Here is a 115343-nt window from a genome sequence, read left to right as displayed (position 1 = left end):
CCTTGATTAAATGAGAAGATATTTTTTTCATATCACTATAAACCTGATGTAATCGCCGTTCCTCAAGTACAGCAATACTTAAAACATATAAGCTGGTAGCTATTAATACAAAGTAGTCCATCTTTATTCTACATAACAGATAGCCTATCTTTCCCATCAATACTATCAAGTAAGATGCTACGACTATAATTAATATAGTTTTTTTCCATTGAATTAATTTTGCACTATTGCTATTAAAATTTGTAAAAATAAGCCGAATTAAGATGTAAAAAATTAAAATGAGAGTATAACCTAATAAACCGATTAAATAGGCAGTATAATGTTGATATGGGATAATAAATATAATTAAGCATCCCATAATAAGAGATATAATTATATACCGGTATATTTTAAGTGCAAGTACTGGACTTTTCTGAACTTTTATAAATAATATAAGTAACAGTCCATTTATCACACTTAGCACCCCTTGAATTTTATAAGCCAGTATAGGAGATAGATGTGTATATATTTTGAAGATGATCTTTTCTCCACTAAATAATATATTAAGTCCTATGCTTCCTAACAAAAAACTGCTGATCAAAAAGTGCTTCTCTTTTAACCGTGTAAAATATATCCCCAGATAATAACAAGCCAGCATCAATACACTCACAACCCCCGCCACATCTAAACCATAAAGTACATAATCGAATGACATATTATCTTTTGGTCTGTACCCTACCTTTTTAGGATTTACTTTTCTATCACTTAGCGACGGATCCATATAATAAATTTCCCACTGCTTTTTCAAACCAAATGTTTCCTTAGCAGCCAAAAGTTCCTTGTAGTATATGGTCTTACCATAGATAACTCTGCCTGACTGAGGTTTTAGTAATACTATCAATAAAAAACATAATACTAAACTTTTTAACTTAATTTTTTTCATTTTTTGACACCAAATCTCATTTTTATCTATATTATATGCCAAATTTGTTTATTTTTCCACTAAATACATTTTTTAGTTGTTTACTTTTTTATAATAAACTTACTAATAATCTGCAATAATTCCTCAGACATTTTAGATAGGTCTCCAGCCGATTGTGCGATACCTTCTGCAATACTTGTTTGTTCCTGGGTTGTTGCTGTTATCTCTTCTGAACTAGACACAGACTCTTGCATACTCATTACAATATTAGCTACCGAATAGGTTACTCTTTGACTAGCATCTTTTGTGATATTGATTGAATCCACCACACTTTTAATATCTTGAACGACTTCCTGAACATGTTCATTAATATCATTTAGAGCAGAGGCTGATTTTTGTACAGCACCAATCCCATGTTCTACTTTCTTATTTTCATCAATAATCAGATTATTAGCTGTATAAATTTCTTTTTGAACCAATCCAATCAAATCACTAATACTTTGGGCAGAATTCTGAGCTTGAAAAGCTAACTTTCGAACTTCTTCAGCAACTACTGCAAACCCCCTGCCTTGTTCTCCAGCTCTAGCTGCTTCGATTGCAGCATTTAAAGCTAATAGATTAGTTTGCTCAGCAATTTGAGTAATCAAATCATTAATAGCACTTATTTCTTTAGATTGTTGATTTAAAGTTTGCATAACCTCTACAGTTTTTTCAGAGTGTTGTTTAATGATAATCATTTCATTAATAGCTTGCCTAATAATATCTTGTCCATTTACAGCTGTCTCATTAACTTCATCTGCACGTTTAGACATCCTTAAAATAGATTCAACTGATTGATCTAAATGTGTGTTCATTTCTTTTGCAATAGTATCAACTGATTCCACAAATTGAGACTGTTCTTCAGTACTAGCACTTACCTCATTCATACGTTTAGCAATTTCGCTTGCCGCACTGCTGCTTTCTTCTGATGCTCCTGATAGTTCTTCACTTGAATGCGTAAGCGTCATTGCTGTTTGCTGTATGCTTGCTACTAAAGAACGAATGCTCACAATCATTGTATTTAAACTGCGTCCAATTTGATTGATATCGTCACCTTCACTTAATTTATAGGTATCACATTGTTTGCATTTTTCAAGCTTAGTTATCAGGTCTTCTTGAATCTCCCCATCACATAATGTCCCTGAAATCTCCCAGCATTTTAGATTATCATTTTTATAGGCTATACAATCTCTTTGATTACATTTTTTAATCTCCCAGCAAGGTCGCAGCCCACTCTCTTTAACAGCAATTGTTAAATCACCGTTTGCAGCAGTATGCATAGCACTTTTCATTCTTTGTATCTTCCTTACCATCACATAAGAATTAAGTGCTGAACCTATAATACCCAGTACTAGAAACACACTGCTTACTATAAGAATGACATCACGCATGTTATTAACCGGTGCTAAAAACTCCTGATGTGCAGCATTAATAGATAAGGACCAACTGCCAATTGCTGTATAAAGGTTGAGCTTCTTCATACTATCAAAGGTATAAATCACTTCACCCGTTTGTCCCTCTGTCATCGACGAAATTATACCGCTAAGTTCTGGAATACCTAAATCTTTTAAGGCTGTTCCGATAAGTTCATCCTTTGGATGGTATAAAAATGTACCTTCTTGGTCTATTAAATAAGCATATCCCATCTCACCTATCTTAACTTCTCTCAAAATATCATAAATATAGTTCATAGGTATACTCGCACAAATAACGCCTATGGTTTTATTTTGAGAATTTATTAAAGGTAAACTTATAACTTGAATTAAATTACCTGTCATTTTTGAAGTTAATATTTCACTGAATCCTACCTTTTGATCTAGCCCTTCCTGAAAATAGGTGCGCTCAGCAATATTGAGATGATCTACCGCACCCTTATCATCTAAAATAACATTCCCCTGCCTGTCTGCAATAAAAATATTTTCTATAAACTCTTCATTTCTTTTTTTAAATAATTCTAGGATGTGCCTAACCTCTTGCTCATTCTCTCTTTGCTCAGCAAACTCTTTAATTGTCTCTAAATCACCTAATAAAGTCAGCTGATTTTGAATGATCGCTTGCTCTTTCAAAAGATTATTTGTTACAGTGTGCAACTTAATATCTAATTGCTTTTCAATCTCTTGTGTTAGTACATCTGAGCTTTTAAAATAGCTAATGCCTACTATTGTAATGGCTACTAACATAACAATGAGCATATTAGAAATAATGCCTTTTGCAACTAGACTATCTTTAATTTTTCTCTTTTTCATAAATTATCCTTTTTTCCTTTCTTATAAATAGATTTACTATTAAATTGATATAAATAGTACGTGTAATCTTATCATAAAATTCTCCCAAAATTCTCTCAAATCTATATTATCTTACATTATAACCCTTAAAAATCAGACATAGATATGCTTTTCAACTTTACACATTTCTTTTTTAAAATCTGGAACTTCTGATGCATTGTAGCCGTCATAGTTATGTACTTAAAAATGATATACTAACTTATAGGAGTGATTAATATGAAACTTAGCATTTTAACTATGGCAGCAACACTTTCCTTAATGGCATTTGTTGGTTGCTCTTCAAAACCTAACTTAGTAGGCTCTGATACTCAAACAAATATTATAAAAGCGTCTGATGCTATAGCTGATGAGGGAAGTCAAGGTGTAGCAATAGGGGAACCCGCTCCTGGCTCAAATGCCAAAATCAGTGCAGAAGCTGCAGAATTAATAGCTGCTAAAAAATATATTGAGCATATCAAATCTATCGAATTAACTGATATTGAGGGAAATAAAGTTGATAGGGCTTTTAGCGCAGAAGAAATAAGCATAATAGCAGCAGCATATAATGATAGTTATATCCAAGATACAGCTTATATTGAGATGTTAGCTGGCAATATTATGGTGATTACCTTGGAAGATGACTCTACAGTAACGATTACCAGCTATGGTGATGAAAATAATATCGTAGCTGTTTCAAGTAAAGGTGAAAACTATCATTTAGGCTGCCCAGTTATAGGAAAGATTCTTTTAGAAAAATAGCACACACAAAAAGCCCAAGAGTTTTGTCCCTTGGGCTTTTTGCCAAATAATTATAGTATGGGTTACCATTAACTGCTCTTAGGATATACTATAAATTTTCCTTTATAGCATTAATTATTTCTGTATAAGCTTCATCACTTAAGTATACTTTGCCGGGATTCATCTCAAATGTACTTCCCCAGCTAAGTGCTTCTTCATACTTAGGAACGATATGAAAATGCAGATGAGGCAGTTTATCTGAATAGGCCCCATAATTTATTTTATTAGGAGAAAATGCCTTTTGAACAGCAGCAGCAGCTTTTTTAACATCCTTCATAAATAATTCTAGTTCTTGATCATCTAATTCAAATAACTCATTAACGTGTTTATTATAAGCTACAACACATCTCCCTTTATAGCTTTGTTCTTTAAATAAGTAAATTGTAGAAGCATCAAGCTGGCCTACTTCAATCATTAAATCTTTAAGCCTTTGATCTTTTTCACAGTAAAAACAAGTATTTTGATTATTCATTTTATAATCTCCTATTTTATCTAATAATTTTATATATAGTTTGCTTATTGAAATTTTATCCTTAGCAATCTTCTATCTTGATTTAGTTTATCATGAAATGATTTAAGGTTCAATCCTATTAATTTTTAGCAATTCCTACATGCAAAGATTTTATTTAACCTTAATTGTTACGCGCTCTATGATACCATCCCATTCCGCGTCGCAGTTAAGATTCTCAACGATGAACCTTAGGGGTAACATTGTTCTGCCACCTTCCGAAATATAGGGTGCCACATCAGTCTCCTTATTTACTCCATTAACTTTTGCCGTTTTGTTTCCAATCCAGAGATATATTTTATGAGTTTTTAAATAGATACTCACTTTTTTATCCAATGCATCCCATATCACTTCTCCTCCCATAGATTCAACAACTGCCTTTATCGGAAGGAAGGTTCTGCCATTTTTCATAATCATTGCAGTTCCCTTACCTGGGTCAATTTCTTTTCGCTGTCCGCCAACCAACATATACCTGCTCCCTACTTCCAGTACAATAGACAGGTTATTTGTACCAGTTTTTACTACAACTTCATTAGAAGTGGCTCCTAAAGTTTGATCCCGATAAACAACTTTTAAAATATAATAATACGTGGCACTATATTCAACATTTTTATCAATATAGGAAGTGCCTTTAACAGGAAAATCAGTAATAGGCGTACTTGACTGCCTGCCTGAGGATGTGCCTCTATAAAGGTTATATCCTATGATATCCTTTGTACTATTTGGCATACTCCAGAATAAATAAATACCTTCTTCTTCTGCTTGTGCACTTAAATTTATTCTTGATTTTAATACTACTGCAACTTCATTAGAAACACTTCCTAGCGTCTTGTCTTTATAAACTGCTTTTACTACATAGTAATAGGTGGTGCCGCTTTCTATATTTTCATCTGTATAGGCCGTTCCTTTAATAGGAAAGTCGGTAACAGGTGTACTTGAGTACCTGCCAGACGTTGTCCCTCTATAGAGATTATATCCTATAATATCCTTTGTACTATTTGGTTTACTCCATGTGAATGAAACACTTTTATCGCTAGATACTGCAGTTAAAATACATTGATCAGATATAATCTCATCCTCCCCTATCTCAATTAACTCAAAGGTCTCCCAATCTCCTATTTTTTTTCTGTCTGCAACGACTTTACTACTTCCTCCATCTTCTGCACCTATATACTTCTTATTATGTGTTTTTAACGCTATCTTATTATTACCTAATTTTACGAGTTGAAAAGTATTCCATTGATCTATTTTCCCACTACTTACAGCAACATTCTTGCCACCGTTTATAACCCTTAGATAATCGCCGTTATAAGCTATAAGTGCAATATATCCTTTACCTATATCCATTAACTGAAAGATTTCCTTCTCTCCGGTCTTCTCTCTATTTACTGTTAATAAACCAGCTCCCCCATTTTCAGCACTCAGATATTTCCCATTATATGTTTTGATTGCAACTTTTTTCTTTACATGATCACTCCCATAAATATCTCCCGAAAAAGCTATTAGTGACAGTGACAGCAATACCGTTAATCCTACTGCATAAACTAGAAATGCTTTGATACAACTTTTAATCCTATTCATACCATCCCCCCTAATTTTAGACTAAATATTATAAATATTAACTTAAAATAAAATTTAAATTTTTATATTATATTAATTATTCATTAAAGTATGCTTGCTGTAATCATTATGTAAATAAACTATAAAACGACTGTAACTATTCTTAGTTTATTTTAAAAAGAACAAAAAACAGCCAATCCCATTTTTGAACTTGGGACTGGCTATCTAAAACCACTTTTATTATTTTTATTTTTAAAATATTAGTTTGATTTTATGGTACTATAAAAAGCACAAAATCCTCCAAACAATATACCAGTTATCGGAAATACAATCCAGCAGATATGCCAAAGATTAAATACAAAACCGCAGAATAAAAAGATACATACCGCCAGCGGCCATACAATCCCCGCAACAGCACCAATAACTTTGTTCTCTTTTTGGCGCTTTGGGTCAAAATCCTCTATCATTAAAAGTTTTTTGTAAGCTTCTGAAACACTGCTACTGCTAATAAAGATAAATACAGCAACGGCTATCATAATAAGCAGAACACATACCCCATAGGTCGCCGCGTCAAAGAGTGAAGCAACCAAAATAGCTATAGGCGAAAGGATACAAAAGCTAACTCCAAAAATGATGCCTAAGTTACGTTTTAAGAAAGTCTGCTTTAATTCTTCACTTAAAATAGCTTTGGTTGAAGAAGTCATTTCAAAAGCACCTTCATCAATATACTTAAATTTTTCAAGCTTAATCCCAGAATAAATGAACAACCCTACCGCTGGGGCAATGCATAAAAATAAAAGTATTACCGGCAATGTGCTTTGTGCATTTTCAGATAAATTTTGGAAGATAAACTTGGCTTCTGCTAGTTGTACCATAAGAATAAGTAGAGATACTCCCAATAAAATTAACCCTACTCCCATACCTATCAGATAAGATGTTTTCTGTTTTAACGTAATAAATTCTCTTGCTTGTTCAAGACCTACAGTTGTATAAACTTCATTTTTAACAGCTGGTTTAATATTCATTTCTTCTAGTAATTCATCAATATTGCCAAACTCAGAGATGACAATACCTACTGCTTCATTTTCTAATTTTCCTTCACTTTTAAGTTCGTGATATTTTTCTTCCATATTTAAAAAAAGTTCATTTTTTAACCTTATTAGCTCTTCTGTCTGTGGTAAATGGCGAAACATATTTTCTAAGTAGATTTTAATAGTCTCCATACTTTTTCAGCTCCTTTACAAATTTGTTAATTACTTTTTTGGTTAAATCCCATTCTTCACATTTTTCCTTGTAGTAGGCCACTCCACTATAGGTTATTCGAAAATAGGTCCGCCTTTTTCCTTGGGTCTCTTCACCATAATAGGATTCAATATACCCATTTTTTTCAAGACGACTAAATGCAGAATAAAGTGTTGTTTCTTTGATAACATATTGCTCATCCGTTATTAATCGTATATTTTTTGAAATTTCATATCCATACGAATCACCTTCTAAAAGGAGGCTTAAAATAATGGTGTCATTATAACCACGTATTACATCACTACTGATCACGAGACTTCCTCCTTAATAGTTACTACGTCTGTCGTACTTTACCTGTCGTAGTAATTATAACATATCTACCCCGACAGGTAAAGTAATTATTATTATATTTTTCGAACTAAAAAAGCCAGTAGCATGATCTTATATCATCTACTGACTCTTGAATCAAATTTTTTGGTATAGCGTAACGTCCCCTATTTAAACTTGAGATAATTCTCGGGTTATTACCTTCTGTCTTGTTCTCGCAATTGAAATATTATCACAAGTACGGTTTGTAAGTCCCTCTACTGGATTTGGTTTTACCTCTGTACGGTAATCTTCGCCTTTCATTTTTTGATGTTGCTCAATTACTATATGGCTCGCAACAGAATCTATATCATGGTTAATTTTATTCTGATATGAGAAAAATGTGTGATTCGCTGGTAATGCATGGACATCTTTTAACTCTTCTTTATCTGCCGTGAGTTCAATCTGTTCACCTAATACTTTACGTACATAATCGCGCGTATCATGGAACTGAAGCAATTTTGGAAAGGCTCCTGTTACAACTTCTTCCCACTGTTTATTTTCATATTTACCCAAAAGTTCAGCGGCTTTATGCAAATGGGCTATCTCCTGATTAAGATGCATTTCCCAAATAGACTTTATATGAGGATCTAGTTCATCTTGGTAGAAAGAATAGTAAAGATAGCATTCTGTATACTCATGAAGCAAAAGATTTTCAAGCCAAGTTGAATTAGGATCAATGAGTGACCCATATTGGCTTACATGTTCTTCTTCAATCATTGCAATCTCCTGATAAAGTTGACGCCCCAAGTCATTATTATACGTATTACCGATATTCATATAGAAGTTCATTGTCTGCTGTTCCCCTGCCGTAATAATCAAAGTATTTAGCTTGGTACGAATATCCGCTTTTTTAAAATCAACAAATCTTCTGACTGTGTCCTGTGGATGACGATGTTCGGCAATAGTTGGACGTCCCGGCGTGATCTCAACATAGCTTTTTACGAGTTTCTGAGAAGGAATGTTTTTGTCTAGATTGAGTAAATTAGAATAGCGATATAAATGATCAAAGTCTTCTAGAAGTGCGAAATCTAGTGTTTGCTTCACATAAGGGTCTGGCTCATTTTGTGCCAGCCATGCGGTTAAATCTACTGCTACATGTTCATAACCTATTGTTGTTTCAATTTGAGTTTCATCAATAGGTTTGAGCCAGTTAATATGCTTTTGCTGCAGTTGCTCTATACGCCTAGTCATTGCAAGTTCCCGTCTTAGGTCGTTGTCATTACAGTTACGATGAAATTGGTGGGAGAAAATAGCGGACTCAACTTCAATGCCATTCATAAGAATAACACGTATTTTTGTATAAGGATCTACATCATGTTTAGAATACGGTTTTGGATAAACAGTTTTCCAGTCCATAATTCCCTCACTAACTGGCGTTGGCTTTTGTTCAAATGGGTTAAACATTATAAAATCTCCTTTCGATTATATGATGTTTATTATTCCAACTTTAACAAAATGTATCCCACATCTTAAACTAATAAAACCATTTATTTATAGCTATACTTCTGCTTTTATAACCTATGTATATTTTTATAGGTTTATAAAAATACTAATCGAGAATTTTATAGAAAGGAGTCCTCACAATGTCGCATTTAAATCAATTAGAATTACAAAATATCCGTCACCTTGTAGGTGCCTTTGACACAGCTTGTGAAAAGCTTCAAACTTATGCTCAAGATGCCAAAGACCCACAAGTAAAAGCCTGTTTTGAAAAATCCGTACAGGATGCGCAAAATGATAAACAAAAATTAATGTCATTTTTAAGTTAGGAGAGATAGTATGTTACAAGATAAAACAATGGTTAATGATACCCTCGCAATGATCAAAAACAACCTTACATTTTATGCAAACTCCATATCAGAATGTGAAAACCCTGAACTTAGAGAAGCCCTTCAGCAGATCAGAGATACTTGTGAATGTTCTCAATATAACCTTTTTAAGCTAGCAGAAACAAAAGGTTTTTACCAACCAGCAATGCCTGCTAATGACACCGAGGTTCAACAGGTTAAAAGCCAGCTTCAGTGTTAATTTAACATTCTAAATAAAGGAGACTCACTAAAACTGGTGTTGTCGCCTTTATTTGCATACTTATGATTAGTCTTAAATAGATGACACTTGCAATTTACGCTTTTTCCAATACGTTCTATGATAAACGTGATGGTTTAGTTATTTAAAATACAGCTATAGCCACTATTACGAAAGGTATCCTATAAGCTTTACTGCCCCCACCTAATTTCATAGGCACAGCTTTTATCACCATTCAAAATAGAACTAATCACCTTAGCATTCGCATTTCTCTGAAGGACCTTCGTAAACATTTTCTCAGCAAAACCCTCCGAACAATTACACATTAATGAAGTTTTAATCTCACCAAGTTTAACTATAGGACAAATACATTGTGATTTATTTTCATCAGCATATATGACCCGCTCTCCCTCGTTTATTTGTACTGACCAATTCCACTCTGTCTCTAAAAATTTAATAAAGCTATATACATCACCTATGTACGTCTTTAAAATATCCTCCATATTTATTGCGTTAAAGTGGGAAATGCTACACCCCTTTACCACTTCTCTTTTTGTTTCAAAAGGAAGACTATCAATACTCTCAAGCAACATATTGAACCAAGCAAATGTAATCTTTGAATCCACATCAGTAATCTCACAATTAATTATCTCACCACAATTTCTACATTTCATAAAGAACCCCTTTTCATTTAATTTTCCCTAAACTATAAATCAAAAGTTAGCTGATGTAAATTACGGATATAGCCATACAACTTATTTTTAGTGGTTCTTATCATATGTCTTTTTATCAATTTTATATAATACATGTGGTCTTAAGGGATTATCTTCACTAATATTAGAATGTAGAAATGTACCTTGCTCTATTAATCCTATCTTTTTCATTACATTAATAGATGGTTTATTTATTTTTGAAGTAAATGAAAATATATTATTCAATCCTAATATATTGAATCCATAATCTAAACACTTAATTGCTCCTTCAGTAGCATATCCCTTGTTCCAAAATCTATCATCTAGTCTCCATCCAATCTCAACACATGGAGTAAAATCTGATTCAAATGTAGCTGTATAAAACCCTATAAACCCAATAAATTCATGAGTCTCTTTAATATCCACAGCCCACAAGCCATATCCATACTCTTTAAAATGGTCCATAATTTTTTCAATAAACTTATCAGATTCTTTTTTATTCAAAACACTAGGGAAATATTGCATTACTTTATTATCTGCATTCATTCTAGAAAATAGCACACTATCTTCATCGCTCCAAAGCCTAAAACCTAATCTGTCTGATTCAAATTCGTATTTTTTATCCATGAGATCCTCCTATCATAATATAAATTGAGACTATATAACAAAGAAATTTTAACTCCTAATAGCTACTTGAACCACTTGCTTTTCATTGTTCTTTTCAAAATATTTATATACTTTCATGCCTATCTTCTCTGCTACCTTCTGTGATGAGATATTCCTAACTGTTGTATATGAAAATATTTCAGAGTAGTTCAGAGAATTAAATGCATATTCTTTACATGCATCTGCGGCCTCTGTTGCATATCCTTTATTACAATAATCTTTTATTATATGAAAGCCAATTTCTGGTACAGATCTATCATCAATGTTTTGCATGGTTATACCACAATCTCCTATAAAAGTATCACTTTCTTTTAATATCACTGCCCATAGTCCATGTTTATACTTTGCATAATTTTCTATATTCCATCTTATCCACTCTTCTACCTCTATCTCAGAAAATGGGTGAGGGTAAAATTCCATAGAATCTGGATCAGATAAAACTCTTGCTAATTCTTTTTTATCCTCAAACGTTAGTTCCCTTAAATATAACCTTTCAGTTTCAAATACTTTCATAGTATGCCTCCTTTTTAAATGCTTATTTCCATATCTCATCGGGCATTTATTTCTGCAATTGTTACAATTAACAATATCAAAACCACGCCCATTTTTCCCATAAGTATTATTTCGACATAATTTTTGATTGACATCCCCACCTTCTATTGCACCAACAGGACAACTGTCAATGCACTTATTGCATTCATCTATACAAATACTTTTACATAACTCATCCGATTGCATATTCAAATTCGTTAATATTGCTCCAATGGTTAGAATATTCCCGAATTCATTGTTTAAAAGTAGTGCACTTTTTCCAATTGTCCCAATACCTGCTAGAACAGCGGCGTGTTTCATAGAAATTAGTCCACGACCTTTCATATTTTCTTCGTCCCAAAAATCATAAGGACTATCACAAGGTATTGGAACAGCATAGCATCCAAACTCTGCTTCTACTATTTTTGCTGCTCTAAATGAAACCTCATCAACTTGCAAACAACTGCTATTATTGAAATGTCCATAAATTATTCGTGGCTCTACTTGGGTAACTCCTTTAGGAAGTGCTATGCCAAAGATGATTACTGATTTACAATCTGAAAAGATATCAGTTGGGGAAAAGCCTTTTGGTGTATCAATAAACCTATCAATATTTGCAATTCCACAAACATCAGCACCAAGCGATAATACAATTTGCTTAATTTTTTCTTTCATAAATTTCATCTCCCAATTACAAATAATCTTTATATTTTAAGCTAGTGTGCAATGTCACATAACGTTCTCGCATTCTCGACGTCTTCCAGCCTAACAGGAGTTGCCCAACTCCTTAGATAGCTCTTATCTTGGATTTGGGTAACTCCGACTCGGTTAGGCTGGGGGATGTGCGTAGCGAACTTGAGGGCATTGTTAAGTAAAGTCGCACGTCCCGCGAAGCCTAGTCACCAAGGACGGTGGAGCCCTGTATCTCTGCTCAAGACTCAATGCTGCACAAAATGTAAAGAATGCTAATCAAACATTTTCTAAGTAGTTATATTTTTCCCATATATTTTTTCATCGCTTTTATTCTATCTATTCTTCCTCTTTGAATTTCAAGATTGTATCTATTTTTAAAAGTCTCAATCAAAATATTAAAGCCCCTCCATAATACCGTATCGTATTTATGATTTTCTAAGTTCAATCTGTTTTCTGCTGCAATATCAAACAATACCCCCTCTAAACACAATCGTCCAAAGTATCGGACAACCCATGTTCCTTTATTATCTACAAATGGTTCAACAACAGAATCGATGAATATATCTTTTAACTTAAAAAAATCTTTTGTGTGAACAATGATGTCTATGTCGTGAGGATTGATATTTATGCCGCGCAAAACATCGCTTATACTTCCAAAAACGTACCATTCAATGTCATTCTCTCTGCATTTTAGCGCAAATGTTAGTAAAGCACTTTCCCACTTGCAATCTAACATACCTTCGAACATAGACTGACCTAGACGAGCGAAGTTTTTGCTTACTAATTCTTTGTCTTCTACGTTAACTGAATTACCTTCAATATTTGGATATGTTTTCTTAAAACCTTTATCAGTTTTCTCAAACCATGCATGTTGAATAACATCTGTAAGTTTGGTGTCTGCATCTTCAACATAAAGAGTAAATTCAGATTCAGTATCATAACAATAACATTTCATGAAAATCATCCTTTCGTAACCGCATGAAATAACATAAAAGCTTTTAACCATGGTAGCTAAGATTCTATAAATAATTTCTAATTCATACTTTTTTACGAATCTACTATAAAAACTTTCACAATGGTTTGACTTTAACCAAAAACCCAAAGCCTTTCCTAGTGACACGATGTCGCAGACATAACCCTGCACGATTTTATATAACGTCCCACATACTCAAGATATTTTACAGCCTTAGATAGCTCCTATCTTAGGCTGTGGAATGTGCTTTACTTCTTCGAAGAGATTGCCCAAAATAGGTAAAGTGAACTTGAGTGCTTTGTTAGAGGATGGATAATGCGGAAGCTACCACTAGCCATACCTTATTGACTAATGCATCAACACCTAAACAATTATCCCTCCATGGAAAACACACTCATAAACCTTTATTCCACTTTTAAATATTTCTTCTACTCCATTAAACCAATCAAAATTTCCATCTACTTTACATCTATAATCCAAGTTATCACGTTTGAATTCTAGTGGCCCTCTAAATGGTATATCTATAGGAACATTAAATAATGCTTCTTTCAAAAAATCCCCATCAAAACCGTCTGATAATACTCGTCCACAATAATTCATTGACCAAAAAGGAGTATCATTATCCCATAGTGCTTCTTCACCTGCAAAATGACGTCCTCCTAAGTATGTATCAATATACTTTAATCCGTCTTCCTCATACTCCAAATCATGAGACTTTGGTCTTGATGATTTCTTTTCAGCACCTTTTCCAGCATATGTAGCCTTCTTAGCATTAATTAAAAAATCTATAATCTTCTTATCCATGAATCCATCCTCCCTAGTATTCACTTTATCAAACTATAAATAGTCCCCACTCACCTTAGCTAAAATACCTAGCATTATCTGCCGTCTAACGCCCCCCCACTCAAGACGTTTCTCAGGCCCAGATAGCTCTTATCTTGGACTGAGAAATGTACTTTTCTTCTTCGAAGGCATGACCCCAAATGGGCAAAGCGAACTTGAGTGTTTTGTTAGCTGAAGTTGGGAACGGACCTTCTTAAAATAGTGTATAAATAATAAAGGCTTATTTTATTTACCAATGTTAACTTTATTTAATTGATTACTAAATTTTATAATAACTGGAATAAGTATTGTAAATGCAGCTTGAAATACTGCCATACGTATGGTTATCCCTTGATCTAATGTGCCATTAATGTTTATATGAATTATATTGAGAATTGAATTAATTAAAAAATGTGAAACCCATGGTGTCCATATGGAATCAGTATAAAAATACATTACGCCAAAAATAATCCCCATCAGTATCATTGGCATTGAGTTTAACACTAATGCCATTATAAAACCACTCATTCCACTCACTATACCACTTATGTACCATTTGAAGGCCCAAGGAATATGCCATGCCCCAAACAATATTCCCTGCAGAATAATAGTCATTCTAACAGAATACTTTCGATTAAACATTGGTATTAGGATGCCTCTAAACAGTCCTTCTTCCATAAAACAATTAATCACATTACCCAATATGAGAAAAATTGCAAACCCAAAACCACCTGTAACTCCAGCTTTAGGATCAATAGCTGCAATTGATATCTGGGGTGAACTAGATGAAAATGCTATAAATTCTACAGAATATCCTAGAATCATTAAACCTATTGTCATAAGAATGCCTACTATTATAATAGACATTTTATTATTTAAATTAAAACCAATATCGGACATTTTATTACTAATAATCTTTACAAAAAGAATGACAATAATGAACCCTATAGTCTTAGATAAGATAATTTCGCCCAAAATTTCATCCAATCTAAAAATAAAAATATCTAAAAGTCTAAATAACATAACGAAACAAATTAAACTAATACCTACTATAAGAGGTTTTGATAATGACAATTCTATTAATCTTTTTCTCATTGATTTCTCCTTTAATATTACTTTATTTATAGTAACAACCTAAAACATAAGTAATGCTAGTTGCCAATTTCATCTAACGTCTCCGTATTCCAGACGCCCGAGAAGCTTAGAGAGCTCTTCTCTTAGCTTCTCGGGCATGCTTTGCAGTCTTCTCATGCAAAGCGAACTGGGATATTTTGTTATATGATGTTGTACATGGAACTTACCGATATGCTCAAGATTATACTCATCCCACATACTTTATTGATTACCGTTAGCGTAATAATGCAAATTTCTTTTCTTAATTTCTAAGAGGAAAAGCACTAAAGCATAAATACCAATGGCAAATAAAATTATATCCTCATAGGCATCAAAGAAAAATGCTTTTATACCAGTAAGCCCCCATATTGTAAGGAGAGCTAGACTTAACAAATTTCTCCGCTTATAACCCAACCAAATAATTACACCTATACAAACAACGGGACATGGCATAATATACAAAAGCATCTCCGGAAACGTCTTCCCTTGAACAATTGACACGAGTGGATAAACTGCAACTAATGCCCCTAATATCCATTGCCCTAAAGTAAATTTTTCAAAATGCTCGTCCTTATGTTTCACTGCTTCAAAAATAAAAGTTAAACCTAAAAGTAAATATAACGGAAAAGCAAAAAAGTATTGAATTGGTTCTGTTCCAAAAACTAAGAAAAAAACAAACGCTAAGTATATAGAAGTCAGTCCATAAGAAACCTTTGGTAACCATACCACCTTCTCCTTACGAGCAAGTATGCATGACACAACTAATGTACTCAATATTGCTATCTGTAATACATATGTAGCGCCATTGTAATTTGAAATCACTTTCCAAAATTTTGATGCATCCATAAGTAAAACACCTCCAATAAACTACACCTATAAAAATATTCTCTGCTTTTAAGACCTAGTGTACAATGTCACATAACGTGTCGTACTCCCGACATTTGAAAGCCTTAGATAGCTCCTATCTTAGGCTTTCAAATGTGCGTAGCGAACGGGAGTATTTTGTTATGTAAAGTCGCGCGCCCCGCTAAGCCAGAGCAGCCATGGATGGCTGCGTCTCAAATAAAATCTATTAAATATTCATAAGGCATACCGTTGATTACTTACTTATATTATCAAATGTTAGTTATCCTTTTATGCCAAGGTTTTTTAAGATTTCGCGATAGCATTTTGTTGCCAATGCACTTGGCTCGCCTTTCTTACAGAAAGAAAACTTGGCCAGCTTCGGCACAATGCGCTCAACAACAATCTGACCATCCACCATTTTGGATTCCAGCGCTTTTAAGGCTTCCAGAAACCGGTTGTCCTCTTTTGCATGGTCATAAAAGGATAAAACATAGACATAAACAAAAAGATTGTAGTTGCGAAAGGGATATTCTACTTGCATGAACAATGTGCCCATTCCGTAGTGACATGGGCCAATCGGTTTCCGAATTGTCCAATGTCCAAGCAAGAAATCTACAGCCCTGTCAAGCGCTGGTTCTTTTTTGAGATAGTCACTAAAGCGGAATGCGTTCAGAACAGTAAGTGTTGGAAATGGGTTTGAATACTGAGTTTCTGGACCTCGACCAAAGCTAAACTTATTGCAACGCCATCCGCCATCCGTGTATTGGGTATCTAAAAGGTGTTGGAAAGTTTTTTGCAATCTATTATCGTAAGCATACCCCATGTGGCAAAGCACATTGGCAGCGTGAGCGGTATGGCATGGGTAAATAGAGCCTTTCGGATACAACTTAAAACTTCCATCTTCTTTCCACGCGTTAAATATCAAGTCGGAGCATTCTTTAAGTAAAGGCTCCGTGGGTTCCATACCCAATTCTAACAGATAAAGTACGCTATCGAGAGTAGAGAAAGGTGCTCCTTTTATTAGGCGTTTGTCAGGAGTAGTCCAGTAGTCTGCGCCATTATCATACCTGTGTGACAATATTGCTTCAAAATCTAATAAATATTGCTTATCTATAGCCATTTCTTTTCACTCCATTTCGTATTGACCTATGCCCTAATTCATATCTAGTATAGGACAAACAGTTTTCTCCGTCTTTCACAATTTAAGTATAATTCAAAACAAGTTTTGCTCAGACCCATTCTTGCTAGATCCGCCACACGATGCGATGGCTAATTTGCGCGCGATTTTATATAACGTCCCCGCACTCAAGACGTTTCTTAGCCTTAGATAGCTCTTATCTTAGGCTGAAAAATGTGCTTTGGCTTCAATTGCTAAGAAGCTGTTACCCTAAGAAGCCAAAGCGAACATGAGTGCATTGTTCTACGAAGTGGGGGCGATCCCCGCGAAGCCAGAGCTCGGCATGGACGCCGGGCCCCTAGACAATTTCGCTAAAGCTACTAATGCATAACATATAAAGATAACTAATTACAGCTACATCACATTATGCTTATACCCTCGATAAACCAAAATTATTTTTTTGATTTCTTTTTCTTATAGAAAATAAAGCCACTACATAATAAATAAAAAGTCACAACAATAATACCGAGGGGGAGTTCTATAGGCAACATTTGTCCCGTATCTTTGGTACTCATGTACATCAAATGAATACCAGGCAGCATTCCTAAAAGCCCACTCCTAAATTCCCCTTTAGATAGCAAAACACCGCTTATCAAAAATAAAGCAATCCATGCATATACAAAAGGTGAAATAGAAAGTCCGGTACTAATTATTATCAATCCATAAAAAATAATAAAAATAATTGCTGGCATATAACAAACAATTTTTTTCAAATTCTCATCCTCCATCAAATATAGATAATCTCAACTTCGCAATATAAAACATATGTGACATATCAAAAACTGCAAATGTCTTTCCCCCTGACCAACACTTCGAAGGCTATTTTTTCACAATCCGTGCCTGGGCGGCACGGTCCCCTGCCCCCATTTCGTAGAACGTCTCCGTACTCCAGACGTCTGAGAAGATTAGAGAGCTCTTCTCTTAGCTTCTCAGATGTGCTTTGCAGTCTTCTCATGCAAAGCGAACTGGAGTATTTTGTTCTACGAAGTGGGGGAGACCCGCGAAGCCAGAGCCCGACACGGACGCAGGGTCGCCCAGGGAATCACTCCAAAACTGGTAATACACAATATATAAATGATATGTCTTAACTTTAATATCAACTAAAACCGTTACTCTTCATTTCCATCTTTTACATGGTACCTTACAAAAGATGGTGTTAAATAGATTACCAATGCTAACCAAAGTATATATCCTAAAAGAATATAATATCTATAATGAAAAGACCTGATTAAGCTTAATATAAATAATGGAGCGCCTATAGATAATCCAAGAATCAATCTTGTTGAAACATTAAAATAATGTTTAGTATTACAATTTTCACATAGAATAGTGAGTATCCCGCTAACCATATACATCTAATAATATTTTTACGTTTGAATTGACTTGAACAATTACTGCATTTTCGCATTAATAATTCCCCCTTCGTATTACATATAATGCTACAAATACGCCATAATTAAAGCTTCAGCGACCTACCCACTAAATCATCACAGGGATGTGCCGGTCCTTTGCTCCCATTTCGTAGAACGTCCTCGTATCTCCGCCGCCTCTGAACTGTACCCGCGAAGCCCTTCTTCGTAGCGGTGCTTGCACCCAGTGAAGAGGTGTGCGTAGCGAACGGAGATACGTTGTTATAGGAACGGATGAGCCCCCTCGAAGTCAAAGGTAGCCCTAGACGGCTGCCCTCCCTAATAAACTTGCTAACCGGTTAGTACTGCACTAAGTTCATAATATAAGAATATTTTAAGTTTAATTTGATTTATTTTTTATGCATTTATTAATAAATCTCTGTGTCCAAGGACAACTTGCTATACATATTCCGCAAGTAAATTTATCCTGTCCTCTCATTTTTCCTTTCTTAAGTATTATATTTTTACACTCAAAAGCATTAAAAAATTCATCTCTATCAAGTTTTACTTTCCATGGCATGCCATCTATTACATTACCAGGACATGAATTTTTACATTCTATACAACTACCACATTTACATATGTCTATAGGCTTTCCAACTTCTAATTCAGCATTTGTAAGCGTGCTGGATATTCTTATTGCTGAACCAAATTCCTCTGTTACTAGTAATGCACATTTCCCAATCCAACCTATTCCTGCCCTTGTTGCAATAGTTTTGTGAGGTAATTCCGTCCGCTTATTATTGTCTATTTTTACTACACTTTGTGTTTTAGCTAATGCCTCATGACCATAACCTTTAAGTATTTCTGAAACATATTCATTAAGTGTATTCAATAATTTATCTACTCGTTCACACTCATCATAATACTCCTGTATTGGTTCATTTTTAATTAATGAAACAATCATTGGATTTAGTGCAACCCCGATTATAATTCCATGTTTAAACCCTCTTCTATTTTGCTCAGGAATTATTGATAAATCTGCAAATCCAACAATTGAAGCTCCTTGTGATATAAGTTTTTCTCTAATCTCATTACTAATATTCACTACATATCACCCACCCAACTCTTTTTCAATCTACATACAAGGTTCTTAATATATTGCAATAACAAACTAACTTCTGAGGATTGTTACGCTAAAATCCGCATAGGACGTGTAGCTCCCTTTGCCTCATCTGTCCTATAACGTCCTCGCACTCAAGACGTTTCTCAGCCTTAGATAGCTCTTATCTTAGGCTGAGGAATGTGCTTTGCTTCTTCGAAGGCATGACCCAAAAATGGCAAAGCAAACTTGAGTGCATTGTTAGATGATGTCCCCCCTCGGAAGTTGCCAGTAATCTCAACTAATATCAATCTCTTGATATTAGAATAATGCGTACTTTATAAATAAAGCGAATTAAGATAACTTCTGACTATGCTTTATTTTGGAACAACAGATGATATTCATCCTTAGTCAAAATATATTTTTTTGCATCATAAGTTTTGCCAAAGGATTCGTATGTACCATCACAATAATATCTAAATCCGCTTTTTTCGATTACTCTTTTCGATTGTATATTAAATGATTTATGCCCACACCACAAAACATCTACTTTAATCTCATCAAAAGCATATTGGATTGCTTCTCGTACAGCTTCAGTCATAAGACCTCTGCCCCAGTATGCTTTGCTTAAAACATACCCAATCTCTCTTTGTATATCAGCTCTATAACTTGTGTCAGCAGTTCTATTATGAAAACCTAAAGAACCAATTACTTTGTTTTCTTCTTTTAATACCAAAGCATACTCTATGCCACTATCAATAAAGTCTTTTAATATTGTTTTAGTAACTTCAATATTCTCATGATGCGGCCACCCAGTCATTTCGCTAATACCTTCAACACTGGCATACTCATAAAAATCAAATATATCTGATACTTTCCAATCTCTCATTATCAGTCTTTCGGTTTCTAACGTTTTCATAATACACCTCCTAATATAAATAATTTCCAATTCACTCTTAGAAACTAATTCGACTTAGTAGCGCTCTATACATTAACAAGTAATGTTACACATATGATACTGCTCTTTTTACTAGAGGGGGGATGTCATCTAACGTCTCCGTATCTCCGACGCCTCTGAACTGTACCCGCGAAGCCCTTCTTCGCAGCGGTGCTTGCACCCAGTGAAGAGGTGGGCGTAGCGTACGGAGACACATTGTTAGGCGGTGGAATTGCCGGAACTTTAGGACGACTAAAGAGTATCATAAACTACTCTTTCCTAATAATAAGTTTTCTAAATGTGTTTTCAACCAAATAACCTTGTGACTGTTCAGTTCTTCTTGTTATCTCTACATCATAATTATCATTAAATAATTCTTGTATTAGAGCACTTGTTTTAATGCGTAATTCTTCCCAATTAGGGTGATTTATTATTTGATTGTGATCCCAGTAAAACTCTTCATCTAGGTTATCGAATTTCTTCAAATACTCTTTAAAATTATCAAGTATCTCTATTTGATGTAAATCAAGATATCCATTTTCAAAATATATATCTTTAAAGTCATTATAATAATGATCGAAATCTAGCAAAATCTCATCACCAACGCATCCATAACCGACTATCTGACATTGGCGTTCTCCCGGCAAAGACATAACTACTAATGATATTATAAATTCTTCATATAGAAACTCTATTGTTGTATAATCCATGTTTTTCTTCACCCCAGCTTCCAAAATCAAGTGCTTTCAAATAATACATAGGCTAATTCTATCGACTAACGTCCTCGCACTCAAGACATTTTTCAGCCCTAGATAGCTCTTATCTTGGGCTGAGGAATGTGCTTTGCTTCTTCAAAGGCAAGACCCAAAATAGGCAAAGCGAACTTGAGTGCATTGTTATGTGATGTAAAGCCGAGCCTCACTCTATACCTTCAATAAAAACAATATCAACATCTGGAAATAGGTTTTTATATCTTTCTTCAGCTTTATCGCGTATAGGTGAATGGTAAAAAACATATTTGAATTGACTCTTACATTCACTTACTTTTATTATATCTTTCTTCATTTTTTGATTGTTCTTTGGGTTTGACGTAGTAAAAACTTCAGCTGCAACAACCCCATCTTTAGAAAATATATCTGTTCCACTCTCGGTTCCCAAGCAAAGTATTAATGGAACGTTGTTGGGATGTTTTTTAAGTAACCATTTAGCAGCTATAAAAGTTAATTTATATGTAAATTGTTGATTTAACTGCTCAATTAAATTTAGATTTCTGTTTTCTAACGGGTCTCTTCCAGAATCACAAAACTTTAATTGATACAATAATTGAAACTCACTCAAACTATTGCAGAATTGAGTCAATTTCAAATGAGTTTCTTTGGCTGATTTTACTAATTTATCTTCGAGGATATCAATATCACTAATTTTTTCAACTACAATCTTTCGATTCATCCTGTCCTCCTTTACTAGGCTTTTATTTCACATAACGTCCTCGCACTCAAGACGTTCCTCAGCCTTAGATAGCTCTTATCTTAGGCTGAGGAATGTGCTTTGGCTTCAACTTCTAAAAAGGTGCTACCCTAATCAGCCAAAGCGAACTTGAGTATTTTGTTATAAGAAGTTGACTCATTCAGCTTCTAAGCTACTTCCCTAGTTTTTTCCTTGTTTCTCTTTTTTAACACATAATATAAGAATATTGCGAGGAAATCTACTAAAGATTGTGCTCATTTTGCGTGGTTAGGCTTTTCTTGCTTTTATAACAAAGGTTACAGGGAACATCTTCGCTCTTTTTACAAAAAAACTGTTATCATCACATGATTCAAGGATTTCATTATCGGTTTCCTCAATCATTTCTTCAATAATAAATCCTGCTTTTGCCAAGGCATTCACATAGGTTGATAATTTGCGATCTGATAAATTTAGCTCACCCTGACTAAAATCAAGTGGCACTGTATACCAAGATTCATCGAAATAACATTTGTTAAAAGAAAATTTATTGTTTTCTGTAACAACACATTTATGTATAGGATGAGACCAACTAAAAATAAAAACACCATCTTTTTTAAGATAAGAAGCAATGCGGTTGAAAGTACCATCAAGGTCGGTTGTCCAGCCTATAGCATAAATAGAATAAACAAAGTCAAAATAATCCTCTGGAATGCCACAGTTTTCTTCCATCGGTGAACAGATAAATTTTGCTGACAGACTGCACGTTTTCAAATGGTGTTTCGCCTTTTCGATTTGCTTTTCTGATATATCTACACCCCATAGTTCAAATGCTTTGCGTTCCCCATGATATTGCAAGGAACGACCGTTTCCACAACCTATCTCTAGCATCTTCTTTCCCGCGACGTCGCCAAAAAGCTTGCACTTTTCTTCCGTGATAAATGCTCCATACAGCGGAAGCACAATTGCTCCCAAAACGTCATTTCCTTTTGCATCCCAATAGGAGCTATTTGTCTTATAAACCGCACTCTTGTCCATCCCTACACCTTCCTATTATGTAAACAATCTTTGTTTTGTAATATCTTATACGTTTATATTAATTTTAATTATATATATACTGGGTGTTTTTGACCCAAAAGGAATACCCCGACATGAATGAGGCAATTTCTTATAACGTCTCCGCACTCAAGACGTTTTTCAGCCTTAGATAGTTCTTATCTTAGGCTGAAAAATGTGCTTTGGCTTCAGTTGCTAAAAATGTTCGACCCTAAGCAGCCAAAGCGAACTTGAGTGCATTGTTAGAAGAAGGCACCTGCGACAAACTAAAGTATCTACAATCACTAAAATCTTTTATCTTGATCACTCTTTGCTTAAGCCGGCCTTTAACATATACTCCTCATATGCCTCCAATACCTTTCGTTGGCAAATTTTCTTCCATAATTCTCTAAGTTCTTCTCTCTTTAGTTCATTAACTCCATCTGGTTCCATATCTCCACCAAAACCAATCCATCCATCTTCGCCTAGAACTTCTCCAAATTTTTCTGTACATGCTATTGAATCAGGTGTTTCTGTATATGTGACAAATGGGCACTCATTTCCGATGCAATGATATCCAGGTAAATTAATACCATACTTACAGAATTCTGGAACATCAGATCCTTTGCATTCTTCTTCCCATCCATAAGAACAAAAAACTTCTAATAATAAGTGTGTAATCGCCAATTCAATCTGTCTCCTTAATTATTTAATCTATTATAGATTCAGATTGTTATTAGACCGTCGAACTTAATGCCCTAAAAAACAATCTTATAAACCTCCAAATCTGATCACTATCCCGTGCTTTCTTCTAACGTCTCCGTATCTCCGACGCCTCTGAACTGTACCCACATAGCCCTTCTTCGTAGCGGTGTTTGCACCCAGTGAAGAGGTGGGCGCAGCGAACGGAGATATATTGTTATATGGAGTAAGTCCATAATGCCCCAAAAAATTACCTTAGATATTTTATATAGGGCCTACCCTCTAATCAAATACAAACTTAATTCTAGGATGATTTTTCCATTTTTTTCTTAGTTCTTCAATATACTTGTTTTTATCCTCATATAAAATTTCTAAATATGTTTCTTCAAGTCTAGGATACTTTTCTTTTATATACTTTAACATGCTGTTTCCTGTTTTACTATTTGGATTAATTCTTAATTTATCAAGGTATACAGGAATTTCACAGTTCAAACTCTCAATCATTAAATCTACATCAGTTATACCTGGTAAAACAGGTGTAATAAAAGCCCATACGCCTATTCCCATATTATGTAGTTTATTAGTTAAATCAATACTCTTAATATTTGAACATGTTTTAACCTTTGATAATTCATTCATATTAGATAGTCCTAGTAATACATTAATCTCAGCAGTATATCCTTTTAGGATATCTATATCTCTAAAAATAATATCCAAATTACTTTTTGTAGTTATCATAATTGGAATTTGTAATTTATTTAGTTCTATAATGCATCTTCTTGTAAGTTTATACTTTTCTTCAATATTCATATAAGGGTCACACCTACTCCCAATATATATGAATTTATCTTTAGGCCAGTCTCTTAAATCTCTTCTTATTAAATCTGGCATATTTGTCTTAATTAGTAGCTGCTTATTCCATTTGTCATCATCTAATTGAAAACAATATGGACATCCCATAGTACATCCATCATATGGATCAATTATCGGTATCTCTCCTCCATCAGGTGGATATTCATAAGTAATAGCCTTATTAGCTATAATTTCTCTAATCATTATTTCCCCCTACACTATTTAATAAATAAACTTTATAGATACTAGCTAATGTTAAGATAACTTTACTATTTTTTGAATATTTATACTAGACTTGTAATTCCAGTTATGTTATCATAGTGTAAATAGTATTTTTGGAAATAAACCAGTTGCTGAACTCTTCAGTAACTGGTTTTACTTGTAGTTCAACACCTCAGCTACTTTTAAGACCTAAGAGAGCTTCTCCGAAATTTATGAACTTATTTCATATAACGTCTGTGATTCCAGACGCCCTCGAAGTATGAGAGGGTGTGCGAAGCGCACTGGAATCAGCTTGTTATCTGATGGACGATGCACCATGACTCGGCTGCCGACACGATGTAGGCTCCTCAAATAATATACACTATATAAAGTATGCAAGATAAATTTTATTCTACCAGTGCTGAACAGCTCATAATTTTGATTTTTAGTTTTCCAACATAATCAACTCGCCTTTTTCGATAACCCTTTTACTAAAATCATAGTTCTTGGGCTTACCCTTGAAATAATAATTGATTACCCGTACGTTTGCGGCATGAGTAACGATTAAAACGTTTTTCCCCTTTTGTTTTTCCATAATTATATCGCATAAATCGCAGTTCCGTTTTATAAATGCTTCGAAGCTCTCCGTGCCCATATTACCTGTTTTAATTGCTTGCCAAAATAATTTCATCGCTTCCTCAGTTTCCTCCATACCCTCAAACTCGCCACAGTTTATTTCTGCAAGCCTATCATCAAACACAATCGGGCCTTTATAGATAATTTCACTGAATTGGTGCGCTCGTGCTTGTGGGCTACAAAAACATGCGTCCAAACTGACCCTCTTTAAGTTCTTGGCTTGCAGCTTTGCCTGCGCTATTCCTGTTTGATTCAAATAGGTATCTGTACATCCGTTAAACCTTTTAAATAAATTCCAATCTGTTTGTCCATGACGAACTAGGTATATCATAATTATTTATCCCCCTTATTATATAAATAATCTCTATATCGCATTTTAATGTTATTGTTCCTTAACAAAGGCCCTAAAGACCGACTCTAGTTTAATCCGAGCCACGGTTGGTGAGGCCTTTACGCCGTCTTTCAGATAACTTAAATATCTTCGCTATGTACGTCGTTATATATTTATAAATTAGTGGTATTCCCGACGTTGATGTCGTGAAATCTTACTTTAGCTTACAATACTCTTTCCTATTAAGTTACATACATTATACCAAATTTCTCTATCTACACAAACGAATTTTATATTTAATTATAAATTTTTATACTATTCCGTTTTTTACCTATCTAGCTTTATTATATTTTAAGAATATCTGTCGATTTTAGAAGTTAGCTGTAAGAATTAAGGTAGCTTCTAGCTTGACTCAGTTTTGGCTATGTAGAGCGGAAAAGATGATCGGTATCCCTGCCATTTCTGTGGCCCCGCATCAACTATCTTTTTTCTAATCCTAAAGTCGCTCAATATAAAAAAAGCCAGCAGCATCTCTTAAATGCAACTAGCTTATCCCACTTTACTCCATTTTATTATATTTATAATCAAAACTTCTTTTTACATCACATATAGCCTAAGGTCTCTTACTCTGAAGTCTACAACTTAACTCTCTGCAAGTATATCCTCAAGGTCATACCCAATGCCCTCTTTCATCTTCCGAACATACTCACCTAATTTTTCTCTAATCTCAGGATGCTTAATGCCTACGATCCTTGTAGCCAGTATCCCCGCATTTTTTGCATTATTAATTCCCACAGTAGCTACAGGTATTCCGCCTGGCATTTGCACGATTGAAAGCAGTGAATCCATGCCATCTAATTCCTTGAGTTTAACAGGTACCCCGACGACAGGCAGAAAGGTCATCGACGCCACCATTCCCGGCAGATGGGCTGCACCGCCTGCTCCAGCGATAATAACTTCTATGCCTCTTTGTTCTGCATCTTTCGCATATTCATACATTCTTTCAGGAGTTCTATGCGCTGATACGACTTTGATCTCATAAGGTACCTGGCATTCTTCCATAATCGCGGCAGCCATTTTCATAATCCCTAAATCTGATTGGCTTCCCATAATAATCCCCACAATTGGTGCTTTATCTTGTGCTTTCATTTGATCTTTCCTCCTCTACGGGTTTAACTTGTATACTATAGAGTGCTTCTCTCGCCTTAAGTAATGCCAGATCTCCAGTTTCACCCAAAGCTGTTATGTGTCCAATCTTCTTAAGTGGCTTTGTATCTGCCTTACCATATAAATGAAAATGACAGTCTTCCATCTCTAAAATATTTTCTACCCCATCAATGCAATACGCACCATCTACATCCTCACTACCAAGTAAGTTGTACATGGCACAAACTGATCTTAATTTGGTCGATCCAAGAGGCATACCAGTTATAACTCTTATAATCTGTTCAAATTGAGAAGTAATACACCCTTCGATAGAATAATGTCCTGAATTATGAGGTCTAGGAGCTATTTCATTGACTAAAATATTCCCCTCAATATCCACAAAGAACTCAATACAAAAAATCCCATAATCATTGATTGTCTCAATAACCTTCTGAGCTGCTTCTTGAATCTTTTCTTCTACTTTCTCTGTAATACCCGCTGGAACTATTGTATGGATAAGAATACTATCCTTATGGCTATTTTCTGCTACAGGATAAAAAACGATCTTCTCATGGTTTTTGGCAACGATGATAGATACTTCCTTGATATAGTCTACAAATTCCTCAGCCATCAGTTCATACCCTGAAAGCATCTGATAAGCTGTCTCAAGCTGATCTCTATGTTTAATAATCGCATTACCCTTACCATCATAACCTCCCGTACAGCTTTTTAACACCAACTTCCCACCAAGCTTGTCAAAAGTCTCAGTAAGTTCCTCTAAGCTGTTTACGGTATAAAAGTTTGGTACAGGAATTCCAGCCTCTTTCAGGGCATTTTTTTGCACAAATTTATTTTGAATCATCCTCAGCGTACGTGCTGATGGATAAATAGTATAGCCTTCATTTTCTAATATACTAAGCAGTTCCACATCAATATGTTCAAATTCATAAGTTAAAACATCCGTTCTTGCAGCCAGCTGTCTTAAAGCTGCAAGATCTGAAAAATCAGCTGTAATCTGCTCATCTGCAACCTGACCAGTAGGTGCATTAGGCTTTGGATCAAGTACAATAACATTATATCCCATACGCTTTGCTTCATGCGCCATCATACGACCAAGCTGTCCCCCACCAACAATCCCAATAGTCGAAGGAGGTGCCAACCTTTTAATTTCTCTTGCATTCATCTTTTCACCACCTATTCAAGCAAGACTTTTACTTTGCAATATCCGTTCGATACTGCATGCCATAAAATCTAATCTTTTTAAGTTCTTCGTAAACATTAGCTCTAGCTTCTTCTAGATTACCAGCAAGACTCGTAATAGCCAACACCCGGCCACCATCAGTCTGAATTTCATCTCCAACCTTTTTAGTACCTGCATGGAATAAATAAGTTTCTGGATTAAGTGTATCTAGTCCCTCTATTACATCCCCTTTATGAGAAGTCTCTGGATATCCTTTGCTAGACATTACAAGGGTAACACTTTGTCTTTCGTCCCACTCCATGTTAATCTCATCAAGTCTTCCTTCAATACACGCATTACAAATCTCAATTAAATCAGTTTTAAGTCTTGGCAGTACACTTTGAGTTTCTGGATCTCCAAAACGCACATTAAACTCAAGCACTTTGGGTTCACCATTTTCTATCATCAGCCCAATAAAGAGTACACCTTTAAAATCTAAGTTTTCTTTTTGAAAACCAGTTATAATAGGCTCAAGGATCTTTTTATCTATAACTTTTTTAACATCAGCTGTAATAATGGGATTGGGTGAAAAACCTCCCATGCCACCTGTATTAAGGCCTTTATCATCATCTAAAGCACGTTTATAGTCGCGGGCTGTTTCCATAGGTACAATTGTTTTACCATCTACAAAGCAAAGGAGCGAAGCTTCGATACCTGTAAGAAACTCTTCAAGTACAATTGTATCTCCGGCACCTTCAAATTTGCCGCTGAAGATCTCTCTAATTTCTTTTTTTGCATCTTCGTAGCTTTCACAAATAAGTACGCCTTTACCAGCAGCTAAGCCATCTGCTTTAACAACAACCGGCAGGCTAAAATTTTCTACCTCCGCTACGCAAGCCTCTACTTCATCACTGTTAAAACTTGCATATTTGGCTGTAGGAATATCATTTCTCATCAAAAATTCTTTTGTAAACCGCTTACTGCCTTCAAACTGTGCACATACTTTGTTTGGGCCAAACACTTTTATCCCCAATGCTTCAAATCTATCAACAATCCCTAGAACTAATGGCACTTCAGGTCCAACAATTGTAAAATCTATTTGTTCATCTTTGGCAAACTCAGCCAAAGCATCTATTTGATCTGCTGCAATAGGCACATTGGTAAAGGCTTTTGCTGTACCGCCATTGCCTGGTGCTACAAAAATCTGTGCATCTGTATGAAATCTTTTAACTGTATCTGCAATAGCTGACTCTCTGCCGCCATTTCCTACTATTAATACTTTCATTTTTAGGCTCTCCCTTCTAAATGTGCAATTGCCTCAACTAAAATTTTATGTTCAATCTCTTCTAAAATCCTTTTTTGAAGGCTCTCTGGCGTATCGTCTGTGTACACTTCTAATTTCTTCTGAAGAATAGTATCTCCCGTGTCAATACCAATGTCCACATGATGAACAGTCGCACCGCTTTCTTTCTCTCCGGCAGCGATAACTGCCGCGTGGACATGAATACCGTAGTAGCCTTTACCACCATATTTAGGTAAAAGTGAGGGATGGATATTAATAATTCTTCCTTTGAATGTTTCTACAAGTTCTTTATCGATAATCTTTAAATAGCCCGCCAGTACAACCAAATCTACTTCATAAGCTTTAAGTGTATTTAAAAGTTTCGCATCGTAATTTTCTTCTTTTGGATTAATAAAAAGTGCTGGCAAGTTATGCTTTCTCGCACGTTCAAGTCCATAAGCCTGTTCTTTATTGGAAATCACACAGACTATTTCACTTTTAAGCTTTCCGCTTTCTACTGCATCAATAATACTTTGAAGATTGCTGCCGCTGCCTGATACTAAAACCCCTAGTCTTAGTCCTCGCATAAAACAACACCCTTATTGCCGCTTATGATCTCACCTATAACTTTAGCTTTTTCTCCAATACGATTAAGCGCAGTTAGCACTTTATCATGATCTGCTGCGTCAACGACCATCATCATTCCAATTCCCATGTTGAATGTATTGTAAAGTTCATCTACACCTAGATTAGAAGTTTTTTCTAAAAAGCTATAAACTGCTGGTTTTTCAATTTCTTTAAGATTAATTTTAGCATCTACACCTTCTGGTAGCATACGAGGTACATTTTCAATAAATCCGCCTCCTGTAATATGGGCAATGCCTTTTATCTTAGCTGCTTCTTTAGCTGCTTTTACTGCTTTTACATAAAGTTTAGTTGGTTTAAGAAGCGCTTCTCCGTAAGTTTCTCCAAGCTCCTCGCTGTATGCGTCAAGCTGAACACCAGCTACTTCTACTAATTTTCTAACAAGTGAATAACCATTGCTGTGTACCCCTGATGAAGGCAGCCCAATAATCACATCTCCCGCTTTAATATAGCTGCCATCTATCATATCTGCGCGGTCTACTATACCTACTGCAAAACCAGCTACGTCATATTCACCATCTGGATAAAAGCCTGGCATTTCTGCTGTTTCCCCGCCAACTAAGGCACACATACTTTCTTTGCAGCCATCTGCAATCCCTTTAACAATGCTTGCAACATGCTCTGGGGCGATTTTACCTGTAGCGATGTAGTCAAGGAAAAAAAGCGGCTCTGCCCCTCCGCAAATAATATCATTAACACACATAGCTACTGCATCTACGCCGATCGTATCATGTTTGTTCATATCAAAAGCAAGCTTTAGTTTTGTACCTACTCCGTCCGTTCCAGATACAAGTACAGGTTCTTTCATGCCGCTAAAAGCTGCAAGAGAAAAGGCCCCTCCAAAGCTTCCGATATCTGTTAGTACCCCTTTTGTAAAAGTTGATTTAACGTGCTCTTTCATCTGTGCAACAGCTTCATATCCGCGGTGTACATCCACACCAGCATCTTTATATGTGATTTTATTAGACATAATGTCCTCCTTATAAGCATCAAAGATTCCCTAGACATTTGCCTAGGGTATAGTTTCAAATTAACATTCTGAAGGCTGACATTCAATAGGTACTTCCATTGGATATCTTCCATTAAAGCAAGCTTTGCAGAATTGACTTTTGTGGCCACAAGCTTCTCTTAGTTCTTCTTCTCCAAGATAAGTCAGTGAATCCGCCCCTAAATATTCACAAATTTCATCTACTGTTTTATTTGCCCCAATAAGATATTCTCTATAAGGGGTATCTATTCCAAAATAACAAGGATATTGTACAGGAGGTGAGGTAATACAAACATGGATTTCACGAGCCCCAGCCTTTCTGATTTGTTCTACAATACGTTTACAGGTTGTCCCTCTTACAATGGAGTCATCAATCATAATAACTTTTTTACCTTCTATATTTTGTCTAAGCGGCGATAGTTTGATTTTTACTGCATTTTCTCTCATCTCTTGAGTGGGCTGTATAAAGGTACGTCCTATATATCTGTTTTTAACAAGCCCTTCTCCATAAGGAATCCCTGATTCTTTTGAATAACCTATAGCAGATGGTATCCCCGAGTCTGGTACTGGAATAACAATATCTGCTTCAAGCTTTCTCTGTTTAGCAAGAAGTCTGCCTGCATTTTGTCTGAACTCGTAAACACTGTCTCCATCTAATACACTGTCTGGTCTGGCAAAATAAATAAGCTCAAATACACAGAGATGTTTTTGGCACCAATTAGCAGGCTCAATACTTCTCATGCCTTCTTTATCAATCATCACAACTTCACCTGGCTCTACATCTCTTATAAACTCTGCATCAAGTACATCAAGGGCACAACTTTCTGATGCAAACACATAGCCATCCCTAAGCTTACCAATACAAAGCGGCCTAAGTCCATGAGGATCACGAATGCCAATCAGACTTTCTCCTGTTGTAATCACTAGTGCATAAGCACCTTTTAAAAGACTCATTGTATTTCTAATCCCTGTTTCAATCCCACGTCTGCTATGTCTTGAAACTAAATTCAAAATGGATTCTGAATCTGTTGTGGTTTGAAAAATAACACCATCATCTTCGAGCATTTCTCTAATGCTTTCACTATTGACCAAATTGCCGTTATGGGCAAGTCCAATGTCACCTCTTTTATATTTAGCTACAAGAGGCTGTGCATTCCTAACATCTTTATCTCCAGCTGTCGAATATCTTACATGGCCTATTGCAATGTTTCCTTTTAAATCTTTTAGTGTCTCTTCACTAAAAACATCTGATACAAGTCCCATGCCTTTATAGTTCTCTACGATGCCGTTATGATTAACAGCAATCCCAGCACACTCCTGCCCTCTGTGCTGCAGGGCAAAAAGTCCATAATAAGCAAGACTTGCTGCATCTTTTTCATTTCTATAGATACCTATAACGCCGCATTCTTCATGTAAAGAATCTTCTTGTAAAAATTTCATAAGGTTATCTCCTATTTGGTTACTCTATTTAACATTTCTTGATAAACTTCTTCTACTCCGCCAAGATCTCTTCTAAAACGGTCTTTATCAAGTTTTTCATTTGTCTCTACGTCCCAAAACCTACATGTATCTGGTGAAATTTCATCGGCTAAGATAATCTTACCGTCCACTCTGCCAAGTTCAATCTTAAAATCAATAAGCTTTACGCCAATTTTCTTAAAATGCTCTACTAAAAGCGCGTTAATTTTAAAAGTCATTTCACGCATTTCTTTAAGTTCTTTTTCTGTTGCAATATCAAGGGCTAAAATATGATAGTCATTAATCATAGGATCTCCAAGCGCATCATTTTTAAGACAAAATTCCAGGGTGGGATTTTTAAGTACTGTGCCTTCTTCTACCCCAAACCTTTTAGAAAAGGAGCCTGCTGCCACATTACGTACAATCACTTCAAGCGGTACGATTTCTACTGCCCGAACAACAGTTTCTCTCTCATTAAGTTCTTTTACAAGATGTGTTGCAATACCGTTGTCTTCAAGCATCTGACACATAATATTACTCATACGGTTATTTACAACACCTTTACCCACAATAGTGCCTTTTTTCTCGCCATTAAAAGCCGTTGCATCATCTTTGTAACTTACAATAAAAAGTTTTGGATCTTCTGTTTTGTAAACTCTTTTAGCCTTGCCCTCGTATAATAATTCTCCCTTTTCCACGAATCATTCCTCCATCAATGTTTAAAATAAAAAATAAATTTTTTATGTTATTTAAAATAGGCCACACCGGATAAAAAGATTTGTTGGTCTTTGTTGCCTGGTATATTTTTGTGTACAAATTTGCCTACACGCTCACTATGTCCCATTTTACCGATGATTCTGCCATCTTCTGATAAGATCCCTTCGATATTGTGCATGCTGCCGTTAACATTTACACTGCCATCACTGCTTACAAAGCCATCAGCATCTACATATTGGCTAAATACCTGCCCTTTTGCAATCAGTTTCTGGAGTAATTCATCTGGTGCTACGAAGCGGCCTTCTCCATGAGATAATGGTATTTCATAAATTTCTTCAAGTCTTGTATGATTAAGCCAGGGTGACTGCACACTGGTAATTTTTGTTTTTGCCATAAGAGAAATATGCTTGCCTATTGTATTATAAGTAAGCGTTGGTGAATGTTCATCCATCTCTCTTATTTCACCAAAAGGTAAAAGTCCAAGTTTAACAAGTACTTGAAAACCATTGCAAATCCCCAAAATCAAACCATCCTTTTGATAGAGGTGTGCATGGATTGCTTCTTTAAGCTTCTCATTTCTAAAAGCTGCTGCAATAAATTTACCGCTGCCATCTGGCTCATCTCCTGCTGAGAATCCCCCAGGAAAAGCTATAATTTGTGATGTTTCTATAGCTTGATTAAGCTTTTTGATAGATGCTTCTATTGATGCATTCGTACGGTTAACAAATAATACTTCCTCTACCTCTGCGCCTGCATTTAAAAACGCTCGTCTTGTATCATATTCACAGTTCGTTCCTGGAAAAACTGGAATAACAACCTTGGGTTTAGCAACTCTATTTTTTGCTACATAAATTTTTCTTTCTGCTTTATAAGTAGCATCCTGTGCTTCACTGTTATGATCTGCTTTATATGCAAAAACCTTTTCAAGAGGACTTAAGATAGCTTGTATAGCTTCTTTAATGCTATAGCTTGCCTCATTAATTGCAATGATATTTTCCTTAGTTGTAGAACCAATAATCGTAAAGATTTTGCTGCTAAGACTATAAGCTGTCTCTTGACTCACTTCTAAAATTAGATCTCCATAGCTTGCATCAAACGGTACTATATGCGCTGGAAGCTGAATACTTGCTCCAATTTCATTACCTATAGCCATTTGTGTAATAGCAGCAACTACGCCACCTTTACCTATCGCATAAGCACTTTGGATTTCACCTTCTCTAACGAGTGTATAAATAGCTTGGTAGGCCTTATGCATATGCTGGAAGTCTGGCATCAGCTGGTTATCTCTTGGTATACTTACATACACTAAACTATTGCCCGCTGCCTTTAAACTTCCACTGATGCATGTGCTCGCATCCCCTAGATTACAGGTAAAAGAAATAAGTGTTGGCGGTACACTCATATTTTCGAATGTCCCAGACATACTGTCTTTCCCGCCTATTGCGCCAATCCTAAGCTCTTTTTGCGCCTTAAGGGCACCTAAAAGTGCTGCTACTGGTTTTCCCCATTTAGCCGCGTCTTCTCCTAGTCTTTCAAAATACTCTTGAAAAGATAAATAAGTCTTTGTATAATCTGCCCCTAAGGCTACTATTTTAGCAATACTTTCGACTACAGCATAAAGGGCGCCATGGAAAGGTGACATTTCGGATAAATATGGATCAAAGCCGTGCGTCATGTACGTTGCAGCTGTTGTTTCCCCCTCTATAACAGGAACTTTTGCTACCATCCCTACCTCTTTTGTCAACTGATTCCGGCCACCGTAAGGCATAAGCACCGAACCAGCTCCAATCGAACCATCAAACTGCATCCCTAAACCTTTTTGAAGTCCTACATTGAGGTCTTTAAGCGTGGCTAAAATAGTATCTTTAGACAACTCTTTTACTCGAATTTGAATCTCGGGTGCTGTTACTTTAGCTGTTCTTTTTTGAGTTACACCTGCACTGTCTAAGAAATTTCTGTTAATATTAACAACTTCTTTGCCTCTCCATGTCATCACAAGATGTTTTTCTTCGGTCACTTCTGCAACGCATACTGCATTTAAGTTTTCTCCGTGGCAAAGCGCTATCATATGATCAAGGTCCTTGCGCTCGATCGCAATTGCCATTCTTTCTTGAGACTCAGATATTGCAAGCTCTGTAGCATCGAGTCCCATGTATTTAACAGGCACTTGATCAAGATCTATTCTAAGCCCTTCAGCGATTTCACCAATGGCTACACAAACCCCGCCTGCTCCAAAGTCATTACAACGCTTGATACGTTTTGAGAAAGCCGGGTTTCTAAAAAGTCTTTGGAGCTTTCTTTCTTCTACTGGATTTCCTTTTTGAACTTCTGAGCCACATTCTTTAAGTGAGTCTTCTGTATGTTCTTTAGATGAGCCAGTTGCCCCGCCGCAGCCGTCACGGCCGGTTGCCCCACCTATCAGCAAAATAACATCTCCCGGTAGTGGTTCTTCACGTTTTACATGGCTTTTTTTAACAGCGCCTACTACCGCCCCTACTTCTAAACGCTTTGCCTTGTAACCTTCGTGATAATATTCTTTAACTTCACCTGTTGCAAGACCAATTTGATTACCATAAGAACTATAGCCTTTAGCTGCTGTTTTTGTAATCACTCTTTGTGGTAATTTACCAGGCAGTGTCTCTTCTATCTTTTCGTTAGGATCAGCTGCCCCCGTTACACGCATTGCTTGATAAACAAAGGCTCTGCCTGAAAGTGGATCTCTTATAGCGCCGCCAAGACAAGTTGCCGCGCCTCCAAAAGGTTCAATCTCTGTAGGATGATTATGGGTTTCATTTTTAAAGAGAATAAGGTACTCTTCATCTTTCCCGTTTACTTTTATTGTATCTTCTATAGTACAGGCATTAATTTCAGCTGACTCTACAAGTTCCTGAAGCCCGCCGTTCTTTTTAAGATGTTTTACAATAACAGTTGCCATATCCATAAGTGAAACTTTTTTCGCTTTATCTGTATAAAGAGCTTGTCTCATGCCATAATATTCTTCAAGCGCTGTTTTAATAGGCTCAGCAAAACGGCCTTCTTCTATTTCTATTTGGGTAAGTTCTGTCATAAAAGTTGTATGTCTGCAGTGATCTGACCAATAAGTATCTACTACCTTAAGCTCTGTATAGCTTGGATCTCTGTTTTCACTGGCAAAGTATTTTTGGAAATAGATAAGATCCTCCAGACTCATGGCAAGTCCTTCAGATTTTCTAAAAGCTTCTAACGCTTCTTCTTGGAAAGTGATAAAGCCTTCTAATTGTTTTATATTATCAGGCGTAGGATAAGTCATATCTAAGGTATCTATAGGGTCAAGTGATACTTCTTCTGCTTCAATCGGATTGATAACACTTTTTTTAATTTTATTCTTTTCTTCTTCTGTAAGGCTGCCACTAATGATATAAACTTTAGCTGTTTTGACGATAGGATTTAAATCGCTGTTTATAGCACGCATACACTGTACACATGAATCAGCTCTTTGGTCATATTGTCCTCTTAAGTAACTTACTGCAAAGGCATATTCACCTAGATCATTTAATTCTTCCTCGTAAATAACATCTGATTGTGGTTCGGAAAAAATAGTATTCAGAGCTTTTTTATAAACCTCTTCTGTAATATGCTCTATATCATATCTATTTAATAAGCGTATGTCCGTTACTGAATCAATGTATAAAAAATCTCTTATTTCTTTTTTCATACGTTTAACTTCTACATTAAAACCTTTTCTTTTTTCTACATATACTCTGAAAACACTCATCGTGGTTCCCCTTTCGTAAGTATTAACCTTTTAAACTATTTCAAGCGTATCATAAAACCAAGGTATCGTCAATAATTTTATCGAACAATATTCCCGTAAAATTGATTATAGTTCATGTGTCATCTCTAAAATATAACTATATTATAGACTATATACATTTTTTATAGTATTTATACGTATTTTTGCTAAAACTAATACTATTTTTCCGAACATTTTTTTATTATAGAGTATTTTATAGTTTTATTGTTCGGATAAACTTAAAAGGACTAGCCTTTTGGCTAGTCCTTACTGGTTAACATAGATCTCATCTTTTTTAAAATTCTTTTTTCAATACGTGAAACTTGTACTTGAGATATATCAAGCAACGTCGCAATCTCTGTTTGCGTACGATCTTCAAAGTATCTTAACATAATAATCTGCTTTTCGAGCGGCAATAAATATTTAATCATTTCACCTATAACAATCTTGTCCACTAAATCGTTTTGTTGTGTTGGTGATTGATCAATTTTATCTGATAACGTAATTGGCTTACCGTCACCTTGATAAATGACAGCATTTAATGATTCAATTTCTGCATTTGATTCCAGCGCTTCAACAACTTCTTCAACGCCAAGATCAAGTCCTGCCGCAATTTCATTAATAGTTGGTTCTCGGTTAAGGTCTTTGATGAGCTCTTCTTTTAACATGCGTACACGGTACGCTGTCTCTTTTAAAGATCGGCTGACTTTAATCATCCCATCATCTCTAAGAAATCTTTTTATTTCTCCAACAATCATAGGTACAGCATACGTTGAGAATCTTACATTAAAGCTTAAATCAAATTTCTCTATGCTTTTAAGAAGCCCTATACTTCCTATTTGAAAAAGATCCTCCATATCATAGCCACGATTACCAAATCTTCTTACTAAACTCCAAACAAGTCCCATATTTTCTTGTACCAAAAGACTCCTGGCTTCATTATCTCCATCTTGTGCCCTTTTAATAAGCTCTAGGGTATGATCCATTTTATCCCACCTTTCCCCAGGTTATAAACTCTTATACCCCAAGAGACTTCTTCATCTTTACAGTTGTCCCATGTCCTACCTCAGAAAAGACTTCTACTTCATGCATCATAGACTGCATCACAGTAAAGCCCAGCCCTGCTCTTTCTTCATCTATAGATGTTGTATAAAGCGCAGTCATCGCTTCTTCAATATTGTGTATACCTTTTCCCTTGTCAATAACCTCTATACTTATGACTTCATCTTCATAGGCACATTTTATACATATCTCACAATCATCTCTATTCTCATAAGCATGAATAATACTATTTGTAACGGCTTCTGATACAGCCATTTTAATATCATATAATTCTTCCATGGTAGGATCAAGCTGTGATACAAATGCAGCTACAGCTACCCGTGCAAATGATTCATTTAATGAATTACTTGAAAATTGTATTTGCATACTATTTTTCTTTGGCATTAATATGTCCCCCTAAGTTAAAACTATGCTAAAGCATCAATAGCTTCTTGTTTGCTTGAATAAGTCTTCATTAATTTATGAATCCCTGACATAGCTAATATTTTTTCAGCTTCTGGTGATACATTGAAGAGTCCTATTTCACCACCACATATCACAACACTTCTATATCTTCCCATGAGCATTCCGATTCCGGAACTATCCATAAAATTTATGTTGGCAAAATCAAATACTAGATTTTTAGCTCTTCTTTTTTGGTATTCTCGATCAACAGTTTGTCTTATTTCAACGCAAGTATGATGATCAAGCTCACCCTCTAAAACAACCACTAATGTGCGATTTACCATTATAAAATCAATTCTCAACACTTACCCCTCCTTCTTGCAAAATATAGCATATCATTAGAATATTATATTTTCCAATAATTGTCAATAATTTTCCATTTTTTAGGTGATACAACCTATTAAAGGGGCATATTCATTATTCTTGTAAACCTTTTAGTTCTGCTGCTGCCCAGTTTGCTTCATTAGTTCCTGGATTTTGTTCTACAACGGTATTAAAATAGTACTTTGCTTTTTCAGCATTACCTTGTTCTTTTTCAACGCGTCCCAAATAATATAAACTTTTTCTTAATACATCTGCCGTTGGATCATAAAGTATAGCCTTCTCAAGTTTTGTCTTTGCCTCTATTAATTCTTTACGGTTAAAGTGTCTGTATCCTTCGTCATACAAAGTTCTTCCAACTCTTGGATAAACTTCTTTCTTTAATTCATCATAGCGCCTAGCAGCTTCTTCATCTAATAAAGACGGTGCTACATTATATAAGATTTCAGCGGCCTCTATCCACTCTTTATTATTTTTCATAATAGTCGCTTGACTCAATTTTTCTTTTTGAGCTATTTTAGAAGTGGCAAGCTCTATATCTTGTTTTTCTTCCATAAGCTGTTGATTTTCAGCTTTTAACGTATCGATCTCATCTTGGCTTTTTATCCGGGTCTCTTCAAGTAATCCCTTTAGTTTTGTCTCAGACTCTCTTAGATTAGCAACTGTATTTTCATAGCTTTTAGTTTTATTAGGTGTAATTAAAGAGCTTTGGATAATAAACATAAATAAACTACCGATTATAAAATACATCACATAAATCGCTAATGCATGGCCCCTATTAATAACCTTAGAAGGCTTAACATAATTATTTTTTGATTGTTTAGGAATATATTCAAGCTCATACGGCTGTATCGTTGCAGTATCCTGCTTACTAAGCATCTTAAAATAACTAAGAGCTTTCATATCTGATGCATCTATTGCCAAAACATTCTTAATCTGTTCATTTGCTTTATAAAATTGTTTTTCTTTTATATAACATAAAGCCAGCAGATTTCTTGCTTCCGTAAGATTGCTATTTAAGCTGACAGCTTTTTTAAGTCTTATAATGGCCATATCATTATTCTTTTGTTTTAAATACATCAGTGCTTTATTATAAAGTGAAATAGAATCCTTATAGGTTATCAGCATCTTAGGCGAATTTTGTATTTTATCAATATATTCCACTGCAATATTATCTTCTTTGCTTAAAGAAGCGCTAATAATCCACTGTTTAAGAGCGGATCCAATTTTACCCATTTCAAAATAAACAAGTCCTAGTAAATTTCGAGCGTCTATATTAAATTTATTAAAATAAACAGCCTTCTTTAGATAAGTAGCTGCTACTGTAAGATTTCGCTCTTGTGCTTCTTGATACCCCTTAAAATAATACAGTTTGCTTTTTTCGTTGATTTTTTGTACCCATTCTAAGTCTTGATCACAACGGGTACATTTGCTGCTATTATCTATTATCTCCCCACAATATGGACACACATACGCCATAACCCCGCTCCTTACATTCTAAGATTAGTTCTATTACTCGTGATTTAAATATTCTGTCTTTTTAGGATTAATTGCTTTAAGGATATCTATTAAATCTTTCATATCATCTTGTTCTATTCTATCTTCAATATGATCTACATCTAATAGTGGTTTAAACTTTTCAAGCTCTTTTTTAAAATCTATCATACCCTATCCCTCCTTATCGTTAAGTCCTTAAACATTTTAGTATACTATTCTTAATATTTAGCAAGCATTTGTCTTCTAGCTTGGTAATAACACTCTTTTAAATAAGATTTTTCTCACAATTATTGTAAAATATTCTCTTTTCATAGTACATCTATATCTACATATTATCAACCTCAAAATTGTATTTTATATGAATTTCTCATATAATCTTGACACTTTTTATAAAAACCCGTACTCTATTGATTAAAAGGTTACGGAGGTGATTAGATTGGCTAATAAAATAGACCTTTGCTCTTGCACAATTATTCACCAAGATGTCGTAGAAAGAGCTACTGCAGAGATGCAGGATCATGAGATTTCAATTAAATTATCTGAGCTTTTTAAACTGTTTGCAGACCCTACGCGTATTAAACTGCTTAATGCACTCTACATTTCTGAAATGTGCGTTTGTGATATTGCTGCATGTTTGAATATGACGCATTCGGCTATATCGCATCAACTTAGACTACTAAAAATGTATAATCTTGTAAAATCACGCAAAGAAGGTAAGGTTGTTTATTACTCTCTTGCTGACTCTCATGTTACGGATATCCTCTCTAAAGGACTTGAACATATTAATGAATAAAAACAGAAAGCGGGTGATCCCTTGAATCAACTTTTTTCAGACAGAATACTAAATAGTAAAAAATCATTTATTCGCGAAATACTAAAAATTACTAATAATAAAGACATTATTTCTTTTGCAGGCGGACTTCCAAATCCTATTTCTTTTCCTACAGCTGCACTACAAGATGCCATGAATACTGTAACTAGTAAAAATGGCTCACATGTATTTCAGTATGCGACAACGGAGGGCTATTTACCTTTAAGAGAATATATTGCCAAAAGATATCAAACGAAACACGGCTTAACCATTAATGCTGATGATATTCTCATAACCAGCGGCTCTCAGCAGGGCCTCGATCTTATTGGTAAAGTTTTTTTGAATAAAGATGATCATGTTTTAATTGAAAAACCCGGTTATCTTGGAGCAATCCAGGCTCTTTCGTTATATGAACCCCATTTTCATCAAGTTGACCTCTTTGAAGATGGCATTGATTTAAATCAATTTAAGACGCTTTTACATCAGCATAACATTAAATTATTCTACTCAGTGCCAAATTTTCAAAATCCAACAGGCATCACTTATTCAAAAGCCAACAGAGAAGCTCTGGGTGGTATGCTTAATGACACGCAGACTGTTTTAATTGAAGATGATCCTTATGGCGAACTTAGATTTATAGGTGAAGATGTGCCTTATATACAATCTTTTAGCAGCAATCCCTCAATCCTATTAGGTTCCTTTTCCAAAATCGTAACCCCAGGCATGCGTATTGGCTGGATTTGTACAACGCGTCCCGAAATAATGGATAAGCTTATTATTGCTAAACAGGCTTCTGACTTGCATACTAATTACTTTTCTCAAAGAGTTATTTATCAATATCTGATAGATAATAACTTAGAAGAACACATCAGCCATATTAAAAAACTTTATAAAGAACAACGGGAAGCAATGCTACTTAGCATCGCTGAATATTTCCCAGAAAATATTAAAATCACAAAACCTGAAGGCGGTATGTTTTTATGGGCAACTCTACCTGATTCTATGTCTTCGCTTAAACTTTTTGAGCTTGCATCCACTTTAAAAGTAGCTTTTGTTCCTGGAGAACCCTTTTATGTAGGCGAAATCCCGCAGAATACTTTGCGTTTAAATTATACAAATTCAGACCCCAAAACTATTGATGAGGGCATCAAACGTTTGGGCCAAGCTATTAAAACACTGCTTGCTCAAGCTTAAATATTGTACTTAGTTTGCTATTATATAAAAAACACTGTTACCTAAGATGTGTAACAGTGTTTTTTATATAATGAATATATTCTTTTGCAGTATCTATCTGTCCATACTGATAAAGCGTCCGGCTGCCAACTACATCTTCTATTTCATTAAATAGAAATGCGCCTTGCCTGTTAATCATAAAATCTATCCCTACAAAATCACTTTTTAAATGCTTAATTATACGCTGAACATAGGCTTCGTTCTCTTGAGACAAATGATAGCGCTTCGCCGTACCACCTAATGAATAATTTGATCTAAAATCATTCATCGACTCTCTTTTAATGGCTCCTAAAATCTGGTCTCCCATCACAAATACTCTTACATCAACCCCAGGCTGATCACATCGCTGCTGAATTAAAAATTCATCATCCTTGATAAGATTAAGGTACTTTTTAATAGTCTCTTTATTGATACACTGAAACACTTCCTGTCCGCCATGCCCAGTTGCACTTTTTAATATAACTGGGAACGAAATTTGCGCTGTCTCTAAATCCAAATATCTTTTACTATAAAAAAATGTATTTAGCGCTGGTATGCCCAATTGGCTAATCATTTGATGCGTCCTCGCCTTATGATTACATAGGTGTGTAATGCGGTATGCATTATAAACTCTTATTCCCATAATTTCTAAATGCTTTGCAAAAAAACTATCTCTAGACCTATTAATAACTATCTGAGGCAAAGATTTCTTTCCCTCATAAGCGATTGATAGCACATTTTCTTCCATACCTAAAGCTATTTTTTCTCTTAAAACAAGCTTTAAGTTTATCTCAGATGCTTTGGCATAAGTGATTAACGCATTGATAAAGTAGCTATTTTTAATAGTATCTTCTGTATTATAAACAAGCCATCCTTGTATCATTGTCTCATTTCCTTTAAAATATGTCTTAAAATATATTCAGCTACATTAATCCCTGTACAGATCTGTATATTTTTAATATGTGCATTAGAATTAACTTCGCATAATAGGGGCTCATCATCTTTTCCAAAAAGAAGATCTACTCCGGCAAAATCAGCTCCTATTATTTTACATACACTACGAGCAAGTGCTTCAAATGCCTTAGGTGGATTGTAGTTTTGCATCTGTCCCCCATTTGTAACATTAGCCCTAAAATCTATATCTGAGGTACGCAGCATCCCAGCAACTACGCGACTGCCTACTACATTAAGTCTTACATCTCGCCCCTTACTACTTGATACAAATTCTTGGTAAATATGAGGAATGCTAATTAATTGTCTGCGCTTCATAATAAGCTCCTCTCTGTTTTGAACTAAATAAACCTGTTCACCAAATGATCCATAACTTTCTTTAATAACGATCGGATAAGTCAGTTCATTTTCTACAGCATCTATATAATGCTCTGAATCTTCTTCAAATCCTTTGAAAACCAGAGGTGCAATAATTGTCTTTGGCATGTTAATGCCCTGGCTTGCTAACACCTGAAAAGTTTGAGATTTATCATCACATATACCTATTACCCTTGAACTATTAAATACTCTAATGCCCATTTGCTCTAACTGATAAGCAAGCCTTATATCTTTATCTAAATAAAGTACAAAATCAGGCAGCTGCATTATTTTCTTTCCATGTATAAAGCATGTACTGCGTTCTATTCCCATTAATAACTCATTATTTAAAACAAGTTCTAAACTCATCCCCAGTGTCAAAGCGCATGCCTTATATAAGTCAATAATCTCCATAAATTTAGAAGTCTTAAGATATCCATTCGAAACTATCCAGCCTCTTAACTTGTCCATAGTTCACGCTCCTTTTACCCGACTATTATAACACTGATTATCTTAAATACATACTCTCATTAATTATTTTCAACATCATCCCCTTTGTTAGTCTCTCTTATAAAAGTATAGGCTGTAGAAAGAGTTGCAATAAATACGCAACTTTTCTTACAGCCTATACTTTTATATTTTTTTAATAGAACATTATTCCTGCAAACTATCCACTTCTTCTAAATCCTCTATTTGCTCAAGTTCTCCTGGTACTTCTTCTGTTTGAGATACTATTACTTCATCTTCTTCTTCTACTTCTTGTATGCTTACTGGCATTTCTTCAACTTCCGCTTGTTCTATTTCTTCTATTTCTTCTAGCTCCTCTATTTCTGGAAGCATTTCTTCTGACTCTATCTCTTCTATTTCAAGCGGAGCTTCCTCAACTTCTGCTTCTTCTATTTCTGGATATATTTCTTCAAGCCCTAGTTCTTGAAAAACTTGCTCAGCTTCAGTTTCTTGTATGTTACCCATTGCTTTTGTGTCCACCTCTTCTTCACTTGTTATACACTTCGAACTTTTTGCACATGATCCAAATAATACGATACCAACTATAATAATAATAACAGCAATAATAAATACGATTATTACTTGACTCGTCATTTTATTCTCCCCCTTAAATAGTTTCATACTAATACATATTCATAAGTATAGGAGTTATATGACATAATCCTCATAAACGTCTCTTAGTTTTTTGAATGCTGTTTTGAATAAGAACATCCACAATAATCCTGTCTATAAAGATTATAGGTACGGCTAAGCTCTGTTGAACGTTTATAGCCTTCTCTTTTTTTAAAGTCTGAACAAAGATAGGCTATCCCGTATACTTCTTGCAATTTCTCTCCTATTTCATTAAGCTTATTGACATTTTTAAGAGGGCTTATTGTTAGGGTAGTGGCAAAATAATCAAACTTTAAGCGCTCTGCCGTCTCTGCTGTTTTTTGAAGGCGCATCTGATAGCATAAGAAACATCTTGAACCGCCTTCTTTTTCAGCTGCCAAAGGACTTGCCATCTCAGTATACACCTCGGTATCATAGGCGCCTTCAATGAATTTAACAGGATACTTAGTAGACATTTTATCAATTAAATCTTTTTGTTCCTTGGCTCTTTTAACATATTCTTCTGTTTCATCGATATTAGGGTTATAATAAAATACTGTTATATAAAAGTAATCAGATAAATAGGCTATTACGTAACTGCTGCAAGGTGCACAACAGGAGTGCAGCAAAAGTGTAGGAACTCTCTGTGACATTTTTAACTGTTCTAAAGTTACATCTAATATTTTTTGATAATTTATTTTGTTCATTAGCCTCTCCTATTAGCTGGTTGAATCTCACCTGTCTTTATAGCGTGTTTACCTTGTATATATTGGATTAATTTTTTAAAAACAGGATCATCTGTATCCATCTGGTAAGCTTTTAAAATATCTGATTTTGCTTCTTCAGTATTGCCAAGATTGTAATAGGCTATCCCTCTTTCTGCAATGGCCTGTGTATCATTTGGATTGCTGGCAATATACTTATTCAAATAGCTTATACATTGATTATAATTTTCTTTAAGACCATATAAAAGACCTAAACAATAATAAGCTTCATTATGATTTTTTTCAAGCATAATAATCTTTTTATAAACTTCTAAAGCCTCATCATACATCTTAAGGCTTAGCAAAATACTCCCTTTACATTCATAGGCCATTACTAGGTCAGGTTCAAGCGCAATCGCTTTATTAAAGCATCTAATAGCTTTACCATACAAGTCTTTCGCTAAAAACGTATCTGCTTTTGAAAAATACATTTCATAATCCGGAAAAGTTAAAACAGACTGAGCCGTTAAGTCCTTCTCATTTAAAAGGGTATTAAACTTTTCTCCTTGATAGTTATGAATATACATTGTTATATCTTTAAGTAACTGTATATCGTCTGTAAACCACAGGGGTTCTGCTAAATTTTTTACATCCAGCAGTCTAAGTTCTGGAGGAAGCAGTGTACTCTCCTTAGCTTTAGCTAGAATACTATACCGCATCTCTATCCTGTCACTGTCTAATGTAAGTACTTCTTTTTTATGGCGATAGACCTTAGCATTTTTATACCATCCAATAACTTTGTTTTCATCTTCATTATTTTTTGAAGTCCATACTACGAGCACATCCTCAGCCACTTCATCCTCAGCCAAAATTCCATCTAAGTTTTCTATAGGTATGTACGCGAGTCCATCTCCATACCCATAATAATACCCATTAATATTTTGGAAGTTATAGCCGCTTAAAGGCGTAATTTTTTCTTCATCCCCTTCTCCTGTATAGTATTTCATCCATGGAATAGTTATAAATAATATTTTCATCTGTTGATTCCCTTCTACTCTCTTTTTTATTTAAAAGGATTTTGTATGACTCTGTAAATCTTTTAAAATAGTTGTAAAAGATTCATCATCATGGTCAAAAGTCTTTGAAAGTGCTTGTATAAGCATAATAAGTGCTTCTTTTGTAAAATGCTTATTGTAGTATGCTATCCCCACAATGTGTAACTTAATAAGCCTGTAGTACAAACTCATTCGCTTAAAACTTTCAATTGGATGCTTGTGATCAAGCGGCATACATCTTTCAAAAGCATAATTTACAAAGTAATTTTCCAACATATAGCCATGCGTTATTATAAATGATTCATAATATTGCTTACAGCTTGTCTCGTAAAGGATACCCGCTTGCTTTAAATCATCACCTTTAATTGATAATCCTAAAAATGTCTCTTCCAAACATTGCCTATACCTGCTAGACTTTATCTTTTTCTTTATGCTAAAAGACTGAAGTGCTTTTATGAGATGAATAGTTTCTTTTACGTCATCTGCATAAGATTTTATATTACTAGTATTCTTATTCTTAGCAACCATTTCATTGTAGCTCCCGATAAGCTCCGGAATCTTTTTAAAAGAAGCATGGGCGATATGTTTTTCTAAATCTCCCATTAAAGAGCCAATACGTTTTATTCTATTTTCTATCAGCTCATTTCTATTTTGTAAAATACTTATAATTACTGCTCGCAGCTCATAAAAATAATCCTGCCACTTTGTAGGTTTAAGCCTATTAATCCTAAGATCTGCACTTATTACATTTACATTCGCTAATACATCTAAATTTTGAAAAGCAAGTGGTTCTTTACTCAGCAGCACTTGCCTTGCGGCTTCTGGACAAGAACAAATCAATGAACATTCTAAAGTATTATTGATACGATTGATAGTTCTTGGATAAAGGGTACATGTATAGCTTAAATAATCTTTGCCTAGTGTACTATAAATATCACATAATCCTTCCTGAGACAAAAATGCACATCTGCCGTTTTTAAGTTTAATCTTAGCTGCATGCTCATAAGTAGGATTTGAACGTTTTTGAACAATTTCCCGCTCTAATCTCCCTTTAATCCGCTTATCCTTTACTTTCATATATTTTTTATAAGTTTCTTCATCTATAGGGATATGCCACCCTACGCAGCAGCTATCTTCACACGCCCCTCCTATACATGTAAAATTTTTTATATAGTGAGGCGCTATTATTTTTTCATATTTTTTATTCACAATTGTCTATACTCCTCATATTATGGTTAATTCTATTCTAATACTAACCTATCTTTATGTCTAGTTCCTCTCATTTGTCACACCCTGCTTCTTTTATATGCAAAATATTTTATTTGTTAATTTTTTAATTTAATGTTTTCTTTTTTGTCATTTAAAGTTATAATAACCCATGAGAAGAGAAATAATATAAAACGGAGGTACATTATGTTAGTTTCAGCTAAAGAAATGCTAAATAAAGCACGAGAAGGAAAATATGCGGTTGGCCAATTCAACATCAATAACTTAGAGTGGACAAAAGCTGTTTTATTAACTGCACAGGAAAATAACTCTCCAGTCATCTTAGGGGTATCTGAGGGTGCCGGCAAATACATGGGTGGCTATAAAACGATTGTTGGCATGGTAAATGGTATGATCGAAGAATTAAATATCACTGTGCCTGTTGCCTTACATTTAGACCACGGTAGTTATGAAGGTGCTTTAAAAGTAATTGAAGCAGGTTTTTCTTCAGTTATGTTTGATGGTTCTCATTATTCAATAGATGAGAATATCGAAAAAACAAAAGAGATTATTAAGATCACAGAAGAAAAAGGTCTTTCATTAGAAGCTGAAGTTGGTTCTATTGGCGGGGAAGAAGATGGTGTTGTTGGTGCTGGTGAAATCGCTGATGCTGCTGAGTGTAAATTAATTGCAGATTTAGGCGTAACTATGTTAGCTGCTGGTATCGGTAATATTCATGGTAAATACCCTGAAAATTGGAAAGGCTTAGACTTCACTGCTCTAGCTGCAATTAAAAATGCTACAGGCGATGTACCTTTAGTTTTACATGGTGGAACTGGTATTCCTGAAGATATGATTAAAGAAGCAATTTCTTTAGGGGTTGCAAAAATAAACGTAAATACTGAATGTCAATTATCCTTCGCAGAAGGAGTTCGTAAATATATTGAAGCCGGCAAAGATTTACAAGGTAAAGGGTTTGACCCTCGTAAACTACTGGCTCCAGGCTTTGAAGCAATCAAAGCTACAGTAAAAGAAAAAATGGAATTGTTCGGTTCTGTAAATCAAGCTTAACATTTATAGAAAACTCCCTGTATACGAAATATATCAGGGAGTTTTTTTATGTCTTAGCTTCATAATTGGAAAATTTTTTTATATAATAGGTGAAAAATTCCAGAATAATAAAATTGAAACTGCACATATTAATATCAAGGCAAGTATAAAGTATTTAATTCTTACTAAGCATTAAATATTCTATACTTCCTAAAATATAACGACCTAAGAGGGGGATAATTATGTCAAGTAAAAATAATAGTGCTTTCGAATCAATGAAATACGAAGTTGCAAAAGAAGTTGGAGTACCTTTAAAACAGGGCTACAATGGAGATCTTACAGCTCGTGAAGCTGGTAGAATCGGTGGAACAATTGTGCAAAAAGTATTTCAAAACTACAAAGGCTCATCTCAACAATAATTAAAAGTTAGAGCCAGAAACAAAAACAAGAGCAATTTATTGCTCTTGTTTTTGTTTTAACCTTTATATATTATACAATACGGTTTCTTATTTCGTTTCTATAGTAAGCCTCAATATTTTTTACTATTTCTGCAATAAGCGTTTTTCTAGCCTCTACACTGGCCCATCCAATATGTGGTGTAATCAGAAGCTTTGTCTTATCTTCAACAGTAAATAAAGGATTATCTTTATCAATAGGTTCTTTTTCTAATACATCAACTCCTGCTGCTGCAATCTTATTTTCATTAAGGGCTCTAGCTAAATCTGCTTCATCAACAATTGAGCCTCTTCCTAAATTAAGCAGTATAGCCTCTTTTTTCATCTGAATAAGCTCTTTATAACTAATGAGCCCCCTTGTTGCATCGTTAAGCGGTGCATGAATCGAAACAATGTCACTGGTTGATAGAAGTGTATCTAGATCTACTCTTTTATAGCAGCTACTATTATTGCTACCTGATGTGGAATAGTAAATAACCTGTGCCCCAAAAGCATCTGCAATTTTAGCAACTTCTTTGCCTATAGCCCCCATACCAATAATCCCAATCGTCTTATCCGCTAACTCATGAAAAGGCCATGCAATAAAGGCAAAAGTTTCACTTTCTGTATAGTGTTTACTCTTTACATAATCATCATATACCCTTAGATGTTCAAGTAAATAAAAAAGCATTGCAAATGTATGCTGCGCAACACTCTTGGTAGAATATCCAGCGACATTGACAACCCCTATACCCGCTTTCCTCGCATAATCAATATCAATATTATTATACCCTGTAGCTGTTAAGGCAATTAATTTAAGCTGCTTCGCATTTTTAAGATTTTCTTCATTTAATATAACTTTATTTGTAATGATAACCTCTACATCTTCAATGCGTTCTTCCACCTGCTCATTGGCGGTTAGATCATATACCACGAGTTCTCCACAGGCTCTAATGGGATCTACAGTTATATCTTTTCCAAGAGTTAAAGCATCTAATATACAAATTTTCATTTCATTTCTCCTTTATCTATGTAGGCTTCTTTTTCTTCCCCACAAGAAAGTGTACAAAAACGCACACACTTGTGAAACAGGAAAGTTTGGTCCCCTGCAAGCAAGACGCACTTTCCTATTTCATTAAAAAGGGTAGGCGTAAAACCGCCTTTTTATATTCTTACCAAACTTTTTTTGCTAAAATGCCCACTCTCCATCTTTAATCAGGTAAAATGTCTCTGCTGATTCTGTAGTTGCTTCTATAGTCATCTCTTTACAGCCTACCATAAAATCCTGATGAATAATAGAAGTATTGGCCCCTTTACTTTCTAATGTTTCTTTATCCATAGTCGCCCCATCTTTTATATTAATAGGATAGCTGCTTCCTATTGCAAAATGGCAAGAAGCATTTTCATCAAATAGGGTATTAAAGAAAATAGTCTGAGAAGCTGATACCGGGGAACTATGTGGTACAATAGCAACTTCTCCAAGATAACAAGCCCCTTCATCTGTTTCAATAAGCTTCTTTAACATTTCTTCACCTTTTTTGGCAGTGCACTTAACAATTTTTCCTTTTTTAAAATGCAATGTAAAATCTTCTATAAGATTGCCTCCGTAGTTAAGTGGTTTTGTAGAAGTCAACATACCCTCTACGCCATATTTATACGGCATAGTAAAAATTTCTTCTGTTGGCATATTGGCCACGAAGTAGGTTCCCTTCGTACTATATTCACCACCTCCAAGCCATATATGATCTTTGGGAAGTTCTACTGTAAGGTCAGTCCCAGGCGCATTATATTTTAATCTTTGTATTTTTTTGTTATTTAATACCTCACACTTAATGGCTAATGCTTCTGTATGCTCTTGCCATGCTCTTACAGGATCTTCTTCATAAATACGGGTTACTTCAAAAATCTTTTCCCATAACAGCCTGACACCTTCTTCAGCATCAACATGAGGAAACAGTTTTTTACTCCAGTCTAATGTCGGTATAGACACCACACACCAAGTTACATCAGAGTTACTGATATATCTTTTATAAGTTTCTAGTGCCTTGCCAGCCGCTTTTTGAAAAACAGCAATTTTATCTGGCGAAACATCTTTTAAAATGTCTGGATTACCTGCACTAATACTAATAAAAGCAGCGCCTCTTTCGGCAAGCTCGTTATAGCCATTTGCGATCCAAGATGGATATTCACTCAAGGTCTCATTAGAAGCATAGGAGTAAGTCATTCTTGTCAATTCTTCATCGTTATATTCTATATAAACTCTTTTTGCTCCGGCCTCATAAGCGTATTGTGTCAGTTCTCTTGCAAAAGGTGCTCCCTCAATAGGGCATCTTATCATAAGCTCCTGATCCTTTTGTATATTGACACCTATTTCCACAATAAGCTTAGCATATTTTTTTAGATTCTCTTCAAAGTTCATTTTTTTATCCTTTCTTATCATTTCTTTTTATTTAGCAATAAATTGATTTAATTTTTCATCATAGCTATAACCTATCTTTTCTAATGTGGTTATAATAGCATCGCTCTTTTTATTATACGTCAAACAAAGGTCTTCTAAACTTTCTGCTTCATCTCGTAGTTTCATGTTCACTATACTTAGTAATAAATAAGGGTCTTTAGTTTCTAACATATATTTTCCTCTCTTACCATGTTTTACTATCCTTACTTTGCTCTATATTTATTATATAAACTCAGGTAATTTTTGTAAACTTTTATTGCTGTAAAAAAAGCCGTACGTATTACGGCTTTTAATTTTTAGTCCCTAGCTTCATATAGGATTTAACTTTATTACTAATATTTTGAGAGACATGTGCTCTCTCCTCACTCGGAAGAGTTATAGTAACTTTTGTGCCTTCCCCTTCTATACTATCTATATCAATTCTTCCTTTATGAAATGAAACGATTGATTTGACAATAGTAAGTCCTAAACCGCTGCCTTCATATTTTTCCCGGCTTTTATCCCCTCTGTACATTCTTTCAAAAATATAGGGTAAATCCTCCTTTGCTATACCTAACCCCGTATCTTGTATAATAATACTACACTCTTTAGGTTTAACTGCTGTGGTAACTGTAATTTCACCCTTCATATCCGTAAATTTAAATGCATTCGAAAGAATATTCATCCATAATTGTTTAAGTGAATCTTTATCTCCCAATATTCTCACATGCTGTGTTTCACTATCTTTAAGTACATATTTGATTTTCTTTTCTTGAGCTAATATCTTAAAAGCATCAAAAACATCTTTTAAACTTTCATTTAAAATGAGTGGCTCCATAGCCATACTCATCACACGTTCTTCTACATTTTTTAAGCTATCAAGATTGCTAAGAAGTTTTCCAAAACGCACCACTTCTTTGTGAAGAATCTGCATTTGCTCTTCATCTATTGGATAAAACCCATCGATCATAGCCTCTAGATTGCTTTGCAGAATATGCAGAGGTGTTCTGATTTCATGAGATACATCTGATATAAGTTTTTTTCTGATACAATCTTGCTTTTCCAGCCTTTCTGCCAGATGGTTCATACTATATCTTAAAGTTTCTATCTCTTTAATCTTACTTTTGCAGTCATATCTAGCCGTAAGCTTACCCTCAGCCAAATCAATTGAAGTTTTAGCTATACCATAAATATGATGGGTAAATAATCTAGATATATAGAGTCCTGCAACAACAAAGCATCCAAGTATCGTTGTACTGCACAATAATATAGTTTCATTAACATCCCTTTGAAACTTCAAATCATTACCTGATAAAAGCGTAGAGGCAAAATAACCAATTCGGGCATATCCAATCAATACACCTTGCTTACTATATATAGGTCTATCCTCAAAGCGGTACGGCATCGCAGCACTAAAACCTAAGTACCGATTGTCTTTGTTTCTTATCTTATCTAAGAGCTGTTCTTGTGTGGTTCCCCATATTAATTCTTTATCCGGGGTCAGTACAGAAACTGCAAAATTCCCCATATAAGTTTCAACAGTAAGTTCTTCTCTTAGATTATGATTCCACCTATCATTTTCGTATAAATCAGCCAGTAGTTTTACAATTACATCGCCAGCATGCTTAATATTTGTTTCAACATAAAGCTCAAAATGTCTTTTGATTGCAATATTAACAGCTAAAGAGATTGAAACAATAATAAGTACCCCTATTCCAAGCAAAATGCCGAATAGTTGTTTACGAATAGGAATCATACAAGATCTCCTTCAAATTTATACCCTATTCCCGTTACTGTTTTAATAAACTTCGGACTCTTAGTATCTTCTTCTATCTTTTTTCTAAGGTTTTTAATGTGCACGTCAACAGTACGATCAAAACCATCAAAATCTATCCCCATAACCGCTTCTATCAGTTGATCTCTGCTAAAGACTCTGCCTGGTGAACAAGCAAGCTGATAAAGTATTTCAAATTCATTCGGAGTAAGCGTCACCTCTATATTATTAACTTTTACAATATGTTCCTCTAAATTAATCTTTAGCTGTCCTTTATTAAATACCAGCGTATCCCTGTTTTCTTCTCTTTGTTTACGCATATCAAGCGCTTTTACTCTTGCAACCACTTCTCTTGGACTGACAGGTTTAACAAGATATTCATCAGCCCCTAGATCAAACCCTTCTATTTTATGATCTAGATTACCTTTTGCAGTGATCATGAAAACATAGGTATTGGATACTTGCCTTATTTCTTTACAAATATCTTCTCCTTGTATATCTGGCAACATTAAATCCAATAAAACGATATCTATTTTTTGATGATAAAATACATCTAAGCCTTCTTGCCCCGTATAACATGTATAGACAGTATAACCTTCTTTTTCAAGGTATTTTGTCATGATATCTGCTACTCTTACTTCATCTTCAATGATTAGAACATTCATAAATTCACCCTTTCGCATTTATATTACGTCTTTTTCTCTTAAATTATTATTTATCTGTATTTCTATTATAAAGTATGTATATGAAGAAAGTTAAAAGTTTCTTATAAATATAACAACTTATTTTATCCAAGTATTAATTGTTGATAATTTTCACTTTTTACTTTACAATAGTAAATATATTGGAAGGGGGCGTTAAAATGAAATATTCATTTGATGATAAAGAGCATCTAATAGATTTTATATGTACTGAAATAATTACTACAGCCGAGGCAACTAGTATTCTTAATTGTTCGAGACAGTATCTTGATGAATTGGTAAGCAAAGGTAAAATTACCCCCATTAAAACGATCAACCGCGTAAGACTTTACTGGAAAAATGATATTATGACTTTACTGAATAAAAAAAATGCAACCGAAAAATCGTAACTAAAAAAGCTAGCCTCTATTGAAAGAAGCTAGCTATTTCTGATTCCTCTAAAGTTTCTTTTTCGAGTAAAGATTCTGCTAGGTTACTTAAGATTGAATGATTTTCATTAATAATCTTTTTGGTATCCTCGTAGAGTTCTTTTATCTTGCCTGAACATTTCTCTAATATCATTTGATTGTCTACTCTATCCTGCCCCATAATAATCCCAAGATTAATAAGGCCAAGTTCTTCATCCATACCATACTTCATAATATAGCTTTTGATATATTCACTTGCTTTTTCTATATCGTTACTTGCGCCTGTTGTAACATTATCCATTCCAAATACAATCTCTTCTGCTGCCCTTCCCGCTAAACATATTTTAATTTGATTTAAAATTTCTTTTTTAGTGAGATACATTTTATCCTTTGGAATATTCATGCTAAAACCACCAGCACCTTTGGTACTAGGAATAATGGTTACTTTAGTTACACTATTATCTGGTGCCACAAGCTTGGTAACAAGTGCATGCCCAGCTTCATGAAAGGCCGTTATTTTTCTATCTAAATGTGTAATAGAACTTCTGTCTTTTTTTTCTTTTCCTGCAATAACCGTATAAAAAGCAACTTGAACATCTTGTTTAGTAATAACAGCTATATTATTTCTTGCTGCTGATATAGCCGCTTCGTTTAAAAGATTTTCAATCATAGCTCCTGTAAAATAAACTGTTTGTTTAGCAAGATCAGTACTATTTACATCATCTGCTACAGGTTTATTATTAAGATATAGTTTAATAATCTGTTCTCTTGCATTAATATCCGGGTAGCCTACTTCAATATGCCTGTCAAATCGTCCTGGTCTAAGCAGGGCATCATCTAACATATCAAGTCTATTTGTTGCAGCAATAATGATAATCCCCTCATCATCTTTAAACCCAGACATTTCTGTCAGCAGTGCATTGAGTGTTTGATCTTTTTCATCATTACTATTTGCGGCATTATGACTTCTCTTTTTCCCAATTGCGTCAATTTCATCAATGAAAATAACAGCTTTTTTATGCTTTCTTGCCTCAGCAAATATTTCTCTTACCCTGCCTGCGCCTACCCCAACATATAATTGTACAAAATCTGAGCCGCTCACCGAAAAGAAAGCTACATCAGCTTCTTTCGCAATAGCCTTTGCCATAAGCGTTTTCCCTGTTCCTGGAGGGCCATAAAGAATAATACCTTTTGGCATTCTTGCACCCATTTTAACATATTTATCTGGTTCTTTGATAAAATCTATAACATCCTGAACCTGTTCTTTAGCTTCTATATTTCCAGCTATACTTGAAAAATTTTGAGTAAGCGTATCTGCTTCTACAGGTTTCGCACTAAGGCTCATCATACTTCCGCCACCATGCTTTTTAGCACTTTTAAATATAAAAACAAATAGCCCTACAAATAACAACATGCTTGAAAAATATTGCAGCATATACATATTGCTGCCAGTATTCTCGGATACTTTAATTTCATGTAATAACAGCTTTTCCTTAAGGCCTTCTGTCCTTGGGTTGTCCGTAATATATTTGGTATCATCACCTATACGTTTAAATCTAAGTTTAGCCTCATTACCTATTTGTACTTCTTCAATTTGTTTTTCATTTACTAAAGTTAAAAATTTTGTATATTCAACATCAACTTGACTATTATGCTTGTTTGTATAAATCCCAATAACCACTGCCACTGCTAGTACACCAACTATGCAGTATTTAATATATTTATTTTTAGTCATCCCACAACCTCCATTAGATAGCTCTCCATTTTATAATAGGGGGTATCCCTCAACTGCATTATACTTTACATAAGTACATTTATGCATTAGTGAGTATATGGTAATAAGTTTAAAGGACAAAAAAAAGTGGAGAAAGACGACGGGTCTTTCTCCATGAGAGAAGGTATTTTATTCTAGGGGTAGCAAATAATTTCATATTTGCCGTAACATCTGGGGGAAGTTACAAACATATTATAACAAGTATTTCACTTGAAGTATGCCCTATTTTTTTTTATTTTCAAATGATATTTTGTTCATTATGCTAATAGCGTTTTTTTGTTTGGTAATAAAGAAAATAGATATTCTTCTTAAAGAATTAGCTTTTGTATATATTGCTTAAACCTTTTTAGTTTTTAATAAACAAGATTTTTTTTTCTACATTTTATACATTTTTTATAAAAAAACACCTATTTTTTTATAAAAAATTTGTTAGATTATGACGGTTTATCTACCTATAACATTTTTTGCCCCAGAATACATACCAACAGAGCTTAATCCCATGTAAATACCCTTTAAAACACCTTGCTTAATGTCTCCACTCCCTAGATAGATACCTCCGAGTATAATACCTATAGCAACAGCTACGAGTGGGCAGAATCTTTTTGGCAAGCCTACATTTTTTAAAACCTCTACTACTCCAAGTATAATGGGGAGAAGCATAATACCATATGATTCAGATTCCATCATCTTCCCTTCCTTCTTTTATTAATATCTTATATATATATATATGCTTTGTCCCTATTATGTGTGTTTACTAATAAAAGAGCTGCCAAAAAGATAATCTATATTGCCACATGGCACTAGATGCTCTGCATTAATTACTCTATAATAATTTTTTTATAAGTCTCTACAGCATGCTGTAAATTACCAAACTGCTCAGTTACTTGTAAAAAGTCCCCCCTTCTGGCTGCTAGTTGTGTTTTAAATGCAATACTTTTTAGCTCATCTAATCCCATACTTTCAAACATATTTTTAATTTGCTGGATAGCCGCTTCAATCTCTATAAGATTTTTATCTTTTAATAATTTACTAAGCTGGACTAATTGACTTTCAATATTAAGCAAAGATATATCTTCAGTTCGTTTTATAACTGTTTCTTTTCTATTAGAAATGATAGTATCCATTAATACAAATAGCTTTTCCATTGTGATGGGCTTAGATATATATTCATCTATTCCCATTGCTAAAAACTTTTCGCGATCTCCTAAAAGCGCAAAGGCTGTCAAGGCAATAATAGGTGTATGTCTTGCTACACCTTCTCTTCTGCGAATCTGTTTGGTTGCTTCTATCCCATCCATTTCTGGCAGCTGAATATCCATTAAAATCACATCATAGCTATTTTTCTCATGTAAAACTAAAGCTTCACGCCCATTCCCCGCTATATCCAGAGTATATCCTCTAGATCTTAGAATACGTGCTAAAACAATTTGATTAATCCTATCATCTTCAACCAAAAGGATATGTCCTGTAGCTGTTTGTTTATACTTTTCTTTGATAGGAGACTGTTTATTATCTTTCAACTGTCCAGCATGGCATTTAGCAGTAAAGAAAAAAGTACTCCCCATACCTTTTTCACTTTTAACGCCTATTTCTCCCCCTAAAATTTCTACAATCTGCTTACTAATAACAAGTCCTAATCCACTGCCGCCGTATTGTCTTGTAAACGAACTATCTATTTGGCTAAAACTTTTAAAAAGTTTGGGTATATCTTTTGTATCTATGCCAATACCAGTATCTGCTACTTCAAATTGAAGTTCAATAGATTCCTCATTTAATGCAATACAGCTAACCTCTAATGTTATTTTTCCGGCTTCTGTAAACTTGATTGCATTACTTATCAAATTATGAAGTACTTGCTTTAACCTATGAAAGTCTCCAATTAAGTAGCGTGGTAAATCAGGACTAATATATGCTTTGAGTTCTAATTTTTTTTCTTGTACATGTTTGGTATGTGTTTTGATTACTTCATCAATTAACAACTGCATCTCAAACTGAACAGATTGTACTGAGAGTTTTCCAGCTTCTAATTTAGAAAAATCTAATATATCATTGATAAGATCTAAAAGGGAATTGACACATGTTTTTGCAGTTAACAAGTTATCTTTTTGTTCTTCCTCTAAATGAGATAGCAGTGTAAGTTCTATCATACCTGTAATACCATTTAAGGGTGTACGTATTTCATGGCTCATATTAGCCAAAAATTCACTCTTAGCTTTACTCGCAGCTTCTGCCTGTTCCCTGGCTTTCTCAAGTTCTTCCTCATGCTTTATTTGTTCTGTAACGTCTTCCATAATAATAATGATTTGCTTCTCATTTTCATCACTAATCATAACAAAACTAATTTTAAACCAGCATTTAATGTTTTGCTGGCCTTGTAAAAGCTCTAGTTCAATAACGGTCTCTTTTGTATACTCTTCTGTCATCATAATATAGTTAATAGCTTTTCTAAAATCACAAAATTTGCATTTTTTTCCCATGCCGCAGCCACGCTCATAACTTGAAATACACCGCATAGCCTCTCCAATGGTCTTACCAATCATTTGATTTTTATTAATTTGTAATATATGGCTTAGTGTAGTATTAATTCTTCTAATGATTTTGCGTTCATTAATTACAAGCATACCAAGTGGCATAAATTCAAACATCATTTCTAAATTATTTCTTTCAATTGTTAGTTGTTCTTCCATTGATTTTATTTTTGTGATATCTCTAAATACTATAACAACCCCAATAGGATTACTCATTTGATTTTTAATAACTGAAAAACTTGCTGATATATAATATCTTTTTGAGTATTTTGACAAAAGCACAGACTCTTTTGTAAGCCCTTTAACCTCATCTCCTTCAATAACCTGCTTAATAATATCTTTAACAAATATGCGTTTTGTATTATTTATAATTTTAAAAACAGCATCAATGTCTTGGTCTATAGCTTCTGCCTCATTACATTCAATGAGTTTCTTAGCTTTACTATTTATAAAATCTACTCTGCCATTCATATCCGTAGATATAACCCCATCGCCAATACAAGTCAGTGTTGCCGCCAGCCACTCTTTTTTATAATGCTCATTTTGTTCTATATTATCTGACATGTATTTCTTATCCAACGCTCTACCTCCATTAACTTATAAACTTTATCGTAACATTGTACATAGTACCTGAGCAACTTTTGGTATACCATAAACGACACTCGTTGACTCATTTTGACCTATTGTCCTGACCCCTTTTCATCTCATAGCAAGAAGCCCCTTTGCCCCATCGCATCCCATCCCTGTAAGGATAATACCGATAGCATTATCACCACGCTCTGCTTCTCTCACTATGAAGGGGGGCTGCCTCTAAGGTCAAGCTAATGCTGCTATTTTATAAGGTCATTTGCAAATAAGCAAAGTAATCATGCCTTTGCAATTACTTTATTTAGTATCTGTACTATATCATCTTCTCTAAAAGGCTTTATAATAAACGAAGCAGCTCCATTAATTATAGCATTTTTAACAAGGTGCTCTTGTCCCATTGCTGAGACTATTACAACTTTAGCCTGCTTATCATATTCTTTTATTGCAATCATAGCATCAATTCCTGACATTTCTGGCATTGTAATATCCATCGTTACTATATCCGGTTTACATTCTATGTACTTTTTAACTGCCTCTTTACCATTTTCAGCTTCTCCAACAATTTGAAAGCCACCTTTTTCTAACATAATTTTTATAGATAGACGCATAAATGCCGTATCATCAACTATAAGTACTTTTGGCATTTCCTTCACTCCTTATACCATAAATTTTAGATTACTAAAAAATTAAATTATAAATAATATATTTCGAGTTTTATTTATTTTTATATATATTATATACTATATTACGTTATATTTTTACATTTTTTGTGCGAATAGTAATGTTTTATGTATCAATAGTAATACCCTTAAAATATTCTAGCAATCTAAAAAAAAAGAAACAATTTTACTTGAATTGTTTCTTTTTTTTTTTACCTATTTAGCTTACTTTACTCTTTTCTTTATAAGATATGTCTATATCTATATTTTCTTCATTATCAAATATTAACGGCACACATATGACTACTGATTTTGATGGACTAAACTGCATGTTTTCACCAGTTAACACGGTTGGTGGTGTAATATCAATCGAAACCTTTTTTTCATAAAAGATATTTGCTGTATTTCCTAAAATCATATTACACAGTTCAGCTATAGCACTTTTTGCAATTTCGTCTAGTTCCGGTACAGGCATCCCCCCCATCATATTGGACGCTATCTTACAAGCTAATGTCTTTTTGAGCGCTATTACAACATTCCCTTGTATTTCTCCTGTCAATCCTATTAATACTACAACATTATCTCCTTTATAAGGGATGTCTTTAATATAAATTTGTCCCAAAGTTGGATGAAGCCCTGCCATTTCACGAATAACATTTTGGCTTGCTTCTATAAATGGATTAATATATTCAACATTCATCGTTTCATCTCCTTTTTATTTGTATCATTATAAAATGCTCATTACAACACACTTAAATATTTCATAGCATCTTCCATTACCCTTATATCAACTGGTTGTCTCACATATATCTCTGCCTAAGTCTCTAACGCCTCATTCATATAGTCCCTTATAAGTCCTGATCTGAAATTAAATATCATTTTAATCTTCTTAGATATAGCTTCTTTATAATTCAATATTTCATAAATCATGAAGATAGCTGTAACATCTGAATAATTCTCATAGTATGTACTTGCTTACTATAATTATAGAAAAAATTGTATATTTTTGTCAAGTTATAATTATTATATCTTATAAACTAATATTTTGTAAAACTTTATTTTTTTTTATATTTATCTGACATATTTATAGAGTTTATAGATGCTGACATTATGTTATTTTAAGAATATTTTAGTTGATCACACCATAATAAAAAATCCCTCTAGCCGGTTAGGCTTAAAGGGATAAAGTTTAAGAACATTATTTTTGACCCATAAATTTTGCAAGATCAGCTTTTGCATCTCCACTTATCAACTGAAGATTAAAATTATCCTGGAGAACGCTTAGTACCCCCGGGGTTATAAATTTAGGTGCACTTGGACCTACATGAATATTCTTAACGCCAAGGCTGAATAACCCAAGAAGTATAGCTACTGCCTTTTGCTCAAACCATGACAAGATAATGCTTAATGGCAAGTCATTTACTGTACAGTCAAAGGCTTCTGCAAGAGCCAATGCTATTTTAACTGCTGAACCTGAGTTATTACATTGCCCAAGGTCAATATACCTTGGAATATCTGTTCCTGGCACTGTTCCGTAGTCTACATCATTGAATCTAAACTTTCCACACGATGTTGTTAAGAGTACCGCTTCCTTTGGAAGTGCTAATGCCAAATCTCTATAGTAATCTCTTCCCTTAGTCGGCGCATCACACCCAGCTATAACGAAGAATCTTTTGATTTTTCCTGCTTTAACCGCTTCAATGATTTCTGGTGCTATATTAAGTACTGTATTATGATGAAAACCCGTCATAACGGTCTTGTCAGATTCCTTATTTATAACTTTTAAAGCTAATGCCTTTGCTATCATTGGACTAAAATCATCATTAACTATCTTTGGAATATCTTGAAGTCCTGCTATCCCATAAGTCCAGAATCTATCTCCGTAAGTCCCATTTGTTATTGGCATTAAGCAATTTGTTGTTCCGAGAATTGCACCTGGAAATTCTTCAAAAAGTTTTCTTTGATCATACCACGCTTTGCCAACATTTCCTTTTAAGTGAGCATATTTTTTTAGTTCTGGATAGCCGTGAGCTGGAAGCATTTCTGAATGGGTATAGATGTTAATGCCTTTTCCCTCTGTCTGTTTTAATAATTCTTCCAGCGCATATAAATTGTGGCCGGTTACAAGTATACAGTGCCCTTCGATCTTATCTTGTGATATTTTAACCGGTGTGGGAATACCTAATTTTGAAGTATGAGCTCTATCAAGTGTATCCATTATTTTAACAGTCGCTTCACCAACTTTTAATGCCATAGCTATATTTTCTTCAAGACTAAAGTTTGAATTTGTAAGCGTAGTATAAAGCGCTTCATGGGTTAAGTTATTTACTTCCTCATCAGAAACACCTAGTTCTCTTGCATGAGTTGAATATGCTGCTACACCCTTAAGACCTAATATCATAATATCTTGCAAACTTGCTATATCTGGATTTTTGCCACATACTCCAAACTTTGTACACCCTTTTATTGGTGTTTGCTCACATTGGTAGCAAAACATTGGATTGGGCTCCATTTTAGTTTCTTCTTTCATTTTGTCATTACTTTTAAACAATCCGAACATTATTCATTTCTCCTTTTTATTTAAAATATTTTATATAAGCATATTTATTGGCTGCTTTCAAATTCATTGGCTTATACCAGTCTGCTAATTACTAATCCATGTTACTAAAAAACATGGATCAATTCAGTACCCACTGTTACATTTTTTAAAGTTTTTATGCTTATTAAATATGCGGATATTTTATACTTTACAAAATAAAATGAATAATTAAACTTTTTTCAAAAGAAAAAAATATGTCAGTTTATAAGTGATAAATACGAATTAAACCTATGAATAAATAATTTACTATCCATCTGCAATGGTTTAATTTAGGAATAACCATAGGATAATAAAGATATATAAGAGGAGATTATATTATGCGCGTGACATTTATGGATAAGAATTTTGAGATTTTATTAAAAACACAAACGAATAAACTTATTAGTTCTTGTGAGATTTCTGAAGTTGACTGGGAAGTTCTATTTGTCCAAGAGGAATATCGTGGTGCATTTGGATGTTCTAATGATGTTCGATCATTACAGCTCTACGCTGAAAAAAAGAGTGTTATATTCATTTCACTAAAAGAAAGTATACACTCTCTTCTTTGGCTATTTGTTAAAGAAACAGCTCATTTATTTAATGGCTGTAAAGGAATGAGTAATAATCTTATTGGATGTATTCTCGCAACCATCACTATCGGCCATGACTATGGTGATGAGTGGTTCTATGAAAAAGCAAAAAAGTTAGCAGTCTAGCCGGTATGATGGTGATACATAAATTTAGTATCTACAAGAATGGATTTTGGTAACTCAGTAATAGCTATATAACGTTCTGAATATAATATAATGTTATGCAGAGTATAGTGATCCTATCGCTTGTAAAAGGAAGTGTATAATGAAAATTATTGTTCAGAATGATGAAAAAATAGATAACTACTTAGTACAAATCATAAAAGATTTGGATTACCTTAGTCCAAAGTATAAAATTATAAATATTAAAAAGAATGACCTAATAGGGTTGAGCAAAATTTTACAGTATATTGAAGCTAATTTTACGATTGAATTATGTCAAATGGAATGCTTGGATCAGACAATTCTAAGTCATAATTTTTTTTTAATCACAATAGGTTCAAAAAATGAAGATAACCGGATAGATGCCCGCTATAATATGTTAACACATACCTTAGAAAAGTCTAACAACTCTATAGCATTCAATGAATATCAATGGATACACTGCTATTCTCGTGATGATAAAATAGAGGCTTCTGAGTATATAAAGTGTATACGTTATTTTATGAGTTTTCTTAGTTATGTACATAAGCCTACTATCATTTATGCTAACATTTTTGTTCCACAGGAAGTATTTCGTTATAGAACTTTAACCTATAAAATTATTAGTAGTTATATAGATAACTTAAATGGCGTATTTATTGCTAAAGCAGATCATACGAATGCTTATAGACACTATGCACTATGCGAACAAGCCTTTGAGTTTTATTCAGATAAAACCCTTTATCTGCAATCATCTATAAATGATGCCATAAAAAAAGTAATACCATTCCTACATGCTTCACCACCCCTGAATGAACCTGAACATACCGATGAAAACCCTAGACAACCTAATTCATTATATGCAAATAATGTTTTTTATCAGTCTATCCCTCTCGATCAAGAGATTTATGTCCCGCTTAGCATTATGAGTTTTAGAGATCCTTCATATTATCGTTCATTAGGTCTTAAATATATCTCATTAATAGGTAATTATGGCGTGTTATATGCTAGCAGAAGGCAATTTGATGCACTTAGTGAAGTCCTCCGATCAGATGTTGCCCATCCATACTACAACCCTGTTTTGAGCCATCAGTTCTGTCATAAGGATGTTATCAATGATAATTTTTCCTATCATCTTACATCAGTGTCTCCTAAATATAAAGGAGAAGGGATATACATAGGAGTGATTTCAGCAGATCCTATTGACTATACCAATTCTGTATTTCGCATGCAAGATGGCAAAAGTAGAATCGCTTGTATTTGGGAACAGATAAATTCAGATGAAGGCATGTATCATTTTACTGAACAAATTGATGAAGCATTAGCGAGTCCTACCCCAGATCAATTTATAAAACTCCCAGATGCTGACAGTATCTCTACAATGATTTTGGGGATTGCAGGTGGTGAAAGTTATATGCCAGACTATAGGGGGATTGCCACTGAAGCAGAGTTTGTAGTCGCTACGATTAATACTGCGCCTGAAACATATCAAAAAATATATGGAGGAACACCTGCTAAAGAAGCTGTTACGATGGCAGATATTTTAGTTGGAATCACTAAGCTTATTAACTTTGCATCTATCAAAAAAAAACCTCTTGTTTTATGTATTCCCTTTAACACCAACATTGATTCCCATGATGGCTCTCTAGTATTATCAGAAACATTAGGCATTTTAGCCACAAAAGAAGGGGTTACGATTATAGTCCCAACAGGAGAAGAAGCAGATAAGATGCATCATTATGGTGCCGAAGGCACACAACCCAGCTTTAGTACCATTGAACTACGAGTCATCCGAGAAAATCAAAATATAATTGGTATTGCCTATCAAAGATTTTCTACAGTCGTTTCAGCTTTGCTCTATCCACCTCCAGAAGTAGGTGGCGAAGCTATTGACTTAAAAATAAGAGGTGTTACCAGGTCAAAGGATTCAGTAATTTATTCTAATGGCTACAACCTCAGTCCCCTAAACGGTGCCATAAGGCTGCTATTTAGAATAGATAATCCTCACGTTGGCATATGGCGAATCGAGCTTACATTAACTACTGAAACCTCTAGTCAGATAGACTTATGGATCTCACAGCAAGAACTTAATAAGTATGTGACACTTACTCCTAGCAGCCCTCTAATAACAATAGGCTCTTTAGGAAATATTAGGAACCTCATAACTGTAGGGGGCTATGACGCAGATAACATGGTCGTTCTAAGAAGTTCTGGCCGAGGCTATAGCTGGGATAATAGAGTCGAACCTAATTTTGTCACCCATGCAGCTAATATCACCGCACCTTGTCAGATAGGGGAATGGGTGAATGTAACAGGGACTTTGCCAGCGGCAGGTATTATGCTAGGCGTTGTGGCTGCTATGTATAACAGATGCATTAAGGAACAAGTATCTCCTCTTCCAAATACTATGGTAATGGACACCCTTGTACTCGGTACAGTTAAGCAATTTGAAGGCATTGAGTATCCTAACCCTAGTTCTGGCTATGGTGTATTTGATTTACAAGCGCTTGATCTCCTGCTTAGCAATCCGCTTATCTTATAATACAGGGTGCCACTAGAGAAAACTTTTCTGTTTTATTTAGCCTTTTATCAGATCAATGCGTTTATAAAATTTCTATTTAGCCAATAAAAAATTCCTCTAATCACATCATTGATCAGAGGGATTTTTTATTGGTGAATAACTATGTACCCATAAAACAAACCCTTTCCCTCAACACCCACCCAAACCCCAAAAAACCATCCCCTAACTGTTCCAAAAAACAAATAAAGTCCTACTCTGGCTGCAAGTCATTTACTTTTTCAGCCCTCTCATTTACCGACTTTAATTGCAGTCAGAGGAGGACAGTTTGCTTCGCAAAAGTTTTTATGTTCTCAGGTTATGAGAAGTTTGCTCCGCAAAGGTTTACAGAATTTAAAGTGGTAGGCTCTGCCAGTTTTGCTAACGCAAAATGTCTTTAAGTATTGAAGTGACTTGATTTCAAAAACTCATTTCACTTATAAAGCTTTTCCGCAAGGAAAACTGATAGGCTCCGCCATTTCTGCTAAAGTGATTATTCCTTAAAAACTTATTTTACTATACTCAAGGAGCATATCCCCTATAAACCTTTTTCTTGAGAAAAACTACTGGGCAATCTCAGTATTAAAGAAAAAACACCTATTTAGAAGAACTAAAATAGATGTTTTCATTATTAAAAGTCTGCCCTATTCATTTCAAAAGCTGCTATAACTTCTCTTTTTATTAGAAAAGCCCTTTTCCTCAAAAACTCATTCCACTATGCTCACCGAGCATATATCCTTCATACTCTTTCTGAAAGAAAGCTACTGAGTAGTCTCCGCTCAAAGAGCATCCAGAGAATGACTTTATTTTGTTTTTTTGGATGTGGGGAAAGACTTTATTTTATGGTAATAAATACTTCGCTATGCTCAGTAGTCCTAATGGACGTTTTAATAAGTGATTACAAATTCCTTGTAAACATACTATATAAATACTAATTTGATTTTGTATTACTACGATTTGCCACAGCATAATTTATACTTTTTTTTACTTCCACAGAAACATATATCATTTCTCCCAATTTTAATTGATTTGGATGTAATGATTTCTTGTAAAATCCCTTGTATTATTTTAATATTTTTAAAAATCACTTGAAGGAGTACGGCATTATAATAATCAGTTCCCTCTTTGCCATTTAAGCATCCCATTCTTAAATTGTGATATATATCATTTCTATATATATACAACATTCTATAGTCTTTATCATTTTTTATTATATCTTGTATTCTTAACAGTAACTTATTAGTTCCTTTTACACTTCTTAAGTCTTCAAAATACTTTACATTCTCAAGATTTAAAACTACTCTCTCTTCCAATAAAATTTTACTTATCTTATCATAACAAGAATATACTCTAAAAAGAGCACTATATATTAGATATTGTTCATCTATTATTCCTTGAAAATCCATACCATAAGTACTTGTTTGATTGAAATAATAATAGTCACGATTATTAACCATATTTCCTATATCAACAACTGTTAATGACGGTGATAAAATGTAATTAAATAACGGTTAAAAAATGTGTTTTTATGATGATTGCAATCTCATAAATGGTACACTCTTTAGAAAGGAGAGTGACCAACATGAAAGGAAGTATATGGATGGAAATTAGAAGTGATCGTCAAAAGGGACTAAGCTATAAAGAAATTGCAAAAAAGTATCATATCGATCCTAGAACAGCTAAAAAATATGCTAATTCAGATAGAAAACCTGTATATCAGCTATGTGAACCGAAAAGTTCGAAATTAGATCCTTATAAATATCAGATAGATATGTGGCTAGAAGAAGCTCCTTATAGTGCAGTAAGAATTCATGAAAAACTTATTGAGCAAGGATGCGATTGCAAATACACCATTGTCCGACAATATGTTGCTACTAGAAAGTCTGATCTAAATGAAAAGGCCACTGTTCGCTTTGAAACAATGCCTGGGCTTCAAGCACAAGTTGACTGGGGATTTTTTGAAAACTATACTGTAGAACAAGATGGTCAGCAAAAGAAGCTTTATTGTTTCCTAATGATCTTGGGATATTCCAGAATACGCTATATTGAGTTTGTAACTGATATGAGCACAAATACTTTAATACGTTGTCACATTAATGCTTTCCGATATATGGGTGGTTATCCGGAAGAAATATTATATGATAATATGAAGCAAGTTGTTGTTAAAAGAGTACTAAAACAATCAGAAAGCCAGCTCAATAAACAGTTTGAAGATTTTGCAGGCTTCTACGGTTATAAACCTATATTATGCAGACCATATAGGGGACAAACTAAAGGGAAAGTAGAGCGGACGGTATCATTCGTTAGAAGCAATTTTATGATTGGTATTAAATATAGTTCGCTAGAAGACTTAAATGCACAAGCTGTCTCATGGTGTAATAAAGTAAATGCCAAAGTACATAGTACAACTAACGAAAGACCTTGTGACAGACTCTTAAAAGAGCGCCTCTCCCCTCTGAAAAGGGAATACATAATTGATAAAATTAATTTAAGAAGAGTAGAAAAAGACTGCTTCATCAGCTATGCCCAAAATAAATATTCCGTTCCAGCAGAATACGTAGGCAAGGATGTTGCAGTCATTGTACTCGATAATATGTTAGCTGCATATTTCGAGGGAAAACAAATAGCTCTACACAAATTATCTTATAATAAAAAAGAGATGTTAGTCAATAAAGACCATTATAAACCTATGCTTGTTAAACAAAGTTTTGATACCGAGAATACTTTATTTAATAAAGGGAAAATAATAGATTTTACTGTAGCAAAGCCAGATCTAAGCGTTTATGATGTGGGAATTGGTGGTGATTTTTAAGTGAGTGAAATAACTTATGAACGAATCAAGACTAACCTTCAGGCATTAAATATGAAAAACACGTTAACTATTATAGATAATTATTTGGAACAGGCAATCCATAACAAAACCAATATCGTAGATGTACTTGATCATATTTTAATGCAAGAAGCTGGGACAAAAAAGAAACGTGCAGTAGAGAGTCAAATTCAAATGTCAGGATTTCCGTTTAAAAAAACACTGGATCAATTTGATTTTTCATTTCAACCAAGTATTGATAAAAATCAAATACTAGAATTAGCTACGATGAGATTTGTAGAAAATAAAGAAAATGTTGTATTTTTAGGCACTCCAGGTGTTGGGAAAACACATTTAGCAGTTGCCTTAGGCATGATAGCTGCACAAAATAGATATTCCACTTATTATATTAATTGTCATCAACTCATCGCTCAACTTAATAAAGCCCATTTTGAAAATAGGCTTCAAGAGAGACTAAAAACTTTTGCTAAGTATAAGGTTCTGATTATTGATGAAATAGGCTACTTGCCCATGGATATACAGGGCGCAAATCTGTTTTTTCAGCTTATAGCAAAAAGATACGAAAAAAACACCACAATTTTAACATCTAACAAGGCTTTCTCTGCTTGGAATGAAGTGTTTTCAGACATAACTATAGCATCGGCAATTCTTGATCGCATACTACACCACTGTCAAGTTGTAAGTATCAAAGGAGAAAGTTATCGTCTTAAAGAAAGAAAGGAGGTAATGAAACAAAAGCAACAAATAGTTAATACTTTATTTGATAAGCAGGCTTAACTTTTACGTCATTTAGCAGCATAATTTGAACGTTATTTTCCTACAAAATTATAACGTTATTGACACCGCTCAAAGAGCATCCAGAGAATGACTTTATTTTGTTTTTTTGGATGTGGGGAAAGACTTTATTTTATGGTAATAAAACTAATTGGCCTCACTTTTAATTTCTACTTGTGGATAATAGTGTCTTAAAATCTCTCTATAAGTATAGCCTCTTGTTGCCATACCTTTGACGCCATCTTGACTCATACCGACGCCGTGACCAAAGCCTCCGCCATATAATGTAATATTATTAATATAGTTGTCGCTAGTATAGGCAATATCCATTGTAAAAAAGGCACTAGGAAGAAGGGCCATGCCTTTGACTTCTGTAGTATCTGCCCTTGTGATATTAAGACTTTGCTGATCTGTAGTAGAAAATAAACTGCGAATCAGATATTCTGTAGACACTTTAACGATCTCTTTGTCCCCTACAATGATAAGCTCCATAATATTTCCGCCTTGACCTCTTTTATTAACCTCTAAATCTTTAATATTTCCTACAGAGTCTATTTCTTTTGCTTCCCATGTCTTATCTGCAGCAAGTACTTTAACAAGACTCGGATAATTTTTACTTAGCTTTCTAATAGCTGGATTAATAAGCGCTTCTAGTTCCTTCCCCGTAAACTTAGTCTGCCATCTAAACCATGGAGAGTCCTTATCAAAAGCATCAATTTCTGAAGGTTTTAGTGTCAAAAACTTATAAACATCTTTTTCATCTGTCATATTGTTTACGAGTTTATCCCCCACATATTGCTGTCTCGAAACTAAATAAATAGGGGTGTTTGTCGGAAATGTTGCGCCGCTGGCCCATACTTCTCCAAAGTTGGCAGTGTAGCCACAAGAGGTTGCAAAAAATTTACTGCTTATGCTGCTGCCATTTGATAAGAGTACTTCTCCTTTAGTTTCCTTAGCTGCTTGGTAAGAGATCTCATTAGCCGGCACATTATTATAAACTTGTGTATTGGTTGTATCATCTACATGTGCACCATAACGCACATAGCGACTTGTTTTCTTACTGGCAAGTGCATATGTTCTTGCTGCTATAGCCTGAACCTTTGTGGCCTCTAGTCCATAGCTTGTTGGCATTTCACTTGGAATGACCGCCGCTACATAATCTTCAATATCTAATTCATTCACAATATTAAACGCTCCATCCTCTTTAGTAATTTCTATTATACCCTTATATTTAGGATTGACGCCTTGTTTTGTTAATGAAAGAATCTTCATCGTTGTATCTGCTTTAGGAATAAAACTAATAGTAGAGGCATCCTTTGACCATTCAAATGCTGCTGCATCCCATGTTTGTTCTTTATTAAGTATAGTTGTTTTCCCATTATAAACCATATCATATGCCTCTTCGCTTACCAGAAGTACATTCTCATGCCTATAATCCTCCCGCCCAGGAGCTGCTAAAACAGTACGTATATTCTCACCAATCTGATCACTTATAACTTGCACTGTGTTTACTTTATCATCTTTAAAAATATATTCTACTTCAATACCACAAGGCAGCTGTTCTAGCGTATTGAGCCCACCCCCTTGCCTTTTGTCATATACTTTAATATAATCATAAGTAAGTCTGCCTGCCTTTTTGAGTTCAATATATTCAGAGGTTACTTTAAGTAGTGTATCTGTATTTTTTTCCTGTTGTACCTCGTAACTTATAACTTTATTACCTTTGATTGTTATATTGCATATTGTTCCTTCTTCACTGGTATTAAGTACCTCATTTTCAAAAACTGCTTTTATATTGTTGACTTGTATTTCTACACTGCCATCTTCTACTTTTAAGATATAACACTGCTTAATGATACTTTCATCACTAATAATATCTGTGATACAAAGAATCTCCTTATTTCTTACAATAGCCCTTACGGTGTTATTTCTAAGAGGATCTATTATAAGTCCTTCAAATCCATATTCACCTACATCTGTAGCCACTTTCCATGCACCCAACGTTTGATTATTAGCTGGTGTTGCAATAATAACTAAGTCCATATATTCAAGGGTAATTCCTTTGCCAGTATGTTGAAGTGCATTCGTATAGATCTCTATAAATTTATTTAAACTAATACTTTTATTTAAATGCGTTGTACTTGCATCAATATTCACACCATAACCTTCCCCTAATATGGCATCGAGAAGTTCTGCCGTCTCTGAATATGTAATAGATTTTAAAGCATTCTCTTTCTTTAAATAATTAAAACTCAACTCACTTTCTAATGCATCATAATATTTGTTATACCATATTTCATCCTGTATGATATTATTATATAATATCTTATTCTCAACTAATGTATAGGCTAATATTTTGGCGATATTTGCCTGCATGCATAAACTGTTATAGGTTGGCTCTTTTGCTATACTTTGGGGAGCTTGTTTAACCTGCGGGGTACTTAAATTATTTGGGATAATGTCTTTTCCTGAGAGTATATACCACAGACCACCCAGCAATAGCAGTATCCATAGTGTTGCATAAGATTTTTTCTTTTTATAGGGTGTATATCTTTTTTTATGTCTCCTTGTATCTACCATTTCTATCATCCTCTCAAAAAAGGTGTTACTTTATATATCTATGCTGGTTTTTCCAAGTGAAGAACAGCCTTGTCATAAAATCATGGGTAATTTTATAGGGATTGGTATATACTAACTTCAAAAACTTGAGTTAAAGGAGAAGAACTATGAAATACCCAACATCTTTTGAACCTCAACATCAAAACCATCATCCTGGGTTTGAATATGAAATGAATCCTCTTCCTATTTATGATAATGAGCAGATCATCAAACAAGGAAATTTACTTGAAAACAAAGTTGCCATAATAACTGGAGGAGATAGTGGTATTGGACGAGCTGCAGCAGTTGCTTTTGCCAAACAAGGTGCTGATATTGCTGTTGTTTATTATAATGAAACTGAGGATGCAAAACAAACTCAACAAGCTATAGAAGGATATGGCCGTAAGTGCCTGCTCATTCCTGGAGATATAACTGATGCTCACTTCTGCTCTAAAATAGTAGCTGAGGTTATATCCAAGTTTGAAAAAATTGATATTCTTATTAATAATGCAGCTGTACAGTATGAAGCTACTACACTCTCTGAGATCTCTGATCAACAATTTGATAAAACTTTTAAAACAAATGTTTATGGTGCTTTTTATCTTACCAAAGCAGTGCTTCCTCATTTAAAATCAGGAGCAAGTATTATTAACACCACTTCAGTAGTTGCTTTTCACGGCAATGAAAAATTAGTGGATTATTCTATGACTAAGGGCGCATTAACAGCTTTTACCCGTTCTTTATCTATGATGCTTGCCAAATCGGGATCAGGTATACGTGTCAATGCAGTTGCCCCAGGCCCTATTTGGACACCATTTATCCCATCTAGCGCCCCTGCACAGCAAGTTGCTAAGTTTGGTAATAATACACCTCTAGGTAGAGCGGGCCAACCTGTAGAATGCAGTGGCGCCTATGTGTTTTTAGCTTCTGAAGCTGCATCTTATATAACAGGCCAGACCATTCATATCAATGGCGGTGAAATTGTAAATGCTTAGCACACAGCTATGAATCAGGTGATTTTTATTAACTAAAAAGGAGATATGACAAAACTAGTTAAACTAGTTTTGTCATATCTCCTCAATACTATATTAGTTAATCCATTTAGATATTATTATATATATTTCTTTAAAGTTTCTCTCACAGCTCCTGGGCCACTAACTAACTCTGTGAAATAATTTTCTACTACTTCTCCAAGTCCAACTTCATATAAGTTAACACCAAAGATTTTTTCATTAGAGAATATCGGCTTTAGTGCCTCTGCAAACGGACCTGTTTGACCTAACGTAATGCCATTTAAATAGGGACGAACTACGTCAAGCATAGGATCTGGACTTAACTCAAATGACTTGCCACTATCATCAACACCTAAAAGATATCGACACCATCCCGCAAGTACCAGTGGGATAAGTTTAAGATTTTTCACATCTAATCTATCGCTCTTTGCATAAGCTTTTATTGTTTCTCCAAAACGTATGGACAGCTTTTGTGAAGTATCTGTTGCAATACGTTGAGGCGTATCCGGCATGAAAGGATTAGGTACTCTTATATTGAGTACTTCATCTATAAAACTTCTTGGATCGATAATGCCAGGATTAACTACTACCGGAAGTCCTTCTTCATAACCAATTATTTCAACTAATCTTCTTAGTTCTGCATCTTTCATCTCTTCAGAGATTTTATCATAAGATAAAAGGCAGCCGTAAATTGCAAGGGCAGTATGCAAAGGATTGAGACATGTACATACTTTCATTTTTTCTACTTTATCAACTGTTTCGCGCTCTGTAAAGATAATTCCCCCTTGATCAAGCTTAGGTCTTCCATTAGGAAATTTATCTTCAATAACTAAATACTGAGCTTCTTCTGCATTAACGAATGGTGCAACATAAGTATTTTTAGAAGTAACAACACCCTCTACATCCTCAAAACCAACTTCCCTCAGCATAGCTTTTACACTTTCATCAGGTCTTGGCGTAATTTTATCAATCATACTCCATGGGAATGATATATAATCAGGATTTTCAATGTATGCTAAAAATCCTTTTTCAACGAGTTGGTTTACTTCCCATTTCTCAGCAAATGCTCTTACAGCTTGATATAGCTTAGTTCCATTATGTGAGCAATTATCCATACTAACTAAAGCTAATGGATATTTCCCACTTATATATCTCTCATAGCACAAAGACACTAACTTTCCAATATAACTCTTAGGAGCTTTAGGACCTTGTTCAAAGTCATTTATAACATCTGGATAAAAATCTCCATTTGAATAATTTAAGCTGTATCCTTTTTCCGTTATTGTAAAACTAGCCATCTGGAGGGATGGATTGGAGAAAATTTCTTTTAATCTACTGAAATCTTTTTCATTTTGGCTATCTACTTTTAGTGCTTCTACCATACTTGCAATAATTGTTTTTTCTATTGTCCCATCTGCCTTTAAAGTAACTAGCATTGTCAGGTTATCATAAGCATCAAATACAGTATCTATAATCTCATAGTCGTACCCTTCTGCCACTATAATACCTTTTTCTTCTATGCCCGCATTTAATAGCTGTTGTTGAACTGCAGCTGGAAATGCTCTAAAGATATTTCCTGCTCCAAAATGAATCCACGTTGGGGCTTGTTTTGTTTTTAATGTTACTTCTTTGTGGTTAAATGTAGGAAGAGCAATATTCGCTTTTTGCCATTCTTCTTTATTATTTAATAAATTAATATTTAATTTCATAAATAACCTCTCTATCTTAACATTTTAAAAAAATCTCTATGCAGTAAATCGTATGATCCATTTGTTGCAGTATATTGATTCTCAAACAAGTCAGGATATTTATTTGATAAATCTAAATCTTCACCCTCTAATTTATTGAGGTGCAGATGCAATGCTATTATAAGTTTATCTGTATTTTTTTCTAAAATACATGCTATTAACATTTCATGCTGTTTGATAATGTTATCTAATATATTTTTCTCTGCTAAAGATAAAAGCCTACTTCTTTTATAGTGCCCAGACATATTTTGAATAGTTTCCCAACAAAGTCTTTTATCTGTTACATCAAAAAATGTTTTATGGAATTCATCATCATAATATATAGATTTTCTATAATCTGTATCACTAATACTTTTTTTTTGATTTTCTATAATTGACTCTAACTGTTTTATATCCGAAGGGGTATACTGATTCATAAACAACAAAATTGTTTTTTCTTCTAAACATTCTCTTAAATAACGTTCTTCTGAAACTCTACTCAAATCAATTTTGGAGATCATTGTGCCCCTTTGCGGCATTGTAGTAATAAGGCCTTCTTTTTCGAGCTTAATAAGTGCATCTCTTACAGGAGACCGACTTACATTAAGCTGAGCCGAAATATCCTTAATACTAATTATTTCGCCAGGCTTAAAATTAAGTTCAATAATATTATTTCTTAAATAACCATATACACTTTCACCAATAGTCATGTTTTGTCTTTCATTCTCTCTATAATACATACTGCTCCTTATCCCTTACATATATATTAATATATCTCTTAGTATACTCTATAAGGGATTTTACTTATACATTAAGACATTTTAGAAATGCTTTCCCATATGCCTTCTAAATAAGTAGCACCTAATGCTCTGTCATATAGACCATATCCAGGCATAGATACTTCACCCCATATAGCTCTACCATGGTCTGGACGTACTACCCCATCAAATCCGATATCATAAAATGCTTTCATAATTTCAAACATATCTAATGAACCATCTGTCGATAGATGTGCGGCTTCATCAAATTTCCCCTCGCCTAAATGGATAACATTTCTTACATGTGCAAAATGAATTTTTCCTTTAAGAGAACGTATAATGTCTGGAATATCGTTCTTTGGATTAGAACCTAATGAACCTGTGCATAAAGTAACCCCATTACAAGGACTATCTACCAAATTAACAAGTCTTAACAACTTCTCTTTTGATGTCATGATTCTGGTTAATCCAAATACTGACCAAGCTGGATCATCTGGATGAATAGCCATCTTAATACCATACTTTTCGCATGTTGGCATAATAGCTTCTAAAAAATATTTTAAATTAGCAAATAACTTTTCTTCATCTACATTTTTATAAAGTTCAAATAACTCTTTAATTCTTGCCATACGTTCTGGTTCCCAGCCTGGAAGAACAAATCCATTTGCCTTTTCATCCATAGATTCCATCATCTTCGTTGGATCAATAGCATCAATCAATCCCTGGTCATAAGATAAAACTGTAGAACCATCTGCTCTTCTCTTTGCCAGATCTGAACGTGTCCAGTCAAAAACAGGCATAAAATTATAGCAAACTAAATCAATACCTTCTTCTCCAAGTCTTTCAAGGGTTGTAATATAGTTAGCAATATATTTGTCTCTGTCTTCTGATCCAATTTTAATTGCGTCATGAATATTAACACTTTCAATACCTTTTATCTTCAGCCCTGCATCTTCAACTTCTTTTTTGATTGAACGAATTTTTTCGATTTCCCACGCTTCCCCTGGTACAGTATCGTATAAAGTTGTAACAACACCTACTACACCTGGAATTTGTCTGATTTGTTCTAAAGTCACAGAATCAAAATCTTTTCCAAACCATCTTAAAGTCATATCCATAATTTTTTCACCTTTCTTATAACTAGACTTATTTTACTATTAATACTATTTTTCTCATACTAGAATTTTCATATCTATAATATCAAGCACTTTTGCGCATTCAAAAATAGAATATATATGAGAAATGCTTTCTTTTAAATCTAGGTTTCCATCATTAACTGGGTTTAATACCTGTTGAATCTTTTTATTTTAAGCCTTGATCTTCTTATCGATTTCTACAAATCCCAGATCTAATAACTAAACGCTCACATTAGATCGACTATTATATATATTTTATAATATCTTCCGTAAAAATTTAGTTTTTATTACTTAATTCAACTGATATACCAGTATATTAGCATATCAACACTATTTAGTCTAGTTTTTTTATTATATTTTTATTTTGTATTTTTCTATTAAACTTTAAAATACCTATTGATTATTATTAAACTCTTCACCCGTTAGGTAGTGGCTATGCTGAGTGCCCTAAAAAAGGCTGCTAAATTACTTCAGCAACCTACAATTATTAGAAAATTCAGTTTATTATTTTATACTTCAAAATACCTTTTTGCATTATATAAACAAATATCTTGAATAATAGCACCGGTCTGTTCAAGATCATCTGCATATTCTCCGTTTTCTATCCATCCACCTATTAGGTTGCATAAAATACGTCTAAAGTATTCATGTCTAGGATAAGAAAGAAAACTTCTTGAATCTGTAAGCATGCCTATAAATCTGCCCAGGAGTCCTGAGTTCGCAAGACTTCTCATCTGATCTATCATGCCATCTCTATGGTCTTGCATCCACCACGCCGTCCCAAACTGTATCTTGCTTATTGCTTCACTTGATTGAAAATTACCTGCCATCGAAGCGAGTATCCAGTTATCTTTGGGATTCATAGTAAAAAGTACTGTCTTAGGTAAGTCATCTTGTCTTTCTAAGCGATCGAGAAGCCTCGAAAGATTGGATGCAATTTCACTGTCATGTACAGAATCAAATCCTGTATTAATACCTATATTTAATAAACTTTTAGTATTATTATTACGTAAAGCACCTATATGCAGCTCCATACCCCAGTTTTTCTTTTTGTACATGCCACCTAAAGCGACCATAAGAGCTGTCTTGTACTGATCTGCTTCTTTATGAGTAAGCGTATCTCCTTTAAGCGCTTTTTTAAATATTTTTTCTATTTCTTCATCTGTGTAATCTTCATAAGGCAGGCAGGTAAAACCATGATCACTTGCTCTGCATCCTACTTCATGAAAAAAGTCAATACGTCTTTTTAGTGCTGCACATAATCTCTCAAAATTTGAAATTTCTATATCTGTTATACGCGCTAAGCGTTCAATATAGTCTTTAAAGTCTTTATCTGTTATCTCTAACGCCTTATCCGGACGCATAGCAGGCAAAACTTTGGGTTTAAACGAAGCATCTTCTTTAAGTTTAATATGATACTCCAAAGTATCTACTGGATCATCAGTTGTACAAAGTGCATATACATTTGAAGCTTCTATTAACTTACGTGCTGAGAAATCTGGTTGATTAATTTTTGCATTCGCGCTTTGCCATATTGTATCAGCTGTTTTTTCACTAAGCACTTCCTTAATATCAAAATATCGTTGCAGTTCTAAATGTGACCAGTGATATAGCGGATTACCCATTGCATAAGGCATGCAAGAAGCCCATGCTTTAAATTTGTCATAGCCATCAGCCTGTCCCGTTATAAATTGTTCTTCTATCCCATTTGCTCGCATAAGACGCCACTTATAATGATCTCCACCAAGCCATAGCTCTGCTAGATCTTTAAAATGCTTATCTTCATAAATTTCTTGCGGACTTAAATGACAGTGATAGTCGAATAACGGCACATTTTTTGCATACGTATGGTATAAAACCTGTGCAGTCTGAGTCTCTAAAAGAAAATTTTCATCCATAAACTTTTTCATTATTTTATTCTCAACCTTTCCTAATCTATTCTTTATGATATACTTCTTTTCTAACTTTTTTCTGACTGTATCTGGTTTCGATACAGGTTTAGCAAAATTAGTTATATTCTATTGTAAAAGTCTTTAATTAGAAAGTTATCATCATCCTGTTCTTTAAAGAATTCAGGATATTTTTTTATAAGCTCTGTCTCTTCCATGGAAATTTTAGTAAGATGTGTCTGAGACATTTCTATAGCTTTATCAAAATTTTTATGACATATATTTTCTATAATTTGTTGATGCTGTGTCACTACATTCGTTAATATTTTATCATCCCATAAAGACATAAGACGTACTCTCCTATAATGTCCGCACATACTTTGAAGAATTTCCCAACACATAGTTTTATCAATACTTTTGAAAAACACACTATGAAAACTATCGTCATAATCTAAAAAAGATAAATAATCGTTACAATTAAGACTTTGTTTTTGCATTTCAATATTATTTCTTAGGATTGCAATATCGCTTTCCTTATACATCTTAATAAATAGCCGTATAGCATTTTCTTCAAGGCTATTACGTAAAAATCTTTCTTCATCTACACGTTTTAAGTCTATTTTAGAAACACTGGTTCCTTTCTGCGGAATAATGTCAACAAGTCCTTCTTTTCCTAATTTAATGAGTGCATCTCTTACTGGAGATCTGCTTACATTTAGTTTTTCAGAAATTTCTTTTATGCTGAGTGCTTCTCCGGGCTTAAAGTTTACAGAAATAATATTTTTACGCAGACTGTAGTATATACTATCTCCTATATTATAAGAAGAATGTTTAGATAAACTTATATTATCCATATACATACCGCCCTCCTTTCCAAAATACTAATTATTCTAATATATCATCCATTATTATATAGCTTTAATAAACACTTTTCAATGATTTTTAGCTTAACTAAAAATTTAGCTACTTATATTTAGAATAATCTTATGCCTTAAGCAAATTTAAAACCAACTTTGGTACACTTTATGCGTACCAAAGTTGGTTTATTTATACTGGAAATAGTACATTTGGAAGCCACATTACAATTTGTGGGAAGAAAAGCAAGAGAGCTATTTCTACAATAATTGCTGCAACAAACGGAACAGATTCTTTTACATAATCTTCTGTCGGGCATCCTATTAACTGACATGTAGTATACATTGTAACCCCAACCGGTGGCGTCATTCCTCCCATTGTAACAATTGTCATCATTAGTATTCCAAAGTGAATAGGATCAATCCCTACACTTGTAACAATCGGAAGAAAGATAGGTGTTAAAAGTAATGTATTTACTGTCGCTTCCATAAACATTCCTGCTATAAATAAAAATACAAGTATGATAAGTAACAGTAACTGAGGATGTGTTGTAATCCCTGTAATAAACTGTGCCATTGTCTGCGGTAATTGATTATAAACAATAACATAACCAAAAATACCTGAACATGCAATGATAAGCATAATCATGCCATTATCATTAATTGTTTGACGAAGTACTTCTCCCGCGCTTTTGATATCCAGTTCACGGTAAACAAATGCTCCTACAACAAATGCATAAACTACTGCAAAAGCTCCTGCTTCTGATGATGTAAAAATACCAAATCTTATCGTAACAATTAAAAGAATAGGAAATAATAATGCCCAAAAACTTTCAAGAAATGATGTTCCAAGTTCTTTTGCGGATGCTTTTGGCATTCTTGGAATAACACATATTCCCTTTTTTTCCTTTGACTTCATTGTAAGGTTTACAGTGACCATTAAAATCAGACACATAATAGCTCCTGGAATAATCCCTGCAACAAATAGTCTTCCTATCGATACTTCACCTACAAACCCATACAATATAAGTCCAACGCTTGGTGGAATAGTTGCAGTAATTAAAGACGTAAGACCAATTACTGCTGCACTATATCCTTTAGGATATCCTTGTTTGGTCATATCAGGTCCAAGTAGTCTTGACTCCATAGCAGCATCTGCAACTGCCGAACCTGATATACCTCCCATTAGCGTAGATAATATAACTGAAACTTGTGCAAGTCCTCCTGTCATATGTCCTGTTAAAACAGTTGAAAACTTTACAAGTCTTTTTGTAATACCAGCTGCATTCATCAAGTTCCCTGCCATGACAAAGAAAGGCACTGCTAAAAGAGGAAATGACTGTGTAGATGAAATCATTTTTTGAACTGCTATAGCATAAGGCAGATCAGACTGTGCAAAAAAGAATGCAAGGCTTGATATACCAATTGTAAAAGCAAGAGGCATACCGCTTAAAAGAAAAACAACAAAAAGTATTCCAAATATTAACATAATCTATTCCTCCTCGCCTACCATGCTGATTTACTATTATCTAACATGCTGTCTTCTTTCTCCATTATAGTTTTTTTAAGCTTGTCACACATTGTAAGAAACATAAGTGCTGAGCCTACTGGAACACTTAATGTTGCATAGGAATAACTAAGTTTCAATGTATTAAAAAGTCTTTGATAATTTTCTATAGAAAGCTGAACACCATAAACAATAACAATAATTAAAAAAGCACATATAACAATAGAATTAATAGTTTTTATAAGTTTCCTTACTTTAAAAGGAAACTTATTTACAAACATATCCACACCTATATGACTGTCATTTTTAAGGGCAACATCTGCTCCTAAGAATACAACCCAACCAAATAGTAATTGTGCCACATCTATCGACCAAGCAACCGGATGGCCAACCCATCTTATTAAAGCTGCAATAAAAACTAGTCCAACAATACCTATAATAAACATGACTCCTATAAACATTTCTACTTTCTTAATAGAGTCTAAAACCTTGCCCACTTTATCACTCCTTTTTAATGTCCCTATTTATAAGACTATTTTCCAAGTAATGCATCTACTTGAGCTTTAGCTTCTACAAGGTTATTCTTTTCATATACAGATTTACTAGCTTCTTTGAAAGGTGTAATATCTACTTCTGTAATAGTTACACCAGCAGCTTTCATTTCTTCTTCGTTTGCAGCAAGTCCATTAAGTGTTTGATCTGACGCAAACGTTCCTGCACTTTCAGCTTCTTCAAGCACTATCTGCTGCATATCTGTTGGAAGGGATTCAAAGAATTTATTACCAATTACGAGTGGAGACATTAATTGGAAATGTCCTGTTTTTGCAATATACTTAACGATTTCATATAATCTTGCACCAACGATTGCAGGATACTGTGCTTCGCATCCATCTACAACCTTTTGCTGTAAACCTGGATATACTTCTCCCCATGCAAGAGCTGTTGCATTAGCTCCCATAGCATTGATTGAATCTGTAAAAATTGGTGATCCTGGAGTTCTTACTCTAAGCCCTTTTAAATCTTCTGGTTTTTCTACTAGTGTGTTAGTCATAAAGTGTCTTGCCCCTTGATACCAGTTAAATGAAAGCACTCTATAACCGCTTGTAGATACTTTACCGTACCATTCTTTAAATAAATCAGATGTAACTAGTTTTTCAGCTTCTTCATAATTATCTACAACATATGGTGCTGCAAGCACACCAATTTCTGGAACAATCTCAGACATAAGTGCAGCATCAGAAATAGCTGCTACATTGGCTCCCATCTTAGCTTGTTCCATAATGTCTTTAGTGTCACCAAGCTGTGAACTAGGATATACCTCAACTTTTAATTTACCTTCTGTACGCTCTTCAACATTTTTCTTGAATTCCATCGCTCCAAGATACATAGGATCTTTTTCAGTAACAACCATTCCTATTTTTAAAGTATATGTTTTGCTATCATCCGCTGGCTTTGCTTGGGCTGGTTTGTCAGCTGCTGGCTGCTGGTTTCCTTGTGATGTGCTGCTTCCCGCACATGCTGTAAGCATTGTTGCCATAAGTAACGATGATAATACTACTGATAATTTTCTTTTCATAGTTTACACCCCTTTTAAATTTATATTAGTATATTATCATAACTAATATATTAGTATCAATAGTATTTTACTACATTGCTTTTCTTTTGGTAGAATTCACTATATATTAGATTCTTTTTTTGACAAATACCACAAAAAAGCATCGACTAATCAGTCGATGCTTTAATATATGTTTTTAAATATGTCCCAAAATGCCGTTCCTGCAATTTTGACGCCCTAGCCGTACTAGGGGGGTGACCTTCCAATATAGCTTTGCCTTCCACTGCCCAAAGGGAATTAGCTTGTGGCCTGACATCACTATCTGCGAAATCGGTCTCCCAATCTTATGTTGTAGGTTCAAAATAACAGGTTGTCGTACATCTCAGGTTTTGTTTTGTATCCTTATTATATCATTTTATAATTATTTTGCAAGGTAAAACATAAAACATTTCTGTGAAAAATTAACCAATATTCTAGTTAGATCGTCCTTTAATTCTCTTAAGTCTAAAGAAGTCTTCTCGCTCTTTTTCTTCTAATACATCTTGAATATATTTAACTTGTTCCTGATATTTTGGCATCTGAATATGCTCAAGTGCATTTGTTCTTTTTTGAGTTTTTTCTATCTCTTTTGCGAGTTTATAGATTGAATTCTCTATTTCTGCCAGTTCATATATCATATATTTAACTTCTCTAAATTGATGCGTTGCTTCATCTAATGCTGGATTAGTATTATGAAACCCATAGCTTGGAAGTACTTCTTTTCTGTCATATTTAAGTGTTGGAATATCTACACCCATTACACTTTTAAGCAGTACTTCAAATTGTTCATCCTTTGGAATACTGTGTGCTATACTTTCAACATTTTTAATACCCATTGTAATATTTACTGTTTGAAGCCCGCCATAGGCACCTTCAATAGCCTTATAAATTTGTGATTGTATAGCCTTAGCTTGATCTACAAGGGACATCATCTCTTTAATAAGAACATTTCTTTTCTTATCCAGAAGTTCAAAACCTTTGTTTGCCAGCGCCAATGAAGCTTTTGCTTTTATGAGGTTTGATTTAGTAGGTGCAACAAGTACAGCCATAACGACTACTCCTTTTTACCTTTATAGTACTTATTAATAAGTTCTGGTTTTAAGCGGTCTAGATCTGATCTTGGTAAGATAGATAGTATCTTCCATCCTAGATTTAAAGTTTCAGTAATGCTTCTATTTTCAAAGCTGCTTTGTGCAATGAATTTTTCTTCAAAAACGCGACCAAATTTAAGGTAAAGTTTATCAACATCTCCAAGATCATCTTCGCCTATAATTTGAGCGAGTGAACGTAGATCCTGCACTTTTGAGTAGGATGAAAAGAGTTGGCTTGCAAGATCTGCATGGTCCTCTCTTGTATAATCTTTTCCTATACCATCTTTCATCAGACGCGATAAGGATGGTAGTATTGCTATCGGTGGATAAATACCTTTCTGGTTGAGCTCACGATTTAATACAATCTGTCCTTCTGTAATAAAACCAGTAAGGTCAGGTATAGGATGGGTGATATCATCATTTGGCATTGTTAAAATTGGAATAAGTGTAATAGAACCTTCTTTACCTTCTATCATCCCTGCTCTTTCATATATAGTTGAAAGGTCACTATATAAATATCCTGGATAACCTTTACGTGAAGGCACTTCTCCACGGGTAGATGAAATCTCTCTAAGTGCTTCACTATAACTGGTCATATCAGTAAGAATAACCAGCACATGCATATTGTGTTCAAAAGCTAGATATTCAGCAGCTGTAAGTGCACATTTAGGGGTTGAAATTCTTTCTGTAATCGGATCATCTGCCAGATTAAGATACATAACAACATGATCAAGTACACCAGCGGCTTCAAAGCTGCGTATAAAATAGCTTGCATCATCATGCCTTACCCCCATAGCACCGAACACTACTGCAAAATTCTCACTGTCTGAACCCTCTATTTCTGCTTGTTTAACAATTTGAACTGCGAGTTCATTATGTGCAATACCGCTCCCTGAAAAGATAGGAAGCTTCTGTCCACGTATAAGTGTCATAAGTGCATCGATTGCTGAAAGTCCTGTTTTTATATAATTCCTTGGATACTTACGTGCTACTGGATTAATAGGCCTTCCATTTACATTGTATTTATTATGGGAGATAATTTGATACGCCCCGTCAATAGGTTCGCCCATACCATTAAAAGTTCTTCCAAGTATTTCTTTTGAAAGTGGCAGCATAAGAGGCTCACCTAGAAATTTAACAGCAGTATTATGGGTAGAAATACCAGCCGTGCCTTCAAAAACCTGAATAACCACTTGATCTTTTTCTATTTTAATAACCTTACCTTTTCGTATTTCATTTTGATCAATCTTAATCTCTACCATCTCATCATAAGCAACATTTTCTATATTGGAAAGGACAATGAGTGGCCCTTCTACTTTGTCTAACTTTAAGTATTCTTTTCTCATAAGCTTACCTTTCCCTGCTACTATTGATATTTTTGCCTTAATTCTTTATAGCTGGCAATTATTTTTTCTCCTAGTAAATCCAGCTGTTCAGTCTGATCATTAGGTATGTCATATTTCATTTTAATAACCTCCTCAAAAACAGTTTCTTTACGTATTGTTGAAATAGGGATACCCATTTTCACACACTCTAAAGTGTTTTCATAAAGTTTTTGAATAACGACCAGCATTTTATACTGCTTTTCTAAAGTCACATAAGTATCTTCTTTGTGCAGCGCATTTTGTTGTAAAAATGCTTTTTTTATTGTTCTGGCTATTTCTAATATAAGCAGTTGGTCATTGGGCAAAACATCTTCCCCCACTAACTGTACAATCTCATTAAGTTTTTCTTCTTCCTGCAGAATACGGATCATCTTAGAACGCAGCTGAAGCATATCCGGAGCAACATTCTCTTTATACCAATCTTCAAGCATTGTAATATATGCACTATAGCTTGTTAAATAATTAATTGCTGGATAGTGTCTTGCATAAGCAAGCTTTTTATCAAGTGCTAAAAAAGCACTGACAAATCGTTTTGTGTTTTCCGTAACTGGCTCTGAGAAGTCTCCTCCTGGAGGAGATACAGCCCCTATAATAGTAACCGACGCTTCATCTCCCCCCAAAGTACGTACACATCCTGCTCTTTCATAAAATTGTGCAAGCCGTGATGGTAGATACGCCGGGAATCCTTCCTCAGCTGGCATTTCTTCTAGACGTCCTGATATTTCACGAAGGGCTTCTGCCCACCTTGATGTAGAATCTGCCATAATAGCTACGTCGTATCCCATATCTCTGTAGTATTCAGCCATAGTGATTCCAGTATAAATACTTGCCTCACGGGCTGCAACAGGCATATTAGACGTATTGGCGATAAGTATGGTTCTTTCCATAAGCGGTCTATTGGTACGCGGGTCAATAAGGGCTGGAAATTCTTCAAGCACATTGGTCATTTCATTGCCACGTTCTCCGCATCCTACATAAATAATAATATCTGCATCGCTCCACTTTGCAAGTTGATGCTGTGTAACTGTCTTGCCCGTTCCAAAACCTCCTGGCAGCCCTACAGTGCCCCCTTTAGCTAATGGAAAAAAAGTATCAATAACTCTTTGTCCTGTAACAAGCGGTTTGTATATAGGTATACGTTGACCCACAGGCCTTGGTTTTCTTACTGGCCACTTTTGCATCAGTGTAAGATTTATCCTATTTCCATCTTGTCGCTCAATGACAGCAACGGTATCTTTAAGCTTATACTTGCCATCCGATTTAACCTCTATTATTTTACCTTGCTGAATATATGCCGGCAGGGTGATCTTATGCAAAATACTTTGAGTTTCTTGAACTGTCGCATACACTTCCCCAGGCTTTAAAAGGTCACCTTCTTTGACAACCAGTTTGACCTCCCACTCTTTATCTTCATCTATTGACAATAGTCCTATCCCTTGTGGAATAAATATGCTTGATATTTCTTCTATCTTTTTAAGCGGCCGTTGAATACCATCAAATATATTGCCAAGCATGCCAGGTCCAAGATTCAATGATAAAGGACTGCCAGTTGCAGTTATCTTTTCTCCCGCCTTTAAGCCTTCTGTCTCTTCATAAACTTGAATAGTCGCAATATCCCCTTCTAGCGAAACAACTTCTCCTATTAGCTGGCCCTCTCCAACAGTAACCATTTCATTAACTTTAAACGAAGCCATCTGACTGCCTTTAACTACTGGACCATTAATGAGCTGAATAACTCCAAATTGGTCATTCAAGTGTTCCACCCACCTCTCCTATGGCTGTAAAAAGTGATTCAATAATATAATTTTTAGAGTCCTGAAGCAAAGCTGCAATACTTGCATCTATTCTCATATTAAATACTGGATCAACTATAATAACACCACCTAATATCGTGTCATTTATTATTTCGAAGCTTAGTTTTTGTGCATCTAATTCTAAATTAATCAAGATCTCTTTAATATAATCTTTATGATGAGCATAATCCCACTCTGTCATATACACAACTAAGTCATGTTTATAATCCTTTATTTCTTTAAATTGCATAAGATAGCCTTTTAAAAAGTTTTTATACGCTTCGGTTTGAGTAAATGATTTAATTTTGGCTTCAAAATGACCTATAAACATATTAATATATTTTTCTTTAGTAAGCAGTACCTCTCTTTTAGCTGATATTTTACTTTTGCTTATAATCTCAATTTTTTTTAGTTCTGCACGCTTTTTAGCATTTTCTATAATCATATTTGCTTCTTTATCTACTTTATCTTTATTTCTTATAATACGTCTTTTATACTCTTTATCAAGTTCAGCTAGTTTATTTTCCACTTCTTCTTTAATATCTTGATGTAAAAGTTTAGAAAACAAAGTTAATTTTTGCTCGATTGTAACCATATTTATCACCTCATATGCGGATTCCTACCGATTCTCTAATATAATTTGTAATGACATCATGCCCTCTGGTAGTTCCATGCCTGTCTGGAATCTCAATTATAAGTGGTTTTTTTTGCTTTAATTTATATTCCATGATTTCTTCTTTTGCTAGATCTACAATTTTTTCTGTTAGTATAATAATACCAATATCAGGATCAATAACAGCAGCTTTCATGACTTCTATAACATCTTCTTTTGTATGCACTATGACACCATCTATGCCTGCAAGCCGCATTCCTACCAAAGTATCTCTATTATCACTAATTAAAAATGTTTTCATGTTAGACCTCTTTTCTATAGATAGTCTCCTTTACATAAATAAAATGAGTATTGAAATAATCATCCCATAAATCGCTATACCTTCCGCCATACCAACGAATATAAGTGTCTTACCGAGTATAGAAGGATCTTCTGAAACAGCTCCAATAGCAGAGGAACCTACTGAACCTACTGCCATCCCTGTCCCAATTGTAGCAAGTCCTGTACTAAGAGCAGCAGCTAAATATTTAAAACCTGCTCCCATAGAAATGCCTGCCAGTGCAGCTGTATTTGTCTCTTGGGCTGCAAATATCGGCGTAATAAATCCTACTGCAAAAAAAGCTGCTATCATAACACCAAATAATGACAACGAAGTGAGCATAGCTGTTTTAATATTCCCTTGTCTTTGTAACTTCATCATTCTAAAACCGTATGAAACTGTTCCTACTGCTATAACTACTGTAAAAAAAACGATTAATTGCATCATTATATGTCCCATCCCTTCATATCTAAAAGATCAATAATTTACTTATTCTCGTATTTTAACTGGATGATAGGCTATACCATCTCCGCTAAAATATTTACTAAACATCTCATAATATTGCAATCTTAACCCTTGGATAAATACAACAAGTCCTTCAAGAGTAAGAATTAATAAATTACCTAGTAATAATATAAAAAACTTAAGTATTTGATTTTCTGTCATTTCTGACATTTTAATAAATGCTAGAAATAATCCTGCATGATTAAGTGCAAAAGCACCTATACGAATAAATGAGATCCCATTGCTCAGGGAGCTTAATATGGTCTCTATTCCTTCAAAACTACTTTCTACATAATAGGAAGATTTTGAACCCTGTATAAGGGGTCTTTTTCTTTGTACTAAATGTGTGAGTGGTTCTTTAAAAATCATCATAAAGAAAGTAATAACCATTACGCCAACTGGAAAAAGTACTGAAATAGGTATAACGCCCCCAAGTGTTACAAATGTCATAACAAGTCCCATAAAGAAAAGATAACCCGCAACACCATTTTTACCAAACACCCCGTGCTCAATATCTCTCTTTTTAAATAAGTTAATAATCCCAATCATAAAAGATATTGTGAGCACAAAAACACCAAATATGACGCCCACCAACAGTATGGGCATAATATTATCTTCATTGAGTGGTCCACCATGAACGACTGCTATCTTCTCAAGAATAGGAATATGTTCAAGTCCAAATATACTGCCGTATATAAATCCAAAAGCTATAGAACTTAAACCTAAGCGCGTCAGTACACCTCCAGCCGTTTCGTTCTTCTTATAAAGTAAAACACCGACCAAAAAGTAAACAAGTCCTTGTCCTATATCCCCAAACATAATCCCAAACATAAAACAAAAGGTTATCCCTAAGAAAGGTGTTGGATCTATTTCGTTATAGGCAGGTAATCCATAGAGTTTTACAATCGTTTCAAAAGGCTTAAAAAACCAATTATTCCTAAGTTCGGTAGGTGGTATGGCATCTTTTCCTATTTCATCCTTGGTCTTAAAAATAACAACATATTTGTCAGTTATATTTGCTATAATTTCTTCTAGTTTCTCCCTATCTTTTGCTCTAATCCATGCATTAAGAACAAAGACATTATTGCCATATATGATTTGTTGCTTAAGCTCTGTTATTTTTTGCTCTAACTTGATTCTTGTATAAATTTTATTTAAAAGAAGTGCCGTTTCTTCTTTATTTTCAATAATCTTTTCTTCTAAAGCTCCAATCTCTTTTTTTAAGACAACGATTTTCTCATTAACTGTTTTTCTTACTTCATGAATATTACCTAACGCATCTTCTGGTACATAGAGCGTGTGCCAATTTAAAGACTTTAGCAGTCGCTTAGTTTCATCTTTGAATTCTTTGAGGTAGAAAATAATATAAATATCTTCTCTTGAATCTTCAATAATACCTATTTTTAGTACTAAAGCACTAATGTTTTCATAGTTTTTCTTAATATGCAGCTTATTATCTCTAGATAGCATGCCTATTTCATAATCAAAGTAATTCATATGGGCTATTTCATTAAAGTCAATTGTTTCACGAACATATTTTATCTTTTCTAGAAAACATATAAGTTCATTCATATGCGCTCTTTTTTGATTAATAATTTCTATACTCGGTTCAATTGTTTGATTGATGAGCTCTAAATCTCTTATCGCCTCTGCCCCTACATATTCTTTTATATGCTCTTTATCAAGTTTTAATGTAATATTGAGATCAGATGAAATTTGAAGGACTGTTCGTTCCAGATCATTGTATTGGTTTTCAATTTCAACATAATTTACTTCGTGTATGTGCTTACTGCTAGATAACATCGTTTCATATTCATGTACCATGAAATTATTATCATAAAGATCACTATGTTCCAAATTTAAATGCACATTTTCACAAAGAACTAATTGTTGTAGTATGGCATGTTCTTCATCTAGGGAACTTACTAGATTAAGCAGTAACATTTTTTCGATAGCCATGTATAGCCTCCTCCGCTCTTTATATTGTATGAACCAAATATTTTTTCAGTTCATCTTGTGGCAAAGTATATCTTATGCCTTCTGTAAGAGCAACTAAATCTTGTACTTCTATATAAAGCGTGTAGATATATGCTAAAGACAATGAGATATTTTCTTCTCGTGTATTCATCCTCATTATATAATGATAAAGTTGTCTATCAATGGTATGTTCAAGAAAAGCATCACTTTCCTCTTGAAAAAGAGATGAAGAAATATATCTTTGAACAAGTTTTTTATACTCATCTAAATTTTTAGTGTAGCTTAAAATCTTTAACCTTTGATAATTTACTTTATCGCCAAAAGGTAAACTATAAATAAGTATTTCCTCTGGAGAGATATCATAATATTTTGTGGCTCTATAAATCCATTGTATATTAATTAAATCAATTTTTGTGCCTATTATCTTCTTAGCAATTTTCTTATCTTTGGGCGCTAACTGTTCAGCAACTTCCATTAGCTGTTTGTAGAATAAAATATAGAGCTTCATTTCCATATGAAACTCTCTTTTAGCTATATCCTCTTCGGCCATTGTTTTCAGAGTATCATAGTAAATCGTTCCTTTAAGTGCCTCTATAAACTGTATTACATTTTTACAAGTTATGAGTTTATCATATATGGTCAAACCATACTTTTGGGAGTGTACAAAAAAATGTTCGATTCCCTGCATATTTTCATTTCTTGAGATACTTCTTAGTAATAACTGCAGATCATTTATTTCATATTCCATTAAAAATGTTTTGAAAAACACTTTATAGCTGCCTGAAAAATAATGCAGCATGTTTTCTATTTCACTCACAATATACCGATCTAAAACAACTTCTAATTCTGTACGATGTACGTCCTCTATTTTATAGTCATTTAGAAGGCGTTTATACCCTGGTCTTTTTTTCAAAAAGTCTATGACCTGTACAACTGATTTAAATTCTACTGTTTTTTGCCACTCTTTATTTGAGAGCAAACTTTTTTTTCTGGCATGTATTTTAGTGTTGATTGCCCCATACGCCGCAAAAGCATTCATTTTATTCCTCCGCTAAAAAAAGTTCATTAAATAGCTTATCAAGCATGAGATTCTCCACTTGTAAATAATGATTTTCTATAAGAAGTGTTGCTTGTTTGCATCTTTCTTCGTCTAGTTGACATTGCAGCATACCACCTGCTATAACCTGATTATAAAGTTCCTCAGCTTTTTTATTAGCTTCTTTTATGGTTTGCTCTTCATATATTTTCATTTCCTCTTCGTACTGTTCTTTTCTTAATCGAAGTAACTCTTCATTATTTTGTTTCGTACTCAAGGCTATAGAATCAATTTGAATAATTTGTTTGATAATATCTTCCATACAATCTTCCATACAAAACCCTCTCTATGCATCCATCTATTATGAATCGTAATGTATTAAATTTATGTTTATATTCTATCACTTTATTACAAAAAATAAAGAACTATTTTTAAAATGGCTAAAGAACCTTATATCTTCATAAGATATAAGGTTCTTTAGCCATTTTCTTTTATTAATTTAGTAAGAATTTCTTCGAATTTTTTTCTATTTTCTCCAAAAACTAACAATTTAATATAATTGTAGCTATCAATTTCTTTTGTAAAAGTAATATCAAAAGATGTATAGCCTTTTCTTTCCTTAGTTCTAATTGTCTCTACATCATCTTTTTTTAGCAAGTACCCGAGTAAAAGAATAGATTCATTTTCAGGTGAAATAAATAGTTTTAAGTAGCTATTAAGAATTGTAAAACCAACAACTAAAAGCGTAATCAAGATACTCGCTTTATTAATGGTTTTACCGCCTAGTAATGCTGCACTATTAATGAAAATTGTCACTACTATGCAAATACAACTTACTGTGGTGAAAAAGTCCTTTTTAATTGCTGTTAATTGAATAGTGTTCTTATTTAGTTTTTTAAAATCCACCGCCAAAGTATTATTTATGACCTTAAGTATACTCACAAGTATGTAAATAAGTACTATAAGATAGTATGACCATTTGATATCCATTCAACTTCATTCCTCTCATACATTTAAAAAATAACTGCTTATTAAGCAGTTATTTCATACAGCATTGTTTGTATTTCTTACCGCTTCCACAAGGACAAGCGTCATTACGACCAACTTTTTTATCTTTTACAACTGTTTTTGTTTTATTATATTCTTTTTTGATATTCATCCTTTGCTCAGCTGGTAAAAGTTCTTCCCACTGTGGTAAATTATAAAGCCACTCGGCCTTAGCATCTAACATATTCCAGTATAGCTTTTCTAAGTCGAATTCTAATTTTACAATAGAAGATCCATCTAATTCTTCAAGATTATATTCTCCATTTTTAAGACTTGAATTGATGCCATCTACAAATCCTAAAAACTCAACATCATTCATATTAAAACGTTCACCAAGCTCTGATATCGAGCCTTCCACTACTTCTTCTAAATGAGACAACAGATAATCATAAACATCTCGTTCTCTTGCCAAATAATTTTCAACTACTTTTTTGTATTCCTCTACTGATCTTTCTTTAGCATCTTCACCATAGTTATTCCATTGTTCATATAAACTCATTAAAATTCTCCTTTTTACTTTAAATAAGTTCCTACTATTTCGCCATAATAAAGCACATGGTAGTCATTATTATTATAAAATGTTGTTACCATATCAGATGTGATAGTGTTGGAGGTAACTTCTTGTTTACTTATTATTTTACATTCATAGTGCAAGTCACACTCACCTACAAGGGGTGCGTCTACATGATTTGCCTCTATCTTTGTAAGATTTAAATCCTGCCATTTGTTACAGTCTCTTCCTGATTTACTGCCGCAATACCCAAGTTCCTTTTTAAGCTGCCCATGCATGGGTATACTCACTGTAAAACAATTAGACTTTTCTATCAGTTGATAGGTATGTCTTGAATATCTTACCATAACCATAAAAACAGGTCTACTCCACATAAAGCCTATACTTCCCCATCCAATTGTCATGGTATTATCTTCTTGGCCTGCCCTAACATTTAAGAATGCACCTTTAGCAAGTGTCTCTAATGCCTGTTTAGCATAATCATTATACATTACTTCTTTCAATTTTACCACTCCTTATTTTTACATATTGCTCTGGATTCTATTCAATCTATATATATGGAATAGGAGTTTGTATTATTATACCAAAAAACTACTTACGATATGCTTCATTTCATTAATCTCACAAACTGTTTTGTGTTTAATCTCTTTGTGAGCAATTTGATCCATTGCCTTTGGCATAGCTCCTTTTATAAGTGTATGCATCTCATCTAATAATGTGAAGTCATCAATAGCCTGATATTTATCATCTAGGGCAGTCATAACACTGCTTGTAAATTTATAGGGACTTGCTGTAGAAATAATCACACTAGGCACTGTATCATTTGTTTCTTGCATGTATTTATCATATACAGCATAGGCTACAGCAGTATGCGTATCCATCAGATACCCTTCTTCTTCATATATCTTTTTGATATAAGCCTTTGTTGTTTCGTCATCTGCATAGCCACCATAGAAATCACTAAGTTGATCTTTCATCTCTTTAGTAACTGTATATTTACCCTCTTTTTTAAGTTGTTCCATCATATTAGCTACAAGATGTGTATCTTCTCCACTTATATGATAAAGCAGTCTCTCTAGGTTACTGGATATTAAAATATCCATAGATGGTGAAATAGTTAAATGAAAATCCCTATTTCTGTCATAAGTTCCTTTATCAAAGAAATCAAATAAAACTTTATTAGTGTTTGAAGCACAAATAAATTTATTGATAGGGAGTCCCATATGCTTCGCATAATAAGCTGCAAGGATATTCCCAAAGTTACCTGTTGGAACAACAACATTCATTGGCTCGCCAACTTTAATTTTATTTTCTCTAATTAGTTTTGTATAGGCTGCAAAATAGTATACCACCTGTGGCACAAGTCTGCCTATATTAATTGAATTTGCTGATGAAAGCTTATAATTTTTACCTGCTATTTCTTGTTCAAATGCTCTGTCTGCAAATATTTCTTTTACACCAGTTTGACAATCATCAAAATTACCTTTAACGCCCACCACTAACGTATTCTTACCTTCTTGCGTTACCATTTGTCTCTTTTGAACTTCACTTACGCCGTCTTCTGGGAAAAAAACGATGATTTTTGTTCCCTCAACATCTGCAAAGCCTTCGAGTGCGGCTTTACCAGTGTCTCCTGATGTAGCTGTTAAAATAACAATATCTTTACTTTCTTTATTATATTTTTTACTCGTTAGCATGAAATAAGGTAAAATCGATAAGGCCATATCTTTAAAAGCAATAGTCGGCCCATGAAAAAGCTCCAGAAAGTTTGCTGACTCTGTCGTTACGAGTGGCGTAATCTCTTTGTCATCAAATTTTTCGTCATAAGCATTTTCAATGCAGTGTCTTAAATCTTGTGCTGCTATATCTTCAAAAAATAGTTTTATTACTCGGTAAGCAAGCTCTTTATAATTCCACCCCAACATCTCTTCTAAACTAAAATCCACTGCTGGAATCTCTGTCGGTACAAATAGTCCCCCCTCATCAGATAAGCCTTGAAGGATAGCTTGTGTGGCTGTAAGATTTTCTAATTTTTTTCTAGTACTTGTATAAAGACTCATTTATATCTTCCTTTCACTGAATATCACTAATATGACTATACATTTTTTATATATGTGATTATAACATTATATTGCTTAAAAGCAAAATATTATTAAGCGATCTATGATTTTTTTTACGGTTTTATATGAAACACTACTACGCTATTTAAAGATATGCTTATCAATGAATTAGAAAATAAGTAATTATCTATTTTTTCGACATATTTGTAACAAATATTCCAAAAGTTTCATACCTTATATTAGAGAAAAATAACGCGGCAAAAATACCGCTTCTCTATAGCTCTAGATTTAATAAATAATTTAGGAGGTATTTTTATGTCATATCAACATGATTTAGGATGTCTTGTGAATCAAAAAGTAATTATTCACATTGATCGTTGTAATTACTGTGTAATCATAGCACAAATTTGCCCTTGTTATATAAGGGCAATTGAACTTGGTACTGGTAACGTTAAGTATTTCAACTTTGACCGTATAGATTACATTGAAGATCTTTTACCTTAATTGTAATCTTTGACTTTGCTTTTTCTATATAATTAATTAAGGAGGATTTAATATGAGTTGTTGTAAAAAGAATGTAGGAAGTTATTATACTCGCCCTTTTGCTGGCGCTGTAAGTCCTTACCCTGGTGCCGCTAGCCCTTATGTTGGCCCAAGTCCTTGTCCTTGTGGGCCTGTTGCTGGTGCTGTTAGCCCTTATGCTGATGGATGTGATAATATAAGACCTATTTGTGTAGACTCTTGCCCATCAGATTTTCTTCCAAATGAACCAATTGGTGTAGGTGGTATATCAAGCCCATGCTATAATAATACTGACGTACCATGTGGATGCAGTTTAAGAGACGCTGCTTGCAGACTTATTAATCAAAGAGCTATCATCCACGTTGAAGGCTGCAAAATGTGTGTTATTATTATTGCTGTAGGTAAATGTTTTATTAAAACTGTTAACTTTGCTACGAATAAGGTAGTATACTTTAATTTAAGCCGTGTAAACAGCATTGAAGATGTACTTCCTCGTTGCTAATCACTTAAGTTAAACACTGCACTCTATTTAAAATGCCAGCAGATAGCTTGCTACCTGCTGGCATTAATTATGACTATAGGTTTTATATAGTAATATATTAATTCTTACGAATGTCTCCTAGCTTTTTCTTGATTCTTTGAAGTGCATTATCAATAGCTTTAACTGGTCTGTCAAGCACCCGTGCTATTTCATGATAATTCTCCCCTTGTGTATAAAGCTTGAGTACTTGCCACTCTAGTTTACTAAGGGCCTTTAAAATGTAACTATTTAACACCTCTAAATTTTCCTGATTAATAACCTCATCCTCTGGTGTTATACATTCATTATTTTTAATAATATCCATCAATGTAATATTTTCTTCTTCTTCATCTGCGCCTTTGCTGCTAATGGGAAGATTTAAAGAGATACTCGTATTAAGAGGCATATGCTTTTGCCTGGATACTGTTTTAAAAGCTGTACTCACTTGTCTAGTAATACATATTGCAGCAAATGATCTAAAACTTGTTTCTTTATTCGGATTATAATCACATATTGCCTTAAAAAGGCCTATCATACCCTCTTGTACTAAATCTTCCTTATCTGCTCCTATAAAGTAATTTGCCTTAATTTTAGCACGGACAAATTTTTTATACCGCTGTACTAAAACTTCCACCGATTCTTTATACTCGTTGTGATATAAGCCTATTAGTTCTTCATCACTCATAGTCTCTAGCTCTTTGACACTTAGATTTTGCTCTTGGATAACCATCATATAGTCCTCCTTAATCCACTTTGCCTCGTCGTAATTTTTACATTTTTTCTAACGTTTTTTTATTCATCCATTGTTCTAATGGATTATGCTTGGCTGGAGAGTTAGTACTAGTATAATAACCTGTTCTGTTGCATCTGAGGTTGCCACTCTTACCTTATATTTATTATGAATAGCCTTAGCTGTTTCTTCTATGTACTGATCAGTCGTTTCTTTTTATTTTGTGGATATAATAGCAACCTGTTTATTATATAAGCAAACTTGTCCTAAGTTGCCTTTTACGTTATAGGTATCAAATATTTTATTTAAGTATTACCAACCAAAGATCATATTATATCCATCGACTAATAAAAATTTTCGCTCTTATCCCTCCCCTATTCGTATGATAGGTATTATTTCCAGTATACTATAAATATGTTTTTTTGTTAATAGGTTAAATCAATAGCCTGTTCTATATTATAAAGAAGAACTGGCTATTGATTTCATTCTTTAGCCAGTTCTTCTTTTCATTAACCTTTAAACTTTCTTTGTCTTACTGCCTCATAAACCATTATACTTGCTGCTACCGAGGCATTAAGTGAAGTTACCTGCCCGTACATAGGTATACTCAGCACATAGTCACAAGACTCTTTTGTGAGTTTAGATACCCCTTCACCTTCACTGCCTACTACAATGGCTATAGGCCCTGTAAGATTTTCTTCGTACATCATTTTGCCATCCATATCCGCACAGGCAACCCAAAGTCCTTTTTCTTGTAGTTCCTTAATTGTTTGAGAGATATTCGTTACTTTAGCAACCTTCATATATTCAATAGCGCCTGCCGATGATTTAGCAACTGTACCAGATAGGCCTACTGCTCTTCTTTTTGGAATAATAATGCCGTGTACCCCTGCATTATGAGCTGATCTGATAATAGCTCCTAAATTATGAGGGTCTTGTATATTCTCAAGGATAAGTAGAAAAGGATGTTCATCTTTATCTTTTGCGTCTTGTAAAATATCATCTATTTCCACATAACTCTGCGCTGCTGCATAAGCTACAACCCCTTGATGTTTTTCTCTGCCTGTAACTTCATCTAGTTTAGATTTCTCAGCTTCAATAATCACAATCCCTTTATCTTTAGCTTCTCCAACTATCTTGATGATTGAACCTTCTTTTTCTCCCTTTTGCACCATAAGCTTATCAATATCTCTTCCTGCCTTTAGTGCTTCCATAACTGCATTTCTGCCATAGAGAATGTTCTCATCGATTGATCTTTCTTCTTCAAACTTATCTTCTGAAAATCTGTTCGGTCTTGTATCCCTGCCTTTAAAACCTCTTTGCTTATAATCATCTTGTCTAGGTTTACCTTGCCATGATCCTTCTTTTTTATAGCCTTCTTGTTTGGGTCTATCTTGCCATGATCCTTCTTTTTTATAACCTTCACGTTTGGATTTGTCTTGCCATGATCCCTCTTTTTTATAGCTTTCACGTTTGGGTCTATCTTGCCATGACCCTTCTTTTTTATAACCATCCTGTTTGGGTCTGTCTTGTCCCGCACCTTCTTTTTGATAACCTTCGTTCTTTGACTTTCCTTGTCCAAACCCACTTGATCTATCACTCTTAAATTTGCTTGTGTTATTATTTCTAGGTTTATTTCTATCGTTGGTAAATTTCATAATTTATTTACTTCTCCTTTTTATTTAAAATCTCTTGAATATCTTTTTTTGTAATAGCTCCAGTTACAAATATAAGCACAAGGTAGGCTAAGCCTCCTACTCCAATACTTAAAATCGTAACAAGCGCATTGCTTGTGAATGAGTTTGTGTCTATAACACTTCCGAGTACACGATATGTTCCCCATGCTAAAACACCCATTGCAGAGCTTGAGATCAAGGGTCTAATAATTACAAGCCTAGTATTTAGCTTAAACCCTGTATATTTCTTCATCATAATATAATTATAAAGGGCAAATACCATATAAGCAGCTATTGATGCTATTGCAGCACCTATGACTTTAAACGAACTCGTTACTAGGATTATATTAAGTATAGTTTTAACAAAAGCCGCTAAGCCTATTCCAATAACCGGCTGCCACACCTTGCCTATCCCTTGCAAAATACCTGTAAAAGCTTGTCCTAACATAATAAATAGAATACTAAGTGCTGCAGCTGCAAGTATATTCCCACCGTCTGGTGCATTGGCATATATAAATTTCATAATAGGATCTGCAAGTACCGCAAGTCCTATAGAAGCTGGCATCGCAAGCAAAATAGCAAAACGCATACCTAATTCTATCTTAGTCTGCACTTCAGTTCTATCCTTTTTAGCTGCTGCTTCTGATATAGCTGGAACGAGTCCAATAACCAGCGCCATTCCAAAGGTAAGCGGAAAATTAATAAACGTCGCAACTTTTCCAAGTTGTCCAAAATATGCGTTTGCAAGCTCCAGCTCAACACCTGTTTGTGTCAGCATTTTAATAACCAATGCCGAATCTATAAAGTTAATAATAGAGTTAACAGCTGCACCTATAGAAATAGGTATTGCTATAATTAGAACCATTTTAGCTGCCGTTTTAAAACCTATTCCTTGTTTTTTAGGAGTCTCACTTCTTTGTATTTCATCATTAATAGAAGTTTTGTTACGCAAGTAAAACAGTGCTAATACCGCAGCCCCGCACATGCCTCCCGCAACAGCTCCAAAGGATGCCCCACCGGCAGCTTTACCTAAGTTGGGGAAAAAGAAAAAAGCCAAAAGAAGTCCTATAACAACTCTCCCTAAATTTTCTAATACTTGTGAGACAGCCGTAGGTGCCATATTTTGCATCCCTTGAAAATAGCCTCTAAAAACACCCATAATACATACAAAAAATGGACTAAGTGCAAGTCCCCACAAAGAATATTTTGTTTCTGGCACCCAATTAAAAGCATCTATCATAAAAGGTGTTGCTAAAAAAATAAGAAGTGAAACAATTATTCCTATCCCTAGCATAAGTTTCATGGTATGTGTAAAAATATCTTTAGCAGCCTGATATTCTCCAAGTACTCTTTTTTCCGCTACTAACTTTGCAATTGTAGATGGGATACCTACTATGGCAATTGCTGTAAATAAGGTATAAATGGGATAACCCGCCTGATAATAACCCATCCCAGTATCTCCAATAAGATTGCCAAGGGGCACTCTGAAGAATGCACTAAGAACCTTTGCAATAAGTCCTGCCATAGATAAAATAAGTGCTCCTTTTACAAATGTTTGTGTTGCATTATAAGAAGCACCTTTAGTTACGCGTTTTGCCACCTTAATTCCTCCTCTTATTTCTTAGCTCAGGAATTTTTCTATTCCTAAGCGCATTAACTCACTTATCCTATTGATATCTCCTTTAATATATAAATGGCCTATAAGTGCTTCGAGACCTGTCGCATGTCTATATTCTGTAATATCAGCATTTTTAGGAGTAGAAATGCTTTTTGCGTTTCTACCCCTTCTTAGTGCATCCTTTTCTTCATCGCTTAATACGTTTTCAATCATATGATAAATTTGTGCTTGTGTACTGGCCCTTACTAATTCTCTTGAGGCTTTATGCATCTTATTGACAGGCGCGTTCCCTTTATTAATTACATAGGTACGTACAAATATTTCATATACAGCGTCACCTATATAAGCCAGCGCTAATGGAGAATACACATTCGCTTTATGACAAAGAGTGTCTGATGTATCCTCTAATAAAACTCCTATATTGTTTTTCATAAATTTCTCCTTTATCTCTATACTCTTTTAAAGCGTACGCCCTCTCTTGTATCTTCTATTATTACACCCTTATCCTTTAAAAACTCACGTATTCTGTCTGCTTCTTTAAAATCTTTTGCTTTTTTAGCAGTCGTTCTTTTTTCAATATACATCTTAATTTCCTCATCTGTTAAATCATCTTTACATACATTTTGGTGGGTATAGAGAATTCCTAAAATATCTGTAAGTTTTATAAAAAGTCCATAAACTTCTTTAATAAATGGTTCTGAAGCCCCTTCTTTTGCGTAGTTATTAGCAAACTTAACAAGTTCAAAGATAATGCTAATTGCATCTGCTGTATTAAAATCATCTTGCATCGCTTCATGAAAACGCATCTCAAAAGTTGGCAGTTCTTGTGCTAGTTTTGTTTCTTCAACTGAGCGTTCTGTAAGCTTTGTATGTGCCAGTGCAAACTCTAAATTAGTTTTAGCATTTTTAATACGCTCTAGTCCATTTTTTGCAGCCTCCATCAGCTCTCCGCTGAAGTTAAGGGGGCTTCTGTAATGTGCACTGAGCATAAAAAATCTCACTGTATCATAACCAAAAGTATCTCCCACTTCACGAAGTGTTTTAAAGTTTCCAAGGGATTTTGACATCTTCTTATTATCAATATTTAAAAAACTATTGTGCATCCAGTAATTTGAAAAAGGTGCCCCATTTGCGCCCTCACTTTGAGCAACCTCATTTTCATGGTGGGGAAACACGAGGTCCTCTCCACCTGCGTGAATATCGATTGTATCTCCTAGGTATTTTTTAGCCATAGCGGAACACTCAATATGCCATCCTGGTCTGCCGTCACTCCACGGACTCTTCCAAAAAGGCTCTCCCTCTTTTTTAGGCTTCCAAAGCACAAAATCCATATGATTTCTTTTTTCATCTGTTATTTCTATTCTTTCACTTCGTCCTGCTTCAAGCTCTTCTAAGACTTTTTTAGACAGTTTACCATACTCAGGGAATGATGATGTATTGTAATAAACGGTGCCGTTTACTTCATAAGCAAGTCCTTTATCTATAAGTGCTTTTATCATATTAATAATTGCGGACATCTCCTCAGTAACTCTTGGATGATGCGTTGCTGGATTGACATTAAGATTGTGTGCATCCTTCAGCGTTTCTCTAATATAGTATTCTACTACTTCATCTGTTGTCTTACCCTCTTCATTTGCCTTTTTAATAATTTTATCATCTACATCTGTAAAGTTTTGTACGTAGTTTACGTCATACCCGATACTTTCAAAATATCTGCGTACTGTATCAAATATGATATAAGGCCTTGCATTACCTATATGAATAAGATTATAAACTGTAGGTCCGCATACATACATACGCACTTTATTTTCCTCTAAAGGATTAAATGCTTCTTTTTGCTTATTTAAGGTATTATATATTTTTATCATATCTTTTCCTTCCTTTATTCATCTTCTCTATATTCATCACAAATATCTTTTGCATTACAGGCTTCATTATTACAATGATGTTCATTTATTTTACTTTTTACTGATAATCTATCTTCTAAAGTCTGTACTTTTTCTTCTAATGCTTCTATTATATTCTTAAGCCCACAGATCTCCATCTTAATAGGATCAGGCATCTTAATCTGATCAAGCTGATCACATGGATTAACTTTTTCTCCTTTTGTTTTAACTACTTTCCCAGGATTTCCTATAACTGTGCTGTCTTCTGGTACTTCTTGGAGTACGAGAGCATTAGCAGCTATTCTTGAATTATCTCCTACTTTAAAAGGCCCCAGTACCTTAGCTCCTGTTCCGATCATTACATTATTCCCTATTGTAGGATGTCTCTTTCCATGATCTTTACCTGTTCCACCAAGTGTTACGCCATGATAAATAGTAACATTATCTCCTATTTCACAAGTTTCTCCAATAACAACTCCCATCCCATGATCAATGAAAAGTCCTTTACCAATAACTGCTCCCGGATGAATTTCTATCCCTGTTAACCCTCTTGAAAGCTGAGAGATCAGCCTTGCTAAAAAGAATCTCTTCTTTTTATAAAGCTTATGTCCTAGTTTGTGAAAGAGGAGTGCATAAAAACAAGGATATAAAAATACTTCAATGTTTTTTTTAATCGCTGGATCTCTTTGTTTAATGACTTGAATCTGCTCGCTTATATAACTCATAACATTCCTCCTTATCTTCTAAAAACAGAATAAAGTTAAGTACGGAGACATTCTAGTTCAAAAAATAAAACTCCGCCTCCTATTCAGAGGCGAAGTTACTCGCGGTCCCACTCTGTTTAAAGCGCAGTTTAAAACTGCTCTTTATCTTATTGGCTAGGTAACGTTAGCTACACGCGACATGCTACTTTGGTTCACATATCAAGCTCAAGAACGCACTTCTTATATCTTTATATAAAGCTCTCACACCCACTAAGCTTCTCTCTGCAATACTCTGATATAATACTCTTTCTTTCATTGCTTTTAATCTATCTTATATTATATTCAACCTATCTTGCTATTGTTAATAATGCCTATCTATTATAATATACCATTTCTATATTTTCAACAACTCTCTTATCAAAATCATATTCTTTTGATATACTAAATAAAACTATTTTTTTAGGAGAATTTATGAAAACTACATTACTGCTTATTAGACATGGTGAAACAAAATGGAATACACTAGGTAAGTTTCAAGGAAGACAAAATATAGATCTATCAGAAAGAGGTGCACTTCAAGCTGAGCTTCTTGGCAAACACTTAAACGGAAATTTTAATGCTATTTATTCGAGTCCTTTAAACCGAGCCTTATCTACAGCTGAGATACTGTGTAAAGATTTATCTTTTGCCCCGATCCCTCTAGGTAATTTAACAGAAATACATTTTGGTACTTGGGAAGGGCTTACTTATAAAGAAATTGAGCAAAATTATCCTGAACATTTTAGTGCATGGCGAACGGACGAAAAAATTGCTCCTATGTACGATGGAGAACTTAGTATATATAATGCTAGTTTACGCGCGAAGGCATGTGTCCTTGATATTGCCTCAAAGCATCCTAATGAAAAGGTCGTTATAGTTTCTCATGGAGGACTTATAAAAGCTGCCCTTATTGGGCTTTTTGGCTGGAATATGACAATGTACCATCAAATAGCTTTAGGTAATACTTGTATTAATACGATAAAATTTGATGAAAAGTTATCGCCCTTGTTAATCGGACTCAATGATACCAATCATCTTACTGAACACATTCCGCTTAGTATATAAGGGGCTAATTAGTATTGCCATTACCATTACCACAAATAGTTATCTTAGTGTTCTTTCCTCTTGTAAAGCAAATAACAATAACCATTATGACAATCCAAAACCATTTTTCCTCATAAAAGCGTTTTTCTTTTACTATTTTCATTATCTTTCACCCTCCCAATATTGACACTATACATTATAATAGAAAAATAAGTGATTTTTTTTGAAACTTTTGCTATCCTACCCTTTATTTTTTAGTTCCTTTAGATTAAAATATAATGATAGTAAATTACATATATTTATTATAACTGTATTTTATCTATATTAATATCTAATAATCTATTTTTTATAAGTGAGGTAAATACTGTGTCTATAGAAAATACTACATCGAATTTTATAAGAAACATTGTAGCTGAAGATTTAGAAACTGGCAAGCATAAAGAAATTATCACACGATTTCCGCCAGAGCCAAATGGTTATTTACATGTAGGGCATGCTAAATCTATCGTTTTAAACTTTGGGCTTGCAAATGAGTTTAAAGGTAAAACAAATCTAAGATTTGATGATACAAATCCAGTTAAAGAAGATACTGAATACGTTGAGTCAATCAAAGAAGATGTAAAATGGCTGGGGTTTGACTGGGATAATCTTTACTTCGCCTCTGATTACTTCGACGAAATGTATACAAGAGCCGTTCTTCTTATCAAAAAAGGAAAGGCTTATGTTTGTGATTTAACAGCTGAACAAATGAAAGAATACCGTGGTACTCTAACTGAAGCTGGTAAAGAAAGTCCTTGTCGTAACAGAAGTGTTGAAGAAAATCTTGATTTGTTTGAACGTATGAAAAATGGAGAGTTTAAGGACGGCGAAAAGGTTCTACGAGCTAAAATTGATATGACTTCTTCTAATATTAATATGCGTGATCCCATTATCTATAGAATCGCTCATGCTACACATCATAACACTGGAGATAAATGGTGTATTTATCCTATGTATGACTTTGCACATCCGCTTGAAGATGCAATAGAAGCTATTACACACTCTATTTGCACCCTTGAATTTGAAGCCCACAGACCACTTTATGACTGGTTTGTCAAAGAATGTGAAATGGAAAGTATTCCACGCCAAATCGAATTTGCAAGACTCAATATGACGAATACTGTGATGAGTAAAAGAAAATTAAAACTATTAGTAGATGAAGGCATTGCAGACGGCTGGGATGATCCTCGTATGCCTACTATTGCTGGGCTTAGAAGACGTGGTTATACACCAGAAGCTATTCGCAATTTCTGCCGAGAAATAGGTGTTGCAAAAGGTGATTCAACTGTAGATAGTCAAATGCTTGATTTCTTCTTACGTGAAGATTTACAGCCAAAAGCACTTCTTGCTATGGCAGTTCTTAAGCCATTAAAACTTGTTATTACAAATTATCCAGAGAACGAAACAGAATTATTAGAGATTGAAAATAACGCAAATAACGAAGAGGCTGGCACAAGACTTGTTCCATTTTCTCGCACGCTCTATATTGAACAGGAAGATTTTATGGAAGAGCCTATCAAAAAATACTTTAGACTATTCCCTGGGAATGAAGTAAGACTTAAAGGTGCTTACTTTGTAAAATGTACTGATGTTATTAAGGACGCATCTGGTAATGTCATAGAAGTCCATTGTACTTATGACCCCGAAACTAAGAGTGGTTCTGGATTTACTGGACGCAAAGTAAAGGCCACGATTCACTGGGTAGATGCAGCAACTGCAGTTCCTGCTGAATTTAGACTTTTCGAACCACTTATTCTAGATGATGCACCAGAAAACGAAGGGAAACATTTCTTAGAACAAATTAATCCTCATTCACTTGAAGTATTACAAGGGTACATTGAAAACGTTGCTTTTAAAGATGCTAAAGCACGCGATAAATTCCAACTTGTAAGAAATGGCTTCTTTACTGTAGATTCAAAATACACTACTCATGAAAAACTTGTATTTAATAGAATCGTACCTTTAAAAAGTTCCTTTAAACTTTAATAAGCACATAACAATTAAATAGGTATTTAAAATTAATAAAAAAGCAGATATAGAAAGGGATTTTATCTCTTTCTATATCTGCTTTTTTATGCTAATTATTTCCTATTTAATAATATAGTTATTAAAGATTATTTCTTATAAACTAAATAACCTTTAGAGTTTGCTGATCAAGCATTATTTAATATCCTTCTTTTACAAAACTTAATTACAGAAATTATCAGTATGAATCTTGTAACTAAATTCCTTCAAATCAGCTTCTAGTGTTGCTCGGCAGCCGTTATTTTCCCATTGTAATTTTAAAATATATGAATCAGATGGTAATACAGTTAACTTCGCGTCAAATCCAAATGCGGGGTAAGTGTTTCTGAATCTAAGGAGTTCAAGTTGCTTTTGAACAACCCTCTTTCCTAACTCTTCTTGTATTTGTTCTAATGTGAGGTTAGTACGGTTAATCTCTTTGTGTCCACCAGAACCTGCTTTTTCCACAGCCTCATGATTATTTTTGCCGGCAAAAAGATCCAGATACCATATCTGAGGTTTTCCAGGCATAAACATCTGAATAGCACGAGCCAGAAGAAGCTTTTGTTCATCCTCTCCCAATGCGCTGAAATAAGTGGCATTTACTTGATAATATATGTTTTTCTGACCATGAAGATCCTTCACATAGCCACCTCTAGTTACTACAGTTTTAATAAGGCTTTCTATCTGATCGTCCGATAATAATCCCTTTAAATCAAGAAGTGGTATCCCATCATGACATCCTAACATATTTACTGTTTTAATTCCTTTTTCCTTAATATCATTAATCCACACAAGTAATGTCTCACTTGTCTTTCTCTCAAAAGCATCAATGATTAGTCCCGGTAAAAAGAAATCATATGTCATGTATCCTTTTTCTGCTATTTTTTCATGGATTTTTTCTTCATATTTTGCATGGATTTCAGGCAAAAGCACTAAATTATATTTTTCTGCCAACGTCTTGACCCGTTCAAGTAATTGCCATGTTCCAGGATCGTTTAAGAAGTTTTTCTCTCCTGGTGCTTTAGGTGCATATGCAAATGCGTCCAACCTTACTATTTCTGCTCCATACTCTGCAAGTTTTTTCAAGGTGTCGTCGTAAAACTTCCATACCAGTGGTGACTGGATATTTAAGTCCATCTGTCCTAAGTACTTACGTCTAGATTCAAGTAATTGGATAACACTTTCTCTGTATTTTTCAAATCTGCCAAAATCTATTTCCTTAGGTCTTTTTTTAGCATCAATCGAGTCATTTACTAGCCTGGTAACAGCTTCAGCAACTGCATACTGGATGTTCATAGACATTATAAGATCCTGAGTATTAAGCTTTTCATATTTAACTTCCTGATAAAATGTATTCCAGTAAGGAATTTCCTTTCCATCAGGCATACGTACCATAAGAATAGGAAGTCCAGGCTTTCTGAAAAACATATCTTTAATTAACTCAGCATCAGGCTGTATATATCCATCAGAAGTCATCTCTCCATGGCCTTCCCAGAACTTATTCCAACTAATAAAAAAGTTTTTATATTTAGATGCCTCACCATTTTTTATAATATCTTGAAACTGTTTTGAAAGTACAGAAGCATGGTTTAATATAAAGTCAAATTTAAATGCAATATTGGCTTCTTTCAACTCTTCTAAATCTTCGCTACTAGCAAGAATTTCATTCAATTCATAATCAATAACAGAAAATCCCCTATCTAAATCTGTATTGAAAATACTTGGTAAAATATAAAAAGACTGAAAAGCATCTTTAAGATTTGGATTCTTTAAAAATTCAACGATGTCTTTTAAGGTGCCACCCATACTGTCAGGATATGCATTTAACATAGTTCCTGCCTTAACATGCTTTTTCTCTGATGTATTTAACATACTTGTCGACATAGCCTATCACCTCACTCAATTGTTCCTTCATCAAAATCAAACCACATAAGACACTATTTCCCCTGCCTTGGTTACGATAATTTTTGCTTTATGTATCTGTGAAAACAATAAATTCTGCTCAATATTAAGCACCATCATTGTAAATGGACTGTCTAGGGCCCCATCTCTGTTACGTAATTTGCGGTGTTCAAGTGTTTCCTGAGGTGTGCTATTCAGTAAAATTGGAATATCTACACCCACCAAGTTATCATTATTACCGTGGGTCCATTCAATGACCAAGACCTTCACATTACTAAAATCAACAGTATCGTACCAAAGCTCTTTTTCTTCTCTCCCCATGCGTTTAAGCATAATGCTGTCTGCACAGTTCTTAAATTTATCAATAATACTATTTATTTCATCAAAATCTATTTCATTATTTGTTCCCAGGTAATTTTCAAGTCCACTTCGTCCAGCTTCCTGATAAACAGCTAACCACGGAAGATCTCTGCATAATTTAGGATTTGAGTCACTGTCTTGATTCTGCAATTCCTGTAACTTCATATTTCTTTCTTTTGTAAATTCACCTTTTAGAACCAAACCTTTTACACCACTTTCTCTGAATACACGTACTCTTTCTGCATCATTTACTTGCGGTATTCGATGTGGATAATTATCTCCCGATAAAATATAGCTGCCTATTCCTATATCATTTAAATAATATGCAATTAATGAACCAATTTCCGATTTACCTACACCAGATCCGCCATGTACAGCAATCACAGCTCTCTGATTTTGCTGTACATTTAATATTGGTTTCAGCAGCTTTAGTAATTCTGGAAAAATAACCTTTGCTTTATTTACATGAGTCTGATCTATACTAATTTTATCCCCAGGCATATCACCTTTTTGTATTGCACTAAAATCAGTAATTTCAGGAGCAGTCCATTGTACATCAAGATTGTTTTTTATTAAATTTGTATTATAAGTCATTTTAACCCCCTCCTTTTATGAGCCTATCTCATCCTGTAAATTCTTTAAACTGACAACGCAGCATGTTTTTTAGGATTTTTCTTTTACCCAATAGGTGCAAAATAAATTTCTTAGAAATCCTTATGTATGATTGCTTTGAGTGTGTTTTTTGAATTGTTGACTAAGAATCTAGATAATAGTTATTTAATAGCCCCTTGAACAACACCCTCTAAAATATATTTTTGAAGGAATAAGTACAGGATAAGTACAGGTGTAATAGTTAATACAAGTCCTGCCATCATAAGGCCTAAATCTACACTATATGTTCCATAAAAATAAAATGTAGAAAGTGGCAATGTCCTATCTTTCGCTTCAACCAGTATCAGTGATGGTAGCAAGAAATCATTCCAAATCCACAGTACATCTAGTATAGTAATGGTCAACGTGATAGGCCTGAGTATCGGCCATATGATACTTGTAAATACTCTAATGCTGCTCGCGCCATCTATCTGCGCTGCTTCTTCTAGTTCTAATGGTATTCCTTTTATAAAGCCATGGTACATAAATACAGCAAGTGGCGCTCCAAATCCAATATACATATAGATAAGCGTCCATTTATTTAAGATGTTCAACTGACCTCCATAAATACTTACAAGAGGTATCATAAGCGCTTGAAAAGGTAAGATCATTGCCGCAATCATCGCATAGAACATAAAGTTATTAATAGCCCACTTCTTTCTACAAAAGATGTATGCTGCCATAGAGGCTGTTAAAATAATAAGTCCTACACTTAAAACTGTAATAAGCAGTGAGTTGCCAAATGCGCTTACATACTTCATTTTTTCAGCTGCATCTATATAATTTTTTATATTTAAATTTCCGAAAATACCAAGAGGATTGAGAATAATATCTTTATTTGATTTAAAAGAGTTCATAAGTACAAAACCCATGGGACCTATATATGATATAAATAAAATACTTAAAACAACTATCTTAACGCTTGCTATAATATTATTCTTTTTTTTATTCATTATGCCTCAACCTCCTTCTTTTTACTTAGATATACCTGCGTAATAGATATAAGTGCTACAATAACAAATAATACAACAGCCTGTGCTTGACCAATACCGTATGCTCTTTCAGTAAAAGCTTTTTTATAAACATACATCGAAATAAGTTCTGTTGTTTTGAATGGTCCGCCTTTTGTGAGTGCCAGGTTAACATCATAAACCATAAATGTGCGTTGAAGTGTTAAAAATACAGATATAGTAAATGCAGGCATAATAAGCGGTATAGTAATATTCTTTATTTTAGTCCATCCTGATGCACCATCTATCTGAGCCGCCTCCAAAACATCCTTAGGTATATTTAAAAATCCTGTTATGTAAATAATCATCATATAACCCGAATATTGCCAAACAGCTACAATGACCAGTGCCCAAAATGCTTTGCTTGGACTGGATAAAAAAGATGACTGTAATGCTGTAGCCCCTATACTTTTCCCAAAATAAGTTAATATATTATTAAAAACAAATTGCCATACATAACCTAGCGCTACACCCCCAATTAAATTAGGTGTAAAAAAACCTGCTCTAAAGAAACTTTGTCCTTTTGTACCGCTTGTTAAAATTGCAGCCAATGTAAATGCTACTGCATTAGTTAGTAAAACCGTAAAGACTACATATTTAAATGTCAGCCCTAATGACTGTATAAATCCCGCATCTTTAAATATTGTTTTATAGTTTTCAAAGCCAACTATTGTATAACTTGCAGCTACCCCATTCCAATTTGTAAAGGTTAAGAAAAATCCATATAAAAAGGGAATGATGACTACTGTTAAAAATGCTAATGTAACGGGTCCTGCAAATAATAAATACATATTGACTTTAGTTAAGAATTTCTTTCCTTCTTTCATACCACAACTTCCCTTCTAATTAGGATAGTACTAACCTCTCTAATACTTAGTGACTAGATTATAAATTAGCACACACAATTTAAATTATGTGTGCTAATCTCACTCTATTTATAGCTTATATTATTTATAATCCCCAGATCTCCAGTATGTAGTAATTTCTGCAAATAACTCATCTCTTGATGCATAATCACCTAAATATTTTTGCATTGCCGCGCCTATATCTCCCCAGTGTTTATTAGATAACATCACCCCATTAGATGTTTTACCTTCTTTAATATATGATTGAATTGATTTGCCTAGTGGATCATTGAGTACTGCAGAAATATTTGTGAATGCAGGAATAATAGAACACTCCTCAACAAGCCCCTTTTGTCCCTTTTCTTCATAAACAATCCAATTTAAAAATGCTTTTGCGGCCGCTTGTTGTTCGGCTGTGTTTTCACTAGCATCTACAACTAACACTTTAGTTGTTGCCGCTGGCATATGTGTATTACCATAATCGCCTTCATTATTGCTAATAGGTACTGGTATAAATCCAAACTCATTATTATCCCCAGCAAATTCTTTAATTTGAGGCCATGCCCAGTTACCCATAAACCAGAATCCAACTTTTCCAGATCCAATGATTTCAGGATTAGTTTCATATACTGATGTAAGTGGATCAGCTTTAGCAATGTTATATTGTTTCATAATATCGAATGTATCCAACAAACCATTAACTACTGCATTGTCTTTGATTTCATCACTTCCACTTGCAAGCTCATCTAAAAATTTTTTAATTTCTGCTGTGCTGTCTGATTGACTACTGTACGCCGTTGTAAAAAGGTGAGCCCCTAAAGACCAGTCTGCTGATGCAATAACAACCCCATTTTTACCTTTCTCTTCAATCTTTTTAAAAGCATCTTCAAGTGCATCTCTTGTATTAATATCTGCGATTTCTACACCTGCTTCACTTAATACAGCTCTATTATAGATTAACCCCCATCCTTCTACGGCAAACGGAAAACCTACTAATTTCTCATCAACTTTTAGTGCGTCCAGTGATCCAGGCATTGCATCGTTTACCCATTTTTCACCTGATAAGTCTCCTATTTTTTCCTTAAAGGTAGCTATATCTGCTGGATCTAACATCGCAATGGCTGGTGCATTATTAGATGCATAGAGCGTGGTTAGCATTTCAGTAGGTGACTGCCCAGCTCCACAAGGTATTATTTCTACAGTAACACTTGGATTATCCTCATTGAACATTTTAGCCATCTTCTCTAGTTGTTCTTGGATTTCTCCTTTTGAGTTTAAAAATGTAATCTTAATTGCTTCTTCTGATGCAGCCTGTTTATTACTTGTTGTTGCTTCTTTTTGGTTTACAGGTGTTTCAGCCTTTTCTTTAGAGCATCCAACGCCTAAACTTAATACTACTGCTCCACATAATAATAGTGACAATGCCTTTTTGAACTTATTCACTTTTACATCCCCCTTATTAAAAATATTTTTATCTTTTACAACTCTATAATATATTTTACAAAATAAATTGTCAACCGGTTTCATTTATTTTTTTTATTTTTTTTGTTTGTTATTTATATATAATTAGGTTATTACTTGATTTTTTAGTTGTTTTTTATTTAATTAATAGTTTTAATTTGAATTTTTATATATCTTTTTTATAAACAAAGTTAACCGTTTTCATATTTTGCTTTATTTTTTTTAAAATTATGGTATACTACTAATAATATCTCTAATATTTCCTTTAAAACAACTTATTTATTTAATTTTTATTCCATACTATAAAAATTTAAACATTATAATTAGATCTTATATAATTATTTTATTATTCTTAAATGTTACCGCTTTCATACGATATTAAACGGCATAAAAAATATTTTTTTAATACTAAATCGTGGTATACTAAAAAAAATGCTTATTTATACACATAATCTATTAAATTTTCTAAGGAGAAATCAAATGCCGAGCATAAAAGATGTCGCCAGACACGCTGGAGTATCTACAACCACTGTTTCAAGAGTGATGAATAACTTTCCTAATATTAGTGAATCTACACGTAAAAAAGTATTTGATAGTATTAGGACACTAGATTACCATCCTGATTATATTGCAAGATCTCTATCCAAAAAACAATCTTTAATTATAGGAGTCATTATCCCAGATTGCTCTCATATGTTCTTTTCCGAACTCGTTAAACACATAGAAATGACTGCACAAAATAATGGTTATAAAATACTATTATGTAACTCTCTTGATGACAAAGAAAAAGAACTATCCTACATTAATATGTTAAAAGAAAAAAGAGTTGACGGCATTATTATGGGAAGTCACCTTATTAACACCGAAGCTTATAAAAGTATAGAGAAACCCATTATTACTTTTGATAGATGTCTAGATGATAAAATCCCTTATGTTGGTTCAGATAATTTTACAGGAGGGGTCCTTGCAACACAGCACCTTATTGACAGAGGATGTAAAAAATTACTGCATATATCTGGTTCTTTGAAATTGACTAGTTTAGCAAATAAGCGCTCAGATGGTTTTAAACTTACATGTCTTGAAAATAATGTTTCTTATCAAATTATTGAATATCAGCATACTAAACTTACCTTTGATTATTTTTATGATTTTATCGAAAAGGAAGTCAGTAAATTTTTACATACTGTAGATGGTGTATTTTGCAGTAACGATATGTTAGCTTATGCTTTATATGTCTATTGTCTTAATAATAATCTTACAGTCCCTGAGGATATAAAAATTATAGGGTATGATAACTCACAATTTACCCGTATTTTACAAAACCCTAAAATTACTACAATCGCTCAGCCTATTCAAATATTAGGTGAACTTTTATGCTCAAATATCATACGTCTTATAGAACATGATGAGCAGGCTAAGGTGTATAGTCAAATTGTAGCTGTAGAATTAGTACAGGGAACTACAACCTAAAAAAGACACAAAGAATTGATATGTGCCCTGCCAAGTAGACAGGGCGTATATCAATTCTTCGTGTCTTTTTTATATACTTTATCTTTATTTTTTTACAATAAAACTCTCATCTAGATCAGGAATACTATTAGGAGCAATTTTTTGTTCATTATTCGTCTAGCTTTCTCACAATATAATGTCCATAGTCACCTTCATAAAATACATAATTTCTTGCTAATGCATAAAAAGCACTATTATATCCATATTTATTAACACAACTATCATCTCTTTCAATCCCAAGTTTTTCACATATATGAGCCAACTTAGGTGTAGTTACAAAAGGTAATATAACATTATAAACATTTTGTTTACTTAAAAATTCTAAAACTCTTGTAGTATAACCTAGATTTGTATACTCTTCATCTACTACAATTTCCCTTATCATAAGCGTACCATCTTGTTCTTCCTCATAAATCAAACGTAAGTTTTCATTAATAATAAGTCCTGTTAATTTTAAAAAAGATGCAGCTTTGGTTGTGATTGGTTTTACTGAAAAACCCGCCTTTATCAATAATTCTATTAAACTGTCCATCTACTATATCCTCCATTATCTTTAACTATTGTTTAAAATAGTATTTTTTGTTAATACAAGCATATCATCTTAATACATAATCTGCAATGTAATATATATTAAATCTAGTTTAAATCATTATAAAAAAATTAAATACTTAATATCTATTGTTGTACAATAAATAGCTGCTATGAGTTTTATTACTAATCATAGCAGCTATTTATTAATTTTTATATTTACCCCTGTCAATAAAAAAAATGCCCAGAGCCGGAATCGAACCAGCGACACGAGGATTTTCAGTCCTCTGCTCTACCGACTGAGCTATCTGGGCATATCATTTAGTATATCACTATATGATAAAGCGCGAGACGGGACTCGAACCCGCGGCCCTCTCCTTGGCAAGGAGATGCTCTACCACTGAGCCACTCACGCATCTGTATATTATTATATCTTATCTCTTGTCTTCTGTCAAGTCTCATTTATATGCTTTGATATAATAATAAATTGCTATTTAAAAAGCAACTGAGCCACCCGGGATTCGAACCCGGGACCACTTGATTAAAAGTCAAGTGCTCTACCAACTGAGCTAGTGACCCATATAACCAATCATTTACATAATGAAAGGTAGGCATATAAACCTACCTTTGCAAGCTTATATGTAAATCGGGGTGACAGGACTCGAACCTGCGGCCTCCTGAACCCAAATCAGGCGCTCTAGCCAAACTGAGCCACACCCCGGCTTAAAGTTGGCAACCACCTACTCTCCCAGTCCGTCTCCAGACAAGTACCATCGGCCGACTTAGTCTTAACCTGCGTGTTCGGTATGGAAACGGGTGTTTCCCTAAGTCGCATCATCACCAACAAATGACCCATAGGGGAATCGAACCCCTGTTACCGCCGTGAAAGGGCGGTGTCTTGACCGCTTGACCAATGGGCCGGGAATAAATATCCTTCAGTCTTCCGACTTCGTCTTGCTGCAAATCTAACAGCTTGATTTGAATGAACGGTCGAAACTCGCATGCGCTCAAACAGTCTCCCTAAGTACCATTCAAATAAACCTGTAAAATTTGCTACGCAATACTACGTAGTCAGACTTCAGGATACTTATTCCCTCTACGTGAGTGGGATACCCAGCCTGAAGCATTCAACAGCTTAAATAAATGAATAACTTAGTACTGAAGTTATTGTACTCTCAAAAACAAATACTACGATGTATTTTTTCATTTAACCTTGTTTTTTTAGGTCAAACCCTCGAACCGTTAGTATTGGTCACCTACATGTATTACTACACTTACAGCTCCAACCTATCAACCTCATAGTCTCTAAGGGGTCTTACTCCATTTCTGGATGGGAAGTCTTATC

At 34.2% G+C, this 115343-nt stretch carries 110 protein-coding genes, 5 tRNA genes, 2 rRNA genes, 1 other RNA gene, 1 pseudogene and 1 other annotated feature (1 of these 120 running past the window's edge); of the genes and pseudogenes, 18 read left to right on the top strand and 101 right to left on the bottom strand.

Annotation, left to right across the window (positions count from 1 at the left end):
• On the bottom strand, positions 1-922 hold the 5' portion of the coding sequence (locus tag BN3326_RS00635; protein WP_069997191.1) for a hybrid sensor histidine kinase/response regulator. The gene continues 1778 nt to the left of window position 1, outside the view; only the first 922 of its 2700 coding nucleotides appear in the window; its start codon is at positions 920-922; its stop codon lies beyond the left edge, outside the window.
• A gap of 80 nt (positions 923-1002) precedes the next feature.
• Positions 1003-3186 carry a methyl-accepting chemotaxis protein gene (locus BN3326_RS00630; protein ID WP_069997190.1) on the bottom strand — a complete coding sequence of 728 codons (2184 nt, stop codon included), beginning with the start codon at positions 3184-3186 and terminating at the stop codon, positions 1003-1005.
• 255 nt (positions 3187-3441) lie between these two features.
• Here BN3326_RS00630 and BN3326_RS00625 point away from each other — a divergent pair, with 255 nt between their 5' ends.
• On the top strand, positions 3442-3963 hold the full coding sequence (locus tag BN3326_RS00625; RefSeq protein WP_069997189.1) for a hypothetical protein: 522 nt from the start codon (positions 3442-3444) through the stop codon (positions 3961-3963).
• A gap of 88 nt (positions 3964-4051) precedes the next feature.
• Here the strand turns inward: BN3326_RS00625 and BN3326_RS00620 are convergent, their stop codons facing one another.
• From BN3326_RS00620 to BN3326_RS00600, 5 genes are all read right to left on the bottom strand, one after another.
• Positions 4052-4474 (bottom strand): HIT family protein, encoded by a 423-nt coding sequence (locus BN3326_RS00620; protein WP_069997188.1) that lies wholly within the window; start codon positions 4472-4474, stop codon positions 4052-4054.
• 150 nt (positions 4475-4624) lie between these two features.
• A complete protein-coding gene (locus BN3326_RS22160) occupies positions 4625-6091 on the bottom strand; it encodes a stalk domain-containing protein (protein ID WP_207646292.1) in 1467 nt (488 codons plus the stop codon).
• Between the two features lie 239 nt (positions 6092-6330).
• Positions 6331-7293, bottom strand: coding sequence for a permease prefix domain 1-containing protein (locus BN3326_RS00610; protein WP_069997187.1), 963 nt, complete (start codon positions 7291-7293; stop codon positions 6331-6333).
• The gene (locus BN3326_RS00605) at positions 7280-7624 is read right to left on the bottom strand and encodes a PadR family transcriptional regulator (protein WP_069997186.1); all 345 of its coding nucleotides are present in this window, start codon (positions 7622-7624) and stop codon (positions 7280-7282) included. The genes BN3326_RS00610 and BN3326_RS00605 overlap by 14 nt, the downstream gene beginning before the upstream one ends.
• A 186-nt stretch (positions 7625-7810) precedes the next feature.
• Positions 7811-9085, bottom strand: coding sequence for a hypothetical protein (locus BN3326_RS00600; protein WP_069997185.1), 1275 nt, complete (start codon positions 9083-9085; stop codon positions 7811-7813).
• A 179-nt stretch (positions 9086-9264) separates the two neighbouring features.
• Here BN3326_RS00600 and BN3326_RS00595 point away from each other — a divergent pair, with 179 nt between their 5' ends.
• Positions 9265-9450: a hypothetical protein gene (locus tag BN3326_RS00595; RefSeq protein ID WP_069997184.1), complete on the top strand. Its 186-nt coding sequence runs from the start codon at positions 9265-9267 to the stop codon at positions 9448-9450.
• A 10-nt stretch (positions 9451-9460) separates the two neighbouring features.
• Positions 9461-9709 carry a spore coat protein gene (locus BN3326_RS00590; protein WP_069997183.1) on the top strand — a complete coding sequence of 83 codons (249 nt, stop codon included), beginning with the start codon at positions 9461-9463 and terminating at the stop codon, positions 9707-9709.
• Positions 9710-9897: 188 nt separating this feature from the next.
• Here the strand turns inward: BN3326_RS00590 and BN3326_RS00585 are convergent, their stop codons facing one another.
• The 31 genes from BN3326_RS00585 to BN3326_RS21825 all read right to left on the bottom strand — a co-directional run bounded on the left by BN3326_RS00585 (position 9898) and on the right by BN3326_RS21825 (position 40487).
• A complete protein-coding gene (locus BN3326_RS00585; RefSeq protein WP_069997182.1) occupies positions 9898-10380 on the bottom strand; it encodes a hypothetical protein in 483 nt (160 codons plus the stop codon).
• 87 nt (positions 10381-10467) lie between these two features.
• A complete protein-coding gene (locus BN3326_RS00580) occupies positions 10468-11025 on the bottom strand; it encodes a GNAT family N-acetyltransferase (protein ID WP_069997181.1) in 558 nt (185 codons plus the stop codon).
• 48 nt (positions 11026-11073) lie between these two features.
• Positions 11074-12270: a GNAT family N-acetyltransferase gene (locus BN3326_RS22155; protein WP_207646291.1), complete on the bottom strand. Its 1197-nt coding sequence runs from the start codon at positions 12268-12270 to the stop codon at positions 11074-11076.
• 313 nt (positions 12271-12583) lie between these two features.
• Positions 12584-13243: a nucleotidyltransferase family protein gene (locus BN3326_RS00570; protein ID WP_069997180.1), complete on the bottom strand. Its 660-nt coding sequence runs from the start codon at positions 13241-13243 to the stop codon at positions 12584-12586.
• Positions 13244-13624: 381 nt separating this feature from the next.
• Positions 13625-14065: a DUF5680 domain-containing protein gene (locus BN3326_RS00565; RefSeq protein ID WP_069997179.1), complete on the bottom strand. Its 441-nt coding sequence runs from the start codon at positions 14063-14065 to the stop codon at positions 13625-13627.
• A gap of 264 nt (positions 14066-14329) precedes the next feature.
• Complete coding sequence (locus BN3326_RS00560) at positions 14330-15178, bottom strand: CPBP family intramembrane glutamic endopeptidase (protein WP_069997178.1); 849 nt, start codon at positions 15176-15178, stop codon at positions 14330-14332.
• A 240-nt stretch (positions 15179-15418) separates the two neighbouring features.
• Positions 15419-16042 carry a DUF6064 family protein gene (locus BN3326_RS00555; RefSeq protein WP_069997177.1) on the bottom strand — a complete coding sequence of 208 codons (624 nt, stop codon included), beginning with the start codon at positions 16040-16042 and terminating at the stop codon, positions 15419-15421.
• A gap of 280 nt (positions 16043-16322) precedes the next feature.
• Entirely contained in the window at positions 16323-17162 is an 840-nt protein-coding gene (locus tag BN3326_RS00550) for a prenyltransferase/squalene oxidase repeat-containing protein (protein ID WP_069997176.1), read from the bottom strand.
• Between the two features lie 449 nt (positions 17163-17611).
• Positions 17612-17932, bottom strand: coding sequence for a hypothetical protein (locus tag BN3326_RS00545; RefSeq protein WP_069997175.1), 321 nt, complete (start codon positions 17930-17932; stop codon positions 17612-17614).
• 396 nt (positions 17933-18328) lie between these two features.
• A complete protein-coding gene (locus tag BN3326_RS22825) occupies positions 18329-18568 on the bottom strand; it encodes a TIGR04104 family putative zinc finger protein (protein ID WP_074463570.1) in 240 nt (79 codons plus the stop codon).
• Positions 18569-18968: 400 nt separating this feature from the next.
• Positions 18969-19676: a 4Fe-4S double cluster binding domain-containing protein gene (locus tag BN3326_RS00540; RefSeq protein WP_069997174.1), complete on the bottom strand. Its 708-nt coding sequence runs from the start codon at positions 19674-19676 to the stop codon at positions 18969-18971.
• 364 nt (positions 19677-20040) lie between these two features.
• A complete protein-coding gene (locus BN3326_RS00535) occupies positions 20041-20589 on the bottom strand; it encodes a GNAT family N-acetyltransferase (RefSeq protein ID WP_069997173.1) in 549 nt (182 codons plus the stop codon).
• A 287-nt stretch (positions 20590-20876) separates the two neighbouring features.
• Positions 20877-21317 carry a hypothetical protein gene (locus tag BN3326_RS00530; protein WP_069997172.1) on the bottom strand — a complete coding sequence of 147 codons (441 nt, stop codon included), beginning with the start codon at positions 21315-21317 and terminating at the stop codon, positions 20877-20879.
• Between the two features lie 208 nt (positions 21318-21525).
• A complete protein-coding gene (locus tag BN3326_RS00525; protein ID WP_069997171.1) occupies positions 21526-22056 on the bottom strand; it encodes a hypothetical protein in 531 nt (176 codons plus the stop codon).
• Between the two features lie 285 nt (positions 22057-22341).
• Positions 22342-23088, bottom strand: a complete 747-nt coding sequence (locus tag BN3326_RS00520) for a class I SAM-dependent methyltransferase (RefSeq protein ID WP_069997170.1) — start codon at positions 23086-23088, stop codon at positions 22342-22344.
• Positions 23089-23409: 321 nt separating this feature from the next.
• Entirely contained in the window at positions 23410-23772 is a 363-nt protein-coding gene (locus tag BN3326_RS00515; protein ID WP_069997169.1) for a hypothetical protein, read from the bottom strand.
• A gap of 297 nt (positions 23773-24069) precedes the next feature.
• Entirely contained in the window at positions 24070-24843 is a 774-nt protein-coding gene (locus tag BN3326_RS00510; RefSeq protein ID WP_069997168.1) for an SPL family radical SAM protein, read from the bottom strand.
• 442 nt (positions 24844-25285) lie between these two features.
• The gene (locus BN3326_RS00505; RefSeq protein WP_069997167.1) at positions 25286-25807 is read right to left on the bottom strand and encodes a histidine phosphatase family protein; all 522 of its coding nucleotides are present in this window, start codon (positions 25805-25807) and stop codon (positions 25286-25288) included.
• Between the two features lie 642 nt (positions 25808-26449).
• Positions 26450-26956: a 5-(carboxyamino)imidazole ribonucleotide mutase gene (purE, locus tag BN3326_RS00500; RefSeq protein WP_069997166.1), complete on the bottom strand. Its 507-nt coding sequence runs from the start codon at positions 26954-26956 to the stop codon at positions 26450-26452.
• Positions 26940-28136 carry a 5-(carboxyamino)imidazole ribonucleotide synthase gene (gene purK / locus BN3326_RS00495; protein WP_069997165.1) on the bottom strand — a complete coding sequence of 399 codons (1197 nt, stop codon included), beginning with the start codon at positions 28134-28136 and terminating at the stop codon, positions 26940-26942. The genes purE and purK overlap by 17 nt, the downstream gene beginning before the upstream one ends.
• A gap of 28 nt (positions 28137-28164) precedes the next feature.
• Positions 28165-29418 carry a phosphoribosylamine--glycine ligase gene (gene purD / locus BN3326_RS00490; RefSeq protein ID WP_069997164.1) on the bottom strand — a complete coding sequence of 418 codons (1254 nt, stop codon included), beginning with the start codon at positions 29416-29418 and terminating at the stop codon, positions 28165-28167.
• A 2-nt stretch (positions 29419-29420) separates the two neighbouring features.
• Positions 29421-30002: a phosphoribosylglycinamide formyltransferase gene (gene purN / locus BN3326_RS00485; protein WP_069997163.1), complete on the bottom strand. Its 582-nt coding sequence runs from the start codon at positions 30000-30002 to the stop codon at positions 29421-29423.
• Positions 29990-31030, bottom strand: a complete 1041-nt coding sequence (gene purM / locus BN3326_RS00480; RefSeq protein ID WP_171903733.1) for a phosphoribosylformylglycinamidine cyclo-ligase — start codon at positions 31028-31030, stop codon at positions 29990-29992. The genes purN and purM overlap by 13 nt, the downstream gene beginning before the upstream one ends.
• A 60-nt stretch (positions 31031-31090) precedes the next feature.
• Complete coding sequence (gene purF, locus BN3326_RS00475) at positions 31091-32488, bottom strand: amidophosphoribosyltransferase (RefSeq protein WP_069997162.1); 1398 nt, start codon at positions 32486-32488, stop codon at positions 31091-31093.
• A gap of 11 nt (positions 32489-32499) precedes the next feature.
• A complete protein-coding gene (gene purC / locus BN3326_RS00470; protein WP_069997161.1) occupies positions 32500-33204 on the bottom strand; it encodes a phosphoribosylaminoimidazolesuccinocarboxamide synthase in 705 nt (234 codons plus the stop codon).
• 47 nt (positions 33205-33251) lie between these two features.
• Positions 33252-36977 (bottom strand): phosphoribosylformylglycinamidine synthase, encoded by a 3726-nt coding sequence (locus BN3326_RS00465; RefSeq protein ID WP_069997160.1) that lies wholly within the window; start codon positions 36975-36977, stop codon positions 33252-33254.
• 278 nt (positions 36978-37255) lie between these two features.
• Complete coding sequence (sigF, locus tag BN3326_RS00460; RefSeq protein WP_069997159.1) at positions 37256-37981, bottom strand: RNA polymerase sporulation sigma factor SigF; 726 nt, start codon at positions 37979-37981, stop codon at positions 37256-37258.
• A gap of 31 nt (positions 37982-38012) precedes the next feature.
• A complete protein-coding gene (gene spoIIAB, locus BN3326_RS00455; protein WP_069997158.1) occupies positions 38013-38441 on the bottom strand; it encodes an anti-sigma F factor in 429 nt (142 codons plus the stop codon).
• A 23-nt stretch (positions 38442-38464) separates the two neighbouring features.
• Positions 38465-38806 (bottom strand): STAS domain-containing protein, encoded by a 342-nt coding sequence (locus tag BN3326_RS00450; RefSeq protein WP_304441245.1) that lies wholly within the window; start codon positions 38804-38806, stop codon positions 38465-38467.
• A gap of 112 nt (positions 38807-38918) precedes the next feature.
• Entirely contained in the window at positions 38919-40301 is a 1383-nt protein-coding gene (locus BN3326_RS00445; protein WP_069997157.1) for a tetratricopeptide repeat protein, read from the bottom strand.
• Positions 40302-40334: 33 nt separating this feature from the next.
• Positions 40335-40487, bottom strand: coding sequence for a hypothetical protein (locus tag BN3326_RS21825; RefSeq protein ID WP_171903731.1), 153 nt, complete (start codon positions 40485-40487; stop codon positions 40335-40337).
• 259 nt (positions 40488-40746) lie between these two features.
• On the opposite strand from BN3326_RS21825, the gene BN3326_RS00440 reads away from it, so the two are divergent.
• Positions 40747-41112, top strand: a complete 366-nt coding sequence (locus BN3326_RS00440; protein ID WP_069997156.1) for an ArsR/SmtB family transcription factor — start codon at positions 40747-40749, stop codon at positions 41110-41112.
• A 21-nt stretch (positions 41113-41133) separates the two neighbouring features.
• Positions 41134-42324: an aminotransferase-like domain-containing protein gene (locus tag BN3326_RS00435; RefSeq protein WP_069997155.1), complete on the top strand. Its 1191-nt coding sequence runs from the start codon at positions 41134-41136 to the stop codon at positions 42322-42324.
• Between the two features lie 37 nt (positions 42325-42361).
• Here the strand turns inward: BN3326_RS00435 and BN3326_RS00430 are convergent, their stop codons facing one another.
• The 6 genes from BN3326_RS00430 to fliB all read right to left on the bottom strand — a co-directional run bounded on the left by BN3326_RS00430 (position 42362) and on the right by fliB (position 47716).
• Positions 42362-43225 carry an ATP-grasp domain-containing protein gene (locus tag BN3326_RS00430; RefSeq protein ID WP_069997154.1) on the bottom strand — a complete coding sequence of 288 codons (864 nt, stop codon included), beginning with the start codon at positions 43223-43225 and terminating at the stop codon, positions 42362-42364.
• The gene (locus BN3326_RS00425; RefSeq protein ID WP_069997153.1) at positions 43222-44121 is read right to left on the bottom strand and encodes an ATP-grasp domain-containing protein; all 900 of its coding nucleotides are present in this window, start codon (positions 44119-44121) and stop codon (positions 43222-43224) included. The genes BN3326_RS00430 and BN3326_RS00425 overlap by 4 nt, the downstream gene beginning before the upstream one ends.
• Positions 44122-44304: 183 nt before the next feature.
• Positions 44305-44751, bottom strand: coding sequence for a hypothetical protein (locus BN3326_RS21340; protein ID WP_069997152.1), 447 nt, complete (start codon positions 44749-44751; stop codon positions 44305-44307).
• 83 nt (positions 44752-44834) lie between these two features.
• Entirely contained in the window at positions 44835-45455 is a 621-nt protein-coding gene (locus BN3326_RS00415) for an epoxyqueuosine reductase QueH (protein ID WP_069997151.1), read from the bottom strand.
• A complete protein-coding gene (locus BN3326_RS00410) occupies positions 45455-46489 on the bottom strand; it encodes a tetratricopeptide repeat protein (protein ID WP_069997150.1) in 1035 nt (344 codons plus the stop codon). Before BN3326_RS00410 ends, BN3326_RS00415 begins: the two co-directional genes overlap by 1 nt.
• A gap of 30 nt (positions 46490-46519) precedes the next feature.
• Complete coding sequence (gene fliB / locus BN3326_RS00405) at positions 46520-47716, bottom strand: flagellin lysine-N-methylase (protein WP_069997149.1); 1197 nt, start codon at positions 47714-47716, stop codon at positions 46520-46522.
• 204 nt (positions 47717-47920) lie between these two features.
• Here fliB and fba point away from each other — a divergent pair, with 204 nt between their 5' ends.
• Complete coding sequence (fba, locus tag BN3326_RS00400; protein ID WP_069997148.1) at positions 47921-48784, top strand: class II fructose-1,6-bisphosphate aldolase; 864 nt, start codon at positions 47921-47923, stop codon at positions 48782-48784.
• Positions 48785-49005: 221 nt separating this feature from the next.
• Positions 49006-49182, top strand: a complete 177-nt coding sequence (locus tag BN3326_RS00395; RefSeq protein WP_069997147.1) for an alpha/beta-type small acid-soluble spore protein — start codon at positions 49006-49008, stop codon at positions 49180-49182.
• Between the two features lie 70 nt (positions 49183-49252).
• Here BN3326_RS00395 and BN3326_RS00390 read toward each other — a convergent pair whose 3' ends face one another.
• From BN3326_RS00390 to BN3326_RS00370, 5 genes are all read right to left on the bottom strand, one after another.
• Positions 49253-50209 carry a D-2-hydroxyacid dehydrogenase gene (locus tag BN3326_RS00390; protein ID WP_069997146.1) on the bottom strand — a complete coding sequence of 319 codons (957 nt, stop codon included), beginning with the start codon at positions 50207-50209 and terminating at the stop codon, positions 49253-49255.
• Between the two features lie 177 nt (positions 50210-50386).
• Positions 50387-51616 (bottom strand): aminopeptidase, encoded by a 1230-nt coding sequence (locus BN3326_RS00385; protein ID WP_069997145.1) that lies wholly within the window; start codon positions 51614-51616, stop codon positions 50387-50389.
• Between the two features lie 27 nt (positions 51617-51643).
• On the bottom strand, positions 51644-51826 hold the full coding sequence (locus tag BN3326_RS00380) for a DUF4250 domain-containing protein (RefSeq protein ID WP_069997144.1): 183 nt from the start codon (positions 51824-51826) through the stop codon (positions 51644-51646).
• 118 nt (positions 51827-51944) lie between these two features.
• Positions 51945-53390, bottom strand: coding sequence for a sensor histidine kinase (locus tag BN3326_RS00375; RefSeq protein WP_069997143.1), 1446 nt, complete (start codon positions 53388-53390; stop codon positions 51945-51947).
• On the bottom strand, positions 53387-54073 hold the full coding sequence (locus BN3326_RS00370) for a response regulator transcription factor (protein ID WP_069997142.1): 687 nt from the start codon (positions 54071-54073) through the stop codon (positions 53387-53389). The genes BN3326_RS00375 and BN3326_RS00370 overlap by 4 nt, the downstream gene beginning before the upstream one ends.
• A 197-nt stretch (positions 54074-54270) precedes the next feature.
• Here BN3326_RS00370 and BN3326_RS00365 point away from each other — a divergent pair, with 197 nt between their 5' ends.
• On the top strand, positions 54271-54498 hold the full coding sequence (locus BN3326_RS00365; protein WP_069997141.1) for a helix-turn-helix transcriptional regulator: 228 nt from the start codon (positions 54271-54273) through the stop codon (positions 54496-54498).
• Between the two features lie 16 nt (positions 54499-54514).
• Here BN3326_RS00365 and BN3326_RS00360 read toward each other — a convergent pair whose 3' ends face one another.
• The 7 genes from BN3326_RS00360 to hcp all read right to left on the bottom strand — a co-directional run bounded on the left by BN3326_RS00360 (position 54515) and on the right by hcp (position 62625).
• Positions 54515-56251, bottom strand: coding sequence for an ATP-dependent metallopeptidase FtsH/Yme1/Tma family protein (locus tag BN3326_RS00360; RefSeq protein ID WP_069997140.1), 1737 nt, complete (start codon positions 56249-56251; stop codon positions 54515-54517).
• 483 nt (positions 56252-56734) lie between these two features.
• Positions 56735-56974 carry a hypothetical protein gene (locus BN3326_RS00355; protein WP_069997139.1) on the bottom strand — a complete coding sequence of 80 codons (240 nt, stop codon included), beginning with the start codon at positions 56972-56974 and terminating at the stop codon, positions 56735-56737.
• A 134-nt stretch (positions 56975-57108) separates the two neighbouring features.
• On the bottom strand, positions 57109-59397 hold the full coding sequence (locus BN3326_RS00350; RefSeq protein WP_083258431.1) for a response regulator: 2289 nt from the start codon (positions 59395-59397) through the stop codon (positions 57109-57111).
• 120 nt (positions 59398-59517) lie between these two features.
• On the bottom strand, positions 59518-59610 hold the full coding sequence (locus BN3326_RS22645) for a chemotaxis protein CheB (RefSeq protein WP_330389549.1): 93 nt from the start codon (positions 59608-59610) through the stop codon (positions 59518-59520).
• 74 nt (positions 59611-59684) lie between these two features.
• Complete coding sequence (locus BN3326_RS00345) at positions 59685-60050, bottom strand: response regulator (RefSeq protein ID WP_069997138.1); 366 nt, start codon at positions 60048-60050, stop codon at positions 59685-59687.
• A 235-nt stretch (positions 60051-60285) separates the two neighbouring features.
• Positions 60286-60765: a chemotaxis protein CheX gene (locus tag BN3326_RS00340; protein WP_069997137.1), complete on the bottom strand. Its 480-nt coding sequence runs from the start codon at positions 60763-60765 to the stop codon at positions 60286-60288.
• A gap of 498 nt (positions 60766-61263) precedes the next feature.
• A complete protein-coding gene (gene hcp / locus BN3326_RS00335; RefSeq protein ID WP_069997136.1) occupies positions 61264-62625 on the bottom strand; it encodes a hydroxylamine reductase in 1362 nt (453 codons plus the stop codon).
• A 356-nt stretch (positions 62626-62981) separates the two neighbouring features.
• On the opposite strand from hcp, the gene BN3326_RS00330 reads away from it, so the two are divergent.
• A complete protein-coding gene (locus BN3326_RS00330) occupies positions 62982-63359 on the top strand; it encodes a hypothetical protein (protein ID WP_069997135.1) in 378 nt (125 codons plus the stop codon).
• A gap of 139 nt (positions 63360-63498) precedes the next feature.
• Positions 63499-65916 (top strand): S8/S53 family peptidase, encoded by a 2418-nt coding sequence (locus BN3326_RS00325; protein ID WP_069997134.1) that lies wholly within the window; start codon positions 63499-63501, stop codon positions 65914-65916.
• A gap of 965 nt (positions 65917-66881) precedes the next feature.
• Here the strand turns inward: BN3326_RS00325 and BN3326_RS00320 are convergent.
• Positions 66882-67388, bottom strand: a complete 507-nt coding sequence (locus BN3326_RS00320; RefSeq protein ID WP_069997133.1) for a YecA family protein — start codon at positions 67386-67388, stop codon at positions 66882-66884.
• A gap of 125 nt (positions 67389-67513) precedes the next feature.
• Here BN3326_RS00320 and istA point away from each other — a divergent pair, with 125 nt between their 5' ends.
• Both istA and istB read left to right on the top strand, forming a co-directional pair.
• Positions 67514-68743, top strand: a complete 1230-nt coding sequence (gene istA, locus BN3326_RS00315; protein ID WP_069997132.1) for an IS21 family transposase — start codon at positions 67514-67516, stop codon at positions 68741-68743.
• Positions 68744-69538 carry an IS21-like element helper ATPase IstB gene (gene istB / locus BN3326_RS00310; RefSeq protein WP_069997131.1) on the top strand — a complete coding sequence of 265 codons (795 nt, stop codon included), beginning with the start codon at positions 68744-68746 and terminating at the stop codon, positions 69536-69538. It begins immediately after the preceding gene.
• Between the two features lie 144 nt (positions 69539-69682).
• On the opposite strand, the gene BN3326_RS00305 is transcribed toward istB, so the two are convergent.
• The gene (locus BN3326_RS00305) at positions 69683-72115 is read right to left on the bottom strand and encodes a SpoIID/LytB domain-containing protein (protein WP_069997130.1); all 2433 of its coding nucleotides are present in this window, start codon (positions 72113-72115) and stop codon (positions 69683-69685) included.
• A 146-nt stretch (positions 72116-72261) separates the two neighbouring features.
• On the opposite strand from BN3326_RS00305, the gene BN3326_RS00300 reads away from it, so the two are divergent.
• Complete coding sequence (locus BN3326_RS00300; RefSeq protein ID WP_069997129.1) at positions 72262-73128, top strand: SDR family oxidoreductase; 867 nt, start codon at positions 72262-72264, stop codon at positions 73126-73128.
• Positions 73129-73244: 116 nt separating this feature from the next.
• Here the strand turns inward: BN3326_RS00300 and BN3326_RS00295 are convergent, their stop codons facing one another.
• From BN3326_RS00295 to thrC, 22 genes are all read right to left on the bottom strand, one after another.
• A complete protein-coding gene (locus BN3326_RS00295; RefSeq protein ID WP_069997128.1) occupies positions 73245-74855 on the bottom strand; it encodes a mannitol dehydrogenase family protein in 1611 nt (536 codons plus the stop codon).
• 11 nt (positions 74856-74866) lie between these two features.
• On the bottom strand, positions 74867-75613 hold the full coding sequence (locus BN3326_RS00290; protein ID WP_069997127.1) for a GntR family transcriptional regulator: 747 nt from the start codon (positions 75611-75613) through the stop codon (positions 74867-74869).
• A 71-nt stretch (positions 75614-75684) separates the two neighbouring features.
• Positions 75685-76749: a mannonate dehydratase gene (uxuA, locus tag BN3326_RS00285; RefSeq protein WP_069997126.1), complete on the bottom strand. Its 1065-nt coding sequence runs from the start codon at positions 76747-76749 to the stop codon at positions 75685-75687.
• Between the two features lie 527 nt (positions 76750-77276).
• Positions 77277-78665 carry a glucuronate isomerase gene (gene uxaC, locus BN3326_RS00280; RefSeq protein ID WP_330389548.1) on the bottom strand — a complete coding sequence of 463 codons (1389 nt, stop codon included), beginning with the start codon at positions 78663-78665 and terminating at the stop codon, positions 77277-77279.
• A 113-nt stretch (positions 78666-78778) separates the two neighbouring features.
• The gene (locus BN3326_RS00275) at positions 78779-79510 is read right to left on the bottom strand and encodes a GntR family transcriptional regulator (protein ID WP_069998367.1); all 732 of its coding nucleotides are present in this window, start codon (positions 79508-79510) and stop codon (positions 78779-78781) included.
• A 193-nt stretch (positions 79511-79703) separates the two neighbouring features.
• Complete coding sequence (locus BN3326_RS00270) at positions 79704-80999, bottom strand: TRAP transporter large permease (RefSeq protein ID WP_069997124.1); 1296 nt, start codon at positions 80997-80999, stop codon at positions 79704-79706.
• A 17-nt stretch (positions 81000-81016) separates the two neighbouring features.
• A complete protein-coding gene (locus tag BN3326_RS00265) occupies positions 81017-81514 on the bottom strand; it encodes a TRAP transporter small permease (protein ID WP_083258428.1) in 498 nt (165 codons plus the stop codon).
• A gap of 35 nt (positions 81515-81549) precedes the next feature.
• Positions 81550-82593 carry a C4-dicarboxylate TRAP transporter substrate-binding protein gene (locus BN3326_RS00260; RefSeq protein ID WP_069997123.1) on the bottom strand — a complete coding sequence of 348 codons (1044 nt, stop codon included), beginning with the start codon at positions 82591-82593 and terminating at the stop codon, positions 81550-81552.
• 179 nt (positions 82594-82772) lie between these two features.
• Positions 82773-82964, bottom strand: a non-coding RNA gene (ssrS, locus tag BN3326_RS00255) — 6S RNA.
• 81 nt (positions 82965-83045) lie between these two features.
• On the bottom strand, positions 83046-83660 hold the full coding sequence (locus tag BN3326_RS00250; RefSeq protein ID WP_069997122.1) for a V-type ATP synthase subunit D: 615 nt from the start codon (positions 83658-83660) through the stop codon (positions 83046-83048).
• A gap of 5 nt (positions 83661-83665) precedes the next feature.
• Positions 83666-85048, bottom strand: coding sequence for a V-type ATP synthase subunit B (locus tag BN3326_RS00245; RefSeq protein WP_069997121.1), 1383 nt, complete (start codon positions 85046-85048; stop codon positions 83666-83668).
• A 20-nt stretch (positions 85049-85068) separates the two neighbouring features.
• Positions 85069-86841 (bottom strand): V-type ATP synthase subunit A, encoded by a 1773-nt coding sequence (locus BN3326_RS00240; protein WP_069997120.1) that lies wholly within the window; start codon positions 86839-86841, stop codon positions 85069-85071.
• Positions 86834-87475 (bottom strand): V-type ATP synthase subunit E, encoded by a 642-nt coding sequence (locus BN3326_RS00235; RefSeq protein ID WP_069997119.1) that lies wholly within the window; start codon positions 87473-87475, stop codon positions 86834-86836. Before BN3326_RS00235 ends, BN3326_RS00240 begins: the two co-directional genes overlap by 8 nt.
• Positions 87476-87485: 10 nt before the next feature.
• Positions 87486-87794 carry a V-type ATP synthase subunit F gene (locus BN3326_RS00230; protein ID WP_069997118.1) on the bottom strand — a complete coding sequence of 103 codons (309 nt, stop codon included), beginning with the start codon at positions 87792-87794 and terminating at the stop codon, positions 87486-87488.
• Positions 87795-87824: 30 nt separating this feature from the next.
• On the bottom strand, positions 87825-88259 hold the full coding sequence (locus tag BN3326_RS00225) for an ATP synthase subunit C (RefSeq protein WP_083258427.1): 435 nt from the start codon (positions 88257-88259) through the stop codon (positions 87825-87827).
• A gap of 42 nt (positions 88260-88301) precedes the next feature.
• Positions 88302-90275 (bottom strand): V-type ATP synthase subunit I, encoded by a 1974-nt coding sequence (locus BN3326_RS00220; protein ID WP_069997117.1) that lies wholly within the window; start codon positions 90273-90275, stop codon positions 88302-88304.
• 19 nt (positions 90276-90294) lie between these two features.
• Positions 90295-91332 (bottom strand): V-type ATPase subunit, encoded by a 1038-nt coding sequence (locus tag BN3326_RS00215; protein WP_069997116.1) that lies wholly within the window; start codon positions 91330-91332, stop codon positions 90295-90297.
• Position 91333: 1 nt separating this feature from the next.
• The gene (locus BN3326_RS00210; RefSeq protein WP_069997115.1) at positions 91334-91663 is read right to left on the bottom strand and encodes a hypothetical protein; all 330 of its coding nucleotides are present in this window, start codon (positions 91661-91663) and stop codon (positions 91334-91336) included.
• A gap of 143 nt (positions 91664-91806) precedes the next feature.
• Complete coding sequence (locus BN3326_RS00205) at positions 91807-92319, bottom strand: hypothetical protein (RefSeq protein WP_069997114.1); 513 nt, start codon at positions 92317-92319, stop codon at positions 91807-91809.
• Between the two features lie 49 nt (positions 92320-92368).
• Entirely contained in the window at positions 92369-92875 is a 507-nt protein-coding gene (locus BN3326_RS00200) for an SEC-C metal-binding domain-containing protein (protein ID WP_069997113.1), read from the bottom strand.
• A gap of 14 nt (positions 92876-92889) precedes the next feature.
• A complete protein-coding gene (locus BN3326_RS00195) occupies positions 92890-93390 on the bottom strand; it encodes a flavin reductase family protein (RefSeq protein WP_171903729.1) in 501 nt (166 codons plus the stop codon).
• Between the two features lie 75 nt (positions 93391-93465).
• On the bottom strand, positions 93466-94947 hold the full coding sequence (thrC, locus tag BN3326_RS00190) for a threonine synthase (RefSeq protein WP_069997112.1): 1482 nt from the start codon (positions 94945-94947) through the stop codon (positions 93466-93468).
• 315 nt (positions 94948-95262) lie between these two features.
• On the opposite strand from thrC, the gene BN3326_RS00185 reads away from it, so the two are divergent.
• Together BN3326_RS00185 and BN3326_RS00180 are read left to right on the top strand one after the other, a co-directional pair.
• Positions 95263-95451 (top strand): hypothetical protein, encoded by a 189-nt coding sequence (locus BN3326_RS00185; protein WP_069997111.1) that lies wholly within the window; start codon positions 95263-95265, stop codon positions 95449-95451.
• 52 nt (positions 95452-95503) lie between these two features.
• Positions 95504-95971, top strand: coding sequence for a hypothetical protein (locus BN3326_RS00180; RefSeq protein WP_069997110.1), 468 nt, complete (start codon positions 95504-95506; stop codon positions 95969-95971).
• 97 nt (positions 95972-96068) lie between these two features.
• Here the strand turns inward: BN3326_RS00180 and sigH are convergent, their stop codons facing one another.
• The 7 genes and pseudogenes from sigH to epsC all read right to left on the bottom strand — a co-directional run bounded on the left by sigH (position 96069) and on the right by epsC (position 102624).
• Positions 96069-96722, bottom strand: a complete 654-nt coding sequence (gene sigH / locus BN3326_RS00175) for an RNA polymerase sporulation sigma factor SigH (RefSeq protein ID WP_069997109.1) — start codon at positions 96720-96722, stop codon at positions 96069-96071.
• Positions 96723-96797: 75 nt separating this feature from the next.
• A pseudogene (locus BN3326_RS22820) lies at positions 96798-96923 on the bottom strand (NYN domain-containing protein); the annotation flags it as partial.
• Between the two features lie 305 nt (positions 96924-97228).
• A complete protein-coding gene (gene rlmB / locus BN3326_RS22815; RefSeq protein ID WP_069998363.1) occupies positions 97229-97969 on the bottom strand; it encodes a 23S rRNA (guanosine(2251)-2'-O)-methyltransferase RlmB in 741 nt (246 codons plus the stop codon).
• Between the two features lie 415 nt (positions 97970-98384).
• Positions 98385-99995, bottom strand: coding sequence for a putative polysaccharide biosynthesis protein (locus BN3326_RS00165; RefSeq protein ID WP_083258425.1), 1611 nt, complete (start codon positions 99993-99995; stop codon positions 98385-98387).
• Positions 99996-100016: 21 nt separating this feature from the next.
• Positions 100017-100445 (bottom strand): Mini-ribonuclease 3, encoded by a 429-nt coding sequence (locus BN3326_RS00160; RefSeq protein WP_069997108.1) that lies wholly within the window; start codon positions 100443-100445, stop codon positions 100017-100019.
• 17 nt (positions 100446-100462) lie between these two features.
• Complete coding sequence (cysS, locus tag BN3326_RS00155; RefSeq protein WP_069998361.1) at positions 100463-101878, bottom strand: cysteine--tRNA ligase; 1416 nt, start codon at positions 101876-101878, stop codon at positions 100463-100465.
• A gap of 17 nt (positions 101879-101895) precedes the next feature.
• Positions 101896-102624, bottom strand: coding sequence for a serine O-acetyltransferase EpsC (epsC, locus tag BN3326_RS00150; RefSeq protein ID WP_069997107.1), 729 nt, complete (start codon positions 102622-102624; stop codon positions 101896-101898).
• A gap of 82 nt (positions 102625-102706) precedes the next feature.
• Positions 102707-102928 (bottom strand) — a binding site (T-box leader).
• A 146-nt stretch (positions 102929-103074) separates the two neighbouring features.
• On the opposite strand from epsC, the gene BN3326_RS00145 reads away from it, so the two are divergent.
• The gene (locus tag BN3326_RS00145; RefSeq protein WP_069997106.1) at positions 103075-103707 is read left to right on the top strand and encodes a histidine phosphatase family protein; all 633 of its coding nucleotides are present in this window, start codon (positions 103075-103077) and stop codon (positions 103705-103707) included.
• 4 nt (positions 103708-103711) lie between these two features.
• Here BN3326_RS00145 and BN3326_RS21820 read toward each other — a convergent pair whose 3' ends face one another.
• Positions 103712-103849 carry a hypothetical protein gene (locus tag BN3326_RS21820; RefSeq protein WP_171903728.1) on the bottom strand — a complete coding sequence of 46 codons (138 nt, stop codon included), beginning with the start codon at positions 103847-103849 and terminating at the stop codon, positions 103712-103714.
• Positions 103850-104052: 203 nt separating this feature from the next.
• Here BN3326_RS21820 and BN3326_RS00140 point away from each other — a divergent pair, with 203 nt between their 5' ends.
• Positions 104053-105711 carry a glutamine--tRNA ligase/YqeY domain fusion protein gene (locus BN3326_RS00140; RefSeq protein ID WP_069997105.1) on the top strand — a complete coding sequence of 553 codons (1659 nt, stop codon included), beginning with the start codon at positions 104053-104055 and terminating at the stop codon, positions 105709-105711.
• Between the two features lie 201 nt (positions 105712-105912).
• Here BN3326_RS00140 and BN3326_RS00135 read toward each other — a convergent pair whose 3' ends face one another.
• The 5 genes from BN3326_RS00135 to BN3326_RS00115 all read right to left on the bottom strand — a co-directional run bounded on the left by BN3326_RS00135 (position 105913) and on the right by BN3326_RS00115 (position 111943).
• Entirely contained in the window at positions 105913-107616 is a 1704-nt protein-coding gene (locus tag BN3326_RS00135; protein ID WP_242875912.1) for an alpha-amylase family protein, read from the bottom strand.
• A gap of 36 nt (positions 107617-107652) precedes the next feature.
• The gene (locus tag BN3326_RS00130) at positions 107653-108588 is read right to left on the bottom strand and encodes a nucleoside/nucleotide kinase family protein (RefSeq protein ID WP_141722821.1); all 936 of its coding nucleotides are present in this window, start codon (positions 108586-108588) and stop codon (positions 107653-107655) included.
• A 179-nt stretch (positions 108589-108767) separates the two neighbouring features.
• On the bottom strand, positions 108768-109598 hold the full coding sequence (locus BN3326_RS00125) for a carbohydrate ABC transporter permease (RefSeq protein WP_069997104.1): 831 nt from the start codon (positions 109596-109598) through the stop codon (positions 108768-108770).
• Entirely contained in the window at positions 109598-110482 is an 885-nt protein-coding gene (locus tag BN3326_RS00120) for a carbohydrate ABC transporter permease (protein WP_069997103.1), read from the bottom strand. The genes BN3326_RS00125 and BN3326_RS00120 overlap by 1 nt, the downstream gene beginning before the upstream one ends.
• A gap of 120 nt (positions 110483-110602) precedes the next feature.
• Complete coding sequence (locus BN3326_RS00115; RefSeq protein ID WP_069997102.1) at positions 110603-111943, bottom strand: ABC transporter substrate-binding protein; 1341 nt, start codon at positions 111941-111943, stop codon at positions 110603-110605.
• A gap of 498 nt (positions 111944-112441) precedes the next feature.
• On the opposite strand from BN3326_RS00115, the gene BN3326_RS00110 reads away from it, so the two are divergent.
• Positions 112442-113431, top strand: a complete 990-nt coding sequence (locus BN3326_RS00110; RefSeq protein ID WP_069997101.1) for a LacI family DNA-binding transcriptional regulator — start codon at positions 112442-112444, stop codon at positions 113429-113431.
• Between the two features lie 148 nt (positions 113432-113579).
• Here BN3326_RS00110 and BN3326_RS00105 read toward each other — a convergent pair whose 3' ends face one another.
• From BN3326_RS00105 to BN3326_RS00070, 8 genes are all read right to left on the bottom strand, one after another.
• Positions 113580-114002 carry a hypothetical protein gene (locus BN3326_RS00105; RefSeq protein ID WP_069997100.1) on the bottom strand — a complete coding sequence of 141 codons (423 nt, stop codon included), beginning with the start codon at positions 114000-114002 and terminating at the stop codon, positions 113580-113582.
• A 237-nt stretch (positions 114003-114239) separates the two neighbouring features.
• Positions 114240-114312, bottom strand: a tRNA-Phe gene (locus BN3326_RS00100).
• 29 nt (positions 114313-114341) lie between these two features.
• Positions 114342-114413 (bottom strand) — tRNA-Gly (locus tag BN3326_RS00095).
• Between the two features lie 91 nt (positions 114414-114504).
• Positions 114505-114577: transfer RNA gene (locus BN3326_RS00090), tRNA-Lys, on the bottom strand.
• 67 nt (positions 114578-114644) lie between these two features.
• Positions 114645-114719, bottom strand: a tRNA-Pro gene (locus BN3326_RS00085).
• A 6-nt stretch (positions 114720-114725) separates the two neighbouring features.
• A 5S ribosomal RNA gene (gene rrf, locus BN3326_RS00080) occupies positions 114726-114843 on the bottom strand.
• A gap of 3 nt (positions 114844-114846) precedes the next feature.
• Positions 114847-114918: transfer RNA gene (locus BN3326_RS00075), tRNA-Glu, on the bottom strand.
• Between the two features lie 302 nt (positions 114919-115220).
• Positions 115221-115343 (bottom strand): 23S ribosomal RNA (locus tag BN3326_RS00070); the annotation flags it as partial.

It is taken from the genome of Cellulosilyticum sp. I15G10I2, assembly GCF_900095725.1.
Lineage (GTDB): Bacteria > Bacillota > Clostridia > Lachnospirales > Cellulosilyticaceae > FMMP01.
This window is presented reverse-complemented; position numbering and strand designations above follow the sequence as displayed.

What these genes read in the sequence shown, in the direction of transcription:
- BN3326_RS00630 (WP_069997190.1), bottom strand. Translation starts at nt 3,186, where the DNA reads ATGAAAAAGAGAAAAATTAAAGATAGTCTAGTTGCAAAAGGCATTATT.
- BN3326_RS00625 (WP_069997189.1), top strand. Translation starts at nt 3,442, where the DNA reads ATGAAACTTAGCATTTTAACTATGGCAGCAACACTTTCCTTAATGGCA.
- BN3326_RS00620 (WP_069997188.1), bottom strand. Translation starts at nt 4,474, where the DNA reads ATGAATAATCAAAATACTTGTTTTTACTGTGAAAAAGATCAAAGGCTT.
- BN3326_RS22160 (WP_207646292.1), bottom strand. Translation starts at nt 6,091, where the DNA reads ATGAATAGGATTAAAAGTTGTATCAAAGCATTTCTAGTTTATGCAGTA.
- BN3326_RS00610 (WP_069997187.1), bottom strand. Translation starts at nt 7,293, where the DNA reads ATGGAGACTATTAAAATCTACTTAGAAAATATGTTTCGCCATTTACCA.
- BN3326_RS00600 (WP_069997185.1), bottom strand. Translation starts at nt 9,085, where the DNA reads ATGTTTAACCCATTTGAACAAAAGCCAACGCCAGTTAGTGAGGGAATT.
- BN3326_RS00595 (WP_069997184.1), top strand. Translation starts at nt 9,265, where the DNA reads ATGTCGCATTTAAATCAATTAGAATTACAAAATATCCGTCACCTTGTA.
- BN3326_RS00590 (WP_069997183.1), top strand. Translation starts at nt 9,461, where the DNA reads ATGTTACAAGATAAAACAATGGTTAATGATACCCTCGCAATGATCAAA.
- BN3326_RS00585 (WP_069997182.1), bottom strand. Translation starts at nt 10,380, where the DNA reads ATGAAATGTAGAAATTGTGGTGAGATAATTAATTGTGAGATTACTGAT.
- BN3326_RS00580 (WP_069997181.1), bottom strand. Translation starts at nt 11,025, where the DNA reads ATGGATAAAAAATACGAATTTGAATCAGACAGATTAGGTTTTAGGCTT.
- BN3326_RS22155 (WP_207646291.1), bottom strand. Translation starts at nt 12,270, where the DNA reads ATGAAAGAAAAAATTAAGCAAATTGTATTATCGCTTGGTGCTGATGTT.
- BN3326_RS00570 (WP_069997180.1), bottom strand. Translation starts at nt 13,243, where the DNA reads ATGAAATGTTATTGTTATGATACTGAATCTGAATTTACTCTTTATGTT.
- BN3326_RS00565 (WP_069997179.1), bottom strand. Translation starts at nt 14,065, where the DNA reads ATGGATAAGAAGATTATAGATTTTTTAATTAATGCTAAGAAGGCTACA.
- BN3326_RS00560 (WP_069997178.1), bottom strand. Translation starts at nt 15,178, where the DNA reads ATGAGAAAAAGATTAATAGAATTGTCATTATCAAAACCTCTTATAGTA.
- BN3326_RS00555 (WP_069997177.1), bottom strand. Translation starts at nt 16,042, where the DNA reads ATGGATGCATCAAAATTTTGGAAAGTGATTTCAAATTACAATGGCGCT.
- BN3326_RS00550 (WP_069997176.1), bottom strand. Translation starts at nt 17,162, where the DNA reads ATGGCTATAGATAAGCAATATTTATTAGATTTTGAAGCAATATTGTCA.
- BN3326_RS22825 (WP_074463570.1), bottom strand. Translation starts at nt 18,568, where the DNA reads ATGGTTAGCGGGATACTCACTATTCTATGTGAAAATTGTAATACTAAA.
- BN3326_RS00535 (WP_069997173.1), bottom strand. Translation starts at nt 20,589, where the DNA reads ATGAAAACGTTAGAAACCGAAAGACTGATAATGAGAGATTGGAAAGTA.
- BN3326_RS00530 (WP_069997172.1), bottom strand. Translation starts at nt 21,317, where the DNA reads ATGGATTATACAACAATAGAGTTTCTATATGAAGAATTTATAATATCA.
- BN3326_RS00525 (WP_069997171.1), bottom strand. Translation starts at nt 22,056, where the DNA reads ATGAATCGAAAGATTGTAGTTGAAAAAATTAGTGATATTGATATCCTC.
- BN3326_RS00520 (WP_069997170.1), bottom strand. Translation starts at nt 23,088, where the DNA reads ATGGACAAGAGTGCGGTTTATAAGACAAATAGCTCCTATTGGGATGCA.
- BN3326_RS00510 (WP_069997168.1), bottom strand. Translation starts at nt 24,843, where the DNA reads ATGATTAGAGAAATTATAGCTAATAAGGCTATTACTTATGAATATCCA.
- BN3326_RS00505 (WP_069997167.1), bottom strand. Translation starts at nt 25,807, where the DNA reads ATGATATACCTAGTTCGTCATGGACAAACAGATTGGAATTTATTTAAA.
- purE (WP_069997166.1), bottom strand. Translation starts at nt 26,956, where the DNA reads ATGAAAGCACAAGATAAAGCACCAATTGTGGGGATTATTATGGGAAGC.
- purK (WP_069997165.1), bottom strand. Translation starts at nt 28,136, where the DNA reads ATGAATGCAAGAGAAATTAAAAGGTTGGCACCTCCTTCGACTATTGGG.
- purD (WP_069997164.1), bottom strand. Translation starts at nt 29,418, where the DNA reads ATGAAAGTATTAATAGTAGGAAATGGCGGCAGAGAGTCAGCTATTGCA.
- purN (WP_069997163.1), bottom strand. Translation starts at nt 30,002, where the DNA reads ATGCGAGGACTAAGACTAGGGGTTTTAGTATCAGGCAGCGGCAGCAAT.
- purM (WP_171903733.1), bottom strand. Translation starts at nt 31,030, where the DNA reads ATGTCTAATAAAATCACATATAAAGATGCTGGTGTGGATGTACACCGC.
- purF (WP_069997162.1), bottom strand. Translation starts at nt 32,488, where the DNA reads ATGAAATTTTTACAAGAAGATTCTTTACATGAAGAATGCGGCGTTATA.
- BN3326_RS00465 (WP_069997160.1), bottom strand. Translation starts at nt 36,977, where the DNA reads ATGAGTGTTTTCAGAGTATATGTAGAAAAAAGAAAAGGTTTTAATGTA.
- sigF (WP_069997159.1), bottom strand. Translation starts at nt 37,981, where the DNA reads ATGGATCATACCCTAGAGCTTATTAAAAGGGCACAAGATGGAGATAAT.
- spoIIAB (WP_069997158.1), bottom strand. Translation starts at nt 38,441, where the DNA reads ATGCCAAAGAAAAATAGTATGCAAATACAATTTTCAAGTAATTCATTA.
- BN3326_RS00445 (WP_069997157.1), bottom strand. Translation starts at nt 40,301, where the DNA reads ATGGCGTATGTGTGTCCATATTGTGGGGAGATAATAGATAATAGCAGC.
- BN3326_RS21825 (WP_171903731.1), bottom strand. Translation starts at nt 40,487, where the DNA reads ATGATAGATTTTAAAAAAGAGCTTGAAAAGTTTAAACCACTATTAGAT.
- BN3326_RS00430 (WP_069997154.1), bottom strand. Translation starts at nt 43,225, where the DNA reads ATGATACAAGGATGGCTTGTTTATAATACAGAAGATACTATTAAAAAT.
- BN3326_RS00425 (WP_069997153.1), bottom strand. Translation starts at nt 44,121, where the DNA reads ATGGACAAGTTAAGAGGCTGGATAGTTTCGAATGGATATCTTAAGACT.
- BN3326_RS21340 (WP_069997152.1), bottom strand. Translation starts at nt 44,751, where the DNA reads ATGACGAGTCAAGTAATAATCGTATTTATTATTGCTGTTATTATTATT.
- BN3326_RS00415 (WP_069997151.1), bottom strand. Translation starts at nt 45,455, where the DNA reads ATGAACAAAATAAATTATCAAAAAATATTAGATGTAACTTTAGAACAG.
- BN3326_RS00410 (WP_069997150.1), bottom strand. Translation starts at nt 46,489, where the DNA reads ATGAAAATATTATTTATAACTATTCCATGGATGAAATACTATACAGGA.
- fba (WP_069997148.1), top strand. Translation starts at nt 47,921, where the DNA reads ATGTTAGTTTCAGCTAAAGAAATGCTAAATAAAGCACGAGAAGGAAAA.
- BN3326_RS00395 (WP_069997147.1), top strand. Translation starts at nt 49,006, where the DNA reads ATGTCAAGTAAAAATAATAGTGCTTTCGAATCAATGAAATACGAAGTT.
- BN3326_RS00390 (WP_069997146.1), bottom strand. Translation starts at nt 50,209, where the DNA reads ATGAAAATTTGTATATTAGATGCTTTAACTCTTGGAAAAGATATAACT.
- BN3326_RS00385 (WP_069997145.1), bottom strand. Translation starts at nt 51,616, where the DNA reads ATGAACTTTGAAGAGAATCTAAAAAAATATGCTAAGCTTATTGTGGAA.
- BN3326_RS00380 (WP_069997144.1), bottom strand. Translation starts at nt 51,826, where the DNA reads ATGTTAGAAACTAAAGACCCTTATTTATTACTAAGTATAGTGAACATG.
- BN3326_RS00375 (WP_069997143.1), bottom strand. Translation starts at nt 53,390, where the DNA reads ATGATTCCTATTCGTAAACAACTATTCGGCATTTTGCTTGGAATAGGG.
- BN3326_RS00370 (WP_069997142.1), bottom strand. Translation starts at nt 54,073, where the DNA reads ATGAATGTTCTAATCATTGAAGATGAAGTAAGAGTAGCAGATATCATG.
- BN3326_RS00365 (WP_069997141.1), top strand. Translation starts at nt 54,271, where the DNA reads ATGAAATATTCATTTGATGATAAAGAGCATCTAATAGATTTTATATGT.
- BN3326_RS00360 (WP_069997140.1), bottom strand. Translation starts at nt 56,251, where the DNA reads ATGACTAAAAATAAATATATTAAATACTGCATAGTTGGTGTACTAGCA.
- BN3326_RS00355 (WP_069997139.1), bottom strand. Translation starts at nt 56,974, where the DNA reads ATGGAATCTGAATCATATGGTATTATGCTTCTCCCCATTATACTTGGA.
- BN3326_RS00345 (WP_069997138.1), bottom strand. Translation starts at nt 60,050, where the DNA reads ATGCCAAAAGTACTTATAGTTGATGATACGGCATTTATGCGTCTATCT.
- BN3326_RS00340 (WP_069997137.1), bottom strand. Translation starts at nt 60,765, where the DNA reads ATGAATGTTGAATATATTAATCCATTTATAGAAGCAAGCCAAAATGTT.
- hcp (WP_069997136.1), bottom strand. Translation starts at nt 62,625, where the DNA reads ATGTTCGGATTGTTTAAAAGTAATGACAAAATGAAAGAAGAAACTAAA.
- BN3326_RS00330 (WP_069997135.1), top strand. Translation starts at nt 62,982, where the DNA reads ATGCGCGTGACATTTATGGATAAGAATTTTGAGATTTTATTAAAAACA.
- BN3326_RS00325 (WP_069997134.1), top strand. Translation starts at nt 63,499, where the DNA reads ATGAAAATTATTGTTCAGAATGATGAAAAAATAGATAACTACTTAGTA.
- BN3326_RS00320 (WP_069997133.1), bottom strand. Translation starts at nt 67,388, where the DNA reads ATGGTTAATAATCGTGACTATTATTATTTCAATCAAACAAGTACTTAT.
- istA (WP_069997132.1), top strand. Translation starts at nt 67,514, where the DNA reads ATGAAAGGAAGTATATGGATGGAAATTAGAAGTGATCGTCAAAAGGGA.
- BN3326_RS00305 (WP_069997130.1), bottom strand. Translation starts at nt 72,115, where the DNA reads ATGGTAGATACAAGGAGACATAAAAAAAGATATACACCCTATAAAAAG.
- BN3326_RS00300 (WP_069997129.1), top strand. Translation starts at nt 72,262, where the DNA reads ATGAAATACCCAACATCTTTTGAACCTCAACATCAAAACCATCATCCT.
- BN3326_RS00295 (WP_069997128.1), bottom strand. Translation starts at nt 74,855, where the DNA reads ATGAAATTAAATATTAATTTATTAAATAATAAAGAAGAATGGCAAAAA.
- BN3326_RS00290 (WP_069997127.1), bottom strand. Translation starts at nt 75,613, where the DNA reads ATGTATTATAGAGAGAATGAAAGACAAAACATGACTATTGGTGAAAGT.
- uxuA (WP_069997126.1), bottom strand. Translation starts at nt 76,749, where the DNA reads ATGGATATGACTTTAAGATGGTTTGGAAAAGATTTTGATTCTGTGACT.
- uxaC (WP_330389548.1), bottom strand. Translation starts at nt 78,665, where the DNA reads ATGGATGAAAATTTTCTTTTAGAGACTCAGACTGCACAGGTTTTATAC.
- BN3326_RS00275 (WP_069998367.1), bottom strand. Translation starts at nt 79,510, where the DNA reads ATGGATAATATAAGTTTATCTAAACATTCTTCTTATAATATAGGAGAT.
- BN3326_RS00270 (WP_069997124.1), bottom strand. Translation starts at nt 80,999, where the DNA reads ATGTTAATATTTGGAATACTTTTTGTTGTTTTTCTTTTAAGCGGTATG.
- BN3326_RS00260 (WP_069997123.1), bottom strand. Translation starts at nt 82,593, where the DNA reads ATGAAAAGAAAATTATCAGTAGTATTATCATCGTTACTTATGGCAACA.
- BN3326_RS00250 (WP_069997122.1), bottom strand. Translation starts at nt 83,660, where the DNA reads ATGGCTGTACTTGTTGCACCTACTAAATCAAACCTCATAAAAGCAAAA.
- BN3326_RS00245 (WP_069997121.1), bottom strand. Translation starts at nt 85,048, where the DNA reads ATGAGAAAAGAATACTTAAAGTTAGACAAAGTAGAAGGGCCACTCATT.
- BN3326_RS00235 (WP_069997119.1), bottom strand. Translation starts at nt 87,475, where the DNA reads ATGGTTACAATCGAGCAAAAATTAACTTTGTTTTCTAAACTTTTACAT.
- BN3326_RS00230 (WP_069997118.1), bottom strand. Translation starts at nt 87,794, where the DNA reads ATGAAAACATTTTTAATTAGTGATAATAGAGATACTTTGGTAGGAATG.
- BN3326_RS00225 (WP_083258427.1), bottom strand. Translation starts at nt 88,259, where the DNA reads ATGATGCAATTAATCGTTTTTTTTACAGTAGTTATAGCAGTAGGAACA.
- BN3326_RS00220 (WP_069997117.1), bottom strand. Translation starts at nt 90,275, where the DNA reads ATGGCTATCGAAAAAATGTTACTGCTTAATCTAGTAAGTTCCCTAGAT.
- BN3326_RS00215 (WP_069997116.1), bottom strand. Translation starts at nt 91,332, where the DNA reads ATGAATGCTTTTGCGGCGTATGGGGCAATCAACACTAAAATACATGCC.
- BN3326_RS00210 (WP_069997115.1), bottom strand. Translation starts at nt 91,663, where the DNA reads ATGGAAGATTGTATGGAAGATATTATCAAACAAATTATTCAAATTGAT.
- BN3326_RS00205 (WP_069997114.1), bottom strand. Translation starts at nt 92,319, where the DNA reads ATGGATATCAAATGGTCATACTATCTTATAGTACTTATTTACATACTT.
- BN3326_RS00200 (WP_069997113.1), bottom strand. Translation starts at nt 92,875, where the DNA reads ATGAGTTTATATGAACAATGGAATAACTATGGTGAAGATGCTAAAGAA.
- thrC (WP_069997112.1), bottom strand. Translation starts at nt 94,947, where the DNA reads ATGAGTCTTTATACAAGTACTAGAAAAAAATTAGAAAATCTTACAGCC.
- BN3326_RS00185 (WP_069997111.1), top strand. Translation starts at nt 95,263, where the DNA reads ATGTCATATCAACATGATTTAGGATGTCTTGTGAATCAAAAAGTAATT.
- BN3326_RS00180 (WP_069997110.1), top strand. Translation starts at nt 95,504, where the DNA reads ATGAGTTGTTGTAAAAAGAATGTAGGAAGTTATTATACTCGCCCTTTT.
- sigH (WP_069997109.1), bottom strand. Translation starts at nt 96,722, where the DNA reads ATGATGGTTATCCAAGAGCAAAATCTAAGTGTCAAAGAGCTAGAGACT.
- BN3326_RS00160 (WP_069997108.1), bottom strand. Translation starts at nt 100,445, where the DNA reads ATGAAAAACAATATAGGAGTTTTATTAGAGGATACATCAGACACTCTT.
- epsC (WP_069997107.1), bottom strand. Translation starts at nt 102,624, where the DNA reads ATGAGTTATATAAGCGAGCAGATTCAAGTCATTAAACAAAGAGATCCA.
- BN3326_RS00145 (WP_069997106.1), top strand. Translation starts at nt 103,075, where the DNA reads ATGAAAACTACATTACTGCTTATTAGACATGGTGAAACAAAATGGAAT.
- BN3326_RS21820 (WP_171903728.1), bottom strand. Translation starts at nt 103,849, where the DNA reads ATGAAAATAGTAAAAGAAAAACGCTTTTATGAGGAAAAATGGTTTTGG.
- BN3326_RS00135 (WP_242875912.1), bottom strand. Translation starts at nt 107,616, where the DNA reads ATGTCGACAAGTATGTTAAATACATCAGAGAAAAAGCATGTTAAGGCA.
- BN3326_RS00130 (WP_141722821.1), bottom strand. Translation starts at nt 108,588, where the DNA reads ATGACTTATAATACAAATTTAATAAAAAACAATCTTGATGTACAATGG.
- BN3326_RS00125 (WP_069997104.1), bottom strand. Translation starts at nt 109,598, where the DNA reads ATGAATAAAAAAAAGAATAATATTATAGCAAGCGTTAAGATAGTTGTT.
- BN3326_RS00120 (WP_069997103.1), bottom strand. Translation starts at nt 110,482, where the DNA reads ATGAAAGAAGGAAAGAAATTCTTAACTAAAGTCAATATGTATTTATTA.
- BN3326_RS00110 (WP_069997101.1), top strand. Translation starts at nt 112,442, where the DNA reads ATGCCGAGCATAAAAGATGTCGCCAGACACGCTGGAGTATCTACAACC.
- BN3326_RS00105 (WP_069997100.1), bottom strand. Translation starts at nt 114,002, where the DNA reads ATGGACAGTTTAATAGAATTATTGATAAAGGCGGGTTTTTCAGTAAAA.